At 70.8% G+C, this 114,674-nt stretch carries 101 protein-coding genes, 1 other RNA gene and 1 pseudogene (2 of these 103 cut by a window edge); 39 read left to right on the top strand and 64 right to left on the bottom strand.

Features of this window, described 5'->3' with window-relative positions:
- On the top strand, positions 1-663 hold the 3' end of the coding sequence (locus AB0O15_RS16300) for a DNA sulfur modification protein DndB (protein WP_364318973.1). 816 nt of this gene lie to the left of the window's left edge; only the last 663 of its 1,479 coding nucleotides appear in the window; its start codon lies beyond the left edge, outside the window; its stop codon occupies positions 661-663.
- A 274-nt stretch (positions 664-937) separates the two neighbouring features.
- Here AB0O15_RS16300 and ssrA read toward each other — a convergent pair.
- The 9 genes from ssrA to pruA all read right to left on the bottom strand — a co-directional run bounded on the left by ssrA (position 938) and on the right by pruA (position 9,216).
- Positions 938-1,316: a transfer-messenger RNA gene (ssrA, locus tag AB0O15_RS16295) on the bottom strand.
- Between the two features lie 71 nt (positions 1,317-1,387).
- The gene (locus tag AB0O15_RS16290; protein ID WP_364318971.1) at positions 1,388-1,978 is read right to left on the bottom strand and encodes a hypothetical protein; all 591 of its coding nucleotides are present in this window, start codon (positions 1,976-1,978) and stop codon (positions 1,388-1,390) included.
- Between the two features lie 52 nt (positions 1,979-2,030).
- Positions 2,031-2,507, bottom strand: coding sequence for an SsrA-binding protein SmpB (gene smpB / locus AB0O15_RS16285; RefSeq protein ID WP_364318969.1), 477 nt, complete (start codon positions 2,505-2,507; stop codon positions 2,031-2,033).
- Positions 2,508-2,547: 40 nt separating this feature from the next.
- Positions 2,548-3,750, bottom strand: a complete 1,203-nt coding sequence (locus AB0O15_RS16280; protein WP_364318967.1) for a M23 family metallopeptidase — start codon at positions 3,748-3,750, stop codon at positions 2,548-2,550.
- A gap of 171 nt (positions 3,751-3,921) precedes the next feature.
- Positions 3,922-4,797 carry a permease-like cell division protein FtsX gene (gene ftsX / locus AB0O15_RS16275; protein WP_364318965.1) on the bottom strand — a complete coding sequence of 292 codons (876 nt, stop codon included), beginning with the start codon at positions 4,795-4,797 and terminating at the stop codon, positions 3,922-3,924.
- A gap of 52 nt (positions 4,798-4,849) precedes the next feature.
- Complete coding sequence (ftsE, locus tag AB0O15_RS16270) at positions 4,850-5,530, bottom strand: cell division ATP-binding protein FtsE (protein ID WP_364318963.1); 681 nt, start codon at positions 5,528-5,530, stop codon at positions 4,850-4,852.
- Positions 5,531-5,627: 97 nt separating this feature from the next.
- The gene (gene prfB, locus AB0O15_RS16265; protein WP_364318962.1) at positions 5,628-6,740 is read right to left on the bottom strand and encodes a peptide chain release factor 2; all 1,113 of its coding nucleotides are present in this window, start codon (positions 6,738-6,740) and stop codon (positions 5,628-5,630) included.
- A gap of 66 nt (positions 6,741-6,806) precedes the next feature.
- Positions 6,807-7,322 carry a PadR family transcriptional regulator gene (locus tag AB0O15_RS16260; RefSeq protein ID WP_364318960.1) on the bottom strand — a complete coding sequence of 172 codons (516 nt, stop codon included), beginning with the start codon at positions 7,320-7,322 and terminating at the stop codon, positions 6,807-6,809.
- A gap of 265 nt (positions 7,323-7,587) precedes the next feature.
- Entirely contained in the window at positions 7,588-9,216 is a 1,629-nt protein-coding gene (pruA, locus tag AB0O15_RS16255) for an L-glutamate gamma-semialdehyde dehydrogenase (protein WP_364318957.1), read from the bottom strand.
- Positions 9,217-9,295: 79 nt separating this feature from the next.
- Between pruA and AB0O15_RS16250 the strand changes: the two genes are divergently transcribed.
- The gene (locus AB0O15_RS16250; protein WP_364318956.1) at positions 9,296-10,231 is read left to right on the top strand and encodes a hypothetical protein; all 936 of its coding nucleotides are present in this window, start codon (positions 9,296-9,298) and stop codon (positions 10,229-10,231) included.
- Positions 10,228-10,974 carry an alpha/beta hydrolase gene (locus AB0O15_RS16245; protein ID WP_364318954.1) on the top strand — a complete coding sequence of 249 codons (747 nt, stop codon included), beginning with the start codon at positions 10,228-10,230 and terminating at the stop codon, positions 10,972-10,974. The genes AB0O15_RS16250 and AB0O15_RS16245 overlap by 4 nt, the downstream gene beginning before the upstream one ends.
- Before the next feature lie 128 nt (positions 10,975-11,102).
- Here AB0O15_RS16245 and AB0O15_RS16240 read toward each other — a convergent pair whose 3' ends face one another.
- Both AB0O15_RS16240 and AB0O15_RS16235 read right to left on the bottom strand, forming a co-directional pair.
- Positions 11,103-11,570: a hypothetical protein gene (locus AB0O15_RS16240; protein ID WP_364319058.1), complete on the bottom strand. Its 468-nt coding sequence runs from the start codon at positions 11,568-11,570 to the stop codon at positions 11,103-11,105.
- A gap of 58 nt (positions 11,571-11,628) precedes the next feature.
- Positions 11,629-12,009 (bottom strand): rhodanese-like domain-containing protein, encoded by a 381-nt coding sequence (locus tag AB0O15_RS16235; RefSeq protein ID WP_364318952.1) that lies wholly within the window; start codon positions 12,007-12,009, stop codon positions 11,629-11,631.
- Between the two features lie 93 nt (positions 12,010-12,102).
- Between AB0O15_RS16235 and AB0O15_RS16230 the strand changes: the two genes are divergently transcribed.
- The 3 genes from AB0O15_RS16230 (at position 12,103) to AB0O15_RS16220 (ending at position 14,117) form a co-directional block, all read left to right on the top strand.
- Positions 12,103-12,543: an Lrp/AsnC family transcriptional regulator gene (locus AB0O15_RS16230; protein ID WP_364318950.1), complete on the top strand. Its 441-nt coding sequence runs from the start codon at positions 12,103-12,105 to the stop codon at positions 12,541-12,543.
- 101 nt (positions 12,544-12,644) lie between these two features.
- Complete coding sequence (locus AB0O15_RS16225) at positions 12,645-12,857, top strand: helix-turn-helix domain-containing protein (protein ID WP_364319057.1); 213 nt, start codon at positions 12,645-12,647, stop codon at positions 12,855-12,857.
- A gap of 231 nt (positions 12,858-13,088) precedes the next feature.
- Positions 13,089-14,117 (top strand): Rv3235 family protein, encoded by a 1,029-nt coding sequence (locus AB0O15_RS16220; RefSeq protein ID WP_364318948.1) that lies wholly within the window; start codon positions 13,089-13,091, stop codon positions 14,115-14,117.
- Between the two features lie 325 nt (positions 14,118-14,442).
- On the opposite strand, the gene secA is transcribed toward AB0O15_RS16220, so the two are convergent.
- Positions 14,443-17,346: a preprotein translocase subunit SecA gene (gene secA, locus AB0O15_RS16215; protein ID WP_364318946.1), complete on the bottom strand. Its 2,904-nt coding sequence runs from the start codon at positions 17,344-17,346 to the stop codon at positions 14,443-14,445.
- A gap of 346 nt (positions 17,347-17,692) precedes the next feature.
- On the opposite strand from secA, the gene AB0O15_RS16210 reads away from it, so the two are divergent.
- On the top strand, positions 17,693-18,751 hold the full coding sequence (locus tag AB0O15_RS16210; protein ID WP_364318944.1) for a GNAT family protein: 1,059 nt from the start codon (positions 17,693-17,695) through the stop codon (positions 18,749-18,751).
- A gap of 48 nt (positions 18,752-18,799) precedes the next feature.
- Here AB0O15_RS16210 and raiA read toward each other — a convergent pair whose 3' ends face one another.
- The 10 genes from raiA to AB0O15_RS16160 all read right to left on the bottom strand — a co-directional run bounded on the left by raiA (position 18,800) and on the right by AB0O15_RS16160 (position 29,061).
- Entirely contained in the window at positions 18,800-19,423 is a 624-nt protein-coding gene (gene raiA, locus AB0O15_RS16205; protein ID WP_364318942.1) for a ribosome-associated translation inhibitor RaiA, read from the bottom strand.
- A 120-nt stretch (positions 19,424-19,543) separates the two neighbouring features.
- Positions 19,544-20,332, bottom strand: a complete 789-nt coding sequence (locus tag AB0O15_RS16200; RefSeq protein WP_364318940.1) for a phosphoribosyltransferase family protein — start codon at positions 20,330-20,332, stop codon at positions 19,544-19,546.
- Positions 20,329-22,149, bottom strand: a complete 1,821-nt coding sequence (locus tag AB0O15_RS16195) for an LpqB family beta-propeller domain-containing protein (RefSeq protein ID WP_364318939.1) — start codon at positions 22,147-22,149, stop codon at positions 20,329-20,331. Before AB0O15_RS16195 ends, AB0O15_RS16200 begins: the two co-directional genes overlap by 4 nt.
- A complete protein-coding gene (mtrB, locus tag AB0O15_RS16190) occupies positions 22,146-23,798 on the bottom strand; it encodes an MtrAB system histidine kinase MtrB (protein WP_364318937.1) in 1,653 nt (550 codons plus the stop codon). Before mtrB ends, AB0O15_RS16195 begins: the two co-directional genes overlap by 4 nt.
- 53 nt (positions 23,799-23,851) lie before the next feature.
- The gene (mtrA, locus tag AB0O15_RS16185) at positions 23,852-24,541 is read right to left on the bottom strand and encodes an MtrAB system response regulator MtrA (protein WP_364318935.1); all 690 of its coding nucleotides are present in this window, start codon (positions 24,539-24,541) and stop codon (positions 23,852-23,854) included.
- A gap of 51 nt (positions 24,542-24,592) precedes the next feature.
- Entirely contained in the window at positions 24,593-25,852 is a 1,260-nt protein-coding gene (efeB, locus tag AB0O15_RS16180; RefSeq protein WP_364318933.1) for an iron uptake transporter deferrochelatase/peroxidase subunit, read from the bottom strand.
- Positions 25,849-26,982, bottom strand: coding sequence for an iron uptake system protein EfeO (gene efeO, locus AB0O15_RS16175; protein WP_364318931.1), 1,134 nt, complete (start codon positions 26,980-26,982; stop codon positions 25,849-25,851). The genes efeB and efeO overlap by 4 nt, the downstream gene beginning before the upstream one ends.
- Positions 26,983-26,989: 7 nt before the next feature.
- A complete protein-coding gene (efeU, locus tag AB0O15_RS16170) occupies positions 26,990-27,826 on the bottom strand; it encodes an iron uptake transporter permease EfeU (RefSeq protein ID WP_364318929.1) in 837 nt (278 codons plus the stop codon).
- A 140-nt stretch (positions 27,827-27,966) separates the two neighbouring features.
- Positions 27,967-28,164 (bottom strand): DUF397 domain-containing protein, encoded by a 198-nt coding sequence (locus AB0O15_RS16165; RefSeq protein WP_364318928.1) that lies wholly within the window; start codon positions 28,162-28,164, stop codon positions 27,967-27,969.
- Positions 28,165-28,215: 51 nt separating this feature from the next.
- Entirely contained in the window at positions 28,216-29,061 is an 846-nt protein-coding gene (locus AB0O15_RS16160) for a helix-turn-helix transcriptional regulator (RefSeq protein ID WP_364318926.1), read from the bottom strand.
- A gap of 434 nt (positions 29,062-29,495) precedes the next feature.
- Here AB0O15_RS16160 and AB0O15_RS16155 point away from each other — a divergent pair, with 434 nt between their 5' ends.
- A complete protein-coding gene (locus tag AB0O15_RS16155) occupies positions 29,496-30,047 on the top strand; it encodes a hypothetical protein (protein WP_364318924.1) in 552 nt (183 codons plus the stop codon).
- 7 nt (positions 30,048-30,054) lie between these two features.
- Here AB0O15_RS16155 and manA read toward each other — a convergent pair whose 3' ends face one another.
- The 6 genes from manA to AB0O15_RS16125 all read right to left on the bottom strand — a co-directional run bounded on the left by manA (position 30,055) and on the right by AB0O15_RS16125 (position 35,768).
- On the bottom strand, positions 30,055-31,191 hold the full coding sequence (manA, locus tag AB0O15_RS16150; protein WP_364319055.1) for a mannose-6-phosphate isomerase, class I: 1,137 nt from the start codon (positions 31,189-31,191) through the stop codon (positions 30,055-30,057).
- 5 nt (positions 31,192-31,196) lie between these two features.
- Positions 31,197-32,156, bottom strand: a complete 960-nt coding sequence (locus AB0O15_RS16145) for a cation diffusion facilitator family transporter (RefSeq protein WP_364318922.1) — start codon at positions 32,154-32,156, stop codon at positions 31,197-31,199.
- Complete coding sequence (locus tag AB0O15_RS16140) at positions 32,153-33,382, bottom strand: SIS domain-containing protein (RefSeq protein ID WP_364318920.1); 1,230 nt, start codon at positions 33,380-33,382, stop codon at positions 32,153-32,155. The genes AB0O15_RS16145 and AB0O15_RS16140 overlap by 4 nt, the downstream gene beginning before the upstream one ends.
- Positions 33,379-33,561 (bottom strand): Trm112 family protein, encoded by a 183-nt coding sequence (locus AB0O15_RS16135; RefSeq protein WP_364318918.1) that lies wholly within the window; start codon positions 33,559-33,561, stop codon positions 33,379-33,381. Before AB0O15_RS16135 ends, AB0O15_RS16140 begins: the two co-directional genes overlap by 4 nt.
- A 47-nt stretch (positions 33,562-33,608) precedes the next feature.
- Positions 33,609-34,988 (bottom strand): phosphomannomutase/phosphoglucomutase, encoded by a 1,380-nt coding sequence (locus AB0O15_RS16130; RefSeq protein ID WP_364318916.1) that lies wholly within the window; start codon positions 34,986-34,988, stop codon positions 33,609-33,611.
- A gap of 126 nt (positions 34,989-35,114) precedes the next feature.
- Positions 35,115-35,768 carry an endonuclease V gene (locus tag AB0O15_RS16125; protein WP_364318914.1) on the bottom strand — a complete coding sequence of 218 codons (654 nt, stop codon included), beginning with the start codon at positions 35,766-35,768 and terminating at the stop codon, positions 35,115-35,117.
- 54 nt (positions 35,769-35,822) lie between these two features.
- Between AB0O15_RS16125 and AB0O15_RS16120 the strand changes: the two genes are divergently transcribed.
- The 4 genes from AB0O15_RS16120 to AB0O15_RS16105 all read left to right on the top strand — a co-directional run bounded on the left by AB0O15_RS16120 (position 35,823) and on the right by AB0O15_RS16105 (position 41,068).
- Positions 35,823-37,115 carry a GAF domain-containing protein gene (locus tag AB0O15_RS16120; protein WP_364318912.1) on the top strand — a complete coding sequence of 431 codons (1,293 nt, stop codon included), beginning with the start codon at positions 35,823-35,825 and terminating at the stop codon, positions 37,113-37,115.
- 145 nt (positions 37,116-37,260) lie between these two features.
- Positions 37,261-38,784 (top strand): aldehyde dehydrogenase, encoded by a 1,524-nt coding sequence (adh, locus tag AB0O15_RS16115; RefSeq protein ID WP_364318910.1) that lies wholly within the window; start codon positions 37,261-37,263, stop codon positions 38,782-38,784.
- 75 nt (positions 38,785-38,859) lie between these two features.
- Entirely contained in the window at positions 38,860-39,240 is a 381-nt protein-coding gene (locus AB0O15_RS16110) for a DUF779 domain-containing protein (protein WP_364318908.1), read from the top strand.
- Positions 39,241-39,250: 10 nt separating this feature from the next.
- The gene (locus AB0O15_RS16105; protein ID WP_364318906.1) at positions 39,251-41,068 is read left to right on the top strand and encodes a WD40 repeat domain-containing protein; all 1,818 of its coding nucleotides are present in this window, start codon (positions 39,251-39,253) and stop codon (positions 41,066-41,068) included.
- Here AB0O15_RS16105 and AB0O15_RS16100 read toward each other — a convergent pair.
- A complete protein-coding gene (locus AB0O15_RS16100) occupies positions 41,052-41,414 on the bottom strand; it encodes a DUF3499 domain-containing protein (protein WP_364318904.1) in 363 nt (120 codons plus the stop codon). The genes AB0O15_RS16105 and AB0O15_RS16100 overlap by 17 nt on opposite strands.
- Positions 41,415-41,706: 292 nt before the next feature.
- On the opposite strand from AB0O15_RS16100, the gene AB0O15_RS16095 reads away from it, so the two are divergent.
- Complete coding sequence (locus tag AB0O15_RS16095; RefSeq protein WP_364319053.1) at positions 41,707-42,072, top strand: metallopeptidase family protein; 366 nt, start codon at positions 41,707-41,709, stop codon at positions 42,070-42,072.
- Between the two features lie 38 nt (positions 42,073-42,110).
- Here the strand turns inward: AB0O15_RS16095 and AB0O15_RS16090 are convergent, their stop codons facing one another.
- The 6 genes from AB0O15_RS16090 to cofD form a co-directional block, all read right to left on the bottom strand.
- Positions 42,111-42,368, bottom strand: a complete 258-nt coding sequence (locus tag AB0O15_RS16090; protein WP_285690347.1) for a WhiB family transcriptional regulator — start codon at positions 42,366-42,368, stop codon at positions 42,111-42,113.
- Positions 42,369-42,649: 281 nt separating this feature from the next.
- A complete protein-coding gene (locus tag AB0O15_RS16085; RefSeq protein ID WP_364318902.1) occupies positions 42,650-45,133 on the bottom strand; it encodes a bifunctional FO biosynthesis protein CofGH in 2,484 nt (827 codons plus the stop codon).
- A gap of 26 nt (positions 45,134-45,159) precedes the next feature.
- Entirely contained in the window at positions 45,160-45,714 is a 555-nt protein-coding gene (locus AB0O15_RS16080; protein WP_364318900.1) for an NUDIX domain-containing protein, read from the bottom strand.
- Positions 45,711-46,952 carry a saccharopine dehydrogenase NADP-binding domain-containing protein gene (locus tag AB0O15_RS16075; RefSeq protein ID WP_364318898.1) on the bottom strand — a complete coding sequence of 414 codons (1,242 nt, stop codon included), beginning with the start codon at positions 46,950-46,952 and terminating at the stop codon, positions 45,711-45,713. The genes AB0O15_RS16080 and AB0O15_RS16075 overlap by 4 nt, the downstream gene beginning before the upstream one ends.
- A 57-nt stretch (positions 46,953-47,009) precedes the next feature.
- Positions 47,010-48,077 carry a coenzyme F420-0:L-glutamate ligase gene (locus AB0O15_RS16070; RefSeq protein ID WP_364318896.1) on the bottom strand — a complete coding sequence of 356 codons (1,068 nt, stop codon included), beginning with the start codon at positions 48,075-48,077 and terminating at the stop codon, positions 47,010-47,012.
- Between the two features lie 2 nt (positions 48,078-48,079).
- Positions 48,080-49,024: a 2-phospho-L-lactate transferase gene (gene cofD, locus AB0O15_RS16065; RefSeq protein WP_364318894.1), complete on the bottom strand. Its 945-nt coding sequence runs from the start codon at positions 49,022-49,024 to the stop codon at positions 48,080-48,082.
- Positions 49,025-49,124: 100 nt separating this feature from the next.
- Here cofD and AB0O15_RS16060 point away from each other — a divergent pair, with 100 nt between their 5' ends.
- The gene (locus tag AB0O15_RS16060; protein ID WP_364318892.1) at positions 49,125-50,219 is read left to right on the top strand and encodes a hypothetical protein; all 1,095 of its coding nucleotides are present in this window, start codon (positions 49,125-49,127) and stop codon (positions 50,217-50,219) included.
- Between the two features lie 113 nt (positions 50,220-50,332).
- On the opposite strand, the gene AB0O15_RS16055 is transcribed toward AB0O15_RS16060, so the two are convergent.
- The 3 genes from AB0O15_RS16055 to AB0O15_RS16045 all read right to left on the bottom strand — a co-directional run bounded on the left by AB0O15_RS16055 (position 50,333) and on the right by AB0O15_RS16045 (position 53,143).
- A complete protein-coding gene (locus AB0O15_RS16055; protein ID WP_364318891.1) occupies positions 50,333-50,713 on the bottom strand; it encodes a DUF1304 domain-containing protein in 381 nt (126 codons plus the stop codon).
- A 134-nt stretch (positions 50,714-50,847) separates the two neighbouring features.
- Positions 50,848-51,963, bottom strand: a complete 1,116-nt coding sequence (locus AB0O15_RS16050; protein WP_364318889.1) for a mannose-1-phosphate guanylyltransferase — start codon at positions 51,961-51,963, stop codon at positions 50,848-50,850.
- Between the two features lie 25 nt (positions 51,964-51,988).
- Entirely contained in the window at positions 51,989-53,143 is a 1,155-nt protein-coding gene (locus AB0O15_RS16045) for a glycosyltransferase family 1 protein (protein ID WP_364318888.1), read from the bottom strand.
- 170 nt (positions 53,144-53,313) lie between these two features.
- Here AB0O15_RS16045 and AB0O15_RS16040 point away from each other — a divergent pair, with 170 nt between their 5' ends.
- A complete protein-coding gene (locus AB0O15_RS16040; RefSeq protein WP_364318886.1) occupies positions 53,314-54,042 on the top strand; it encodes a TIGR03089 family protein in 729 nt (242 codons plus the stop codon).
- Here AB0O15_RS16040 and AB0O15_RS16035 read toward each other — a convergent pair.
- A complete protein-coding gene (locus AB0O15_RS16035; protein ID WP_364318884.1) occupies positions 54,025-55,941 on the bottom strand; it encodes an acetoacetate--CoA ligase in 1,917 nt (638 codons plus the stop codon). The genes AB0O15_RS16040 and AB0O15_RS16035 overlap by 18 nt on opposite strands.
- Positions 55,942-56,006: 65 nt before the next feature.
- Between AB0O15_RS16035 and AB0O15_RS16030 the strand changes: the two genes are divergently transcribed.
- Together AB0O15_RS16030 and AB0O15_RS16025 are read left to right on the top strand one after the other, a co-directional pair.
- A complete protein-coding gene (locus AB0O15_RS16030; protein ID WP_364318882.1) occupies positions 56,007-58,529 on the top strand; it encodes a hypothetical protein in 2,523 nt (840 codons plus the stop codon).
- Positions 58,530-59,069: 540 nt separating this feature from the next.
- Positions 59,070-61,817 carry a tetratricopeptide repeat protein gene (locus AB0O15_RS16025; protein WP_364318880.1) on the top strand — a complete coding sequence of 916 codons (2,748 nt, stop codon included), beginning with the start codon at positions 59,070-59,072 and terminating at the stop codon, positions 61,815-61,817.
- Here AB0O15_RS16025 and AB0O15_RS16020 read toward each other — a convergent pair.
- The 5 genes from AB0O15_RS16020 to AB0O15_RS16000 all read right to left on the bottom strand — a co-directional run bounded on the left by AB0O15_RS16020 (position 61,801) and on the right by AB0O15_RS16000 (position 67,614).
- Complete coding sequence (locus tag AB0O15_RS16020) at positions 61,801-63,504, bottom strand: IucA/IucC family protein (protein WP_364318878.1); 1,704 nt, start codon at positions 63,502-63,504, stop codon at positions 61,801-61,803. The genes AB0O15_RS16025 and AB0O15_RS16020 overlap by 17 nt on opposite strands.
- Positions 63,501-64,064, bottom strand: coding sequence for a GNAT family N-acetyltransferase (locus AB0O15_RS16015; RefSeq protein WP_364318876.1), 564 nt, complete (start codon positions 64,062-64,064; stop codon positions 63,501-63,503). Before AB0O15_RS16015 ends, AB0O15_RS16020 begins: the two co-directional genes overlap by 4 nt.
- A complete protein-coding gene (locus AB0O15_RS16010) occupies positions 64,061-65,311 on the bottom strand; it encodes a SidA/IucD/PvdA family monooxygenase (RefSeq protein WP_364318874.1) in 1,251 nt (416 codons plus the stop codon). The genes AB0O15_RS16015 and AB0O15_RS16010 overlap by 4 nt, the downstream gene beginning before the upstream one ends.
- 12 nt (positions 65,312-65,323) lie before the next feature.
- The gene (locus tag AB0O15_RS16005) at positions 65,324-66,820 is read right to left on the bottom strand and encodes an aspartate aminotransferase family protein (protein ID WP_364318872.1); all 1,497 of its coding nucleotides are present in this window, start codon (positions 66,818-66,820) and stop codon (positions 65,324-65,326) included.
- Positions 66,821-66,900: 80 nt separating this feature from the next.
- The gene (locus AB0O15_RS16000) at positions 66,901-67,614 is read right to left on the bottom strand and encodes a siderophore-interacting protein (protein WP_364318870.1); all 714 of its coding nucleotides are present in this window, start codon (positions 67,612-67,614) and stop codon (positions 66,901-66,903) included.
- Positions 67,615-67,680: 66 nt separating this feature from the next.
- On the opposite strand from AB0O15_RS16000, the gene AB0O15_RS15995 reads away from it, so the two are divergent.
- Positions 67,681-69,621, top strand: coding sequence for a penicillin acylase family protein (locus tag AB0O15_RS15995; RefSeq protein WP_364318868.1), 1,941 nt, complete (start codon positions 67,681-67,683; stop codon positions 69,619-69,621).
- On the opposite strand, the gene AB0O15_RS15990 is transcribed toward AB0O15_RS15995, so the two are convergent.
- Both AB0O15_RS15990 and AB0O15_RS15985 read right to left on the bottom strand, forming a co-directional pair.
- Positions 69,555-71,900: an EAL domain-containing protein gene (locus tag AB0O15_RS15990; protein ID WP_364318866.1), complete on the bottom strand. Its 2,346-nt coding sequence runs from the start codon at positions 71,898-71,900 to the stop codon at positions 69,555-69,557. The genes AB0O15_RS15995 and AB0O15_RS15990 overlap by 67 nt on opposite strands.
- Positions 71,901-71,939: 39 nt before the next feature.
- Complete coding sequence (locus AB0O15_RS15985) at positions 71,940-73,253, bottom strand: hypothetical protein (protein ID WP_364318864.1); 1,314 nt, start codon at positions 73,251-73,253, stop codon at positions 71,940-71,942.
- 9 nt (positions 73,254-73,262) lie between these two features.
- On the opposite strand from AB0O15_RS15985, the gene AB0O15_RS15980 reads away from it, so the two are divergent.
- Positions 73,263-73,394 (top strand): hypothetical protein, encoded by a 132-nt coding sequence (locus tag AB0O15_RS15980; RefSeq protein ID WP_364318862.1) that lies wholly within the window; start codon positions 73,263-73,265, stop codon positions 73,392-73,394.
- Between the two features lie 83 nt (positions 73,395-73,477).
- Here the strand turns inward: AB0O15_RS15980 and AB0O15_RS15975 are convergent, their stop codons facing one another.
- Positions 73,478-73,774 (bottom strand): hypothetical protein, encoded by a 297-nt coding sequence (locus AB0O15_RS15975; RefSeq protein ID WP_364318860.1) that lies wholly within the window; start codon positions 73,772-73,774, stop codon positions 73,478-73,480.
- A 180-nt stretch (positions 73,775-73,954) separates the two neighbouring features.
- On the opposite strand from AB0O15_RS15975, the gene AB0O15_RS15970 reads away from it, so the two are divergent.
- Both AB0O15_RS15970 and AB0O15_RS15965 read left to right on the top strand, forming a co-directional pair.
- On the top strand, positions 73,955-75,445 hold the full coding sequence (locus tag AB0O15_RS15970; RefSeq protein ID WP_364318858.1) for a helix-turn-helix transcriptional regulator: 1,491 nt from the start codon (positions 73,955-73,957) through the stop codon (positions 75,443-75,445).
- Positions 75,442-76,143 (top strand): hypothetical protein, encoded by a 702-nt coding sequence (locus tag AB0O15_RS15965; protein ID WP_364318857.1) that lies wholly within the window; start codon positions 75,442-75,444, stop codon positions 76,141-76,143. Before AB0O15_RS15970 ends, AB0O15_RS15965 begins: the two co-directional genes overlap by 4 nt.
- 116 nt (positions 76,144-76,259) lie before the next feature.
- Here AB0O15_RS15965 and AB0O15_RS15960 read toward each other — a convergent pair whose 3' ends face one another.
- Together AB0O15_RS15960 and AB0O15_RS15955 are read right to left on the bottom strand one after the other, a co-directional pair.
- Positions 76,260-81,296 (bottom strand): hypothetical protein, encoded by a 5,037-nt coding sequence (locus tag AB0O15_RS15960; RefSeq protein WP_364318856.1) that lies wholly within the window; start codon positions 81,294-81,296, stop codon positions 76,260-76,262.
- A gap of 112 nt (positions 81,297-81,408) precedes the next feature.
- A complete protein-coding gene (locus tag AB0O15_RS15955) occupies positions 81,409-82,848 on the bottom strand; it encodes a UDP-glucose/GDP-mannose dehydrogenase family protein (RefSeq protein ID WP_364318855.1) in 1,440 nt (479 codons plus the stop codon).
- A gap of 129 nt (positions 82,849-82,977) precedes the next feature.
- Between AB0O15_RS15955 and AB0O15_RS15950 the strand changes: the two genes are divergently transcribed.
- Both AB0O15_RS15950 and AB0O15_RS15945 read left to right on the top strand, forming a co-directional pair.
- Entirely contained in the window at positions 82,978-84,132 is a 1,155-nt protein-coding gene (locus tag AB0O15_RS15950) for an acyl-CoA dehydrogenase family protein (protein WP_364318854.1), read from the top strand.
- 189 nt (positions 84,133-84,321) lie between these two features.
- Positions 84,322-84,552 (top strand): annotated as a pseudogene (locus AB0O15_RS15945) (sigma factor); the annotation flags it as partial.
- A gap of 871 nt (positions 84,553-85,423) precedes the next feature.
- Here the strand turns inward: AB0O15_RS15945 and purE are convergent.
- The 3 genes from purE to AB0O15_RS15930 all read right to left on the bottom strand — a co-directional run bounded on the left by purE (position 85,424) and on the right by AB0O15_RS15930 (position 89,987).
- Complete coding sequence (gene purE, locus AB0O15_RS15940; protein ID WP_364318852.1) at positions 85,424-85,921, bottom strand: 5-(carboxyamino)imidazole ribonucleotide mutase; 498 nt, start codon at positions 85,919-85,921, stop codon at positions 85,424-85,426.
- Positions 85,921-87,060: a 5-(carboxyamino)imidazole ribonucleotide synthase gene (locus tag AB0O15_RS15935; RefSeq protein WP_364318851.1), complete on the bottom strand. Its 1,140-nt coding sequence runs from the start codon at positions 87,058-87,060 to the stop codon at positions 85,921-85,923. Before AB0O15_RS15935 ends, purE begins: the two co-directional genes overlap by 1 nt.
- Before the next feature lie 947 nt (positions 87,061-88,007).
- Positions 88,008-89,987 (bottom strand): thioredoxin domain-containing protein, encoded by a 1,980-nt coding sequence (locus tag AB0O15_RS15930; protein ID WP_364318849.1) that lies wholly within the window; start codon positions 89,985-89,987, stop codon positions 88,008-88,010.
- 136 nt (positions 89,988-90,123) lie between these two features.
- Between AB0O15_RS15930 and AB0O15_RS15925 the strand changes: the two genes are divergently transcribed.
- Positions 90,124-90,294, top strand: a complete 171-nt coding sequence (locus tag AB0O15_RS15925; RefSeq protein ID WP_364318847.1) for a hypothetical protein — start codon at positions 90,124-90,126, stop codon at positions 90,292-90,294.
- On the opposite strand, the gene AB0O15_RS15920 is transcribed toward AB0O15_RS15925, so the two are convergent.
- The 5 genes from AB0O15_RS15920 to AB0O15_RS15900 form a co-directional block, all read right to left on the bottom strand.
- Positions 90,291-90,740: a response regulator gene (locus tag AB0O15_RS15920; RefSeq protein WP_364318845.1), complete on the bottom strand. Its 450-nt coding sequence runs from the start codon at positions 90,738-90,740 to the stop codon at positions 90,291-90,293. The two genes, AB0O15_RS15925 and AB0O15_RS15920, sit on opposite strands and share 4 nt — an antisense overlap.
- A gap of 94 nt (positions 90,741-90,834) precedes the next feature.
- Entirely contained in the window at positions 90,835-91,146 is a 312-nt protein-coding gene (locus AB0O15_RS15915; RefSeq protein WP_364318843.1) for a hypothetical protein, read from the bottom strand.
- Between the two features lie 13 nt (positions 91,147-91,159).
- Positions 91,160-91,678 carry a hypothetical protein gene (locus AB0O15_RS15910; RefSeq protein ID WP_364318841.1) on the bottom strand — a complete coding sequence of 173 codons (519 nt, stop codon included), beginning with the start codon at positions 91,676-91,678 and terminating at the stop codon, positions 91,160-91,162.
- A gap of 131 nt (positions 91,679-91,809) precedes the next feature.
- The gene (locus AB0O15_RS15905) at positions 91,810-93,177 is read right to left on the bottom strand and encodes an amidase family protein (protein ID WP_364318839.1); all 1,368 of its coding nucleotides are present in this window, start codon (positions 93,175-93,177) and stop codon (positions 91,810-91,812) included.
- Between the two features lie 29 nt (positions 93,178-93,206).
- Positions 93,207-94,364: a cystathionine gamma-synthase gene (locus AB0O15_RS15900; RefSeq protein WP_364318837.1), complete on the bottom strand. Its 1,158-nt coding sequence runs from the start codon at positions 94,362-94,364 to the stop codon at positions 93,207-93,209.
- Between the two features lie 24 nt (positions 94,365-94,388).
- Here AB0O15_RS15900 and AB0O15_RS15895 point away from each other — a divergent pair, with 24 nt between their 5' ends.
- From AB0O15_RS15895 to ilvA, 3 genes are read left to right on the top strand one after another with little or no spacing between them, the layout of a single operon-like run.
- Positions 94,389-94,826, top strand: coding sequence for an HIT family protein (locus tag AB0O15_RS15895; RefSeq protein WP_364318835.1), 438 nt, complete (start codon positions 94,389-94,391; stop codon positions 94,824-94,826).
- 11 nt (positions 94,827-94,837) lie between these two features.
- On the top strand, positions 94,838-95,500 hold the full coding sequence (msrA, locus tag AB0O15_RS15890; RefSeq protein WP_364318833.1) for a peptide-methionine (S)-S-oxide reductase MsrA: 663 nt from the start codon (positions 94,838-94,840) through the stop codon (positions 95,498-95,500).
- 49 nt (positions 95,501-95,549) lie between these two features.
- A complete protein-coding gene (gene ilvA, locus AB0O15_RS15885; protein WP_364318831.1) occupies positions 95,550-96,803 on the top strand; it encodes a threonine ammonia-lyase in 1,254 nt (417 codons plus the stop codon).
- 3 nt (positions 96,804-96,806) lie between these two features.
- On the opposite strand, the gene greA is transcribed toward ilvA, so the two are convergent.
- Positions 96,807-97,301 (bottom strand): transcription elongation factor GreA, encoded by a 495-nt coding sequence (gene greA / locus AB0O15_RS15880; protein WP_364318829.1) that lies wholly within the window; start codon positions 97,299-97,301, stop codon positions 96,807-96,809.
- A gap of 71 nt (positions 97,302-97,372) precedes the next feature.
- Positions 97,373-97,795, bottom strand: coding sequence for a DUF4307 domain-containing protein (locus tag AB0O15_RS15875; protein ID WP_364318827.1), 423 nt, complete (start codon positions 97,793-97,795; stop codon positions 97,373-97,375).
- 110 nt (positions 97,796-97,905) lie between these two features.
- Between AB0O15_RS15875 and mca the strand changes: the two genes are divergently transcribed.
- The 8 genes from mca to AB0O15_RS15835 all read left to right on the top strand — a co-directional run bounded on the left by mca (position 97,906) and on the right by AB0O15_RS15835 (position 106,949).
- Positions 97,906-98,790, top strand: a complete 885-nt coding sequence (mca, locus tag AB0O15_RS15870) for a mycothiol conjugate amidase Mca (RefSeq protein WP_364318825.1) — start codon at positions 97,906-97,908, stop codon at positions 98,788-98,790.
- Positions 98,791-98,869: 79 nt separating this feature from the next.
- Positions 98,870-99,157, top strand: a complete 288-nt coding sequence (locus tag AB0O15_RS15865) for a hypothetical protein (protein WP_364319051.1) — start codon at positions 98,870-98,872, stop codon at positions 99,155-99,157.
- Positions 99,158-99,443: 286 nt separating this feature from the next.
- The gene (locus tag AB0O15_RS15860) at positions 99,444-101,981 is read left to right on the top strand and encodes a bifunctional diguanylate cyclase/phosphodiesterase (protein WP_364318823.1); all 2,538 of its coding nucleotides are present in this window, start codon (positions 99,444-99,446) and stop codon (positions 101,979-101,981) included.
- Between the two features lie 246 nt (positions 101,982-102,227).
- Positions 102,228-102,551, top strand: a complete 324-nt coding sequence (locus AB0O15_RS15855; RefSeq protein ID WP_364318821.1) for a hypothetical protein — start codon at positions 102,228-102,230, stop codon at positions 102,549-102,551.
- Between the two features lie 254 nt (positions 102,552-102,805).
- Positions 102,806-104,221: a CYTH and CHAD domain-containing protein gene (locus AB0O15_RS15850; RefSeq protein WP_364318819.1), complete on the top strand. Its 1,416-nt coding sequence runs from the start codon at positions 102,806-102,808 to the stop codon at positions 104,219-104,221.
- Between the two features lie 60 nt (positions 104,222-104,281).
- On the top strand, positions 104,282-105,247 hold the full coding sequence (gene ppk2 / locus AB0O15_RS15845; protein WP_364318817.1) for a polyphosphate kinase 2: 966 nt from the start codon (positions 104,282-104,284) through the stop codon (positions 105,245-105,247).
- Between the two features lie 303 nt (positions 105,248-105,550).
- Complete coding sequence (locus AB0O15_RS15840; RefSeq protein WP_364318815.1) at positions 105,551-106,489, top strand: ribonuclease Z; 939 nt, start codon at positions 105,551-105,553, stop codon at positions 106,487-106,489.
- Positions 106,452-106,949: a GNAT family N-acetyltransferase gene (locus AB0O15_RS15835; protein ID WP_364318813.1), complete on the top strand. Its 498-nt coding sequence runs from the start codon at positions 106,452-106,454 to the stop codon at positions 106,947-106,949. Before AB0O15_RS15840 ends, AB0O15_RS15835 begins: the two co-directional genes overlap by 38 nt.
- A 316-nt stretch (positions 106,950-107,265) precedes the next feature.
- Here the strand turns inward: AB0O15_RS15835 and AB0O15_RS15830 are convergent, their stop codons facing one another.
- Positions 107,266-107,559 (bottom strand): hypothetical protein, encoded by a 294-nt coding sequence (locus AB0O15_RS15830; protein WP_364318811.1) that lies wholly within the window; start codon positions 107,557-107,559, stop codon positions 107,266-107,268.
- A 181-nt stretch (positions 107,560-107,740) separates the two neighbouring features.
- Between AB0O15_RS15830 and AB0O15_RS15825 the strand changes: the two genes are divergently transcribed.
- Positions 107,741-108,667, top strand: coding sequence for a trypsin-like peptidase domain-containing protein (locus AB0O15_RS15825; RefSeq protein WP_364318809.1), 927 nt, complete (start codon positions 107,741-107,743; stop codon positions 108,665-108,667).
- 42 nt (positions 108,668-108,709) lie between these two features.
- Here the strand turns inward: AB0O15_RS15825 and AB0O15_RS15820 are convergent, their stop codons facing one another.
- The 4 genes from AB0O15_RS15820 to AB0O15_RS15805 form a co-directional block, all read right to left on the bottom strand.
- Positions 108,710-109,222: a transposase gene (locus AB0O15_RS15820; RefSeq protein ID WP_364319050.1), complete on the bottom strand. Its 513-nt coding sequence runs from the start codon at positions 109,220-109,222 to the stop codon at positions 108,710-108,712.
- A gap of 369 nt (positions 109,223-109,591) precedes the next feature.
- The gene (locus AB0O15_RS15815; protein ID WP_364318808.1) at positions 109,592-109,963 is read right to left on the bottom strand and encodes a transposase; all 372 of its coding nucleotides are present in this window, start codon (positions 109,961-109,963) and stop codon (positions 109,592-109,594) included.
- 332 nt (positions 109,964-110,295) lie between these two features.
- Positions 110,296-111,654, bottom strand: coding sequence for a cystathionine beta-synthase (locus AB0O15_RS15810; protein WP_364318806.1), 1,359 nt, complete (start codon positions 111,652-111,654; stop codon positions 110,296-110,298).
- Between the two features lie 4 nt (positions 111,655-111,658).
- Positions 111,659-112,003: a YkvA family protein gene (locus AB0O15_RS15805; protein ID WP_364318805.1), complete on the bottom strand. Its 345-nt coding sequence runs from the start codon at positions 112,001-112,003 to the stop codon at positions 111,659-111,661.
- Between the two features lie 168 nt (positions 112,004-112,171).
- On the opposite strand from AB0O15_RS15805, the gene AB0O15_RS15800 reads away from it, so the two are divergent.
- From AB0O15_RS15800 to AB0O15_RS15790, 3 genes are all read left to right on the top strand, one after another.
- Positions 112,172-113,245, top strand: coding sequence for a GDSL-type esterase/lipase family protein (locus AB0O15_RS15800; RefSeq protein ID WP_364319048.1), 1,074 nt, complete (start codon positions 112,172-112,174; stop codon positions 113,243-113,245).
- A complete protein-coding gene (locus tag AB0O15_RS15795) occupies positions 113,242-114,033 on the top strand; it encodes an SGNH/GDSL hydrolase family protein (protein WP_364318803.1) in 792 nt (263 codons plus the stop codon). The genes AB0O15_RS15800 and AB0O15_RS15795 overlap by 4 nt, the downstream gene beginning before the upstream one ends.
- Before the next feature lie 62 nt (positions 114,034-114,095).
- On the top strand, positions 114,096-114,674 hold the beginning of the coding sequence (locus tag AB0O15_RS15790; RefSeq protein ID WP_364318802.1) for an acetyl-CoA C-acetyltransferase. 666 nt of this gene lie beyond the right edge of the window; only the first 579 of its 1,245 coding nucleotides appear in the window; the start codon lies at positions 114,096-114,098; its stop codon lies off the right edge, out of view.

The following is a 114,674-nucleotide window of genomic DNA, read 5'->3' as shown; positions in this document are numbered from 1 at the left end:
ATCGTGGAGGCAATACGACCGCACCTCGAGGGCGACAGCCGCACTGACTCCGTCGTCTCCAGCCCGACGGTCATGTTCGCCCTGGGCGTTCTGGCGAATCACACCCTCTCGGATCCGAAGCTGCGCATCGAGCCGCGCTGGACTCTGACCGAGATTCGAGCTGCCCTCGCCGACGTGGAGTGGCGCCGCATGGTGTTCAACGCCGCAGGAGAGGAGAGGTACCCGTGGGAGGGCATCACAGGCAAGGCTAACCGCGAGAAAGGCCAGTTTGCGGTCGGCGGCGTGAAGGAGTACGGATACGCCGCCGTAGAGGCTCTTGAGGATCCCACATCGAGTCGAGGGCAACAGATACGAGTACAGCGAGGAGGTGCGCCACTTAGGGACGGGCCTGAGCCAGCGGAACAAGGTGTCGAAATCTATGCGGATTATGAGGGCCACCGAGTACGAGCGAGATACCTCAAGCCGGCCCGGGTTGAGATCATGGACGGACCGCTCGCTGGGAAGTCGTTCCAGACGCCAACAGGCGCAGCTCGTGCCGTCGTGAGACATTACAACCCTACCGTCACCGACAACCGTAACGGCTGGATCTTCTGGCAGATCGAAAACGGCGCCGGCTCAAGGGAACCGTTGCAGTCCATACGCCCGCTCGGCGCAGAGCACTGAAGTGTCAACGTTCCTCGCGGTGATGGGACTTGCCGCGTCCTTCGGAACAGCGCTGGCCAGCATCGGACGCCTGCTGGTTCAGCACCGCACCGAGCGTCAACGACTAGAACTTGTCGAACGGCTCGCCGCCAGGCACGGCATCGATGCCGTGTCAAATCTCGGCGAGCTCATCCCACCGGGGACTTCAGCCGAACCCAGATCCGGTCGCCGTGCGCGAAGCACGTCGATCAAATGATGCCCCGGCCCAACGGGCCCGGGGCATCATTTGATCTTGCGGTGGAGGTGCCGGGAATCGAACCCGGGTCCTTCGGTGTTTCGTCAGGGCTTCTCCGAGCGCAGCTCACTGTGCCTCTACTCGGCCCCACCAATCACGTGAGCAAGTTGGTGTGACGGGCCCAGTCGCTGATTAATCTCGCCGCACGGACCCCGCGACCGGGTCCGGTTGGCCAACCTCCTAGCTGATGGCGGTTACTGGGCCGGAGGTACTCCCAGACCACCAGACTCAGCTACTCGCCTCAGGCGGCGAGAGCGTAAGAGTCAGCGCTATCGTTCTTGGCGCTTATAGTTTTCCGACGACCGATTCTCGAGACGACGTCGGCTTCCTCGGCTCGCTTCCCCTGTCTCCACGTACGAAGTCGAAACCAGTCACCCCCTGGACATGCCGCGCCCGTGGTGGGCGCGAACCCTAAGGATAACGCTTCCCGCCCCGCGGATCATCCCGGTATCAGCGGCGTCCGCCGCCGGAGCAGCTCTTGCCGTTGATCGAGCAGCTCAGGGGGCGGATGGAGGCGCCCCGGCCGACGTCGCCGCGGAACGAGAACATGGTCGTCCGGTCGGGTCCGAGCGAGCCGCCGCGGAAGACCGCGACGTTTCCGCCCGAGGAGAGCGTCGCCCCGGAGGCGCCGGTGATGTCGACGCCCGACTCGAAGGTCAGCGTCATGGTCCAACTGCCGGCCCCGTTCCCGGTGTTCTGGACCGCCCCGAAGCCCCGGACGTCGTCGCCGCGGCCGCGCTGCACCGAGTACCGGGCGTAGATCGAGGACGCCGCCGGCGGCGTGGTCCTGGTGGGCCTGGCCGACGGGGACCTGGAGGGTGTTCGGGACGGGGACGCCGACTTCGACGGTGACTTTGAGGCCACGGGCGACTTACGCAGCGTCGACGGCGGCGCGGCGCCGACCACGACCGCCGGTGGTGGCGGCGACTCGGCCACCGAGGGCAGGGCCGGCGAGACCATCAGCGGCTTGCCCGGCGCGGGGTCGCGGTTGAGGCGGACCACCAGACCGGTCACCCCGATACTGGCGAGTACCAGGGCCACGACCAGTACATATCGATGCCGGGCAACTAATTGCACGCAGGCACCTTATCGGTCAGGACATTCCTTTGCCACGTCGGCCCATGGCCCGGTCGATCTCTTTCTGGGCGTCCCGTTTGGCCAGGTCCTGACGTTTGTCGTACGCCTTCTTACCCTTGGCCAGCCCAAGTTCGACTTTCGCGTACCCGTTGTGGAAGTAGACCGAGAGCGGCACCAGCGTGACGCCGTCATCGCGCAGCTTGCCCTGCAGCTTGAGGATCTCGGCCCGGTTGAGCAGCAGCTTGCGCACCCGGCGCGGCTCGTGGTTGGTCCACGTGCCCTGTGTGTATTCCGGGATGTGCATGCCGTGCAGGAAGATCTCGCCGTTGTTCTCGTGGCCGAACGCGTCGGTCAGCGAGGCCCGGCCGGCCCGCAGCGACTTGACCTCGGTGCCGGTGAGGGCCATCCCGGCCTCGTAGGTGTCGGTGATGGCGTAATCGTGCCGCGCCTTCCGGTTCGAGGCCACGACCTTGCGCCCCTGTTCGCGCGGCATGACTGCACTCCTGACCAAGAACGGAAATCGACCGCTCAATCTAACAGAGGCAGGACGGCAGGTATTTCAAGGGATTCTTGGGTACGCCGTTCACCCGCGTTTCGAAGTGCAGGTGACTGCCGGTGGAGGCGCCGGTGGTGCCGACCTTCCCGATCACCTGGCCGCGGCGGACGTGCTGCCCGACGTACACATCGATCTCGGATTGGTGTCCGTAGCAGGTGGAGAGCTTGTTGCCGTGGCTGACGCAGGTGTAGTTGCCATATCCGCCCGCGTATCCGGCGCGGATGACCCGCCCGTCGGCCGCCACGCGGATCGGTGCGCCGTCGCCGGCCGCGATGTCCGTGCCCGCGTGCAACTGCCAGACGCGGTAGTACGGGTCGTAGCGGGTGCCGAAGTCGCTGGACTTCCAGCCGTGCACCGGCATCAGCAGGGTTCCGCCATGGTAGGAGCCGGCGTACGAGCCACCGCCGCCGTTGCGCGTCTCCCAGGCCTGCAGCGCGGCGACCACCCGCTGCTCGTCGGCCTGCGCGTCGCGGTACTTGGCGAGCACGATCGCCCGCTGGGTGTTGGCGACGACCATGGCCTGGCGCCGGCTGGCGGCGAGCGCGGCCACCGCGGCCTGGGCGTCCTCGGCGGCGTCCTCGGCCCGGCGCGCGACCTGGAACTTGTCCTTGGCGTCCTGTTCGGCGGCCTCGGCGGCGCGTTCGGCCAGCCCGGCGCGGTCCTGCTCGGTCCGCACATCGCGCCGCGCCGCGACCACCACGTCCACGGTCTTCTGTTGCTTGCGCATGACCTGGTCGACCAGCCCGAGCCGGTCCATCGCGTCCTGCGGGCCGGTCGCGCCGACCAGCACGTTGATCGCGGCGATGTCCCCGCCCATGTAGCTCGCCGACGCGATCTCGTCGACCCGGTCACGGGCCGATTCGACCTGGTCCTGCGCCTTGGCGAAACGACCCTTGATCTTCTGGTACGCGGTCCGCGCCGCGTCCGCCTTCCGCCGCGCCGTGTTGGCCTGCGCCCGGGCCGCGGCGACGACGCCCCGCGCGGCGGCGACCTTCTGCTGGGCCGCGGGCAGGGCGGCCGTGGCGATCTCCAGCCGCTGGGCGGCGGCGCGGGCCTGGACGGTGGCGTCCTCGAGCACGGCTTCGGCCCGGTCGACGGCCCGGGCGGCCTTCCGCGCGTCGCCCTTGGGGTCGGCGGCCGCCGGCGCTCCGGAGAGGGTCACCGCGAGGACGGAGAGCACGGCCAGCAGACCGCGGAGTCCTCTGGCGCTGTTCCGAGTGCGGATGCCGCGACGACGGTTACCTCGACTGGACCCCACATCCGCACCGTACTCCGCCCAAATGCCTTTAAGGCCCAAAACGACCAATAGCCACATCCACGGCTGGATGCGGCTATTGGGTGGCGGGCAGCGCTAGACGCGCAGGTAGAACCGCAGCGTGACCCAGGCGGTTACCGCGCTGACCAGGGCGCCGACCCCGGCGAGCAGCGGCAGCATCAGCCACACGTTGCCGTTCGGGATGGGCGTCAGCACGTTGGTGAGCGCCTGGAGCCGGCCGTCCAGCAGCGCCACCTTGCTGACGAACAGGAAGACGAACCCGAGGATCGAGCCGATCAGGCCGGCCGCGACCGCCTCCAGCACGAACGGCGCCTGGATGAACCAGTTGGACGCGCCGACGAGTTTCATGACCGCGACCTCGCGCCGTTTGCTGTACGCCGCGACCTGGATGGTGTTACCCACCAGCAGCAACGCGGCCAAGGCCATCACCCCCGCCACGACCAGGGCCATCACCTGGATCGAGTTGAAGATGTCGAACACCTTCTTGAGCAGTTCGCGCTGATCGACGATGTCCTGGATGCCCTGCATGCTGCGCATCTGGTCGGCGAACGTGGCGTACTGCTCGGGGTCCTTGAGCTTCACCCGGAACGACTCGGGGAGGCTGTCCGGGGTGACCGACTTGATGAAGTCCGGCGAATCACGCCAGATCACCTGGAACTTGTCGAACGCCTGCTGCTTGCTCTCGTACTGCTTGGACTCGACCAGGGGGTTCGCGGCGATCGCCTGATCGATGGCCGCGCGCTGCGGCTCGGTGACGTCGTCCCGCAGGAAGATCGACACCTCGATCTCGCCGTAGTAGAAGTTCTTCATCTGGTCGACCTGCATGTACAGCAGGACACTCGCGCCGAGCATCGTCAACGAGACCGACATGGTGATGATCATGGCGACGGTCATCGTGACGTTGCGCCACAGACCGACCAGGACCTCGTTGAGGACGTATTTCAACCGCATCGGGGGTTTCCTTCAGTGGGAGAACAGGGCGGGCACGGAGTAGGTGCGCAGGTCAGCCGTAGACGCCGCGCGCCTGGTCGCGGACGATCCGCCCGCTCTCGATCTCGATCACCCGGCGGCGCATCTGGTTCACGATGTTGGAGTCGTGGGTGACCATCACGACCGTCGTGCCGGTGCGGTTGATCCGGTCGAGCAGCCGCATGATCTCGATCGACGTGTCCGGGTCGAGGTTTCCGGTGGGCTCGTCGGCGAGCAGGATCAGCGGCCGGTTGACGAACGCCCGCGCCACGGCGACGCGCTGCTGCTCACCACCGGAGAGCTCGTGGGGGTAGCGGTGTTCCTTGCCGCCGAGGCCGACGAGCTCGAGGACCTCGGGGACGACGCGACGCGCCACCGCCTTGGTCTTCCCGATGACCTCGAGGGCGAAGGCGACGTTCTCGTACGCCGTCCGGTTGGGAAGCAACCGGAAGTCCTGGAAGACACAGCCGATCGAGCGCCGGAAGTGGGGGATCTTCCAGGATCGCAGGGTTGTCACGTCCTTGGTGTTCACCACCACCTTGCCGTTGCTCGGCGCGACCTCGTGCAGCAGCAACTTGATGATGGTGGACTTGCCGGAACCGGAGGGGCCGATGAAGAAGACGAACTCACCCTTCTCGATCCCGACGCTGACGTTGTCCAGCGACGGGCGAGACGCCTTGGGATACGTCTTCGTCACGTTCTCGAGCTGAATCACGGGAGCAGAGTCTACGCGGTGTAACGAAAACGCCAAGTCGGCTGGTCGGCATCATCTGCACTCATGTTCACCGGCGGCCCGGGGCCCCGGGGGAGGATCACTCGGCGAGCTGGCTCGTCTTCCGCCAGCGGATGCCGGCCTGGATGAACTGGTCGAGGTCGCCGTCGAAGACCGAGGTGGGGTTGCCGACCTCGTGCTCGGTGCGCAGATCCTTGACCATTTGGTAGGGATGCAGCACGTAGGAGCGCATTTGATCACCCCAGGAACCGGTGGTGTCGTGCTTGAGGCCGGCCATCTTGGCCTCCTCCTCCTGCCGCTTGCGCTCGAGCAGCCGGGCCTGCAGGACCCGCATCGCCGAGGCCTTGTTCTGCAGCTGCGACTTCTCGTTCTGACAGGTCACCACGATGCCTGTCGGAATGTGCGTGAGCCGTACAGCGGAGTCGGTGGTGTTAACGCTCTGTCCACCAGGCCCCGACGAGCGGTACACGTCGATGCGAACTTCGTTCTCCGGAATGTCGATGTGGTCGGTCTGTGCCACGACCGGCATCACCTCGACGCCGGCGAAGCTGGTCTGCCGGCGGCCCTGGTTGTCGAACGGGCTGATCCGGACCAGACGGTGCGTTCCGGACTCGACGCTCAACGTGCCGTACGCGTACGGGACCTTGACCGCGAAGGTCGCCGACTTGAGGCCGGCCTCCTCGGCGTACGAGGTCTCGTAGACCTCGGTCGGGTAGCCGTGGCGCTCGGCCCAGCGCAGGTACATCCGCATCAGCATCTCGGCGAAGTCGGCGGCGTCCACCCCACCGGCGCCGGCCCGGATGGCCACCACGGCCTCGCGGGAGTCGTACTCACCGGAGAGGAGGGTGCGGACCTCCATCTCCTCGATGGCCTTGGCCAGCGAGGTCAGCTCGGTGCCGACCTCGGCGATGGACGCCTCGTCGGACGCGTCCTCGGCCATCTCGAGCAGCAGGCCGGCGTCGTCGAGCCGGGTCCGCAGCTTCTCCATGCGGGCGATCTCGCCGCCCACGTAGGCCAGACGTGAATTGACCTCTTGAGCCCGGGCCTGGTCGTCCCACAGGTCGGGGGCCGAGGCCTGCTCCTCGAGCTCGGCCTTGTCCCGCCGCAGCTTGTCGACGTCGAGGACGTTCTCGATGTTGCGCAGGGTGGCGTCGAGGGTCTTGAGCTGTTCGGGAAAGTCGGCTGAACTCACAACCGGTAAGACTACGCCGCCCGGCCGGTGACCCGGCCGAGCGGCACCTGGACGTTCAGTACGGCCTCACTCTGCGGGTGCGACTTTGAGCCAGCTCAGGGCGGCTTTGTGGTACGCGACGGCGAACTCGAGGGCGGCGGCGCCGTACTGGTCGCCGGCCTTCTTCGCCTCCTTGGCCTGTTCGCGGGCCATCGCGAGGGCCTCCGAGTGGTACTCGTTGGCGCCGGTGTAGAGCGACTTCAGCTGGTTGCCGGAGTGCTGCTGGCCGAAGGCGACCCGCAGGGCGACCGGGTTACGGATCGCATCGCGGCCGGGCGACTCGGCGAGCCACCGGCTGAAGGCACGCTTGCCGGCGGCGGTGATGGCATAGGGCTGGCTGGACCGTGGGCCGGGCTTGCCTAGTCGGACAAAGCCCAATTCGGCGAGCACGGGTAGTTCGCGGTAGACCTGGCTCCGCGTCATCGACCAGTACGGCCCGAGGCGGCGTTCGGCAGCCGCCATAAGCTGACCGCCGGTCAGCGGGCCCTCGTGAAGCAGGCCCAAAAGGGCGGCAGCCGTTGGGTTGATCTGTGTGTCGGGCATGGCTTCTAAGCTGCCACTTTGTTCGCCCGGCGTCCAGGATATCGCCCGATCCGTCCATTTTGCGTCTCCACAAGCGACTGTCCCGCACAGACAGTCCGACCACGAGGGTCGTGACCGGGCGTTTTACCCATGTGGATCAGTGTCACGCGATAAGATGGCACAGTGATTCGCCCAGACGGCGATCCGGGTGAGGATTCGGACCAAAAGGGCGGCGCTGCCGCGTCAGCCTTCTGCGAATTAACGCAGCAGCGCCGAAAAGGGACGATCACCCCATGTGGGGGTAACGCCAGTCGACCGGCGGCTCGAACGTCTCCTTGATGGTCCGCGGCGAGACCCACCGGTACAGGTTCAAAACGGACCCGGCCTTGTCGTTCGTGCCGCTGCCCCGGGCGCCGCCGAAGGGCTGCTGCCCGACCACCGCGCCGGTCGGCTTGTCGTTGATGTAGAAGTTGCCGGCCGCGAACCGCATCGCCGCCGCGGCACCATCGAGGACCGTCCGATCGGTGGCGAAGATCGAGCCGGTCAGCGCGTACGGGGACACCGCCTCCGCCTGGGCCATGGCAGCGTCGAAGTCACCGTCCTCATACACGTACACACCGAGAATGGGTCCGAAGAACTCGGTCGTGAAGATCTCGTGGGTCGGGTCGGTCGACTCCACCAGGGTCGGCGCGACGAACCAGCCCTCCCGGTCGTCGGCCGTCCCACCCGCGAGGACGGTGCACGAGGCGCTGTTCTTGATCCGGTCCAGCGCGGACGCGTGCTTGGCGAACGCCCGCCCGTCGATCACCGCGCCGCCGAACGTCGACAGATCGCTCACATCGCCGTACCGCACGCTCGCGACCGTGGCCGCCAGCCGGTCGCGCAGCCCGCCCTCCCAGATGGACCGGGGCACGTAGGCGCGGGACGCGGCGCTGCACTTCTGCCCCTGGTACTCGTAGGCGCCCCGGACCAGCGCGGTGTGCAGCGCGTCGGCGTCGGCGCTCGGGTGGGCGAAGACGAAGTCCTTGCCGCCGGTCTCACCGACCAGACGCGGGTACGACCGGTAGCGGTCGATGTTCTCCCCCACCGTCCGCCACAGGTGGCGGAACGTCGCGGTGGAGCCGGTGAAGTGGATGCCGGCCAGGTCGGGGTCGCTGAGCACCACGTCGGACACCGCCAGCCCGTCGCCGGTCACCATGTTGATCACGCCGGGCGGGAGGCCCGCCGCCTCGAACAGCCGCATCGTCCAGTGCGCCGACAGCTGCTGGGTCGGCGACGGCTTCCAGATCACCGTGTTGCCCATCAGCGCCGGCGCGGACGGCAGGTTGCCCGCGATCGCGGTGAAGTTGAACGGCGTGATCGCGTAGACGAACCCCTCCAGCGGCCGGTGGTCGAACCGGTTCCAGACGCCTGTGGAGGACTCCGGCTGCTCGCTCAGGATCTGCTGCCCGAAGGCGGCGTTGAAGCGCAGGAAGTCGATCAGCTCGCACGCGGCGTCGATCTCGGCCTGGTACGCCGACTTGGACTGGCCCAGCACGGTGGCCGCGTTCAGGGTGTCGCGCCAGCCCCCGGCCAGCAGCTCGGCGGCGCGCAGGAAGACCGCGGCGCGCTCGCTGTACGGAAGCTCCCGCCACCCCGGCGCGGCCTTGCGGGCGGCCTCGACCGCCGCGGCGGCGTCGGCCTTGGTCGCGTTGCCGGTCTGGCCGAGCACCTCGTGCCGGCGATGGGGCTGGACGACGTCGATCCGCTCTCCGCCGGCCATCGTCTGCTTGCCGCCGACCGTCATGGTCAGGTCGAGCCGCTCGCCCTTCATCGCGTCGACCCGCGCCTGCAGCGAGGCCCGCTCGGGGCTGCCGGGGGCGTAGCCACGCACCGGCTCGTTGTGCGGCCTGGGGACCGAGATCTGCGCGTCCATTGCGCGTTCTCCTAACTCCTTGTGGGATCGACTCATCCTCGCACCGGCGCGGACCCGGTGGCGCGTACCCTGAGGCCTCATGAGCGCGCAGGAGGAGACAACCGTCACGACCGAGCGTGCCTGGTTCTCGTCCGTCGCGCTGGCCTTCGCCGGATTGCTGTGGATGGGCGTCCTGCTGTGGTCGGCCCGGGCCACCATCACCGGCCGCTCGGACGTCTACCTCGAGGTCACCTCCACCGCGTACGCGCTGCCCGGCGTCATCTCGGCCAGCCTGGTCGCGGGCGCCTCGGCCGGCCTCCTGGCGGTCCGTCTGCTCTCCCGCTTCAGCGGGGCGTCGGCCCGCTTCGCGATCGCCACCGGGGCGGGACTGATCCTGGGCCTGCTGGGCGGGCTGGTCATGCTCACGATCAACACCGAGGGCTGGGTGTACGCCGTGGTCGCCGGCTCGGTGGCCGCGGCCGCCACGATCGGCGGGGCGCTCGGCGGCATCCGCCCCCCGCGGGTGGTGGCCGCGCTGTGCTGGGCGGCCATCGCGGTGTTCGTGGTGGGAGTGCTGCTGACCTTCGCCCAGGGCGTTCTGTTCGGCATGTTCGGCGCCGGGGACTCGCCCTCGTCACAGGTCGGGGCGGCCAACTGGTACTCGCTGACCCAGGCCGTGGTCAGCGGGGTGGTGGCCGGGGTGCTGGTCCACCGCCTGCTCCGCGGGTCGGGCCTGCGCTGGCCGTGGTTCGCGCTGGCCGGGGCCGGGCCCGGGGTGCTCCAGATGGTGGGTGAGATTCTGACGCGTACGGCCGGCGCCCGCGTCCTCGACCTCGCCGGCAAGGTGTCCGAGCTGGAGAAGACCGTCCAGCAGATGCTCAGCGGGGCCCGCCTGAACAGCGCCATGATCATCCTCTTCGTCGGGGCGATCACCGCGACGATCGCGGTCGGCCGCACCCTCAAGCCCGCCGTACCCGCCGATCCCGCTCCCTCCTCCCCCGCGGCCTCGCCCGCCGCCGCCAAGGACGCCGAATGAGTCTCTACCGCGAGGTGCACGGTCAGCCCGTCGCCGGCGCTGCCCCACTGCTGCTGATCCACGGTGGCGGCTCGACGATCGAGACCAACTGGGGCGCCCTCATCCCCCTGCTGGTCGACACCCGGCAGGTCATCGCGGTCGAGCTCCAGGGGCACGGGCGGACGCCCTACGCCGGCGGCACGATCACCTTCGAGAACTCGGCCGACGAGGTCGCGGCCGTGCTCCGCGAGCTCGACATCGGCCCGGTCGACGTGCTCGGCTTCAGCAACGGCGGCAACGTCGCCCTGCGGCTCGCCATGCGCCACCCCGACCTGGTGCGCCGGCAGATCGTGGCATCCGCGTTCTACCGCCGCGACGGCCTGGTCGACGGCTTCTGGGACGGCATGGCCCAGGCCACCCTGGAGTCGATGCCCCAGCTCTACCGCGACGCCGACGCCGCCCTCAACCCCGACCCGGCCCACCAGCAGCAGCTGTTCGACCTGGACAGCGGCCAGATGAGGGCGTTCCAGGACTGGCCACCGGCCGACCTGGCCGCGATCACCACGCCGACCCTGATCTTGGCCGCCGACCGGGACGTCGCCACCAACGCCCACACGGTCGAGATGGCGGCCCTGATCCCCGGCGCCCGGCTGATGATCGTGCCCGGCACCCACGGCGACTACCTGGGCGAGCAACTGGCCGCCGCCGGCGACCCCAGCCCGATGCGCGACACCCTGCCCTGGCTGCTGCGCTTCCTCGCCTGACCGCCCTCAAGATCAATTTTGGTCGCGCGCGCACACCGCCGCCTCCCCCACCCCTTCCACTGGGTGGGCGCAAACGTAGGCGTGGGGTACGACAAGTTCGGCGCGCTGTCCACAGGCGCGGCGAGCGGCTACTTCTGGAGCAGGTCGTCCAGCTCGGAAGCGGCGTACCAAGCCAGCTCGTGGTCCTCGGCGCCGTCCACCGTGAACTGGGCGTCCTCGTCGCCGGCCCGGGCCTCCTCGACCACGGCCACGGCGGCGGCGATGTCCTCGGCCGCGTCCGGGTCGTCGACGTGGACCGCGGCGACCTCCTTCAGGGACACCGGCTGGGGCAGGCGCACGGTGCTCGACCCCAGCTCGCCCGCCTCCCGGACAATCGCGGAGGCGGCGACGTCGGCCGACACCACGACCCGGCGGCGCGGGGCGTCCGGGTCCTGCCGCAGCAGGTCCAGGGCGGCCTGGGCGGCGCGGGTGAAGGCGACGTACTCGAGTTCCTCCTCGTCGCCCTCGGCGTACCACTCCCGCAGAGCCGGAGTGACCGCGTGCGCCACCGATGGACCCTCGCCGAGCTCACCCGCGGCCTTCAGAGCGGCCAGCATGGGCAGCGTGGCCGGCAGGTAGACACGGACCAGATCGGTGATCGGCACGCAGCCATTATCAGCAACCGCAGGCCGGCGCGGTGAGCGGGTCCGGTTCTCGCTGCGACTCGCCGTCCTTCGAGGCCGTCGGGAAGCCCTCCCGGATCCAGTACTCGATGCCGCCGATCATCTCGCGCACGTCGTAACCCCGCTGGGCGAGAGCGAGGGCGGCCTTGGTCGCTCCGTTGCAGCCCGGACCCCAGCAGTACGTGACGACCGGCGTCCCGTCGTCGGCCCGAAGGTCGGCCAGCCGGATCGCCCCCGGGATATGGGCCTGGTCCCAGGCGTGGTCGCCGCGGGTGTCGACCAGCCTGACTTTCTTCAAAGGCAAGTCGGTGTGTACGTCGGCGACGTCGGTCTGGAACGCCAGGCGAGCTTCGAAGAATTCGGTTGCTTTCATGCGTACCAAATTATGGGGTTGATCTCGGGTTGGACATGTCCTCACGAGGGCGTGGGCTGTTGCGGGCCGGGGAATCGACGGTAGTTTGGGCGCGTGACCGTGGATCGGACGGATTGGGCGCTGCTCGGCGCGCTGCAGGAAGACGGACGGGCCAGCTTCGCCGACCTGGCCCGCACCGTGTCGATGTCGCCGAGCGCGGTGGCCGAGCGGGTCCGGCGGCTGGAGGAGGCCGGGGTGATCGCCGGCTACCGCGCGGTGGTGTCGCCGGAGCAGGTCGGCCTGGGCGTGATGGCGTTCGTGCGGCTGCGCTACCCCACGGGCAACTACCGGCCGTTCCACGCGCTGCTCGACAGCACGCCCGAGATCGTCGAGGCCCACCACGTCACCGGCGAGGACTGCTTCGTGCTCAAGGTGCTGGCGCGCTCGATGCGCCACCTCGAAGAGGTCACCGGCCGGATCGGCGGGCTGGGCGCGGTGACGACCAGCGTGGTCTATTCGAGCCCCCTCACCGGGCGGGCCATCGCGGTCGACTAGTCTTGCGTCAAGGTTCGGCACAGCCATCGAAAGCAAACGGTGGCAAACTGGGTTTCCAGGATTGCTGCGGCGAGGAGACGGGTCCGGTGGAGTCGAGGTTCATGCTGCTGTCCGACGTGGCGGCCGAGCTGAACGTCTCCGATTCGCAGGTCTACCACATGGTCCGCAGCGGCGAACTCCCCGCAATCAAGATCGGCGGCCGCGGCCAGTGGCGGGTCGAGCGGGCCAAGCTCGAGGAATACATCGAGCAGAAGTACGCCGAAACCGCCGACTGGGTGACCAACAACCCCCTCTCCACCCCCGAGCCCGACTGATCTGGCGCTCGCCCCTCCCCGCAGAATTCCCTTCCGCGCGGAACTCCTTTCCAGCCTGCCCATTCCACTAACCGCTCTTCCCTGGGCCCTCCCTCACGTTGTTTTGCCACTTTTGCCGGTTCTAGCCGCAGCAATCGAGAGTTATCCACAGGCGTTGACGCGTCCGCGCATCGCCGTGAAGACTCGCTGTCAGAGGCAAACGTAGGCAAACGAAGGGTTTGGTGGCGCGACATGACGACCGTCGAGGTGGCTCCGCACGGCCCGCACCCGCCGCTGAGGGTGCGCCCGCTGCCGAGCTGCGATCCGCCCTACGACGACGAGATCGAGCCGAAGCGCTGGGACACGGCCAACCAGCTGGCACTCGACTGGCCGGCCCCCGACCGATCCAGGCAGCCACCCCCGACCCCGGCGGCCGAACACCTGGCCCGCAGGGTCGCCTCCGCCCGGGTGGCGTCGGGCACGGCCGGCGACGCCAAACTGGCCGTGCGCCTGTTCGTGCAGATGTTCGTCGAGGTCCTGAACGGCTACCGCCCCGCGGGCCACCTGGCCAAGCTCACCGTGCCGAAGGAAGCCGCCAAGGTGGTCTCCGAGGCGGTCTCGGGCACCGGCCGAGTCTCGGCGCTACGCAGCGGCAGCTCCTCAAGCAGCACCCTCCGCCAACGCCGCCCACCGAACGGCGGCACCGCCCTCGCAATCGCTGATCACCCACCGCCTAGCGCAAGCGGCGGCAACCCGAGCACGAGACCAAACTGCGTCCATCCGGACGGCCGCGGCAGCCCGGCCACGACGGCGAACGGCACGACCACAAGCGTGGGCGGCATCGCTCATAGAGAGCGCGGCCATCCGGCCGATGAGGAGCATCAGGACGGCGGCGTGCAACGGGGTGGTTGCACGAGGCCGAACAGCACCGACCAGGACCCGCGAGCAGCCCACAGAACATCGGCGCGGTCGGCCGCAACTGACCAAGCGTCGCAGCCGACACCTCGAGACGCACCAACGCCCGGCCGGCCAGCGCGAGGTGCTCAGCCGGCGCGGGATGCGCAGGTGACCGGTCAGGGACCGAGCCGGTCGGCGTCGGTGAGGCGGTTCGCGCGGCGCCCGGGTGCGGTGGGTGTTCTGAAGTTCCACTTCTGCGAGCCGCGCCCCGGCGCCGTCGAGTCCACGGTTCTGCTGCTGGCCGGCGACCGCACCTGCGCGCTGGCGCTCCGGATGGAGTTGCAGGGCCGGAGGTGGATGGCGGCGGCCCTGCGTCTGCTCTGACCCCAGGTCACCCGGGGCGGCCGCCGTGCACAGGGGCGGCGGACGTCCTGGGTCTCAACCACCGCGCCGATGTCGTTCACCCGAAATCAGCGCGGCGGGAACCACCGCACGGCGCGACAGACGTCCGAGGGTCGCGCCGGGGCGGACGGCGCCGGGATGCCCGGGCGTGGTCCCTGACGGCGAGGGGGGCCACCACACCACCGGGCCGGCGCGCGCGGCAGCACGCAGGGATGCCTCGCGCGACACCGGCGCCACAAGGCAGCAGCGCCCGGCCAATCTGGCCGGGCGCTGCTGTCCGTTGTCCTGCGTCAGCCGCTGGAGCGGGTCACGCGGCGCCGCCGGGGGCGCCGTGGCAGCGCTTGTACTTCTTGCCTGAGCCGCAGTAGCACGGGGCGTTGCGGGACGGGCCGTTCGATTCGGCCTGCGCCGGGTTGGTGCGGGGCGCCCGGCGGCTGGCGGCCGCGTGGGCGGGGCCGGCGGGGACGGGCGAGCCGCCGGCGCCGATGCCCAGGGCGGGCGCGGACGGCTGCTGCTGGATGACGGGGGAACCGTCGCCCGCTTCGCCGTCGATGGCGGGTGAGGTGTATTGCAGGTTCTGCGGGCGGCGGTCGCCGCCCAGGCCCTTGGCCCGGACCTCGACCTGGTGTTCCTGCCCGGAGGCGACGGAGTCGGGCAGGGCGACCGCCTTGCTCGGGTCGACCGTGATGGTGGGCTGCTCCTCGACCTGCACCTCGAGGTTGAAGAGGAAGCCGACCGCCTCTTCCTTGATGCCCTCCATCATCTGGTTGAACATGTCGAAGCCCTCGCGCTGGTACTCGACCACCGGGTCGCGCTGCGCGTACGCCCGCAGGCTGATGCCTTCCTGCAGGTAGTCCATCTCGTACAGGTGCTCGCGCCACTTGCGGTCGATCACCGCCAGCAGGACCTGGCGTTCCAGCTCGCGGATCGCCTCCTCGCCCAGTTCGTCCTCGCGGGTCTGGTAGGCCGCCTGCGCGTCCTGCTTCATCTGCTCGATGAGGAAGTCGCGGTCGACGGTGCTGCGTTCGCCGCCGCTCTCCTCGACGATGTCGTCGATGGTGACCGTGACGGGGTAGAGCCGCTTGAGGCCGGTCCAGAGCTGGTCGAGATCCCAGTCCTCGGCGTAGCCGTCGGCGGTGGCCGCGGAGACGATGTCGGTGATGACGTCGTCGATCATGTGCTGGGCCTGCTCGTGCATGTCTTCGCCGTCGAGGACACGCTTGCGCTCGGCGTAGATCACCTGGCGCTGCTTGTTCATGACCTCGTCGTACTTGAGGACGTTCTTGCGGATCTCGGCGTTCTGGGCCTCGATCTGGGTCTGGGCGCCGCGGATCTGGCGGGTGACCATCTTCGATTCGATGGGCACGTCTTCGGGGATGTTGAAGCGCTCCATGACCGCCTCGACCGCACCGGCGCGGAACCGCTTCATCAGGTCGTCCTGGAGGGACAGGTAGAAGCGGGACTCGCCCGGGTCGCCCTGCCGGCCGGAGCGGCCTCGGAGCTGGTTGTCGATGCGGCGGGAGTCGTGCCGTTCGGTGCCCAGGACGTAGAGCCCGCCGGCCGCGATGACCTCGGACGCCTCGACCTCGCACCGCTCCTTGACCGAGGGCATGACCTCTTCGAGCGCCTTGGCGTATTCCTCGGGTGACTCCACCGGGTCGAGACCGCGCTGGCTCAGCTCGGCCGCCGCCAGGAAGTCGGGGTTGCCGCCGAGCAGGATGTCGGTGCCTCGACCGGCCATGTTGGTGGCCACGGTGACCCCGCCCTTGCGGCCCGCCTGGGCGATGATCGTCGCCTCCTGCGCGTGGAACTTCGCGTTCAGCACGCTGTGCGGGATGCCGCGGCGGCGGAGCAGGGTGGAGAGGATCTCGGAGTTCTCCACGCTGACCGTGCCGACGAGGACCGGCTGGCCGGTCTCGTGGCGCTCGGCGATGTCTTCGATGACCGCGTTGAACTTGGCCTTCTCGGTCTTGTAGATGACATCGGGGTGGTCGATGCGGATCATCGGCCGGTGGGTCGGGATGCTCACCACGCCGACCTTGTAGACCGTGTTGAACTCGCCGGCCTCGGTCTGGGCCGTACCGGTCATGCCGCCGAGCTTCTCGTACAGCCGGAAGTAGTTCTGCAGGGTGATGGTCGCCAGGGTCTGGTTCTCCTGCTTGACCTCCACCCCTTCCTTCGCCTCGATGGCCTGGTGCATGCCCTCGTTGTAGCGGCGGCCGTGCAGGATGCGGCCGGTGAACTCGTCGACGATGAGGACTTCACCGCCCTCGTTGACGATGTAGTCCTTGTCCTTGCGGTACAGCTCCTTGGCCTTGATGGCGTTGTTCAGGTAGCCGACCAGCGGGGTGTTCACCGACTCGTAGAGGTTGTCGATGCCGAGCCGGTCCTCGACCCGGCCGACGCCGCGCTCGGTGATGGCCACGGTGCGCTTGGCCTCGTCGACCTCGTAGTCGCCCTCGCCGTCCTTGCCCTTCTGCAGGCGGCCGACGATCGCGGCGAACTCGCCGTACCACCGCTGCGAGTGCTCGGCCGGCCCGGAGATGATCAGCGGGGTGCGTGCCTCGTCGATGAGGATCGAGTCGACCTCGTCGACGATGGCGAAGTTGTGGCCACGCTGCACCAGTTCGCCCTTCGACCACGCCATGTTGTCGCGCAGGAAGTCGAAGCCGAACTCGTTGTTCGTCCCGTACGTGATGTCGCACAGGTAGGCCTCGCGGTGTTCCGCCGAAGGGCGGTTCGGCAGGATCACGCCGACGGTGAGGCCGAGGAACACGTGCACCCGGCCGACCCACTCGGCGTCACGCTGGGCGAGGTAGTCGTTGACCGTGATGATGTGTACGCCCTTGCCGCTCAACGCGTTGAGGTAGGCCGGGAACACACCGGTCAGGGTCTTGCCCTCACCGGTCTTCATCTCGGGGATGTTGCCGAAGTGCAGCGCGGCGCCGCCCATCAGCTGGACGTCGTACGCCCGCTGGCCCAGCACTCGCCGCGCGCCCTCGCGGGCCGTGGCGAACGCCTCCGGCAGCAGCGAGTCGAGCGATTCGCCGTCGGCGAACCGCTCCTTGTACTGCTGCGTGAGGTCGCGCAGCTCATCGTCGGTCAGATCAACGTAGTCATCCTCGATCGAGTTGACCGCGTCAGCGATCGCCTTGAGCTTGCGCACCATGCGGCCTTCGCCGGCGCGCAGGACCTTTTCCAATATCGACACGGGTCAGCGCTCCCCTAAACAGTCTGCCGAACCATGGTAGGCGTCCCATCCTGCCAGGCGTGAGCCGAGCCTCCCGTTAACCGCGCAAACACCGCGAAACCACCCTGTCAGTTCGCTGAAAGCTGAGCCGGGCGCGCCGCTGGGCAGGATCGCCGTGGATCGGCGGCGGGCGCGGTGGTAGTGGTGAACACCACGGACGGCGATTTTCCCGGGAGTGTCGATCTTCGCGGGCGGGTCGCGGCAAAGCCCGGCTCCGCCGTGGAAGGCTGGCCGCGACAGTCACCGCGGGAGGACGGCCGCCGTTACGACTGCTGGGATCGATGTTGAGCGACGACAGGGCGGCGATGTGAGCGTTCCGGAGATCAATGGCACGGGGGTACGCCTCCGTGCGCTCGCCGAGGCCGAGCTGGACGACGTGGTGGCCGGCTGGCCGGAACCGGCGAGCCGGTGGGGTGCGGCCGGCGCGGGCGCCTGGGCGATCGCCGACCCGGCGACCGACCGGCTGCTGGGCGCCGTGGCGCTCGACCACCAGGACCCGGCGCGGGGGCAGGCCGAGGCGCTGTTCTGGGTCCGGCCGGACGACCGCCGCCGGGGTGTCGCCACCGCCGCGCTGACCGCGCTGGCCGGCTGGGCGTTGGACGCCGGCCACTGGGCACGCCTGGAACTGCTGATCCCGTGGCAGAACGCGCCGGCGCAACGGGTCGCGCTGGCCGCCGGCTTCGCGCGCGAGGGGGTACGCCGCGGCGTGTTGGCCGACGACGACGGCACCCGCGCCGAGGCGGTCGCCTTCGCCCGGGTGGCCGGCGACGCGCCCGGCCCGGTGCCGCGGCTGCTGCCCGACTTCCCGGGCGGCGAGCTGACCGACGGGGTGGTGACGCTGCGTCCCCTCGTTCCGGACGACATCCCCTTCTACACCGCGCTGCACCTGGTGCGTGACGTGGTCGAGACGACCGTCCCGCCGACGCCGCCGAGCACCGCGCAGATCAGGCACCGGTGCACCGCGGCCGAGGCCCACTGGCTCGCCGGCATCCGCGCTGACCTGGTCATCGCCGACGTGGCGACGGGCACCCCGACCGGCAACATCGGCCTGTTCTACATGGAGCCGGGCACCGGTCAGGCGATGATCGGCTACAGCATGCTGCCGGAGTGGCGCGGCCGCGGCTACGCCACCCGGGCGGCCAAACTGATCTCACTGTGGGTGTTCGCGGAGACCGGCATCGCCCGCCTGATCGCGGGCACGACGCCGACCAACCTGGGTTCCCAGCGGGTGCTGGAGCGGGCCGGGTTCCGCCAGGAGGCGTTCATGCGCTCCCGGCTGCCCGGTAAGGACGACACCCGCCAGGACGACCTCCAGTACGTCCTCCTCCCGGAGGACGTACTGAACGCTGTGTCGACCCAGCCGTGAAGAACAGGCGGGTTTGACACCTGAATCCCGCGGAGCGGAGGGGCTCAGTCAGCCCGTCTGTTCCAGGGAGAGGATGCCGTAGTCGTAGCCGCGGCGGCGGTAGACGACGCTCGGCCGGCCGCTCTCCTTGTCGTGGAACAGGTAGAAGTCGTGGCCGACCAGCTCCATCTGGAACAGGGCGTCGTCCACGGTCATCGGGTCCGCGGGGTGTTCCTTCTCGCGGACGATGCGCCACGGCTGCGTGTCGTCGTGTTCCACGAGCGCGGCGGCAACCGGCTCCGCCTCCTGGGCGGGCGGGTCGAAGTTCGGCAGATCGGTCGGCAGGCCGGCGGTGGCGGCGGCGACCGAGACGGGCGCGTGACGCCCGCGGTGGACGCGTCTGCGGTCGGCGGCGCGGCGCAACCGGGCGTCCAGCTTGCTGATGGCGGCATCCAGAGCTGAATAGAAGTCCTTGGCGCAGGCTTCCGCGCGAATGACGGGACCTCTGGTCATGACGGTGATCTCGACGCGCTGGCACTTCTCGGCCTGCCGCGGGTTCCGTTCGTGGAAGAGTTCCACGTCGGCCCGGATCAGCTTCTGGTCGTAGCGTTCGACCTTGCTCAGCTTGTCGGCGACATGTTCCCGGTAATGCTCGGGAACCTCGACGTTGCGGCCCTTGACGACAATGTCCACTCGTGACCTCCCCCAACGTTGGTGCAGAAATGTGACTGCGGAACAACCTCGTTTCGGGTGGTGGGTAGGCGAAGATGCCTACCCTGGTCATGACGACGCTAACCTGCCGACGCCCGCGCGTCACCCCTCGTTCGCAGAACCACCCGCATGGCGAGAGGTCCAGACCCCGGTTCGGGCCGGCCGGGCGGGGCTCGGGTGGGGCAGGGCTCTCCGCAATCGGGTGGCGGCAACGACCGCGGCCCCCGCGACCTGCATGTTCGCCTCCTCCAGCCGGGCCGTCACGGCGGCCAGCGTGGCCCCGGTGGTGACGATGTCATCCACCACCACCAGCGTGCTCCTCATCGTGGTCCGGCGGGTCGGAACGCCGATTCGGGTCGGCCGGATTCGCAGCGAACTCTCAGCCGCGACACGCCGTGCCGACGCGTCCAGTGACGCGGAGTCCGGGCGCGGCGCCGCGCGTAACGGTCGCGCCACCGCAGCGTCCCAGCCCGCGGCGCGGAGGCGACGGACAGTCCGGGTGGCCAGTCGCGCCATGTGATCACCGAGCCGCTCACGCTGCGCGGCGGCGGTCGAGGGCACCGGCACGATCAGCAACGGCCGGGAGCGGTCCGGCGCCACCTCGGCCACCGCCGCGGCCAGAACGGCGCCCAGCGGCCGGGCCAGGCCGTGCCGGCCCCGTTCCTTGTACGCCAGCAGCATCCCGCGCACCGCGCCCTCGTACGCCCCGGCCGCCACACAGCGCGGCATCCCGGGCGGCGGCGATTCCGGCGACGCCGCGTACGGCCGCAGCCCTTCCACCTCGGCCACGCAGGCCGCACAGGCCCCGTCGCGCAACGGCTCCCGCTCGGCGCCACACCCGCCGCACGACCCCGGCAGGACCAGGTCGGCCAGGTCGCGGAGCAGGCTCAACTGAGGAAGAACGGCGCGGTCGGCACGATGCCCTTGGTCGGGTTGTCGACCTTCACGGCCAGGTCGCCGACCGTCATCTTCTGGGCCTTCTGCTCGTCGTAGGCCGCGTCGCCGATCAGGTAGGCGACGGCGCCGGAGTCGTCCCGGGTCGGGCTGGCCGGACGGGAGGTCATGTTGGTGACCGGGATCGAGCTCAGACTGTCTTGCCGGTAGGACTGGAAGGCGCCGTCGATCGACACCTCCATGGTCGCGTACCGGCGGTCGGTGCCGCGCTCGAGCCCGGCCAGCGCCAGCGACTCCTCGTTGCTCCAGGTGACGGCGGTCAGGTCCTGCAGCTCGGTGCGGATGACGTGTGGCGAGGTCAGCTGAAGGCCGCCGTCGCCGAAGCTGAGCCCGGACAGGTAGAGCGCGCCGCCGGCCACCAGCGCCACCCGGTGCGAGTCGGGCGCCACGGCCACCGCGGTGATGGCGCCCGGCGCCCCGCCGGGCCATTGCACCGCGGTGAGTCCGGCGTCGGCCGAGCCGAACCCCTCGGCCGGGAAGCTGTAGAGCCCGCCGTTCATCGTGATCAGCCCGTTGGTGCCGGGGTCGGCGCCGATCGGGGACACCGCCCAGACCGGATGCCCGACGTCAGCGCCGGCCGGGAGCCGTTTGCGGGTGAGCGTGACCGCTTCACCGGCCCCGGCCGCGCCGACCTTGAGCGACTGCTTCCGGTTCCCCTCGTCGACCACCAGGGCCGCGTACGACCGGGAGCCGGACATGGCCAGCGCCGCCGAGAGCACGTTCTTGTTGTCCTGCGGGCGGACGATCGGCACCGCCTGACCCGGCCGCTCGGAGTGCGCGAGCCGCACGATCTGCTTGTTGTAGATCGCGAACCGTTCCGGCCCCTCGGTCTGGTAGGCCGGGTTGGCCGGCAGGTAGTCGTCGCCGGTGTAGGTGTGGTCCTCGTGCTCGATGGAGAGCGCCAGCGTGTTCGGCAGCGGGCGCATCGACCAGCGCAGCTGCTGCTGAAGCCGCTGGAGCGCGCCGGCCGAATCCTTCTCGGGCAGCACCTGCCCGCTGAGGTTGATCTGTAGCGTCGAGTTGCTGATGGCCGGCACGTTGCCGATCGCCTTGGTGCCTTCCGGCAGCGGCTCGACGACGCTGCCCAGCCAGCCCTGCGGCCCGCTGGTCAGCCAGTCGATGATCTGGTTGGGCCGCTGCGTCGCGGGCAGGTCGCGGGGCAGGTAGCGGGTGTCGGGCACCAGCCCGGAGTGCTCCTGGTTCCAGAAGTAGATGGTCTGCTTCTGGTAGTAGTTGTCCAGCGCGTCGACATCGAGGAAGACGTACGTCACGGGTTTGCGGACGTAGAGCCCGTCCAGCCCGTTCACCTCGCCGATCTCGAGCTTGAGCTGCTCGGTCTCGGGGTTGGTGGTGGGCTCGAGAACGCCCTTGGCCCGCAGCATGCCGACCTCGCGGTACGGGATCGTCACGTTCGGGTCGTCCGGATTGTTCTGCGGCTCGCCGACCAGCCGGATGACCTTGATGCCGTCCGGTTGCGGGCGGAAGGTGGCGGCCACGTCGGGGCTGAGGAACTGTTTGACCCGATCGGCCGCGGTGCCCTGGTCACCGGCCGCGGCCAGCAGGAAGTTGGTGGCGAACTCCTTGATGTTGGTGGTGTCCGAGCGGAGCACCCGGCCGGGCGCCTGGGGCGTCGTGTTCACCTCGCCGCCGACCGGGTCGGGGTTGATCGGCCGCACCACGGTGTTGTCCGGGATGCCGCAGCCGCCGGCCAGCAGGGTGCCGGCCAGGACGACGGCGATCAGCGGGCGCCTCATCGGGTCACCTCGACCGGCTCGGCCGCGACCGGCGGCACCTCGCGGTCGCGCGGGATCAGCGGCAGCGGCGCGGCCACCAGCCGGTCGCCGGCCCGGACGGGCAGGGTCAGCCGGAACTGGGCGCCCTCGCCCGGCGCGCCCCACGCCTCCAGCCAGCCGCCGTGCAGGCGGGCGTCCTCCACGCTGATCGACAGGCCCAGGCCGGTGCCGCCGGTCTGCCGGGCCCGGGACGGATCGGCCCGCCAGAACCGGTTGAAGACCAGCCGCTCCTCGCCCGGTTTGAGGCCGACCCCGTGGTCGCGCACGGTGATCGCCACGGCGGCGTCGTCACTGGCCACGGTGACCTGCACCGGCCGGCCCTCGGCGTGCTCGACCGCGTTGCCGACCAGGTTGCGGAGCACCCGCTCGACCCGGCGCGGATCGATCTCGGCGATCACCGGCGCCTCCGGCAGGCGCAGCTCGACCTCGACGCCGACCCGCTCGGCCAGGCCGGCCAGGCCCTCGGCGACCCGCTCGACGATCGGCGTCACGTCGGTGTGCTCGGCGTCGAGCGCGGCGAAGCCGGCGTCGAACCGGCTGATCTCGAGCAGGTCGGTGAGCAGGCTCTCGAAGCGGTCCAGCTCGGCCTGGAGCAGCTCGGCGCTGCGGGCCACGGCCGGGTCGAAGTCGGCGCGCTCGGAGAAGAGCAGATCGGCGGCCATGCGTACGGTCGTGAGCGGCGTCCGCAGCTCGTGCGACACGTCGGAGGTGAACCGCCGCTGGAGGCGGGACATCTCTTCCAGCCGGACGATCTGACGCTGGAGGTTGGCCGCCATCTGGTTGAACGAGGCGGCGAGCAGGGCCAGGTCGTCCTCGCCGGTCACCTTCATCCGCTGGTCGAGCAGGCCGGCCGAGAGCCGCTGGGCGGTGCGGGCGGCCACCCGCACCGGCGTCACCACCATGCGGGTGACCAGGGCGGCCACCACGCCGAGCAGGAGCACCAGCGCGAAGCCGGTGGCCAGCACGGTGGCGCGGATCTGGTTGGCGGCCCGGTCCTCGGTGGTCAGGGGCACGAGGTAGTAGAGCTCGAGCTGACCGAAGTTGGTCGGCACCGGGGTCCCGTACACCAGGAACTTGGTCTCGACGCCGTTGACCGCCGCCGTGCGGATCTGGCTGGCCTCGACCCGGTTGCGGCCGACCTCCTGCACCATGTCGGGGGTGATCAGCTCGCTGGTGTCGATGTTGGTCGAGGTGACCGGCCGGATGGTCAGGTAGCGCGAGGAGCGGATGGTCACCACCGCGCCGCTGCCGGCCGCCGGGTCACCGCCGTCGGCGAGCAGCGGGATGGTGTCGTCGAGCGTTCGCGGCAGCTTGGCGTCGACCGCTGTGGTGTGCACGCTGAGCTGTTCCTGGGCCACCGCCCGCTTGTTGCGGCCCTGGGCGAAGACCTCGTCCTGCGCCCGGTCGAGCAGGATGTCGGCGCTGCGGTAGGCCACCAGCCAGGCGAACGCGCCGACCAGCAGGCTGGACGCGACCAGGGTGATGGCCACGACGCGCAGCTGGAGCGAGCGGCGCCACTGGCGGCGGGCCGGCGCGAGCAGCACGCGGAGGCGGCGCAGCAGCGCGCGCCAGTAACGCCGCACCACCCGGAGGGCGCGGCGTGCGGGCATCGGAAGCCAGGCTGGAGCGCGCATCGCGAAGCAACATTAGCGCTCCGCGGCGCTCACCCAGTGCCCGCCTTGTAGCCGACCCCGCGGACGGTAAGGATGATCTCGGGGCGTTCCGGATCGGGCTCGATCTTCGCCCGCAGCCGCTGGACGTGCACGTTGACCAGCCGGGTGTCGGCCGCGTGACGGTAACCCCAGACCTGTTCCAGCAGCACCTCGCGGGTGAACACCTGGCGCGGCTTGCGGGCCAGGGCGACCAGCAGGTCGAACTCCAGCGGCGTGAGCTTCACCTCGGCCCCGTCCCGGGACACGGTGTGGGCCGGGACGTCGATGGTGATCTGGTTGCCGGGCGGCCCGATGGTCAGCATCTCGGGCGCGGCGTCTTCGCCGCGGCGCAGCCGGGCCCGCATGCGGGCGACCAGTTCCTTGGGCTTGAACGGCTTGACCACGTAGTCGTCGGCGCCCGACTCGAGGCCGAGCACCACGTCGACGGTGTCGCTCTTGGCGGTCAGCATGACGATCGGGATGCCCGACTCGGTGCGGATCGCCCGGGCCACGTCGATGCCACTCATGCCGGGCAGCATCAGGTCGAGCAGGACGATGTCCGGCCGGCTTTCGCGGAACGCGGCAAGCGCACGCTCGCCGTCGGCCACGAACGAAGGCAGGAATCCTTCGCTGCGCAGAACGATGCCAAGCATCTCCGCGAGCGCCGGATCGTCATCGACAACGAGGACACGGGCTCTCATGCGGTCCAATATTGCACTGTCTCCCTCGACGACGTGGTACCCGGGGGGTGATCATGCGTCGAAAAGCCGGCTCCCCCAGTGTTCCCCGGCCCCGGCCGGACCCGGTGGGCAGGCGAAGATCGCGCTGGCGACGTGTCGCAGATATTCGTTCATCTCATCCATCCGGGCCAGGCTTCGTTGCACCGGGATGAACGATTTGCGAGGATCCCGCTGGTACGCGATGAAGAACAGCCCGGCGTTGAGCCGGCCCAGCCCGTCCGAGCCGTCGACGAAGTTGTAGCCCCGGCGCAGCATCCGGGCGCCGTTGTTGGTCGAGTGGTGGGCCAGGCGCACGTGCGCGGTCTCGGCGACCAGCGGCTCGCCCTGATCGTCGACCGCCGTCAGGTCGATCTCGTCGAACTCGCGGGCCATCCCGAGCGGCGCGCCGTTGCTCTTGTGCCGGCCGACGATCATCTCCTGCTCGGCCAGCGACGACCGGTCCCAGGTCTCGATCAACATCCGGATCTTCCGGGCGACCAGGTACGAGCCACCGGTCATCCAGGCCGGCCCGTCGCCGTCCTGCACCCAGACGTGGTCGCGGAGCAGGCCGGCCTCCTCGGCCTTGATGTTCTTGGTGCCGTCCTTGAAGCCGAACAGGTTCCGGGGCGTGGCCTGCGACGTCGAGGTCGACGACGTACGCCCGAAGCCCAGCTGCGACCAGCGCACGCTGACCACCCCGAAACCGATCCGGGCCAGGTTGCGGATGGCGTGCACCGCCACCTGCGGGTCGTTCGCGCACGCCTGCACGGCCAGGTCACCGCCGGAGATGGCCGGGTCGAGCGCGTCGCCGGTGAACGCGGGCAGGTCGGCCAGCGCCTCCGGCCGCCGCTTGGCCAGGCCGAACCGGGTGAACAGCGACGGCCCGAACCCCACGGTCAGGGTGAGCTGGGAGGGCGGCAGCCCGGTGGCCTCGCCGGTGTCGTCCGGCGGCGCCTCGGCGATCCCGTTCATCGCCCCGATCGGCCCGGCGTCCTGCCCGGAGGTCATCCGGCGGGCCGCCGCGGTCCAGTCGGCGAGCATCTGGACCAGGCGCTCCCGGTCCTTGGTGATCACGTCGAAGGCGACGAAGTGCAGCCGGTCCTGCGCGGCCGTGGTGATGCCGGCCTGGTGCACGCCGTCGAACGGGATCGCGCCGCGCGCGTCCGGCCCGGGTGTGTCGTCCCGCTTGGCCAGGAAGGCGCCGCCGACCGCGACGGCGCCGGTCACCCCGGCCACGCCGGCGCCGGCGAGCGCGATCGCCCGCCGGCGGGAGACGCCCTGTTCGTCAGTCATTTCTTGGACACCACCGCGGCCACCTTGCTGATCGGCTCGGCCAGCGCGTTGATCGCGTCGGACAGGTCCTTGAGGTCGGCCTGCGAGAGCTGGTCGTGCAGCTTCCAGCCGTCACCGGCCCGGTGCTTCGCCAGCGCGGTGTCGACGTTGGCGAACTCGGTGTCCAGCGTCTTGACCAGCGCGGCGTCGCGCTCCTCGAGCACCGGCCGCAGCGCGGCGATGGCCGCCTTGGAACCCTCCACGTTGGCGTTGAAGTCCCACAGGTCGGTGTGCGAGTAGCGGTCCTCCTCACCGGTGATCTTGCCGGTGGCGACCTCGTCGAGCAGGCCCTTGGCGCCGTTGGCGAGCTGGAGCGGGGAGAGCTTCTCGGCCTGCGCCTTGGCCACGATCTCCTTGACGTCGGTGAGCAGCTGGTCGGCGATCGGGCCGTCCTTCGAGATGTCCGGCTTGGCCGCCCACAGGTCCTTCTCGATCCGGTGGAAGCCGCCGAACGTCATGCCCTCCTCGGTGACCTCCTCGCGGCCGTCGATCCGGGGGTCGAGGTCGCCGAAGATCTCGGCGACCGGCTCGATCCGCTCCCAGTAGGTCCGCGCGATCGGGAACAGGGTCTTGGCCTTGGCCACGTCGCCGGCCTTGACCGCGGTCACGAACTCCTCGGTCTTGACCAGCAGCGCGTCCGTCTGGGACTTCACGTACCGCGAGTAGCTGCCGGTCGCCGCGGCCAGGGCGGCGTCGTCGGTCAGCGGCGCCGACGAGCCGGACACGGTGAACGCGGCCCGGATGCCCTTGCCGATCATGCCCGGCTTGCAGGCGGTCTCGTACGACCCGGCGGGCAGCTCGACGTGCAGCTCACGGGACAGGCCGGGGGCGATGTTCTCGACCTCGCCCATCACCCGGTCGCCCGGGGCGTACACGTAGAACTCGGTGACCTTCTGGCCCTTGTTGGTCACGCTGAAGACGCTGGTGCCGGCGTCGGCCTCGGCGCGGGCGACCTTGCAGGCGCTGTCGTCGGCGGCGACCGGGATCGGGCCGCCCTTCTCGCCACCGGCGGCCGGGGTGTCCGGGTCGCCGCTGCCGCAGCCGGCCAGCGCGAGGGCGCCGGCCGCGGTGATCACGATGAGGCGTCGCATGGTTCTCCTATTGCTGAGGCGCGGCCACGGGCGCCGGGGTGGACTTTCTTGTGCGGAGGAAGAGAAAGAGGACCGGCAGGCCGTACGCGACCCAGGCGATCACCTCGACCACCGACGCCGTCGGGGTGAGGTTGAACATGCCGGTGAGCAGCGCGGTGTACCAGGCGCTGGGGTCGAGCGTGCCGCTGATGTCGTAGGCCAGGTTGTTGAGGCCCGGGAGCACGCCGGACTCCTGGAGGTCGTGCACGCCGTACTTGAGAATGCCGGCGGCGACCAGGATGAGCAGGGCGCCGGTCACGGTGAAGAAGACCGTCAGATTGATCCGGATCGCCGTGGCGTACATCAGGAATCCGATGACGACGGCCGTGCCGATCCCGCCGAGCAGCGCCAGCAACGGCCCGCTGTTGCTCGAGGCGCCCTGGACGGCCGAGTAGAAGATCAGCGAGGTCTCGAGGCCCTCGCGGACCACGGCCAGGAAGGCCATCACGCCGACCGCGACCGAGCCGACCCCGAGCGCGTCCTGCATCTTGCCGCGCAGCTCACCGGCGATGGACCGGGCGGCGCGGCGCATCCAGAAGATCATCCAGGTGACGAAGCCGACCGCCGCGATCGAGGTGATCGCCTCGAACAGCTCGCGGTGCTCGTACTTCTGGAGCAGCGTGGTCTCGGTGTAGCTGAGCAGCCAGCCGAAGATGACGGACAACGCGACGGCCAGGGCGACCCCGGCCCAGACCTGGATCAGCCGGTCCTTGCGCTCGGACTTCACCAGGAACGCGATCAGGATGCTGACCACCAGCGTGGCTTCCAGACCCTCACGCAGACCGATGAGGTAGGTCGCGAGCATGACGGTTCCTTTGCTAAGGCATTCCTAACTTAGGTTCGGCATACCTTAGGCATCGCGAGGCCCTGTCCGTCAAGGAGCTTGTGATGTAAACGAACGGGCGGCCCCGGATCTATCCGGGACCGCCCGTCGGACGAGAGGGCTCACTGACGGTCGAACTCGCCGTCACGCACACCCTTGATGAAGGCGCCCCACTCGGGCGCCGTGAAGCGCAGCATCGGTCCGGCGGCGTCCTTGGAGTCCCGCACGTAGACGGTCGCGGTGGTCTCCGCCACCTCCACGCAATGACCCGCGGCGCCGGAGCGGCTGCTCTTGTGCCAGACCAGCTTGTTATCGGTCAAGACATCCCCTCCCCGGAGATTTGTGATCCATCCTGGGGAACGATCCAGCGGTCAGCGAAGGTAGTCGCTCGATCGGGTGAAGCGGTCGCGGCTCGCCTCGGCGTCGAGGGCCCGGGCGCGGACGTCGTCGAAGGCCTCCCGGAAGACGCTCACCTCATCCTCCTTGAGGTGGAAGGAACCCCCGGTCAGGCCCTCGCTGTGGACAATCGGGCCGCGGGCGTTGCCGGCGAATTCGAAGATCATGAAGGACTCCGACTGCGCCGCGTGCGCGCCCGCCGAGAACGGCAGCACCAGCAGCTCGACGCCGGGGCGCATGCTCGCCTCGTGCAGCCGCTGCAACTGCCGGCGCAACACGCCCCGGCCACCGACCTCGCGGTGCAGCACGGCCTCGTCGAGCACCACGGTCAGCCGCGGCGGAGGGTCGCGGACCAGCACCGCTTGCCGGGCCATCCGCAGCGCCAGACGGCGGTGGATCGTTTCAGGGTCGCCGATGTCGGCGCCGACCTCGATCACGGCCCGGGCGTACTCGTCGGTCTGGAGCAGGCCCGGGACGATCTGGGTCTCCCACTCCTGGAGCGCGACGGCCTCGGCCTCGAGCGCGACGTACTCGTCGTAGGGCGCCGGGACCGACGACCGGTACGGCGTCCACCACACCCGATCGCGGCCGCGCCGGGCCAGGTGATGGAGCCGGTCGCGGATGTCGGACTGGGCGCCGTAGGTGCTGAGGAGGCGGTCGAGATCGGGCTCGCTGATGCCGGTCCGCGCCGTCTCGATCCGGCTCAGTTTGGACTCCGACCAGCCCAGCAGGCGAGCCACCGACGCGCCGCGCCGTTCCCCCCGGAGGCGACGTAGTTCGTCACCCAGTTCCCGTCGTGCCGTTGATGTCGGCCTTGCCACGCGAACACCGTACCGGGATGGATACGTTCTGCAACTTGCATAGCGCCATATGCACTTGCAGACAGGAGGTGACCGGGTGCTTAATGAAAACGAAAGCACCACCGGTGGCGGCAACCGCCGGGCTTGTGAGAAGGCCCCGTCCAGCGGCGTGGACGGGGCCTTCTTCAACGGTCGGCGGCATGAACCCCTGGACAGCGAACGGGGCGACGGGTCAAAGACCCGCCGCCCCGTTCATCCCCCCGGTTTGGTACCGCGCGCGTCCGTGGGACCCCCCGATCACCAATGACGCTGCGTGTTTGTAGCTTCACACTCCGCGAACGCTCATGTCAAGCAAATCCGGAAATTTCCGATTCGAGAAGTTTGAGTAGCGCGGATCCGAGATCCAGCGCGCCACCCCAACAGGAATCTGACATCGCCCTGTGAGGGTCCTCGCCATGTCTCCTCAGATGCGGCTGAGCCGCTGTGCCGCCGGGCTCGTCCTCCTCCTCGCCGGCTGTTCCGGAACGGACACCGAACCGCCGAAGGTGGCCTCCCTCCGGACCTCGGCGGCGCCGTCGAGCGCGCCGGCCGCGGCCGCCGGCCAGCGACCGGTGTACCCCGTCGACGCCACCGACGACGAACGGCGGGCGGTGAGCGAGCCCTGGGTCGCCTGCCTGGTGGCGAAGGGTGGCCCCAAGTGGAAGCGGGACGCCGACGCCCTGCTCCTGAAGGGCGTGACGCCGGCCGACGACCCGGAAGGCAAGGACGTGCTCGAAGCCTGCCTGGCCAAGCAGCCGGAGGCGTACGACGACCACCAGAAACGGACAGACCCGGCGACGTTCAAGGACAACCAGCGTGCCTGGTACCGCTGCGCCCAGGACGCCGGCTACAAGCTGACCGCCCCCGACCCGGACACCGCCGAATTCGGCCTGACCGAGATCGGCCCGAACGGTGACGCCGGCTCGCCCAAGATGCAGGAGTGCAAGCGGAAGGCGTTCGCCGAATGAGGCCGAGCTAGGCCGGGGCGGCGACGAAGATCGTGCCGGTGCCGGCGGCCGAGATCGGGCCGGCCGACGCCGGGGCGAACGCGGCCGTCCCCGGCGTGATCTCGACCGGTGTCCCGTGCCCCTCGGCAACAAACGCGTCGCCCTCGACGCCGAGGATGATGCGCGGGCCCTCGGCCGGCACCGTCGTGGGCGGCCGCGTCCCCGACAACTCCAGGCAGTAGAGCCGGAAGTCGCGGATCGGCACCTCCCAGGTGGAGACGCCCGGCGCGACCTCGGTGGCCGGCAGGATCGGGTCGGCCAGAACCTCGAAGCGCAACACCCGGAGCAGTTCGTCGACGTCGACCCGCTTCGGGGTCAGCCCGCCACGCAGCACGTTGTCGCTGGCCGCCATGATCTCCACGCCGGCGCCCTCGAGGTAGGCGTGCAGGTTGCCGGCCGGCATCCAGATCGCCTCGCCCGGACGCAGCGTCACGTGGTTGAGCAGCAGCGCGACCAACACGCCGGGGTCGGACGGGTAGCCCTTGGCCAGGCCGCGCGCGAGCGGCGTGTCGGCGGCGGCCACCAGCGACGCCCGGTCGTCGGCGGGCCAGCTGAGCAGCAGCCGCACGGCCTCGGCCAGACCGGCGGGCCCGGTACGCAGGGCGGCCACCACCGGCGCCAGGGCGGGCACGCCGAAGGACTCCAGGACGTCGGCCGACACCGACGGATCGCGGAAGCCGCACAGGGCCTGGAACTCGGTCAGCGCCACGAGCATCTCGGGCTTGTGGTTGGCGTCGGTGTAGTTGCGCGGCAGCGACGGGTCGGCCTCCTGCGCGGCGAACGCCGTCCGCGCGTACGCGAGGTCGGGGTGGGCCTGCAGCGACAGCGGCGCCGACGCGGCCAGCACCTTCACCAGGTAGGGCAGTCGCGGGCCGAACTCCTCGACCACCGGCGCGCCGAGCTGACCGGCCGGGTCGGCCTCGATGACGTCGGCCAGGCTGGCCGGGCCGTCGTGCCCACGCAGCGTCGACGGGTCGCCCGGGTGGGCGCCCAGCCACATCTCGGCCTCGGGCTGGTCGGTCGGGGCGGGCCGGCCCTGGAGCTCGGCCAGGAAGGTGCGCGAACCCCAGGCGTACGGCCGGACGTTGCCGACGAGCCCGTGCACGCCGCTCATGACGCGTGCGCCGGGGGTGCCGCCTCGGCCGCGGGCGTGGCCGCCGGCCGGTAGATGTCGGGCTCGATGTAGATCACCCGGGCGATCGGCAGGGCCGCCCGGATCCGGGACTCGGCCTCGTTGATGTGCGTGGCGATCTCGTCGGCCCGTTCCGACCGCGGCACCGCGATCTTCGCCGCGACCAGCAGCTCTTCCGGACCGAGATAGAGGGTCTTCATGTGGATGATGCGCTCGACGCCCTCGCCCGCCAGGAAGGCCTGCTCGATCTTGCGGATGTCCTCGGGCGTCGCGCCCTCGCCGAGGAGCAAGCTCTTGGTCTCGATCGCCAGGATGATCGCGATGCACACCAGCAGCAGGCCGATCGCCGCGGTGCCGATGCCGTCCCAGACGCCGTTGCCGGTCAGCAGGGTGAGCACCACGCCGAAGAAGGCGAAGATCAGGCCGATCAGGGCGCCGAGGTCTTCGAGCAGCACCACCGGCAGCTCGGGCGCCTTGGCCCGGCGCACGAACTGGACCCAGGAGATGTTCCCGCGGGTGTGGTTGGACTCCTTGATCGCCGTGCGGAAGGAGAAGCTCTCCAGGCCGATCGCGATGATCAGCACGACGATCGGGACCCACTGCCAGCTCTCGATCGGCTCGGGGTGGGAGATCTTGTGGTACGCCTCGTACAGCGCGAACAGGCCACCGACGCTGAACAGCACGATCGCCACGATGAAGGCGTAGATGTAGCGGTCCCGTCCGTACCCGAAGGGGTGGTCGGGGGTGGCCTTGCGCCGCGAGCGCTTGCCGCCGAGCAGAAGCAGGGCCTGGTTGCCGGAGTCGGCGACCGAGTGGATCGACTCGGCCAGCATCGACGACGACCCGGTCAGCAGCCAGGCGATGAACTTGGTGACGGCGATGCCCAGGTTGGCCGCGAGGGCCGCGATGATCGCCCGGGTGCCGCCGCCCGCGCTCACGCTCGGCCCTCCGGCTTCGGGTTGCTCAGTTCCTTCATCTCGTCGATCGCCGGCACCGCCATCGGGTCGAGCCCGTGGGCCAGGGCCAGGTAGAGCGAGGCGAAGTCGGGCACCGCGACCAGCGACGCCAGCCGTTCCAGGGCCGAGCCGCCCTCGGCCACCAGCACGTCGCAGCGCACGCCGCGGCGCTCGGCCAACGTCTGCACGGCGTCGGCCCGGCGCTCCTCGACCGCGATCGGCTCGTCCGCGTCGTCCTCGGGGTTGAGGCCACCGTCGCGGAAGATCACCAGCCGCAGCCGGGTCGACGCGACCTCGTCGGCCTCGTCCTCGGGGTCGGCGAAGATGTCCCGGGACGACTCGGCCAGGCCGCCGAACACGCCGTCGAGCAGGCCGACCCGGCCCCGGCCGGCCTCGCCCAGGGAACCGGCCATCACCGGGTAGCGGGCATTCGCGGCCAGCGTGTCGGCGAACCGGCGGGCGGCCACCGTGGCCAGCGGGGACGAGCCCCAGATGACCGGCACCGAGCCGGCCAGGCCCAGGGCCAGCGCCTTGGCCGGGTTGACGAAGGACTCGGCGCCGGGACGGGACCGCTCGGCGTCGGCGTCGAGCCGGGTCGCGGTCTCGGCCACATCGGCCTCGTTGACCTTGACCAGGCCGAGGCTGCGGGCGGCGATCAGCACCGGCACGGTGAGCCCCCACAGGCTGGCCCGGGCCGGCGCGCGGCGCGGCACCGGGATGAACGGCGCGCGGGCGCGCTCGGCCATCGCCTGCAACTCGGAGTCGGGGCTGCCGATGGCCACCAGGCGCGCGCCACGCCGGGCGGCGGCGTCGGCCGCGGCCAGCGCCTCGGGGCTGCGCCCGCTGCCGGAGACGGCGATCACCACGTCGGCCGCGCCGACCCAGCCCGGCAGCGCCGAGCTGCGGTGGCCGACGATCGGCACCGGGCAGCGCGGACCGGCGACGGTGGACAGGATGTTGCCGGTCAGGCCGGCGGTGCCGATGCCGGCGACCACGACGGCCCGCGGCCGGCCCTCTTCGGCCAGCCCGGTCAGGTCGGCCTCGGCGGCCAGGGCCGCCGCCTCGCGCACCTGGGCGCCGGCCGACGCGGTGGCCCGCAGCATGCCGCCCGGGTCGCTGGCCAGCATGGCCTGCTCGTCGTCCAGCAGCGACTCGTCGACGTGCCGGTGGCCGTTGACCCCGGCCGCACCCTCCAGCGGGACGGTCATCGGGCCTCCCCCGGCAGCCGGGCCTCGTCGAGCAGCAGGATCGGGATGTCGTCCCGGATCTCGAACACGCGACCGCACTCGGTGCAGGTCAGCGTCTGCGCGTCGGCGTCATGCGTCAACGGCGCGTGGTGCGTGTCCGGGCACGCCAGTATGTCCAGCAACTGCGGATCGAGGGCCACGGAGAAGGCTCCCTTATGGGGTGGCGGTCGGAGGCAACCTGCAGATCCTAACCTCGGACGATGGCCAGCACCTCGTCGCGGAGGGCGGCCATGCGGTCGGGCTTGGGCGCCTCCACATTGAGCCGCAGCAGTGGCTCGGTGTTCGAGGCCCGCAGGTTGAACCAGGCGCCGTCGGCCAGCGTGGCGGTGAGCCCGTCCAGATCGTCGAAGGTGGCGTCCGGGTACGCCGCGCGTACCTCGGCGGTCTTGGCCTTGGCGTCGGCGACCGTGGAGTTGATCTCACCAGAGGCGGAGTAGCGCTCGAACTCGGCGGCGAAGCCGGACAGCGGCCGGTCCTGCTCGCCCAGCGCGGCCAGCACGTGCAGGGCGGCCAGCATGCCGGTGTCGGCGAACCAGAAGTCGCGGAAGTAGTAGTGCGCCGAGTGCTCGCCGCCGAACACCGCGTTGGTGCGGGCCATCTCGGCCTTGATGAACGAGTGGCCGACCCGGCTGCGCAGCGGCTTGCCGCCGTTCTCGGCGATGATCTCGGGCACCGCGAGCGAGGTGATCACGTTGTGGATGACCGTGCTGCCCGGGAACTTGGCCAGCTCACGCTTGGCGACCAGCGCGGTGATCGCGGACGGCGAGACCGGGTCGCCGTTCTCGTCGATCACGAAGCAGCGGTCGGCGTCGCCGTCGAAGGCCAGGCCGAGGTCGGCGCCCTGGGTCCGCACGGCCTCCTGCAGGTCGACCAGGTTGGCCGGGTCGAGCGGGTTGGCCTCGTGGTTGGGGAACGTTCCGTCCAGCTCGAAGTAGAGCGGCACGATGGTCAGCGGCAGCGCCGGCAGCACCTGGTCGCCGAGCACGGCCGGCACGGTGTGCCCGCCCATCCCGTTGCCGGCGTCGACGATCACCTTGAGCGGCCGGATGCCGGACAGGTCGACCAGCGAGCGCAGGTGGGCGGCGTAGTCGGCGAGCAGGTCGAGGTGTTCCACCCGCTGGGGCCCGTCGGCGACCCGGTCGAGGTCGTCGAGCAGCTCCTGGGCCCGGATGCGGATGATCGCCAGGCCGCTGTCCTGGCCGATCGCGCGGGCGCCGGCCCGGCACAGCTTGATGCCGTTGTACTGGGCCGGGTTGTGGCTCGCGGTGAACATCGCCCCGGGCAGGCCGAGCGCGCCGGAGGCGTAGTAGAGCTGGTCGGTGGAGCCCAGGCCGATGTGCAGGACGGCCGAGCCGGCCGCGTTGGCGCCCTCGGCAAACGCCGCCGCCAGGCCGGGACCGCTGGCCCGCATGTCGTGGGCGATCACGACCCGGTCGGCGTCGTCGCCGGACTCCCGCAGCATCTCGATGAACGCGGTGCCCAGCGCCCGGGCCGCCGCCTCGTCGAACTGGTCGGGGACGACGCCACGGACGTCGTACGCCTTGACGATCTGCGACAGATCAGACAATGCTCGCTCCTCAGCCCTGGGGATCCTGTCGCGAGACTAACGGAGCACGGGTAGCGGAACGGCCGCAACCGCGCAGCATGCGTCTCGGCCTCGTTGCAACGAGGCATCTTCATTGCGGCGCGCTTCTCAACGCGTGGCGCTTTTCAACGCGGCGCGGCACGCGTGGTCGGCGGCCCGGGTGGTCTCGGGCAGGCGGTAGCGGGACGTCAGGCGGAGGGTCAGCGCGCAGGCGGTGTCCAGGTCCATGCGGTGGCCGGCCGAGACGTACACCGGTTTGACCCGATCCTGGGTACGCAACAGCGCGCCCACCTCGTCGCCACGGTCGATCAGCGCCGACCGGTCGCCCCGCCGCTCCCCCGGCTCGTCCGCCTCGCCCACCAGCCGGGTCTTGCCGACGCCGAGGGTGGGCAGGTCGAGCAGCACGCCCAGGTGGCAGGCCAGACCGAAGCGACGCGGATGAGCCCGGCCCTGCCCGTCGCAGACCACCACCTCCGGCTGGTCTTTCAACTGCGAAAACGCGTCGAGTACGGCGGGAAGCTCGCGGAACGCGAACAGCCCCGGCACGTACGGGAAGGCCGGCTCACCGATCACCACCGCGGTCTCCCGGACCGACAGGTCCGCCTCGAGCACCACCACAGCCGCGGCCAGCCGGTCCTCGCCGTAGGCAACATCCACCCCGGCGAACGTCGACGGCGTTATCGGCACCGGCCCATCGAGCAGTTGCGGGCGCAATTCGTCTTGAATCGCGAAGGCTTCGCTGGGAGTTGACGGCCAATCCACGCACCAGAGGCTAGGCCAGTTGTCCAGAGCGGTGATGCGGGTCACGATGGGGGCATGGCCAACCCGTGGCTCGCCCTCGACCTGGGTGCCGATCCGGCTGAGCGGATCCGGCAGGTCGGCCGTGCCCACGAACGGTTCGTCACCGGGGACCATCAGATCGGCGGTCCGGCGGCCATCCGCAGCGTGGTGGCCGACTCGTGGCGGCGCTCGGCCGACGCGATCACGCCCGAGAGCACCGCCCCGATCGAGATCGCCGACGGCGACCTGGAGGCCTACCGGGCGGCCCACCCGCTGGCCCGGGTGCTGCCGATCTTCCGCGACCTGCTCGGCGGGCTGGCCGACGACGGCGACCACCTGATGGCGGTCTGCGACGCGCACGGGCGGCTGCTCTGGGTGGAGGGGACGCCGACGGTGCTGCGCGCGGCCGACGCGATGAACTTCGTGCCGGGGGCCCGCTGGGACGAGGCGCACGCCGGCACCAACGCCCCGGGCACCGCGCTGGCCGTCGACCACCCGCTGCAGATCTTCGCCACCGAACATTTCAGCCGGCCGGTGCAGCGCTGGACCTGTGCGGCCGCCCCGATCCACGACCCCGCCACCGGCCGGTTGCTCGGCGCCATCGACGTGACCGGCGGCGACCACCTCGCCAACCCCCACAGCCTGGCTCTGGTACGCGCGACCGCCCTGGCCGCCGAGGCGTTCCTCGCCACCGAACGCCGCTCGTCCGGGGTCACGCCCACGGTGGCGGTGCTGGGCCGCGACGAGGCCCTGCTGACCCACCGCGGCCGGCGGCTCCGGCTCGGCCGCCGCCACTCCGAGCTGCTGGTCCTGCTGCTGACGCACCCCGAGGGACGCACCGGGGACCAGCTGGGCCTCGACCTCTATCTCGACGATCTGAACCCGGTCACGGTCCGGGCCGAGCTCTCCCGGCTGCGCCGGATCCTCGGGCCCGAGCTGCTCGACTCCCGCCCCTACCGGCTGCACGCCGACCTGAGCGCCGACTTCAGCACGGTCACCGACCACCTCGACGCCGGCCGGGTGGCCGAAGCCCTGTCCGAGTACGCCGGCCCGCTGCTGCCCGCCTCGGACGCCCCCGGCGTGGTCCGCCTACGGCGCGCGCTCGAGACCCGGCTCCGCGACACGCTGCTCCGGCGGGCCGACCACACCCTCCTGGAGAAGTGGGTCCGTTCCTCGTGGGGTGCCGACGATCTGGAGATGTGGGAGATGTATGCCGCGCTGCTCCCGGCCCGCTCGCCGGCCCGGGGCGCGGCGCTGAACCGCGTCGGCCGGCTCGCCGCCGATTTCGGCCTCCGCACCCGCCGACCCGGCGGCGGCGTGCGGCCTTGACCACGACGGCGGTCCGCTGAAACCACGGGACTCTTCTGCGCCCGTACCCGCAAAAGCTCTTGACCTTGACTTTGCAACGTCCTTGCAACGTTCCCGTAACTAGCGTCGCACTCATCGTGAGTCCCCCAACACGGAGGCGACCAGCATGACCATCTACTCACCGCCCAACACCGACGGTGCGATCGTCAACTACGAGAGCCGTTACGACCACTACATCGGTGGCGAGTACGTGCCGCCGGTCAAGGGTCAGTACTTCGACAACCCCACGCCGGTCACCGGTGAGACCTTCTGCGAGATCGCCCGCGGCACGGCCGAGGACGTCGAGCGCGCCCTCGACGCGGCGCACGGCGCGGCCGACGCCTGGGGCCGCACCTCGCCCGCCGAGCGCGCCAACATCCTCAACAAGATCGCCGACCGGATGGAGGCGAACCTCGAGAAGCTCGCGGTCGCCGAGGCCTGGGAGAACGGCAAGCCGGTCCGCGAGACGCTGGCCGCCGACCTGCCGCTGGCGATCGACCACTTCCGCTACTTCGCCGGCGCCATCCGCGCCCAGGAGGGCTCGCTCGCCGAGATCGACGACGACACCGTCGCCTACCACTTCCACGAGCCGCTCGGGGTGGTCGCCCAGATCATCCCGTGGAACTTCCCGATCCTGATGGCCGTGTGGAAGCTCGCGCCCGCCCTGGCCGCCGGCAACGCGGTCGTGCTCAAGCCGGCCGAGCAGACCCCGGCCTCCATCCACTACCTGATGTCGCTGGTCGGCGACCTGCTCCCGCCGGGCGTGCTGAACATCGTGAACGGCTTCGGCGTCGAGGCGGGCAAGCCGCTGGCGTCGTCCAGCCGGGTCGCTAAGGTCGCGTTCACCGGCGAGACCACCACCGGGCGGCTGATCATGCAGTACGCCTCGGAGAACCTGATCCCGGTCACCCTCGAGCTCGGGGGCAAGAGCCCGAACATCTTCTTCGACGACGTCTCGGCGGCCGACGACGACTTCATGGACAAGGCGCTCGAGGGCTTCGCGATGTTCGCGCTCAACCAGGGCGAGGTCTGCACCTGCCCGTCGCGCGCGCTGATCCAGCAGGGGCACTACAGCGACTTCCTGGCCGCCGGCGTGAAGCGGGTGGAGAACCTCAAGCAGGGCAACCCGCTGGACACCGACACCCAGGTCGGCGCGCAGGCCTCCAACGACCAGCTCGAGAAGATCCTGTCCTATCTGGACATCGGTCGCCAGGAGGGCGCCAAGGTGCTGATCGGCGGCGGCCGGGCCGACCTCGGCGGCACCCTGGCCGGCGGCTACTACGTGCAGCCGACGATCTTCGAGGGCAGCAACACCATGCGGATCTTCCAGGAGGAGATCTTCGGGCCGGTCGTGTCGGTGACCTCGTTCTCCGACTACGCCGACGCGATCAAGATCGCCAACGACACGTTGTACGGCCTGGGCGCCGGCGTGTGGACCCGGGACGGCAGCACGGCGTACCGGGCCGGCCGCAACATCAAGGCCGGTCGAGTGTGGACGAACTGCTACCACGCCTACCCGGCGCACGCCGCGTTCGGTGGCTACAAGCAGTCCGGCATCGGCCGGGAGAACCACAAGATGATGCTGGACCACTACCAGCAGACCAAGAACCTGCTGGTGTCGTACTCGCCCAAGGCTCTGGGCTTTTTCTAGGCCGGTTTTTCAAATTTGCCCTGGAGGCGCCGTGATGACGAACAAATTTGAAAAACCGGCCTAGGCCGCTGAGGAATGACAGTGACACGAGTCGACGTGACACCCGCGGCGGCCGACCTGATGCGGTCGCTGCGGGTGCAACACGGTCCGCTGATGTTCCACCAGTCCGGCGGCTGCTGCGACGGCAGCTCACCCATGTGCTACCTCGAGGGTGAGTTCCGTACCGGCGCGTCGGACGTGCTCCTGGAGGCGTTGCGCATCGACGGCATCGCCGAGCCGGTGACCTTCTGGATGTCCAAGTCCCAGTTCCAGCTCTGGAAGCACACGCACCTCACGGTGGACGTGGTCAAAGGGCGCGGTTCCGGCTTCTCGCTGGAGGCGCCCGAAGGCGTACGGTTCCTGATCCGCAGCCGGCTGCTCAGCGAGGAGGAGATCGCGGAGCTCGCCACTCGTTAGGGTCGTCCGCATGTTTGTGCGGTGGACCACGGCCGGGGACGACCCGCGGCTGCTCCGGCTCTTCCCGGCGACGTTCACGGTGGCGGTGGCGGCCACCGCCGTGGACGGCGTCCCGGTCCTGGTCACCACGTCCGACGACGTGGTCGAGGAGGACGACGCCGAGACCGTTCTGCAGATCTGGCACGCCGGGACCGGCGAGCTGCTTCGGGAGGTTCCGGGGGTGGGCGGCGACTCGCTGGTCGTCACCGAGCTCGACCGGCGACCGGTCGCGGTGACCTGCGGCTGGAGCGACACGCCGTGGCTGGTCGACCTGCTCACCGGCTCGGCGACGCCGCTGCCGGGCGCCGGTGACGTCGTGCAGGGCCTGGCCATCGCGGGCCTCGAGGGCGGGCCCGCGCTGGTCACGGCCGATCTGCGCGGTCAGGTACGGGTGGTCGATCTGGCCGCCCGCGAGACGGTACGGGTCCTCGACGCCGGCGGCGACCGGCTGAACGCGGTGGCGGTCCTCTCCTGGGACGGCCACCTGGCCGCGTTCGGGGCCGGCGACGCCCTGCACGCCTGGGACCTGCATACCGGCTCACCGATCGCCACGCCCCCGATCAGCGGCCGCGCCTGCGCGCTGGCGACCTGGCCGGACGTGCCCGATCGGCTGGCCGTGCTGGGCATGGACGGGACCGTGGAGATCGCCGGCCGGGCCGTGCTCGGCGTGCCCTGGCGGCGCTGGGCCACCCACCTCGCCGGGCTCGTCACCCCGGACGGCCGGCGGTTGCTGGCCATCGCCGACGACGAGGCCGTGACGCTCTGGGACGTCGAGGCCGACCGTGCGGCCGGTCCGGTGCTGGCCGGGCCGACCGGCTGGGCCGACGTCCGCCCGGGCGAGCCTGGCGAGGTGATCACCGCGTCGCCCGAGGACCGGGCCGTGGCCGTGTGGGCGGCCGGCGCCGACCTGCCGCCGATCGGGCACGGCGCCACGAGCACGATCACCGCCCTCACGCTGAGCCCCGACGGCCGGGTGATCGCCGGAGCATCGGACGGGACGGTCGCCGCCTGGTCCCTGGCCGACGGCTCGTTCTTGTCGGCTGAGGACGGCGCGGTGCACGGCCCGGTGCGGGCGGTGGCCACGGTCGAGGTGGACGGGCGGATCGAGGTGCTGGCCGGCGGCGGCGACGTCAACGGCTCGCCGGACGACGTCCTGCATCGCTTGCCCCTCTCCGACGGCGTTGTCGACGGCGTCATCGCCGATCAGGGCGGTGAGATCAGGGTGATCGCCATGCTGGGCACGACCGCGTACACGGCCGGGTGCGACCGGACCATCGCCCGGATCGACCTCGTGACCGGCACGCGCACCTCGGTGATCCCGGGCGACAACCACGCCAGCGGCATCGCGATCCGGGGCGGGCGCGCGGCGGTCAGCCGCTTCCCGGGTCCGTTCCAGCTCTGGGATCTGGCCGCCGACCGGCCGATCCCGACCGCGGCCGTCGACTCGGCCGAGTTCGGCGAGCGGGTCGTCGGGTGGTGCGGCGACGGCCGGGTGGTGGTCGCCCTCGACGATCAGGCTCGGGTACGCGACCTGAGCACCGGCGAGACCACGGCACTGGACGAGGGCGGCGACGGCCGGATCACGGCGATCGCGAGCAGCGACACGCTCGTGGCGATCGCGCGGGCGGATTGCTCGCTGTCAGTCGTGGACCCATCGTCCGGCGACGTGACCGAGGCTCTCACGTTGGCCTACCCGGCGACCGCGCTGGCCTGGACGCAAGAGGGTGACCTGATCGCCGGCGTCCGCCGGGACCTGGTGCGGTGGGGGCTCTCTAACCCGGCGGGATGACCCGCAGGTGGCCGCGGCGGCCGGTCTGCTGGCCGGGCATGTGGTCGTGCTCGTCGGGGCGGGGCGGGGGCGCCGGGCGGGCCGCTTCGCGAACCGCGTCGGCCAGGGCGACGAGGTCGTCGGTGGTGGGCGGGGGCGGGGCGAACTCGCCGTCGTGGCGGACGAGTTCCCAGCCTCGGGGGGCGGTGAGGCTGCGCGCGTGGGGTTCACAGAGGTCGTACGTGTGGGGTTCGGCGAAGGCCGCGAGCGGCCCGACCACGGCGGTGGAATCGTTGTAGACGTAGGTCAAGGTGGCGACGGCCTGTCGAGGACAGCCGTTTCGGGAGCAGCGCCGTGGGGACCTCACGGCGGCACGTTATCTCCCCCGAGACGCCGGAAGTCGCGACACGCCGTACCACCATGCATCACGATTCGGCCATGACCGGGCGACACGCCGCCCCTTATAGGCGAATTCGTCGCGAAGAAACTCCATGCGACCAGCAAGAGCGCTAGATCGGCGGCGACCGGACTAGAGTTCACACGTGACCACCAGCCCCGACCGCCGCCGGACCGCCGAACCGGGCCGCGCGGCACGCTCCGCCGGGCCGGGCCGTCCCGCCCGCCGCGACCGGCACGGCCGTGGTCTGCGGGGCCGGCTCGTGCCCGCCACCGTGCCGCTGGCCCGCACCAAGGCCGAGATCTTCGACGACCTGGTGCTCGACACCGTCGAGGCGCTCGAGCGGCGCTATGCCAAGGAGCTGGCCGGCGTCGAGTTCGCGGTCGAGGATGTGCCGCCGGAACTCAACGTCTACGACTCCGACGTGTTGGAGGACGGCGAGGTCCCACTGGCCCGGCTGCTGCCGGGCCGGCCCGGTCGCCAGGAACTGCCACCGCGGATCGTGCTCTACCGCCGACCGCTGGAGTTCCGGGCGATGGATCGTGAAGACCTCGCCGACCTCGTCCACGATGTGATCATCGAGCAGGTCGCCAACCTGCTCGGCGTCGATCCCGACGAGCTCGCCTAGCGCGCCCACCGCGCCCACTATTCGGGGGCGTGTGGCCGCTAGGCCACCCGGCGCTTCAACTTGCGGCGTTCCCGCTCCGACAGCCCACCCCAGATGCCGAAGCGTTCGTCGTGCCCCAGTGCGTACTCGAGGCACTCGCCCTTGACGTCACAGCGACCGCAGATCCGCTTCGCCTCGCGGGTCGAGCCGCCCTTCTCCGGGAAGAAGGCCTCCGGATCGGTCTGCGAGCACAGCGCCCGCTCCTGCCATTCGGGTGCGTCCCCGAGCAGGTCGACCCCTTCCACCTGCGCTTCCATCGGCGTGCCTCCAATTCCTGCGCCGAGCGTCAACCCGGCGCGACCCCCCACGCACGCGGCGTGTTCTTGCGGGCGGGACGCGGCTCGCGCCGCCCTCCCCCGCAACCCCACCCGAAATTACACGCGTGTAATGCGTGCGTCGTCAAGCCGAACCTGATAAATAGGCCCGTTTCCCCGAGGCGTCCGCACACCTCGTGGTCCCGTTCCAGCCCTATCTGTCAGAGCCGCGCCTTGGTAACGCCGACGCGGCGCGTCCCGTCCGATTTTACCCAATTTGTGACTTAGCGTCGCCCGTACACCGTCGTTCGTTCCACCGCCGGGCGACCAACGGTCGCCGCGAGCTCCTTCAACTGGGCGACGGTGCGCGCCGAGCCGTGCTCCGAGCCGGCCATCCGGGAGATGGTCTCCTCCATCAGGGTGCCGCCGAGATCGTTGCAACCGCCGTTGAGCATCTGGCGGGTGCCGTCGTCGCCCAGCTTCACCCAGGAGCACTGGATGTTGTCGATCCGGCCGTGCAGCAGCAGCCGGGCCATCGCGTGCACCACCCGGTTCTCCCGCGGCGTCGGGCCCGGGCGGGCGATGCCGGCCAGGTAGATCGGTGCGTTCGTGTGGATGAAGGGCAGGGCCACGAACTCGGTCAGGCCGCCGGTCTCGTCCTGGATGCGGGACAGCACCCGGAAATGGCCCAGCCACTGGCGCGGGTGGTCGACGTGGCCGTACATCATCGTCGAGCTGGACCGGATGCCGACCTGATGGGCGGTGGTCACCACGTCGACCCAGGCCGCCGCGGGCAGCTTGCCCTTGGTCAGCACCCAGCGCACGTCGTCGTCGAGGATCTCGGCCGCGGTGCCCGGGATGGTGTCGAGGCCCGCCTCCTTGAGGGCGGTCAGCCACTCGCGCACCGAGACGCCGGCCTTGGCCGCCCCGGTCACGATCTCCATCGGCGAGTACGCGTGGACGTGCATCCCCGGCACCCGCTCCTTCACCGCGCGCACCAGGTCGGCGTACGCGGTGACCGGCATCTTGGGGTCGATGCCGCCCTGCATACAGACCTCGGAGGCGCCGTCCCGCCACGCCTCCTCGGCCCGGTCGGCGACCTGCGACACGGACAGCCGGTAGGCGTCGGCGTCTCGCTCGCGCTGGGCGAACGCGCAGAACCGGCAGCCCACGTAGCAGACGTTGGAGAAGTTGATGTTCCGGTTCACCACGTACGTGATGTCGTCGCCGTTGACGTCGCGGCGCACGTCGTCGGCCAGCCGGGCCAGCTCGTCGAGCGCCGAGCCATCCGCGTTGAACAGGGCCAGGGCCTTGTCCTCGTTGGCCTCCAGCAGCAGCGCGGCCGGGTCTTCGGCGGCCAGCTTGAGGCCGGCCAGCACGTCGGTCGGCAGCTTGGGCGCCACGGCGACGTGGGCCGCCACTTCGTCCCAGTCGCCGTAGACGCTGTCGAAGTCGCCGCGCCGGTCGCCGGTCCGGCCCTCGGTGTCGATGGTCTCGAACAGGTCGGTCCGGCCGGTTCCGTACGCGTCGTCCGGCTCCTGCCACGGAAGACCGACCGGCATCGCCTCTTCGTTCGCCAGCCCGTCGGGGCCGGCCAGCGCCGCCACGTGCGCGGCCAGGCGAGGATCGAGCCAGTTCTCTCCTCTTCGGACGTACTCCGGGTAGATCGTCAAGCGCTCCCGAAGGATGAACCCGGACTTTTCCGACAGCTCACGCAGGTGGTCGATGGCCGGCCACGGCCGCTCCGGGTTCACGTGATCGGGGGTGACCGGGGAAACGCCGCCCCAGTCGTCGATACCGGCGCGGAGGAGCAGATCGAACTCGGCGTCGATGAGGTTGGGCGGCGCCTGGATGCGGGCCCGCGGCCCCAGGATGATCCGCGAGACGGCGACCGTGGCGGCCAGCTCGCGCAACTCGGCGTCGGGCATCCCGCGCATCGCCGTGTCGGGCTTGGCGCGGAAGTTCTGGATGATCACCTCTTGGATGTGCCCGTACTCGCGGGCCGTCCGGCGCATCGCGAAGATGGCGTCGACCCGCTCGGCCGGCGTCTCCCCGATGCCGATCAGGATGCCGGTGGTGAACGGCACGCCCACCCGGCCGGCGTCGTCGAGCACCCGCAGGCGGACCGCGGGCTCCTTGTCGGGCGAGCCGAAATGGGGCTGGCCCTTCTCGGACCAGAGCCGGGTCGCGGTCGTCTCCAGCATCATGCCCATGCTCGGCGCGACCGGCTTCAGGCGCTGGAGGTCGGCCCAGCTCAGCACGCCGGGATTCAGGTGGGGAAGCAGACCGGTCTCCTCGAGCACCGCGATCGCGGACGCCCGCACATAGTCCAGGGTGGAGTCGTAGCCGCGCTCGTCCAGCCACTGCCGGGCCGCGTCCCACCGCTCCTCGGGCCGGTCGCCCAGCGTGAAGAGCGCCTCCTTGCAGCCCTGGGCCGCACCCTCGCGGGCGATCGCCAGCACCTCGTCGCGCTCCAGGAACGCGGCCGGCAGGCGGTGGGGCACGGTCGCGAACGTGCAGTAGTGACAGCGGTCCCGGCACAGGCGGGTCAGCGGGATGAAGACCTTCTTGGAGTACGTGACGACACCCGGCCGCCCCGCCTCCCGCAGTCCCGCGTCACGCACCCCGCCCGCGATCGTCAGCAGTTCGTCGAACTGCTCCCCGGCGGCGGCCAGCAACGCCTCAGCCTCGCCCGGGTCGATCGCCTTGCCGTCCGACGCCCGGCGCAGGGCACGGCGAACACTTGCCTCGGTAACCTCAGTCACCAATGCAGCCTAGGTCGTATCGGTCGCGATCATGAGTGACGGGCGACACGTGTCAGCGCCGCCTCGATCTGCCCGGTCACGCCGTCGGCCAGCGGGCTGGGCAGCGCGCCCGGGTGGAACCAGCCCAGGGCGGCCGACTCGTCGCTGATCCGCTCGACCGCGCCGGGCGGGGCGATGGCGAGGAAGCGTACGTCGAAATGACGGGTCTGCCCGGTGGGCCGGCACGGCACCGGGTGGATGTCCAGGTCGATCGGGACCGGATCGAACACCAGGTCGGGGATGCCGGACTCCTCGCGCGCCTCGCGGGCGGCCGCCGCCACCAGCGAATCGTCCCCCGGCTCGCAGTGGCCGCCGACCTGCATCCACATGTTCAGCCGGCCGTGCAGGCAGAGCAGCAGGCGGCGGTGCTCGGCTGAAGCTCCGCCATCCGCCAGGATCATCGTGCTGGCCGTGACATGGCCGGGAGCGTGCCGACGGGTCATCGCGACCGGGCCGGCCGCCAGCAGGTCGAGCGTCTCCCGGCCGGCCGGCGTCTGGTCCCAGCCCCGCAACACCCGGACGGCGTCCTCGTACAGCGCGGTCATGCCAGCTTCTTCGCCGAGATCTCGACGCCGGTCGCGCGCAGCCGGTCGACCAGCACGTCGCCCAGCGCCGTGGCCGGGGTGAGCACGCCGCCGTCGGACGGGGGCAGCTTGTCGCGGTCCAGCACCAGCGCCAGGGCCGACTCGCCGAGCATGACCGCGGTGGCCGCGTACCCCGGATCGCCCTTGGCCCGGAACCGGGACCGGTAGCGCGCGCCGGTCGTGGTCGTGGTGAAGATGTCCATCGTGAAGTGACCGTTGCGGCGGGTCTTCTCGTCCGGCCCGGAGCCCGGCTTGGGCAGCACCCGGTCGAGCACGAACCGGGTCGGCGGCAGCGACAGACCGGCCAGCAGCGCACCGAGCCCCACCTTCAGGCCGGCCGCGATGATCGGCGCGGCGGGCGAGGTGCCGGTGCTCTGCGCCTCGCGGTAGCGGAACGAGCGGCCGTACGCCCAGCCGCGCAACGCGTTGCTGCGCCGCACCACCCGGCTGTTGTACGACGCCATCATGAACGGCCCCACATGCCCGCTCAGCGACCGGTCGACCGCCCGGCCCGGCATCGAGACCGCGTCCTCCTGCCGGCCCAGCTCCGGCTCGGCCTTGCGATCCGGGCTCAGCGAGTACGCGCTGGCCGCCACCCGCCGCAGGTCACGATCGGCGCGCAGGACATCCACCTGGGTCCGCATCGAGTCGATGGTGCCGCCGCTGAACCCGCCCCGCAGGCTGGTCACGACCAGCGTGGTGTCGGTCAGCTGCCCGGCGTCGTCACCGCGCACCAGCTGATGCAGCACGTGCACGCCCAGGTCGGACGGGATCGAGTCGAAGCCGCACGAGTGCACGATGCGGGCGCCGGTGGACCGGGACATCTCCTCGTTGTCGTCGATGCTCTGCCGGTGGAAGGCGACCTCGCCGGTCAGGTCGACATAGTCGGTGCCGGCCGCGGCGCACGCCCGGACCAGGGTCCGGCCATGCTTGAGGTACGGGCCCACGGTCGTCGCCACCACCTGGGCCGAGGCGGCCAGCTTGGCCATCGCGATCTCGTCGTCGGCCGCGGCCACGATCAGCGGCCAGTCGACGCCCAGCCGGCCACGGAGCTGCTCCAGCTTCTCCCGCGACCGGCCGCCCAGGGCGATCCGCACCCCGTCCGGCCCGTGATCGGCGAGATACGCGGCGACCAGCGCACCCACGAACCCGGTGGCGCCGTAGACGACAAGGTCGTGATCACGCTCATGATCGGTCATGGGAACCGATTGTGCTGGATCGGTCGCGAGGAGGCAGCGCGGGGCCCTTATCCGGCTCTATCCGGCGTCGTGCGGCTCGACCTTTCCGGCGTCGTGCGGCTCGATCACCACGCCGTCCTCGCCGGTGCGCACGCTCGACGCCACGCCCTCGGCGGCCAGCGCCGCGCGTACCCGATGGATGTCGATCCCCAGCGCGACCCACCCGGCGGGCGACCTCTCCGCCGGCGTCAGCCGAATCCCCCTGGCCGTGACCTCCGCCTCGACCAGTTCCGCCACCGTGGCCAACGCCCGTTCCACCGCCGCCCCAGGTCGCGCCGCAACCGGACCGTCCTGGCTCTGCGCACTCATACGCACCGCCCCGCCGCCCGGCAGCGTGGCCGCCGCGCGCAGGCCCTCGGCCCGGGCCTCGGCCGTGCCCAGCGAGAACATGTCGCTCGCCGCGTCGCGCAGCAGCGTGACCGCGCCCGGCGTCTCGGCCTCGCCCACGCCCGGGTAGCCGCGCACCACCGCCACCGGCACCCCGTCACACTTGCCCTTGACCAGCTCGCCCGCCGCCGCCAGCTCGTCGATCACGGCCATCTCGGTGAGCTGGAGCTCATTGCCGTACGGATCGATCTCGCCCTTGTGGTCGCGCAGCGGAGCGATCCCGGCGGCGCCCAGCGCGACGTCGGTCAGCCCGAGCCGCCAGGCGCGGCCCATCGTGTCCGAGACGATCACACCGACCCGCAGCCCCCGCCCGGCCAGCGCCGCCCGCAACGCCCGGGCCGACGCGTCCGGATCGGCCGGGAGCAGCACCAGGTGGGTCTTGTCGACGTTCGAGGCGTCGATGCCGGCCGCGGCCATCACAAACCCGTGGTGGGTCTGCACGATCGCCGTCGGCCCCCGCCGCGCCACCACCCGGCTGGTCTCGCCGGCCAGGATCTCCTGCCGGGCCGCCTCACGCTCGGGGCCGTCGGCCGGGACGTCGACCAGCCGGCCCTCCGCCTTCGACACGATCTTGCTGGTCACCACCAGCACGTCGCCGTCCCGCAGCCACGGCGCGGCGGCGGTGATCAGCTCGGCCAGGTCGTCGCCCGCGGTCACGTCACCGATCCCGCGGACCGGCAGAACCTCCAGGCCCTCCATGGTCACCTCACGTCGGCCAGGGTGATTGCTTCCGCAACCATCTTGGCCGTGGCTTCCTCGTCCGTCATCCACAACGGCACCGCGCGGGTGGTGACACCTGGCACATCTTTATTCGTCTCGGTCGAATCGACCAGCCAGCCGTCGAGCAGATCGGCTCCGTAGAGCGCGCCGACGCCGCTCGCCGTGACCTCAACACCCAGCGTGGCCAGGCACTTGTCGGCCATTCCGCGCACCGGCGAGCCCCCGATGATCGGCGACACCCCGACCACCGGCGCCGGGCCGCCGGCCACCGCCTCCCGGATGCCGGGCACGGCCAGGATCGGCGCGATGCTCACCACCGGGTTGCTCGGGGCCAGCAGCACCACGTCGGCCTTCTCGATCGCCTCGAGGACGCCCGGAGCCGGCTGGGCCGCGTCGGCGCCCACGAAGACGAACCGGTGCGTCGGCACGTCACCGCGGTAACGCACCCACCACTCCTGGAAGTGGATCGCCTTGCGCTCGCCCTCCACGTCCACCACGACATGGGTCTCGAGCCGGTCGTCGGTGGCCGGCAGCAGCGTGACGCCCGGCTGCCAGCGGTCGCAGAGCGCGGCGGTGACCTGGGACAGCGGGAAGCCGGCGGTCAGCATCTGGGTGCGTACCAGATGGGTCCCGATGTCCTTGTCGCCCAGCCCGAACCAGGTCGGCTCGGCGCCGTAGGCCGCCAGCTCCTCCTTGACCGCCCAGGACTCGCCGACCCGGCCCCAGCCGCGCTCCGGGTCGTGCGCCCCGCCCAGCGTGTACATGACGCTGTCCAGGTCGGGGCAGATCTGCAGGCCGTGCATGCGCACGTCGTCACCCACGTTGACCACGGCGGTGACGTCGGCTTTGTTTTCTCCCGCGTACGCCCGTACGCCGGCCAGGAAACGCGCGCCGCCGATGCCGCCGGTCAGGACCGTGATCCGCATGAGTTCATCCTCGCGCACCTGTGGTTACCGGGCCTCCCTGGCCCCTTACGACTACGCTAGGCCGACCCGTCGGACCGATCACTCAACGAGGAGACCCACCGTGACCAGCCAACCGGAGACCCGCTCGGTTCTCCAGCTGCTCCGGCCGCTGCGCGACATCGCCGCCTGGGCCCTGGTGGGGTTGCCGGCCGTCCTGATCTTCGTGTCGATCATCGACCTCATCCCGTTCGGCGACGGCGACACGTTCACCACCCGGACACAGGCCAGCTTCTACGACTTCATCAACCTGGCCACGATCTTCCTCCCGCTGGCCGCCGTGCTGCTCGCGCTGCTCGTCGAGCCCCGCCACCCCAAGGCGCAGCTGATCACGATCATCGCCCTGGCCGAGTACGCTGCGGCCGCCTTCTTCGGGGTGATCTTCGGCTTCCTCGTCGGTCTGATCAACATCGCCGGCTTCAGCGTGCAGAGCGCCCTCCAGGAGCTACTCGCCCGCGCCGCGTGGCTGGGCCTGCTGGCCGTGGCCGGCTGGGCCATGTACAACGTCTGGCGCGGCCTCTTCCACGTGGCCAAGCCCAAACCCCAGCCCGGCATGTACGGCCAGCCGGCCTACGGCGTGCCCGGCACCTACCCCGGCCAGCCCGGCTACGGCCAGGCGCCCGGCCCCTACCACCCCGGCCAGCCGACCCAGCCCCAGCCCGGTCAGCCCCAGCCGACGTGGAACCAGCAGCCGCCCTCCCATGGCCAGCCGCCGGCTGGTTACGGCCAGCCTCCGGCGTGGGGGCAGCCGTCCTCCGGGCCTCCCGCCCCTGGCACGTATGGCGGCCCGCCCGTGTCCGGCGCTCCCGGCTCCTTCCCTCCGCCGAGCAGCGCCCCGCCGTCGCCCTTCAACCCGCCGGCCAGTGGTGGGCCGTCCTTCCCGCCACCGTCCAGCGGTGGGCCGTCCTTCCCGCCACCGTCCAGCGGTGGGCCGTCCTTCCCGCCGCCGCCGCCGGCGCCCGGCCAGGCCTTCGCCGAGCCGACCCAGGCGGTCCCGCGCCCCGGCCAGTCCCCGGGGTCCTACGGCCAGCCGACGTCATCCCCGCCGGCCCCGCAGTCTCCGGCCGCCCCCGACCCGTCCTCCGACGACCGCACTCAGATCGTCGGCAACGACCGCCCCGGCTTCGGCCCCGCCAACCAGGAGCCGCCCCGCTCCTGACCACGGCGCCCAGGGCGCATCCGACAGACGAAACCGCGAGCCCGGCCGGAACCATCCGGCCGGGCTCGCGCCATCCCACGGCCTCCGCGCCGATCGCACGGCCGCCAGGCCTTTCAGAGGACCGTTGTCAGGATCACGATCAGAGGGGCCGCGCCCTGCAGCGCGACGCTTCGGAGGCGGGACCGGCGTGGGTCGGAGACGAACAGGACGATGGAGGCCAGGAACATGGCGGCGCACCCGAAGAGGGCCAGCGCCCGGCCGGTCGGCTCGTCGCCGGTGTGCAGGAGGATCACGCCGGCGATGGTGCCCGCGGCCAGGAAGAGGTTGTAGAAGCCCATGTTGAAGGCCCACGACCGGACCGCGTCGGCGTTCTCGGGGCGGACCAGGAAGGCGCGCTGCACGAAGGGCCGGCGGAACAGGACGCTTTCCAGCATGAAGAAGACGACGTGGAGCAAACCGGCGATGAGGGCGAAGACCTGTGCGACCGCGTTCATGACCACATCAGATCAGATACCACTCACGCAGAACGAAGGGTGCGCGGCTCCGTTCTGGCCGCGCCAGCGGCCTGGAGCCTCGCGCCCGGCCTCGGCGTGAGCGACGGTCAGCACCACCCACCCGGCTACGACATCTAGATGTATCCGAGTTCGCCCAGTTCCTTGAGCTCGTCGACGATGTGTTTCACCTCTTGGGCGCGGTCGCGGGGGCAGACCAGCACCACGTCGGGCGTGTCCACGATGATCAGGTCGGTGACGCCGAGCGCGGCCACCAGGCGGCCGGAGTTCGGGACCACGACCAGGCCCTGGGTCTCGCGGAGGAGGACGCCGGGCTTGGCCAGGCTCTCCTTGCCCAGCACGACGTTGCCGTTGGTGTCGGCGGCCAGCACCTCGCCCAGGGTGTGGAAGTCGCCGACGTCGTTCCAGCCGAAGTCGCCGGGTACGGTGCCGACCCGGCCGACGGCGGCCGCGCCCTCCATCACGGCGTAGTCGACCGAGATGCGTGGGAGCGTGGGCCAGACCTCGCCGAGGACCTCCTCGCGGCGTGGCGTCTCCCAGTCCTGGGCGATGCGGCTGATGCCGGCGTGCAGTTGTGGCTGCTGGCGAGCCAGTTCGGCCAGGAAGACGTCGACCTGCCAGACGAACATGCCCGCGTTCCAGAGATAATTGCCCTGCTTGAGGTACGCCTCGGCGACCTCGTACGACGGCTTCTCCTTGAACTCCTCGACCCCGAGCACGGGCCCGTCGTCGACGACGGCGCCGCATTGGAGGTAGCCGTAGCCGGTCTCGGGGCGGGTCGGCGTGATGCCCAGCGTCATCAGCAGGCCCTGCCGGGCGCCGACCATCGCCTGCCGGACGACGTCGATGAAGCTCGGGTTGTCGGCGATCAGATGGTCGGCGGCGAACGAACCCATGATCGCCGAGGGGTCACGTCGCGCGATGACGGCGGCGGCCAGGGCGATCGCCGCACACGAGTCGCGTGGTGACGGCTCGACCAGGATGTTCTGCACCGGCACGGTGGTCAGTTGCCGGGACACCGCCGCGGCGTGCGAGACCCCGGTGACCACATAGATGTCGGCCGGCGGGACCAGCGGGGCCAGCCGGTCCACGGTGGCCTGGAGCAGTGACGCTTCGGTGCCGGTGAGCGGGTGGAGGAACTTGGGGTGACCGGCGCGCGACAGCGGCCACAGTCGGGTCCCGCTGCCTCCAGCCGGGATCACGGCGAAGAGGCCGTCACGTTGGTCGGTCATGCGCACCGATAGTAATGATGGTTGGTCATGACTGACTGGCCGACACCCGGTTCCACGTGTTGACGTGCACGTCGGCACTGGAGGCCCAGGTGAACTCCTTCGCACGGTCAGCGCCCGCCTTCGCCAGGGTCGTCCGGCGGGGCTCGTCCTGCAGGAGGTCGGCCAGGTCGGTGGCGATCCGATCAGGATCTTCCGTGGTGTACGCCACCGCGTCGCCGCCGACCTCGGGCAGGGACAGGCGCGGCGTGGTCAGCACCGGGGTGGCACAGGCCATCGCCTCGAGGATGGGCAGACCGAAGCCCTCGCCGAAGGACGGGTAGCAGGCCACCAGGGCGCCGCCGAGGAAGCCGGGCAGGTCGGCGTAGCGCAGGTAGCCGGGGCGGAGCAGCCGCAGGTGGGACGGCACCTCGGCCACCGCGCGGTCGATGTCGTCGTCGTGGCCCTGCCCGCCGGCCAGCACCAGCGCGGGCGGGCGGGGCCAGTCGGCGACCGCGCGGGCCCAGCCGCGGATCAGGTTGGGCACGTTCTTGCGGGGCTCCTTGGCGCCGAGGAACGCGACGTAGCCGCTGTCGCTCAGGCCGAGCCGGGCCCGGACGCGAGCCTTCTCCTCACCGCTCGGCGCGTGGAAGGCGGCCGGGTCGACGCCGTGGTAGGCCACGTCGATGCGGGTCGGGTCGGCGTCGAGCAGCCGGATCAGCTCGTCGCGGGTGGCCTTGCTGGGCACGATCACCCGGGCGGCGCGGCGCAGCGAGGTCTTGATCGCGCTGCGGAAGAACGTGCGTTTGGTGTTCTCGTAGTGCTCGGGCTCGGTGAAGAACGTCGCGTCGTGGACGGTGACGGTCACCGGGCAGCCGGCGCGCAGCGGGCACGTGTAGAACGGCGAGTGGATCACCCTGGCGCCGACCTGCTGGGCGAGCAGCGGGAGGCCGGTCTGCTCCCACGCCAGCCGGGCCGGGCGGTGGGCGATCGCCGCGGGGCCGGCGATGACCTCGGCTGCGGAGAGCATGCGGCTGTAACGCTCCGCATCCGTCCGCTGGGCGATGACGACGAGATCAAGACGCTCCGGGGTGAGCCGGCCGAGCTCGCCGAGCAGTCCGTCGACGTATCTCCCGACACCTCCGCGATCGGCGGGGACGCTGGTGGCGTCGACGAGCACTCGTGGGGGGCGACCGGCGGTCACGAGGCAACTCCCAAATTTGTCGGCCAAATCACTCGCAAGAGTACGCCCGAAATGCATCACCCGGATGACGGCGGTGGCGCGTCGAGGCAACGGTATGGCCGTTCGGATGACAGCGTTGTCCACGGGTTGGTACGCGATGACGGAGAGTGACACCGCTATCGTCAATGTCGATGACCGACACCTTCTTGGCCGCGTTTGCCGACGCCGTCCGCCGCGATGCCACGGCCCCGCTGATCACCTACTACGACGACCACTCCGGCGAGCGCGTCGAGCTCTCCGGCGCGACGCTCGACAACTGGGTCTCGAAGACCGCGAATCTGCTGGTGGACGGGGTCGGTCTGGGCCAGGGCGACACGGTGGCCGTGGTGCTGCCACCGCATTGGCAGGCTGCGGCGATCACGCTGGGGGCGTTCACCGCCGGCCTGGCCGTCGACCTGGGGTCCGACCCACAACCCGTGGAGGCGGTTTTCACCTCGCTGGAGCTGACCGAGCGGGCGTCGGCGTGGCCGACGTCGGAACGTTACGTCACCGGGTTGCTACCGTTCGCGCTCGGTTTACACACCCCGCCGCCGGGTTTTGTCGACTATCCGACTGAGGTCCGGACGCACGGCGACCACTTCCGCCCGATTCAGCCGGTCCTGGCCAACGACGCCGCGCTGGCCGGTCCGATGGAGATGAGCCACGAAGACCTGGCCGAAGCGGCCACCGCCCGGGCCGAGGAGTTGGGCCTCAAGGCCGGCGACCGGGTGCTGGTCGACGCGTTCGCCCACCCCGACCCGCTGGACTGGCTGTTCGCGCCGATCCAGCGGGGCGCCACGGTCGTGCTCTGCGTCAACCTCGACCCGATCGGCGTCGACCACCGGATGACCACCGAGAAGTGCTCACTGCTGCTGTCGTGACCGGGCGAACTCCTCGAACTCCTGAAGGGACGCCGGGTTCGCCAGCGCGCCCGCCGCGGCGGCCGACGACGCCGGCGTCCCGGTCAGGATCCGCTTGACCGGGACCTCCAGCTTCTTCGCGGACAGGGTGCGGGGCACCGCGCGTACCTGATGGATCTCGTCCGGGACGTGCCGCGGTGACAGCGCCGCACGCAGCTCGCGCCGGATCCGGCCGCGCAGCTCGTCGTCCAGCTCGAGACCCTCGGCGAGCACCACGAAGAGCAGCAGCTCGTCGCCACGCTCGTCCAGGTGCACGACGACCGAGTCGGTGATCGCGTCGATGTTCTCCACCACCGAGTAGAACTCGGCCGTGCCCAGCCGGACGCCGCCCCGGTTCAGCGTCGCGTCCGAACGCCCGGTGATCACGCAGCTGCCGTCCGCGCCGATCGTGATCCAGTCGCCGTGCCGCCAGACGCCCGGGAAGACGTCGAAGTACGCCTCGCGGTAGCGGCTGCCGTCCGTGTCGCCCCAGAAGCCGACCGGCATGCTCGGCATCGGCGCGGTGATCACCAGCTCGCCCAGCTCGCCGATCACCGGATTGCCGGTCGGGTCGTACGCCTCGACCTTGGCCCCGAGCGCACGGCAGGAGATCACCCCCGACACCACGGGCAGCAGCGGCACCCCGCCGACGAAGCCGGTGCACACGTCGGTGCCGCCGGACAGCGACTGGAGCTGCAGATCCTTGCCGACGTGCTGGTACACCCAGTCGAAGCCCTCCGGCGGCAGCGGCGCCCCGGTCGAGCCGACGGCTTTGATCTGATTGGCCGGCACCTCGATTCCCGCCTTGCGACAGGCCATCAGAAAAGGCGCGGACGTCCCGAAATAGGTGACGTCCGGCAGCTCCCACAGGCTCGTCAACGCGGGGTACCCGGGATTGCCGTCGAACATCACGATCGCCGCGCCCACCGCCGGGGCGCTGACCAGGAAGTTCCACATCATCCAGCCGGTCGTGGTGAACCAGAAGAAGCGGTCCCCCGGGCTCAGGTCGTGATGCAGGGCCAACATCTTGAGGTGTTCCAGCAGGATGCCGCCGTGCCCGTGGACGATCGGTTTGGGCAGGCCGGTGGTGCCGGAGCTGTAGAGGACGTAGAGCGGGCTGTCGAAGGGCACCGCTTCGTACGCCATCGGTTCGTCTTTCTTCAGCTCCTCGAAATCGCCGCCGCCGTGCAGGTAGCCGATCGTCACCAGGTGTTCGACCGACGGCAGCGCGGCCCGGATCGCGGCCACCTCCTCGCGCCGGTCGATGTCCTTGTCGCCGTACCGGTAGCCGTCCACCGCGACCAGCACCTTCGGCTCGATCTGCCGCCAGCGGTCGGTGACGCTGCGGGTGCCGAACTCCGGGGCGCACGACGAGAAGACCGCGCCGAGGCTGGCCGTGGCCAGGAACAACACGTAGGTCTCGGGGATGTTCGGCGCATAAGCCGCAACTCGGTCACCCTTGCCCACGCCGAGACCTTTCAGCCCCGCCCGGACCCGCCGGACCTCGTCGCGCAACTGCCGGGCCGTGAGGGTGGTCGCGCTCCGGGTCTGCGAGTACGCCCGGACGACCGGATCGTCATCAGCCAGCCCCGGCATCCGCAGAACATGCTCGGCATAGTTCAGCGTCGCCCCCGGGAACCAGCGCGCCCCCGGCATATTTTGATCGCCCAGCGTGGCCGTCGGCTCGTCATGCGCCACGATCGCGAAGTAGTCCCAGATCGACCGCCAGAACCCCGGAAGATCCGACACCGACCACGCATAAAGGTCGCCGTAATCCGAAAAATCCAACCCACGGTCGTCCCGCAGCCACCGAAGGTAATGCCCGATGCGAGCCGTTTCGCGTACGTCAGCCGGAGGACTCCACAACACCGCACCCGTCATGAGCTCACCTTAATGACAGATCAGCCGGTTCCTCAGGACCGATAGGTGCAGGTAGCGTCCGCGACGTGCGCCACCTCCGATCGATCCTGTACGCCCTCGTCCTCGCTCCCGCCGTGTGGGTGCTGTGCGGGCTCGGGCTCGGCGGGGCGCGTTCGGATCCCGGGTGGCTGCTGCTCGCCGGCGCGGCCTACGCCTTCCTGCTTCTGTCGCCCATCTCCCCCGCCGGCCCCGTGCTGGCCGGCGGTCTCTTTCTCGCGCTGAGCGCGTGGTCGGCGCTTCTTCCCGATTCGTACGGTTCGGGGGTGCTATTCAGGCCCGGGTACGCGGTGGCGGCCCTGCTCGCGATCCCGCTGCTGGGGACGGCGCTCAACGGGCGACGTTGGGCGCGCCACGAGCCGTTCACATTCCCCTTCCTGGGTACGGTGGGCCGCTCACCCAGCGCCTCCACTCCCGCGGGAACCTTCGCCCCGCCGGCCGCCCACCCTTACGCCGCCACGAACCCCTCCGCCGGTCATCCCCACGCCGCCGGCTACCCACCTTCAGCCGGCGTCCCCGCCGGCACGCCCACCGAGGGCGACGAGCCAACCACCTTCTTCCCGGCGCAGCCGAACGCCACCTTCCAGACGCCCGGCGCCTTCCAGCGACCCGCTGCATTCCAGGGCCCGACCACCACACCGCGGCCGAACGCATCCCATCCACCTGCCGCGTCGCCGTCGCCCACCACGTCGCCGTCGCCCACCACGTCGCCGCCGCCCACCGCGTCGCCGCCGCCCGCCACGTCGGAGCGATCCGCCCCGATGCAGCCTGCCTCGCCAGAGCGGCCAACCGACTCGGCGAGGCGGCCGGCCAGGCAGGGCCAGCCGACCGACCCGGCCCAGCGACCTCCCGGAACCGGGGTCCGCCCGTTCGTCACGGCCGGCAAGAAGGACGAACCGACCGACCGAGTCGTCGCCGTGCAGGAGCCGCCAGGTGCCGCGGCGACCAGCGAGGACGCAGACGACCCCACCCTCGCGGCACACGCTGATGAACCAACCCTCGCGGCGGACCCGGGCGAACCGACCGCGGTGATCACCGGCGAAGAGCCCACAGCCAGCCAGCCGGAGCGAATCTTCGTCACGCATCCAAACGGTGTCTCCGAGGAACACCCCGCCGAGGAGTTGACGGCTTCCCACCAGCCCACCGACCAACCGACCGCCGCCGAGGCGGGCGAACCCGCGAGTGGTCAAGCCGAACAACCGGTCCCCGCGGCCGAGGTGGGCGACTCCGCCGGCGCCGAGGGCGAGACGCCGGCCGAGGAGGATGACGCGGAGACCGTCATACCGGCCGCGTTGGCCACTGAGAAGGACGGCGAGAAGACGCAGGTCATCCGGGCTCCGAAGGATCGGGAGGTGGGTGCCGGGCCGACTCGGGACTTCCGGGGTGGGGGCAAGACCTACCTGGACGGGCCCGGGGAGCAGACGCAGGTGATCTACCTGCTGGAGCCAACCAACGCGGAGCATGCCGCTCAGCAGGCGGCCAAGGCCCGCGTCGCTGAGCAGGAAGCTCGGGATCGGGCTGCTCAGGAACGGGCACGGCAGGCGTTCCGGGATCGCGCGGCTCTCGAACGGGCGCGGCAGGCGTTCAACGAACGAGCAGCCGCCGAAGCCCGCAGCGTCGGCGAGGAAACGCAGATCATCAAACTCCCCTTCCTGGGCAAGCAAGGCCCCGCAGACCGGGACCACGGCAGTGAGGATCTCGGCGGCGAAGGTCGAGATCGCGGAGATCAAGGCAGCGAAAACGACGGTAAGACGGCGGTGCCGGTCACGCCGGGTGATGATGACCAGACGACATCACTGGGCCCGCGGGGCAGTGACGACCAGACGGCGTCACTCGTCGCACCAGGCGATGACGACAAGACGACTCTGCTCACCGCGCCCGGCGACGACGGTCAGACAACAACATTGATCAGGCCGGACAGCGACGACCAGACCACGCCGCAGGGTGGACGCGGGAGCAGCGAAGGGACAACGTCCGTCGTCACACCAAGCGACGACGACAAGACGACCCTGCTCGCGACGGCCGGGACTGACGACAGGACGACGTCGTCGATCACTCCAGGTGATGATGACCAGACGACATCATTGGGCACGCGGGGCAGTGACGAGCAGACAACCTTGCTTGTCACGCCGGGGAGTGATGAGGATGAGCAGACGACACTGCTGAGCAGGGTTGATGACGGCGGGGGCGAGAACACCACGCTCCTGCGGCACGCGACGGTTATGCCGGCGCTGGTTGATGGGGTGGGTGGGGAGCGGCGGGCTCGGTCCATCGTGGATCAGGAGCGGCCCGATCCGGCGGCCGATCCGACCACGCGACTGATCCCGGTGCAGCGGGACCCGGTACCAAACCAGCAGCGGGGGCCGGCGCAAGACCAGCAGCGAGGGCTGGCGCGAGACGAAAAGCATGAACCGGCGGGAGACCGAGAGCGGGACCCGGCGCAGGACAGAGACCGGGACCAGCAGGGGGAATCGGAGCGAGACCTGGAGCGTCAGCAACCAGCGCGTCCGCGCAGCCTGATGGACATGGAACGGCCGGCCGACGAAGGATGAGCAGGTCAGATCGCTTCTCGTCGGCTCAGCGAGACCGGCCGGTCAGGGAGGGCGCGGCCAGAAGCCCGGCCGATCAGGGTGGCGCAGTCAGAGGCACGCCGCGGTCAAAGGCCGAGGCAAAGAGGCCGGCTAGCGCCAGTCGGCCCAGGAACGGATCGGTGGGCCCACCCGGCTGCCCCAGACGAGGCCCCAGCGGATTCGGACGACGCCCCATGACCAGCCGGTGTCTGTGACATCTCCGCCCCACAGCATGGCCGATCACCCCACCAATCTGTTAGAGCGGCAGCCGGTCCCGCGGTCACGTCGCCCGATCGCGACCGCGGAACCGACCGGTCGAAGGCCGGGACGCCCGCACGACGTCAGGCCGGTGGCCCGCCAGCCACCGGCCTCCCCCGCAACCGGGGGCCCTGGTCCGGGGCCCGGAACGGGGGACCGGGCCGGTGAACCTGGGCCCCTGGGGGTCGGGTGTCGGCCCGTCCAGGGTGTTCGTTGAGCCTTGCCGTTTTCTTGACGCCGACCGGCCTCAGTAGACTCGGCCCGATGCTGGAGGTTCGGCTCCTGGGCGCGGTCGAGATCGTGATCGCGGGTGAGCCTGTCGAGATGCGGCGCCCGCAGTCACGCGCGGTGCTGGCGGCGCTTGCCGTCGATCTGGGTCGGCCCGTGTCCGCGGCCACCCTGATCGACCGGGTCTGGGATGACGAACCGCCGAAGGGCGCCCAGAGTGTGCTCTATTCCCACATCACCCGGCTGCGGGCCGCGCTGCAGACCGAAGACACCGCGAATCCGCTGGTACGCCGCCCGGCCGGCTATGTCCTCGACCTTGATCCGGACGCGATCGACCTGCACCGGTTCCGCCGCCTGACCACCTTGCCGGCCTCGACGGCCGAGTTGCGGGAAGCGCTCGACCTGTGGCGCGGTGAGCCGCTGGCGGGCATCCGGGGGCGCTGGGCCGACAACGTCCGGGTGACGTGGCGTCAGCAGCGGCTGGACGCCGCGGTGGCCTGGGCGTCGGCGGCGGGCAACGATGCCTCGGTGGTGCCGGGGATCCGGGCCCTGTTGGACGAATATCCGCTGGCCGAGCCGCTGGCGGCGGCGCTGATGCGGGTGCTGGCGGCGACCGGGCGTACGGCGGAGGCGTTGGCGGGTTTCGCCGAGCTCAAGGTGCGGCTGCGTGACGAGCTGGGCGCCGACCCGGGCGCCGAACTGCAGAAGATCCATGTGGCGACGCTGCAGGCCGGCGGGGCCGCGACCGAGACCCGGGCACCGATCCGCCAGCTGCCGACCCCGGTGGCCGGTTTCACGGGCCGGGAAACCGCTCTCGCGACCCTCGACTCCATGATCGACGAACCGGCCCGGACCGCGGTCATCTCGGCCATCTCCGGTACGGCGGGCATCGGGAAGACCGCCTTGGCCGTGTACTGGGCGCAGCGGGTGGCCGAGCGGTTCCCGGACGGTCAGCTCTACGTGAACCTGAACGGCTTCGACCCGGGTGGGCAGGCGCTCGACCCGACCGTGGCGCTGCGGCAGTTCTTGGGGGCGCTGGGTACGAAGGCCGAGCAGATTCCGGACGACCGCGCCTCGATGGCCGCCCTCTACCGCAGCCTGCTGGCCGGGCGGCGGATGCTGGTGCTGCTCGACAACGCTCGCGACCCCGAGCAGGTGCGCCCGCTGCTGCCCGGCGCGTCGTCCACGTTCACGGTGGTGACCAGCCGCAACTGGCTGACGTCGCTGGTCGCGGCCGAGGGCGCCACCCCGGTGACGCTCGACCTGATGACCGCCGACGAGGCCCGGGGGCTGCTCGAGCGCCGGCTCGGCAAGGAGCGGGTGGCCGCCGAGCCGGAGGCGGTCGACCGCATCATCGAGCGGTGCGCCCGCCTTCCGCTGGCCTTGAGCATCGCCGCCGCCCGGGCGTTGCAGTCGGGGGCGCCGCTGCGGAGCCTGATCGACGAGCTGGAACAGCAGCCGTGGGACACCTTGGACGCCGGCGACCCGCTGACCCAGGTCCGGGTGGTGTTCTCCTGGTCCTACCGGGCGTTGAGCCGGCCGGCGGCGCGGCTCTTCCGGCTCCTGGGCCTGCATCCGGGCCCGGACATCTCGGTGGCCGCCGCCGACGCGCTGATCATGGGCGACGCCCAGCCGCTGCTGACCGAATTGTCCGCGGCGAGCCTCACCACCGAGCACCGCCCGGGCCGCTACATCCTGCACGACCTGTTGAGCGCCTACGCCGCCGAACTCAGCGAAACCGCCACGGAGCCGGCCGCGCCGAGCGAGATCGCCGGGGAGCAGGGTGAATTCAGTGAAGTCGACGGCGACGGCGAGACCAAGGGCGAGACCGAACAGCAGGTCCTGACCCGCCTGCTCGACCACTACCTCGCCATCGCCTACGCGGCCGACAAGCAGCTCGACCCGGTCCGCGACCCGATCACGTTCCCGATCGACAAGGTGCATGAGGGCACACCGCCGAAGGACTGGTTCGAGCAGGAACATCGCGTCCTGCTGTCGCTGCAGGCCCGCGCCGCCGAGACCGGCCACCGGCGCGAGGCGTGGCAGCTGGCCTGGTGCCTGGACAACTTCCTGCACTTCAACGGCCTGTGGCACGACCGCGTGCACGCGTGGCAGGTGGCCGTCGACCACCCCGAGGACACGAACGCGGCCGCTCACGCGTACCTCAACCTGGGCCGGGTGGACAACCGCCTGAAGCGGCACGCGGACGCCGAGAACCACCTCGGCCGGGCCCTCGCGCTCTTCGAGGAACGCGGGGACGCGATCGGCCAGGCGCACGCCCACCGCGCCCTGAGCTGGGTGAGCGAGGCGCACGGCGATCTGCGGGGCGCGCTCGATCAGGACCGGCTGGCGCTCGCGTTGTTCGAGGAGGCCGGCAACCGGCAGGGCATGGCCGACGCGTTGAACTCGGTGGGCTGGGACCAGTGCCTGGTCGGCGAGCACGAGGCGGCGCTGGAGACCTGCGAGCGGGCCCGGACGATCCACCGCGCGATCGGCGACCGCTGGGGCGAGGCGTCCAGCCTGGACAGCCTCGGCTTCGCCAACCACCACCTGGGCCGGTACGCCGAGGCCGTGGACCGGTACGAGCAGACCCTCGCGGTGGTCCGTGACCTCGGCGACCGCTACTTCGAGGCGGACACGCTGACCCGGCTCGGCGAGACCCACCGCGCCGCCGGCGACGTGCCCGCGGCCCGGAAGGCCTGGCAGCGCGCGCTCGACATCCTCACCGAGCTGGGCCACGACGAGGCTGACGACGTCCGCACCAAGATCAACGACTTGCGTTAGAAAACGCGAGCGGGTTGCGCAACGTCCCGACCAGCTGGAGCGCCTCCGACGGGTCGGCCAGGTTGACCATCTGCTGGTTGTTGCGCAGCTGGAGCCGGTTGAGGCAGGACAGCGCGAACTCGGGCTGGAAGATGTCGTAGCGATCGGCCAGGTGCGGCACCGTCGCCAGGTAGTCGGCGACGCACTCGGACACCACCCGCCAGAAGTCGTCGGTCGGCAGGACCGGTTCGAGGCGTACGGCGAGGAAGCGGAAGAAGCAGTCGAACACGTCGGTGTAGATCGACAGCATCCGCATCTCGTAGGGAACGTCGGCCCGGATCCGGGCGGCGGATTCCGGCACCTCGGTGAAGTCGGACATCACCACGATCTCCTCGGCGATGTCCTTGAAGATCACCCGCTCGACCGCGTGGTCCTTCAGGACCATGATCACGTTCTCGCCGTGCGGCATGAACGCCAGGTCGTACGCGTAGATGCTGTGCAGCAACGGCGTCAGATAGGCGTCCAGGTAGCGCCGCAGCCAGACCGCCGGGTCGAGCCCGCTGCGCCGCACCAGCTCGGCCGCGAACGAGCCGCCGGCCCGGTCGACATGCAGCAGCGAGGCCATGGTGGCGAGGCGACGCCCGGGCTCGAGGCCGGCGACCGGGCTCTCCCGCCACAGAGCGGCAAGCATTTTCCGGTACGGGGAGTAGCGATCGGTCGCGGCCTCGTAGGCGGCCGGGTGGTACCCGATGGCGGCCTGCTCCCGCAGGATCGTCAGGCCGGTTCCCTTGAGCACCTCGTCCGAGGAGATCAGGCCGGCCAGCCAGTCGTTGATGGCCGGCGTGGCCGCCATGTAGGCCGCCGACAGCCCGCGCGTGAAACCCATGTTGAGCACGCTGATCGCCGTCTTGACGTAGGGCCGCGCCGGCTGGGACAGGTTGAAGAAGGTGCGGATCGACTGCTGGGCCAGATGCTCGTCCGGACCTTCGCCGAGGTGGATGAGCCGGCCGGTGGCGAGCTCCGCGGCGAAGGTGACGGACAGTTTGTTGTCCCACTGCCACGGATGCACCGGGAACAGGTGGTAGTCGTCGGGAAGATCGCCGGCGAAGAAGGCGAGCTCGGGCGCCAGCAGGTCGGCGTAGGACGTGTCCTCGCACGAGGTGAACGTCGAGTGGTCGCGATGCGCCGCCAGCCAGACCAGCCGGACCGGCCGCGCGGCCTCCGGCGCGTACCGGTGGTAGTCCTCGAGGCCGAAGCCGAGCCGCCCGTTGTTGGCGACGAAGCACGGGTGCCCCTCGGTCATCGACGTCTCGATCGTCTGGAAGCCGGCGTCGACCAGCTCGGCGACCGGGATGTCGGGCTTGGCGTCCTTGAAGGCCATGCCGGCCAGGCTGGAGCTCAGCTCTTCGAGGTAGACCGGGAGCACGGCGTCACTGATCTCCAGCGCCTCCCGCGTGTCCAGCACGAACTGCAAGGCGTCGGGCGCGGCCGCCGGGTGACGCACGATCGACCCGGGGTCGACGGTCCAGTGGTCGAGCGGGCCGTGCGTCGCGGCGAAGCGGTAGACCACCGGGCCGGCCACGATCTCGAACCGGCCGTTGGCGTAGCGAGGGGTGAACAGTCTCTCGTGGGTGAACTCGGCGATCGCCTTGGCGATGAGGCGGCGGTTCACCTCTTCCCAGGCTTCTTGGTGCAGATGTGAGATCACGCCGCCGCTCCGATCCGGGTCAGGAATTGTTCGCGGGTGCACGTACTCAGCAAGGCCTTCTTCTCCGGTTTCTGAATCTCGCGGACCACCTCGAAGCCGACCGCGGCGTTGAGCGCGTGCACCGCGGTGTTGCCGACGTCGGGCTCGACCACGACGCGACGCACCGCCGGATCGTCGAAGAGCCAGGCCATCACCGTGGTGATCACACCGAGGGTGAAGCCGTGCAGCGGTTGCGAGGCCGGCGCGCAGAGGAAATGCATCCCGACGTCCCCGTCGGCCGCGTCGAACAGTCCCGGCAGTTCCACGAACCGCGGGTCATAACGTTCGGCCAGGAAAGCCGGCGTCCCGTCCCGGAAACCGAGGAAGGCATCGTGATGGGGATCGTCGGCGATGCGGCGGTATTCGGTGGCGACGTCATCGACCGACGAGTCGAGCATCATCCAGTACGCCGCCTTGGGATGCGTGACCCACGAATGCAGCAGCTCGACATCGGCCTCCAGGGAAAGCAGCCGCAACGAGAAGGTGCCGAGATTCTCGTCAGCGCGGGCATAGGAACTCATGAGGCAACCCCGAATTCCTGGAAAGCGATGCTCTTCTCGATCGGATAGACCTCCCGGCCGAGCATCTCGCGGATGATCCACGAGTTCCGGTAGGCGCCCATGCCCAGGTCGGGCGAGGTCAGGCTGTGCGCGTGGGTGGCCGCGTTCTGCAGGAAGATCTCCCGGCCGTCGTGGTCGATCGAGTAGTTGCGGGCCACATCGAACCGGCCGTGCCCGTCCCAGCGGATCCGGTCGCGGATCGGCGCCAGGAACGCCGGCACGTCGTATTTGTAGCCGGTGGCCAGCACCAGTCCCTCGGTGTCCAGCGAATAGTCCCGGTCCTGCTCGACATGCCGCAATCCGAGCGTGTAGACGCCATCGGCATAGGCGGCGGTCAGCAGCTCGGAATTGGTGAGCAGCCGGGTCGGCACCGGCCCCTCGATGCTCTTCGCGTAGAGGGTGTCGTAGATGTCGTTGATCAGGTCGGCGTTGATCCCCTTGTACAGCCCCTTCTGCCCGGCCTCGAGGTCGTAGCGGCGCTGCTCGGGCAGGGCGTGGAAGTAGTCGATGTAGTCCGGGGAGGTCATCTCGAGCGTGAGCTTGGTGTATTCCAGCGGGAAGAACCGCGGCGACCGGGTCACCCAGTTCAGCCGATAGCCGTAGGCGCCGATGTCACCGAGCAGGTCGGCGTAGATCTCGGCGGCGCTCTGCCCACTGCCGAGCACCGTGATGCTGCGCTTGGAGCGCAAGGCCTGACGGTGGTCCAGGTAGGACGAATTGTGCAGCAGGTCGCCGTCCAGGCCGCGGAGAGGCTCGGGTACGTACGGCGGGGTGCCCGTGCCGAGGACCAGCCGGCGCGCGCGGTGTTCGGTGCTTCCCACCCGTACCCGATAGCCCTGACCGTCGTGGGTGATCTCCGTGACGCGCTGCCCGAAGCGCAGGTTGGGCAGCTTGGCCGCGGCCCATCGGCAGTAGTCGCTGAACTCGCCGCGCAGCGGGTAGAAGCTCTCCCGGATGTAGAACGAGTACATCCGGCCGGACTCCTTGAGGTAGCTCAGGAAGGAGTACGGCGAGGTCGGGTCGGCCAGGGTGACCAGGTCGGCCAGGAACGGCGTCTGGAGCCGGGTGCCGTCCAGCATCATGCCCGGGTGCCAGCTCACGTCGGTGCGGGCCTCCAGGAACAGCCCATCCAGGTCTTCGATCGGCGCGGTCAGGCAGGCCAGGCCCAGGTTGTACGGGCCCAGCCCGATCGCGATGAAGTCGTACATGGATGCTCCCCTTCAGCCGAGCAGGACCGGCGTCGTCCGGCTGGCGGCGTGCTCGGCGATCCGCTCCAGCACGTACTCGATGTCTTCCCTGGTGGTCAGCGGATTGAGCAGGGTGAACTTGAGGAACTGGCGGCCGTCCACGGTGGTGCCGGCGATGAGCGCCTCGCCGGAGGCGGCGAGCGCCTCCCGGGCGTACAGGTTGACCAGGTCGGCCCGGTCGGAGTCGGCGGGCAGGTAGCGGAACACCACCGTGCTCAGGTCGGACCGGGTGACCACCTCGAAGCGCGGGTCCTCGGCCAGCAGCTCGTACGCCTCGGCGGCCCGGTCGACGACCTCGTCGAAGAGCGCGCCGATCGCGTCCGCGCCCATGATCCGCAGCGTCATCCAGAGCTTCAGCGCGTCGAACCGGCGAGTGGTCTGCAGGCTCTTGTCGACCTGGTTCGGGATGCGCGCCTCGGCCATCCGCTTCGGGTTCAGGTAGTCGGCGTAGTAGGTGGCGTGCCGCAGGGTGGCGCCGTCCCGGACCAGCAGGGCGCTGCTGCTGACCGGCTGGAAGAACGACTTGTGGTAGTCGACGGTCACCGAGTCGGCCCGTTCGATGCCGGCCAGCAGGTGCCGGCGGGTGGGCGAGGCGAGCAGGCCGCAGCCGTACGCGGCGTCGACGTGCAGCCAGGTCTTGAAGGTCTCGCACAGGTCGGCGATGCGTGGCAGCGGGTCGATGGTGCCGAAGTCGGTGGTGCCGGCGGTGGCCACCACGGCCATCACGGTGTCACCGCGCCGGTGGCAGCGGACCAGTTCACCGGCCAGCGCGCTGACCGACATCCGGCGCTGGTCGTCGGTGGGCACCACGATCACCGCGTCCGCGTCCAGGCCGAGCAGCTTGGCCGCCTTCTGCACGCTGAAGTGAGCGGCGGCGGATGCGATGATCCTCTTCCGGCCCGGGCCGGCCTTTCCCCGGGCCGCTTCCCGGGCCTCTCCCCGAGCCTCTTCGCGGGCCTCTCCCCGGGCCTCTTCGCGGGCCAGGAGCAGGGCGTGCAGGTTCGACTGGGTGCCGCCGCTGGTGAAGACACCGTCCGCGGCCGGGCCGAACCCGATCCGGCCGGCCGTCCAGTCGATCAGCCGCCGCTCGATCAGCGTGCCGCCGGCGCTCTGGTCCCAGGTGTCCAGCGAGGAGTTGACCGCGCTCAGCACCGCCTCGCCGAGCAGCGCCGGGATCACCACCGGGCAGTTCAGGTGGGCCAGGTACCGCGGGTGGTGGAAGTACACCGCGTCGCGCAGGTAGACGTTCTCCAGCTCGTCCAGGGCCGCGGCCGGACTGCCGAGGGGACGGTCCAGGTCGACGCCGGCCACGTCGGCCGTCAGTTCCTCCGGCGTGACGCCGGTGAACGGCGCCGTGGTGCCGGCCACGCGGTACGCCACCCGGTCGACGCCCTGAACCACTACCTCTCGATAGACGTCGGCCGAGCCGTTGGTGAGCAGATGGTCGCGGGGATCACCCGGGATACTCATGGCGGGTCCTCAATGGTCGATTGTGGACGGTGGTGGCACGGGCGCCGGTGGCCGTGCCGCGTCGGGCTAGCCCAGGTTCCTCATCGAGCGGCCGTCCAGTAGGCCAGCGACCTGACCCGGTGCTTGTCGACCGCCAGGTCGCGCCGGATGTGCTTGGCGATCGCCCGGGTGCTGCCCGCCTCGCAGGCCACCCAGTAGAACGCGTCGTCGCGGCGCGGCAGCTCGGCGGTCACGGTCTCGACGAGCAGCTGCCCGTCGCGCTCGCGCGGCACCCAGGTGACCGCCTGGTCCGGACGGTTGCGCAGCGGCAGGGACTTCTCGTCGTCGTTGGCGTACTCCAGCCAGACCGTGGCCGGCAGCTCCGCGGACGCGTCGAAGATGCTGTTGACGGCCGGGATCGCGGTGGCGTCGCCGACCACGAGGAGATGGGCCGGGCTCGGGTCGGGCAGCTTCCAGTCGCTGCCCAGCAGGGTCGCCTCGATCGTGTCGCCCGGCTTCGCGGCCCGCGCCCACCCGGCCGCGGTGCTGTCGTGCAGCACGAACTCGAGATGGAACCGCCCGGTCGACGGGTCGGGGTCGACCAGCGTGAACGCCCGCTGATGGGGCTTGCCGTCGAGCTCGAACCAGAGCCGGAGCCACATCGTCGGGTGCACGTCGCAGGCCTGGAGGAGGTCACCGCCGTCGATGTGCAGGCGGTGATAGTGGTCGTTGACGGACTCGGCGCCGAGTACGGTCAACCGGAAGTCACGCCCGCCGAAGGCCTTGATGACAAGACCTTCCCAACCTTTCTTCACGCCACCCTCCCCAGCGACCGTTGCTTAGGTGAGGGTAACCTAACCATCTCGACAAGCAAGAGGACCATGACGAGCTTCATCAACCGCGACGAATGGGGTATCCCACACCTCGTCGCCGACTCCGTGCTCGACCTGGCGTTTCTTCAGGGCCGAGCGGCCGCGCGTGATCGGGCGTGGCAGATCGAGGTCGAGCGGCGGAGATCCGAGGGGCGCTTGGCCGAGTGGATCGGCGCGGCCGAGGTGGGGTGGGACCGCTTCGCCCGCCGGGTACGCCTGGACGACACCGCCCGGCGCTCGTTCGAGAAGCTCGACGACACCACGAAGCAGTGGCTCCGGTCCTACGTGGACGGTGTGAACAGCGAGCTGCCGGCGGCCGAGGCGCCGGAGTTCGTGGCGTACGGCGTGCGCCCGTCGCCGTGGCGACCCTGGACTCCGCTGGGCATCTTCCTGGTGCAGCACATCCTCTTCGGCACGTTCCCCAGCAAGATGTGGCGGGCCCACGTCGAGTCCACGATCGGCTCGCTCCCGGTCGTCGGTGATCCGTCGTCCGGCAGCAACGCGTGGGCCGTCGCCGGCTCGTACATCGCCGGCGACCCGCACCGGATCCTCGAACTACCCGGCGTCTACCAGCAGGTGCGGCTGACCTGCCCGGAGTTCGACGTGGCCGGTTTCGCCTTCCCGGGCGTCCCGGGGGTGCCCCACTTCGGCCACGCCGGGTCGGTGGCCTGGGCGATCACCAACGCGATGTCCGACTACCAGGACCTCTACCAGGAGGAGCTGCGCCGGTCGGCCGGCTCGGTGCAGGCCCGGTCGGCCTCCGGGTGGGAGGAGGTGTCGCGGCACGTCGAGACCGTTGCGGTACGCGATGAGCCCGCCGTCGAGGTCGAGGTGATCGAGACGCCCCGCGGTCCGATCATCGACCGCGACCTGGCGCTGCGGGTGCCGGCCCGGGTCGAGTTCGACCTCGGCTTCGGCGCGCTGCTGCCGCTGCTCCGGGCCAAGACGGTCGACGACGTGGTGGCCGCGCTGGCGGGCTGGGTCGAGCCGGTCAACTCGGTGATCGCCATGGACTCCGGCGGCACGCTGGTCAGCTTCGTCGCCGGGAAGGTGCCGCTGCGCGACGATCGGGTGCGGCAGGTGCCGGTGCCGGCCTGGGAGCCGCGGTACGAATGGCAGGGTTACGCCCCGCTCCCCCGGTCGGTTCGCGAGGTGGTGGTCAACGCCAACGACCCGCGCCCCGGCGACACGGCCGAACTGGGCAACGACTTCGCGCCGCCGGCCCGGGCCGACCGCATCGCCGCGCTGCTCCTGGCCGCGACGCCACCGGCCGAGATCCACACCGATGTGCTGGCCGACCCCCGGCTCTTCGACGTGCTCGCCCGGGTGTCCGCCCACCCCGCGGCCCGCCGGCTGCTCGACTGGGACCGGCGGATGGACGCCGATTCGCTCGACGCGGGCCTCTTCGCCGCGTGGCGGCACGCGGCGACCCGGCTGATCGTGGCGTCGCTGCCGGCGTTGCTGACCGAGACCGGGTACGACCCGCTGTTCGCGCCGTGGCTCGACCCCTACCAGCGGGTCGGGCGAGCCCTGCCGACCCTGCTCACCGACGAGATCGCCGTCGCCGCCCTCGCCGGCCTTTCAGCACGGCCCTGGGGTGAGACGCACGTGCTCACACCAGTTGTCGTCGTTCCGGAGACCGCGCTCGACCAGGTCGTACCGCTGCCCGGCGACAACGACTGCGTGCGCTCCACCTCGAGCATGGTGGGCGTGACCGATGCCTGCTGGAAGGGGTCGGTCGCGCGGTACGTGTGGGACCTGTCTGATCGGTCGGCGTCGCGGTGGGTGGTGCCGTTCGGCGCCTCGGGCCGGCCGGGCGACCAGCACTTCGCCGACCAGCTGCCGCTCTGGGTGGCCGGCGACCTGGTGCCGGTCTTCCCCGATCAGCTGACGGTCGAGGAGACCCTCCAGCCGGCGGCGAACGCGGACGGCTCCAGCGGCGGCGAGTAGAGGAAGCCCTGGGCCCGCCGATAGCCCAGGTCGCGCAGCAGCTCCGCCTGCTCCGTCGACTCCACGCCCTCGGCCACCGTGGTCAGGTCGAGGGCCCGGGCGATCTGGCTGACCGCGGTCGCCACCGCGGTCGGCCGGGAGTCGATGCCCAGCCGCTCGACGAACGACCGGTCCAGCTTGAGACCGGACATCGGGCAGGTGAGCAGCAGGCCCAGCGACGACGCGGCGGTGCCGAAGTCGTCCAGGGCCAGGTCGAGGCCGAGCCCGCGGAGGCCGTGCAGCGCGGCCAGGACCATCGGCTCGTCCAGCGTCGCCGACTCGGTGATCTCGATGACCAGGCGGTCGGGCGGGATGTCGTGCTCGGCCAGCAACGCCGCCACCTCGTCGACGAAGCCGGGCGCCTGGAGCTGGCGGCCGGCGACGTTCACGGCCATGGCCAGGTCCCGGGCCGCCGGATGGTCCCGCCGCCACTCGGCGAGCTGGCGGCACGCCTCGCGCAGGATCCACCGGCCCAGGCGCACGATCTCGCCCGTACGCTCCGCGGTCGGGATGAACTCGGCCGGCGAGATCTCGTCCCGGCCCGGCGGATGCCACCGGACCAGCGCCTCCGCGCCGGTCACGCGGCCGGTGGCCATCTCCACCACCGGCTGGTAGACCAGGCCGAACTGGTCGGTGCCGACCGCCTCCCGCAACCGGGTGCCGAGCTCGACCGTCTCCATGATGCGGGCGCCCATGTCGGCCGCGTACTGCTGGATGCCGCCCTTGCCGGCGTCCTTGGCCGCGTACATCGCGATGTCCGCGTTGCGCATCAGGCCCTCGGCGTCATCACCGGGCGCGGCCGGCGCGACCCCGATGCTGGCCTTGACCACGAGCATGTGGCCGTCGACCCGGGCGGGCTGCACCACGTCGGCCAGGATCCGGTCGGCCATCGCGGCCGCCTCCGGCTCGCTCACCCCGCGCAGCAGCACCGCGAACTCGTCGCCGCCCAGCCGGGACACCAGGTCCTCGGCCCGGACCGCGTTGCGCAGCCGATCGGCGACCGTGGTCAGCAACCCGTCGCCGACACCGTGGCCGAGGGTGTCGTTGACCGCCTTGAAGTCATCCAGGTCGATCAGCAGGACGGCCAGCCCGCGGGCCACGGCCCGGGGGTCGGCCAGGTCGGCCGCCACCGCCTCGGCGAACGAGGTCCGGTTGGCCAGCTGGGTCAGGCCGTCCCGGGTGGCCTGCTCGTGCAGCATCGCCTGGTGGCCGCGCAGGTCGAGCAGGGTGGCGTCGAGCTTGTTGATCAGGTCGAAGTTGTCCAGGAAGGCGAGCAGCTGCCGGATCACCACGATCGCGGTCACCGCGATCACACCGACCACCCCGCCCCACGCCCGGTAGCCCAGGTCGCGCGGCATCACGGCGAGGAAGGTGGCGAAGGTCGCGGCGACGGCCAGGTACGGCAGCACGTTGTACGGCCGGCGCCGGTGCTCCCGGCGGAAGTCCGGCCGTACCCTCGTCTGCAGTTCCTGCACCCGGGGACCGACCGCGAACAGCGCCGCCGCCAGGATCCGCAGCGCCATCAGCACCGGATGCAGCCGGCCGTCGGATCCGAGGATCGGCACCGCGGTGGTGAGCGCCAGCAGGCCGGCGGCCACGATCATCGGGATCGAGCCGCCCTTGGTCATCGGCGCCGTCCCGCTGAGCACCATCCGCACCGCGGCGAACGCGGCCAGCAGCAGCACGCTGGCCGCGATCAGCGTGCTGATCAGCTCCAGCCCGGCCACGCTCTGCGAGTTGAGACTGAAACACCAGGCCATCACGCCGCCGCCGAGCAGCACGGCGAGGGCGTCCAGGTAGAACCGGAGCCGTTCGCCGCGCGAGCCGCCCGGCGACTTGTGGCTGAGCATCCGCCCGACCACCAGCGAACAACCGGCCAGGTACATGACGGTCGGCACCACACCGCCGTTGATCTCGGCCACCACCGGCCACCCGATCGACCGCACGAACTGGTAACCGTCCCCGATCAGGAACGCGACCGCGGTCCCCGACAGCGTGAGCATGTAGCTCCGGACGATCCGATCGACCCCCGGCACCCGGGCCGCCCGCAGGCAGAACCACCCGAGCAGCACATCCAGGGGCACCTGCGCACCCCAGATGAACCGGAGCTTGAAGACGGTGTCCCCGACATCGACCAGCGGCACCAGCGAGGCGAGCAACGCGAACCCGAGCGTCCCGGCCACGCCAGGATCCCGCAGCACCTTCCAGGCGCTACGCCACCACCCGCTGACCAGGCTCACGGCCGAAGAATCGGCACCGGCCCACCCGACTCAACGACTTCAGGGCAACTTCAGTTCGTCCCCCGCCCCGCGCCGATCCAGCTCCAGCTGCGCGAACCGCACATCCTCGGGCACCTTGAGCGGCGAGTACCCGTCACGATCCAGCCGCGACCCGAGCCGCACATCACACCGGCCCAGCAGGTAGAGCAGCCCGTTGAGCGGCTGCCCGAGCTGCCGCACCGGCCGAGGCGCCCCGTCCACCAGCACCGTCTTGTCCTCGGCATACACCGGCAGCTCGGCGATCATCCGCCGGATCGCCGCCACCCGGTCGCTACCGCCCAGCAACCTCTTGACGGCGTCCACTCGCAGGTAGAGGCGGTTGGTGCTGTACATCGCGTCGGCGACCCAGGCGCCTTCGGCCACGGCGAGCCGGCCGCCCCGGATCCGCAGGGCGCCACCGCGGTCGTACCGCCGGAGCTCCGCCGGGACCGTCGCGGCGAGCGGACGCCCCCGCTGATCCGACGACCAGCCCTCCGCGTCCGCGCGAACGGTCCCTTCACCCTCACCCGCCGAGTACGCCCACGGCACGGCATGCACCACCGCATCAACCGTCGCATGGCGCTCGAGATGGCCGATCGTCCCCGGGTCGAGCCGGAACAGCACATCATCGGCGTTGGCCATGACCAGATACTTGACGCCGGCGTCGGCCCACCGGTCGAACAGCCCGGAGATGATCGACGCGGTGAACAGGCCCATGCTCCCGTGTGGTTTCCGGCTCGGCACACCCCGCTCGTCCCGGACGATCGCGTCCACCCACCGCCGCGGGTCGCCGGCCAGCAGGTCCCGGTCCACCCGATAGACGCCGTGCTGCCGGAATAGATGCGTCGAGCTCCGGTACGGCTCGTCCAGCCCGTCCCACCAGGCGTGCAGGGCGTCGGCCCCGGTGGCCGAGCCCATCACCGCGACCGGCATCCGGGCGTCCCAGTGGCGGACGTTGGCCATCCGGATGTCCAGCGCGCTCACCGGCCAGCCGGCCAGCCGCAGCACCTTGGCCAGCGCCTTCTGCCGCCGGGGGTCGTGCTCCGGCAAGTCGTACCGGCCGAACCGGCCACCGGTGCCACCGGCCGGAACCAGCACCGCCACCTCGCCTCCGGCCAGCGCCTTCCGCCCTGCCAGCCGATCGGCGTCGTCCGGCGTGATGAGGGCGGCCCACGGCCGCGTCACGCTGGACAGTTCAAGAGGCTGGTGCCGAAACACGCTGTCCAGCAGCGCCAGCGTCACACCGTCGGCGTGGCCGTTGGCGCTCCCGAAAACCGGCGGCACGTACCGGAGGATCGTTTCGACGGTCTCCGCCAGGCTCAGCCCCCTGGTCACGTCGGACAGGTGACCGTTCGGCTCGCCGTGCCGGACCCGCGGGTCGGCCGCCACGATCAGCTCGATCTCGTCCTCGGTGAGACCAGCCGCGAGAAGTTCGGTGGCCAGCTGGTCCGGGCCGGCAGCAAGGCGTGGACCTAGGTCCGCCCGGCGAGCAGTCCATCGCTGCGCGGAGATCGGCGTTGACGAGAGCCTCAAGGCTTCCTCTCAATCCGGTGCCGTAGCTACTCAATGCCGTCCGGATCCGCTTCCTGGCCTCGAGCGGCAGTGGAGTCGTCCGCATCGGATCGAACAACCGGCGGCTCGCTGATCACCAATGTGATCGCCAGGCGTCCTGAACTCTCATCGCGCAATTTGCCCGCGACAAACGCCTTCAGCACGAATCTTCTGTTCCGCTCCTTCAAGAGCACGGGCAGGACGCCGAAGAACTTCACCAGCACGACACTGATGGCACTGATCAGGCTCGCCCACGGCATTGTCGCAAAGAGGATCTTGAATAGGTCCTCGGACACATCGGTCACCCGCCTCAGTGCGTCGCATCAGCGCATCCATGCGCAGCCGCGCCCCATGTGCAGAGTGTGATGCTCATTCGCACATCAGTCAATCCTGAACGTTTGGCAAGACTCGAAGGGCTTGGTTTGCGCTAGCATGGGCAAATGTGCGGAAGTCCTGCACAACAGCACAGGAGCGGGGGCCAGACAATGCCCGAGGCGGACGGCCCGGATCTCCACGCCAGCCGGCTACGCACCGAGATTCGCGATCTCATCCGGAGCACCCGCCGAGACCGCAACATCAGTCAAGCCGAACTCGGTTCGATGCTCGGTTCCAATCGATTCTTGATCATCCGGATCGAGAAAGGCGAGCGGGACGTCACCCTGGATGAGGCAAGAAGCCTTGACCAAGCTCTTGATCTGGACAAGCTCGCCGACCTGGTCGCGCAACTGCACGAGGCCACTGGGGACACCGGCAATCAGCGTGATCATGTCGTGCGGGAACTACTGCAAACGCCTGCGCTGGAGTCGGTGACCATCGTCGTCGCCGATGATCTCAATGTTTTCGGCATCCTGTTCGACAAGGACGCCGAGGCGATGCGGCTCGACGCTCGTGAGATCCGTGTCGTGTTCCCCACCTTCGAGCGTGAGCGTGTGTTGTTCGGCGGCAGTCCGCTCTGGGGCTTCTGGGAGCAGCAGATCAAGCGCCTCGCCGCACTCCAGGCTTGGCGAAGCGGCCATGCCGGAGCGTTCCAGGTGTACGAATCAGACGAGGTGACCTGCTCGATCGTCACAGCCGACACCCGCACGGGCACTCAGACGGCGTTCTGGCCCTCAGTTCCTGTCGTCGGTCCCCGAGGAGCGATGCGGATCGAGGGAAGCCGGTTGCCCGTGGTGACGGCGGCCGACACCGAGACGATCGGACGCCTTCGAGCACATGTCGAGCACCTGCTGGCCGGGCGTGAACACCTGCGCACCAACGAAGCGCTGTGCCGGTTCGACAACAACTCGCCCGACGCGACCTTCACTCGCTACTTCGCGCAGGGAATAGACGAGGAAGAGGACGTGGCCGAGAACGAAGGACTCGCCGTCTCCCTGGTGCTGGCTACGGCGCGTTGCCCCCGCAAGCACTACGGCGTCGGCCGGCGGGTGGTCGTGTACAAGCGACCGAGCTCCCGGCACGACCGCGGCATGGTCTCCCTGTTCAGTAATCCGGTCGATGACTCCGACATCGATGCCGCGCGCGCGAAGCGACTGGGTCTGGCGCGGGAACGAGGGCGCTCCACCCGCGGCGCGCTGGCGGCCACCTTGGACACCGACACGTTCTTGTCGCCCGCCGGCGGCGTGATCCCCGACCTGGCCTTCCAGATCTCCGCGGCGCGAGAACTCGCGATGTTCGGGCTGGTCGTCGAGCCCGAGCGGCTGAGGGAGGTGAAGCTGCCGTCGGAGCTGAGGCTGGTTCGCAAACCGGACAAGAACGGTCTCCGCCGTGCTGCGATCGCTCCGAAACTCTTCATTCTCGAATTGGAGCCGGCCGGTTCGACGACCGAGTTGGACGTGCTCTTCGACGCCGGCGACAGCGAGGTGGTCGGCATCGAGGACATCGCCGAAAGCGACCAGCTCAACGGCTTCCTGGCCGCGGCCAGGACCAACGGATTCCTGATCGACCTGTTGGAGAGGTTGGGGGTGGCGCGACGATGATGACTGCCGGTGCTCCAGGGACATGGTGGCGGTTCGGTGTATCGGCGCCCGGCCCGGCGACCTGGGGCGGGGCACGGCTGCTGCCCGGGCTCTACCGGCCGCTCGTGGTCTATCAGCCGGTGCTCGCGCTCACCGTGCTACGGCACGCTACGAACCGGCCCGAGATCGTGGTCGGCGTACGCGATCCCGGGTCGAACCGCTACCACCAGAACGTGGCCAGCGTGCCGACCCGGCGGGTGCCGCACGCGATCGCCCGGCACTGGCTGCGCGCGCTGCGGACCGGGCGACAGACGTCAGCCGCCGCTCGGGCCGACCTCCGGGACGAGGTGGCCAACATCTTCAGCCGCAAGCTAGGTCTGGCCGACCGGCAGGAGCGCGCCGAGATCGGCTTCCATGTGCAGTCGCTGAGCGCCGCCCAGGGCATCAGCGTCATCGGTGAACACGAGGACGGGCGCCCGCGCACCGAGAGCCTGACCATGTTCAACGCGGTGGTCTGGGTCGAGAAGGGCGACGAGCACCTGCCGCCCGAGACGGCGTCCTACAGGCCTCTGGTCTGGGCCGACGTGGAAAACTTCGTGGCCATGTCGGAACACCGGGACACCGGCCGCCTGGAGAAGGGCTTCGAGCGCTCCTCCTTCTGCGCCTACGGCCTGTGCCTGGAGACCAGCGTCCGAGCCCTGCGCAAGATGCAACTCTGAAGGGGTGGACGTCGAGCACCTATCGGCTGACTGCCCTACGCCGCCAGAACGCGTGGCCCGCGCGTCTCCTGTGGCTCCACTATCTCTCGGCGCGCCCCCGCCGCCGGTGACGCCGGTCAGCGCATTCGGGTCAGGGCGCCGCGCACCCGCTCCTGGGTTCGGCGGCGGGACTCGTTGGTGGCGCCCAGCACCAGCAGGACGGCGCCCAGGGGCACCAGGATCAGCCATGGGCCCCACGCGCCGACCAGGGTCGTCGCGAAGTGGACGGCCGCGATGACCGTGACCGCGCCGCCGACGACCACCGGGGCCTGCTGCTTGAACTGGGCGCCGACGATCAGGGTGCCGACCGCGCCGCAGAGGAGCAGGACCTCGCGCAGGGCGCCGCCGTCGGTGGTCAGGACGATGCCGACCGTGGGGACGAAGGCGGCCAGCAGCGCCGGGCCGTAGGCCGACCAGCTGCTCAGGTCGGGGCGGTTGCGGGCCTCGATGATGCCCACCACCAGGGCCAGGGCGGCGAACGGCAGGGTGTACGCCTCGGGCAGCACCACGTCGGACAGTGTCATGAACAGCCACCAGCCGACCACCTCGAAGATGACCGCCAGCCAGAACAGGTTGCGCCGCTGGCGGTGCGAGCGGTCGGGCCGGGTCGCGGTCAGGCCGAGCACCGCGCCCCAGGCGGCGAACAACGCGGCCAGGTGTTCCGGCGAGTCGAAGGCCAGCAGGCCGGCCAGGACGGCCGACGCGTAGCCGCTCCACTCGACGGTCAGCGCCTCGCGCCGATATTGCGGCAGCCCCAGGCGGGGCATCGACGCCTCGAGCATGAGCAGGCCGGCGCCCACCGCCAGCACGCCGAACGACGCCCAGGCCCGCTCCAGGCCGGCCGCCGCCGCCGCGGTCAGCACGAAGCCCTGGCCCATCGACACGGTGAACAGCCAGCCCAGGATGCGGGCGTGGGCGGAACGCCCGGCGAGCGCCGCCACCAGGCCGACGCCCACCGCGGCGCCGAGCGTGAACAGCGTCAGCGGCTTGGCGGCCAGGCTGCCGGCGAGGCCGGCGCCCCCGGCCATCAGACCGATCACGAAGACCGCGACGCGGGTGGCCCGCAGCAGCGGGGCGCGGGTGGCGACCGGCGGCGGGGTGAGCGCCAGGCCCAGCATCGCCACCGTGAACACCACCAGCGCCGCGCTGGTCGAGGCCGGCCAGGCCAGGTCGAGACCGATCGGCGCCACCAGCAGGGTGATCGCCAGGCCGGGCAGGATCACCGGCACCGACTCGGCCGCCTTGCCGCCGAAGCCGAGCGCGGCCAGCGCCGCCGCCACGGTCAGCAGCAGGGCCGCCAGCACGCTGGTGCCGTCGACCCCGGCCGCCGGTGTGGTCAGTTCCGCCACCGGGCCCTGCCAGATGGCCGAGAGCTGGGCGAACGGGTCGGTCAGGGCGCCGGCCAGGGCCGGGCCCAGGGAGACCAGGGCGAGCAGGGTGGGCACGATGGCGACGATGACCGCGCCGGTGGCCGGGTCGACCAGCCAGCGGCCGCGCAGGCCGCTCGGGCGCAGTTCGGTCCAGCGGCGGCGCTCGACCCAGTAGCGGTCGGGCGAGATGGTCAGGCCGGGCGCCTGGGTGGCGCCGCGCATCAGCTCGGAGATCACCCCGAGCAGGGCGGCCGCGGCGGCGTAGAGGGCCGTCGGGTAGTCGGACGGGATGGAGGCGATCGCGGTCACCGTGGCCCCGGCCACCAGGCCGAACGTGGCCCAGGGCAGGTACTGCGGTATCCACTTGCCGGTCGCGCAGACCACGGCCAGGCTGAGCGCCGAGGCGGCCAGCGCGGCGGTCAGCACGATCTCGGCGTTGCGCCCCCCGCCGGCGGCCAGGGCGGCGAAGATGCCGGGCAGCGCGAGCAGCACCCCGAGGGTGGCCGCGCCGCCGATCAGCGCCCGGTGCCGTGGCATGCCGGTGTCGTCCCGGGCCTGCATGGTGGCGTCGGCGTCGGTCTCCTGGGCGGGCGGGAAGGCCGGGCCGCCGGTGCGGCTGAAGACCGCGACGAGCAGACCGGTCAGCACGATCAGCAGCATGGCCATCGCGGTCGACCACGGCCGGGCCAGGCCGACCGCGGTGAAGTGCAGGGCCACGACAACGGCAACCGCGGTTCGGGCGTACGCGGCTCGCGGGTCCCAGGCGGTGACGGCGGCCACCGCGTACCCCAGCATCACCGCGCCGCCGACCAGCAAGGGTGACCACCAGGGCAGGCCGAAGGCCGCCGGCGCGCCGATCGTGGCCAGCGTCGCGCAGACCGCGCCCACGTCGTAGGAGAAGGGCGGCGGGAGCGCGGCCGCCGCGGCGATGGCCACGAACAGCAGCGCGAGCGGCGCCTGCCAGGCCATCTCGGGCACGTTGCCCGGGTAACCGCTCAGGTCGGCCGACCAGATCGAGCCGGGCGCGGCGAGGATGCGCAGCCCGGCGCTCAGGGCCAGCCAGGCGGCGATCAGCCCGACGACCAGGCCGGCCACGGCGAGACCCCGGACCGGGCCGCGGCGCCAGTCGTCCGGCAGCGCGCGTACGCCCAGAGCCACCGCGAGAATCACGATCCCGGCGACCACCAGCGGCGCGTTCGGGAACGCGAGCGCGGCGACCCGGGCGAGCGCGCCGCAGATCGCGACCGTGGCGCCCGCGGCGGCGATGTCCGGGCCGTCCAGCATCCGGTCGGCGCGGCGGCCGTTGTCCAGCGACTTGGCGAAGAAGAGCAGACCGGCCGAGGCGAGCAGGAGGGCGCCGACCCAGATGTCCGGCGCGGTGGCGCCCGGTGACAGCAGCGCGGCCAGCGCCATCGCGACCGCGCCCAGGCCGGCCCCGGCGGTCAGCGGGAGGCTGATCTCGCGGCGGGCCACCTGGAACACCGCGGCGTAGGTGAGCGTGCCGGCCACCGCGAGGAAACCGACGGCCAGCGCCGGCACCGTGACGTCCTCGGTGGGCGGCGGTCCCCCGCCCTGGTCGGCGACGGCGAGCACGGCGATGACCGCGGCCCCGGGCAGGGCCAGCGCGGCCGCGCCGGACGCCCAGTCGCCGATCACCCAGCTGTAGATCTTGGCCGGGATCTGGCGGGCGGCGATCGCCACCATCACCCCGGCGCCGGCGATCGCGGTCAGCACGGCCGCGGTCAGCCAGGTCGCGCTCAGCGCGGCGCCCGCCCCGAAGAGGCCGACCACCCCGGCCGCGCCGACGTGGAAGTAGGCCGCCCGCAGCGACGGCGCCCGCATGCCGTAGCCGCCGATGCCGATCGCGGCGATGACCAGCGGCCACGGCGCGGTCGACCAGGGCAGCCCGAAAGATGCGGGTACGGCCAGCGCGGTCAGCGCCACGCCGACGACGGCGCCCTCGTGCCGGTATTCCGCCGGAAGGGCCAGCGCGGCGGCGATGGTGAGCAGCAGCGCGCTGACCGCGAGCAGCCAGCCGGACGGGCCGGCGGCCTCGGCCAGGCGCCCGGCGTACGCGGCGGTGTCGGCGTTCCAGACCGGCCGCGCCGCCTGCACCGGGGCCAGCGCCGCCCGCAGCGCGTCGACCGCGACGAGCAGGCCGATCAGGGTGAGCGCGGCGGCCGAGGCGAGTTGCGGGCCGCGCCGGTCCTCGGCCGGCATCAGGCCGACCACGGCGCCGGTGCAGGCGACCGCGGCGGCGGCGACCATCAGCGTCCAGCCCGGGTCGGCGACCGCGGCGATCCGGGCGCTGGCCCCGATGACGGCCAGGGTGAGGACGGCGCCGGCGATGTTGCGGGCGGTGATGTTCTTCAGCATCCAGGCGGCGGCGTACGCGATCGACGCGGCGAGCACCAGGAGCAGACCGGAGCGTACGGCGTGGTAGACCGCGTCGGCGCCGATCAGCGCGCCGCCCGCGTACAGCAGCGAGCCGGCCACCGCCGCGCAGAGCAGCGCGAAGGTCAGCTCGCGCAGCCAGTCGGCGGACGGCGGGGAGACCGGCGGCCGCAGCGGGACGGTGCCGGCCGCGGGGGCGCCGGCCGGACGCGGGCCGGGGAAGATCCGGGTCGGCAGCCAGCGCCGCCGCCGGCCGGCCAGTCCGGAGATGATCAGGTCGGGTTCCTCGGGCGCCGTCTCGGGCCGGGCCGGGGTGAGCTCGGGGTCGAGGTCGCGCTCGTCGAAGTCCCGCCGGCCGGCCTCCTGGGCGTCCGCCTCGGCCATCCCCTCGCGGTCGCCCGGGCCCGGTCGCCGCAGCGGCCAGCGCGGGACCAGCCGTCCGGTGCGGATCACGGTGGTGAGCAGCAGCAGGTCGAGGAGGGCCACCGCGGCGAGCGCGAGGCCCCAGCCGGCCGGGCCTTCGATCAGGGGGTACGCGAGCAGCGGCGGAACCGGCTGCACGGCGATGATGGTGGCGTACCGCGGCGCGTTCAGGCGGGTGAACCCGGCGTAGAGGAAGCCGGCCACGGCCGTGATCAGCAGCGTGACGCCGAGGAAGACGGCGCTGTTGACGTTCACGCTCAGCGAGTAGAGCGACATCGGCAGCAGCACCAGGCCGACCGCGGACACCGTCTCGGCGGTCGACGACAGGTCGCGCCTGGCGATCCACGGGGCGCTGACCAGCGCGATCGTCGTGAACAGGGCGAGCACGACGGCCCGGGCGGCCGGGTTGGTGACCGCGACCGTGGCGAACACGACGGCCGCCACGCCGATCAGCAGCGCGCCCAGCACCAGCAGGACGTTCTGCACCGACTGGGAAGAGGCCTCGGGCGGGTGGGGCTGGTGGGCCGGCGGCGGTGGCGCGGAGGGCGGGCGGCGCGGCGGTGGCGGCTTCTCGACCGGCGGGGGGTCGTCGACCAGCAGCGTGTTGCCGTCGGTGGCCACGCCGCGCCCGGCCGGCGTGGCCGGCGCCGCCCAGGGTGGCGCGGACGCACCCGGCGGCGGGGGTGGAGGCGGCGGCGCCGTTGCCGGCTCGGGCGGGCGCGGGCGACGCGCCTTCGGACCCTTGGCCTTCTTCTGGGTATTCGCGTGGGCCAGGATGTCGCGCTGGAACTGCGCCGCCTGGATCTTGCTGGCGATCTCGCCGCGCGTCTTGGCGGCCCGCATGTCCTGGATCTTCAGTTCCGCGATCGAGGCATCGATGCGGGCAAGCTCGTCGGCGTAGCTGTCGGGCTCGTTCGCCTGCGCCACGGGACCTCCTCGACCGCTGCGGGGCCTGTCCCCTATTTGAGCATGCCGGTTAGACACCTCATTAGAACAGGCTCACCGCGGACGAGATCACCGGAAACAGGCGCCAACCCCATCAAACCGACGGGTTCGGCCGGCCCATCCCGCGGTACTCCCAGCCCGCCCGGGCCCAGAGCGTAGCGTCCAGACAGTTCCGTCCGTCGATGACACGCCTGGCTCCCGCCAGTTCGCCCAGCGTCACCGGGTCGGCGTTGCGGAACTCGGCCCACTCGGTCAGCACACACACCAGATCGGCGCCGGTGACCGCGGCGGACATCGACTCTTCGTAGTGCAGCGCCGGCATGGCGAGCCGGGCGTTGGCCATACCCTGCGGGTCGTAGACGCGCACGTCGGCGCCGGCCTTGGCCAGCGTCGCGGCGATGGCCAGGCTGGGCGAATCGCGGACGTCGTCGGAGTTCGGCTTGAACGCCGCGCCGAGCACCGCGACGCGGGTGCCGGCCAGATCGGGGCCGGCCGGGCCGGGCAGCCGCCCGAGCAGCTCGGTCGCCAACTGGATGACCCGGGTGCGGCGGCGCTGGTTGACCAGGTCGACCTCGTGCAGGAAGCGCAGCGCCTCGCCGGCGCCCAGCTCCTGCGCCCGGGCCTGGAACGCGCGGATGTCCTTGGGCAGGCAGCCGCCACCGAAGCCGACGCCGGCCTGCAGGAAGCGGTTGCCGATCCGGGGGTCGTACCCGATCGCCTTGGAGAGCTGGGTCACATCGCCGCCGGCCACCTCGCAGACCTCGGCCATCGCGTTGATGAAGCTGATCTTGGTGGCGAGGAACGCGTTGGCCGCGACCTTGACCAGCTCGGCCGTGGCGAAGTCGGTGACCACCAGCGGCACCTCGCGGTCCTCGGTGGCGGCCAGGTCGAAGACGCCCTTGTGAGCGGCGTAGAGCATGCCGTTGGCCCAGTCGGTCTTCACGCCGACCACGATCCGGTTCGGCCGCAGCACGTCCTCGACCGCGAAGCCCTCCTGCAGGAACTCGGGCGACCAGGCCACCTCGACCTCGAGCGCCGGGTCGGTGTGCTTCGCGACCAGCTGTTCCACCCACTCGGCGGTGCCGACGGGCACGGTGCTCTTGCCCACGATCAGCGCCCGGCGGCTGAGGTGCTTGGCCAGGTTCGACACCGAGGTCTCCACGTACGTGAGATCGGCGCCCATGCCGTCCGCGCGCTGCGGGGTGCCCACGCAGATGAAGTGCACGTCGGCGAAATCGGCCACCTCCGCGTACGACGTGGTGAACCGCAGCCGGCCCGAGGCCAGGTTGGCGCGCAGCAGCTCGTCGAGGCCGGCCTCGTGGAACGGGACCTGACCGGCGGCCAGTTTGGCTATCTTGACCTCGTCGACGTCGAAGCCCAGGACTTCGTAGCCGAGCTCGGCGAAGCAGATCGCATAGGTCGCGCCGAGATAGCCGGTGCCGAGGAAGGCGAGCCGGGGGCGGGGGGCGCCCGACGGCGGCCGCACGGCGGGGAACGCCATGGGCGACGGCTGGGTCGGATAGGGGATCGTCACGGAGATGGTCTCCAGTCGGACGGGGCCGGACGGGGTGCTTCACCTTCTCATGCGTCGTTCACGGCGGATGACAGGCGTACCCTACGCGTCAGTAACATGGGGGTGCGAACCACCTGGAGGGGATTGCGGATGAGCGAATTCGACGTCTATGAGCTGCCCGAGGACCACCAGATCATCCGCGCCGCGGTGCGCGAGGTGTGTGACGCGCGGGTGGCGCCGAACGCCACCGAGGCCGACGAGACGGCCACCTTCCCGAAAGCCAGCTACGACGCGCTCCGGGCGGCCGACTTCCACGCCCCGCACATCCCCGAGGAGTACGGCGGCGCCGGGGCCGACGCCCTGGCCACGGCCATCGTGATCGAGGAGGTGGCCCGGGCCTGCGCCTCGTCCTCGCTGATCCCGGCGGTGAACAAGCTGGGCACGATGCCGCTGCTGCTGTCCGCCTCGCCCGAGCTCAAGGACCGTTACCTGCGCCCGGTCGCGGCCGGCGAGGCGATGTTCTCGTACTGCCTCTCCGAGCCCGAGGCCGGCAGCGACGCCGCCTCGATGACCACCCGGGCCGTCCGCGACGGCGACCACTGGGTGCTCAACGGAGTGAAGCGCTGGATCACCAACGCCGGCGTGTCCGAGTACTACACGGTGTTCGCGGTCACCGACCCGGCCGCCCGCAGCCGCGGCATCTCGGCCTTCGTGGTGGAGAAGGCCGACGAAGGTGTCAGCTTCGGCGCGCCCGAGAAGAAACTGGGCATCAAGGGCAGCCCGACCTGCGAGGTCTACTTCGACAACGTGCGGATCCCGGCCGACCGGATGATCGGCGACGAGGGCACCGGCTTCGCCACCGCGATGAAGACCCTCGACCACACCCGGGTCACGATCGCGGCGCAGGCGCTGGGCATCGCGCAGGGCGCGCTCGACTTCGCCCTCGGGTACGTCAAGGAGCGCAAGCAGTTCGGCCAGCCGGTGGCCGACTTCCAGGGCGTGCAGTTCATGCTGGCCGACATGGGCATGAAGCTCGAGGCGGCCCGCCAGCTGACCTACGCGGCGGCCGGCAAGAGCGAGCGCGGCGACGCCGACCTGACCTACTTCGGCGCGGCCGCCAAATGCTTCGCCTCCGACGCCGCCATGGAGATCACCACCGACGCCGTCCAGCTCCTCGGCGGCTACGGCTACACCCGCGACTACCCGGTCGAGCGGATGATGCGCGACGCCAAGATCACCCAGATCTACGAGGGCACGAACCAGGTCCAGCGCATCGTCATGGCCCGCCAGCTGCTCAACGGCTGACGACTCCTTCGCGCTTCTTTTGTTGAATGGCCGGGCTCATCGCCCGGCCATTCTGCTGCCATCTCCCCGATTCGTGCCATGACGGATTGCTGACGGTCGATGACGGCAACCATCGCGGCCGGGTGAGCGTCTTGGGTGGCGACATTGCTTCACAGCCACCTTCGCCACGACCGAACGGGGAACCCGCGGGTGATTTCCGCCGAGGAGGAGTTCGACTGTTTTGTTCGCGCCCGGACGCACGCTCTGCTGCGTTCGGCCTATCTGTTGACCGGTGATCAGCAGCACGCCGAAGACCTGGTGCAGTCGGCGCTGGCCAAGACCCACCAGTCCTGGAAACGGCTGGCCGACACCGGCAACGCCGAGGCGTATGCCCGTCGCACCATGTACCACCTGCAGGTCTCCTGGTGGCGCCGGCGCAAGCCGCCCGCGTCGCCTCGGTCGGACCCGCCCGGACCGGCCGTCCCCGACCGGCTCATCTACCTCGACCACAAGGAACTCCAGCGGCTCAACGCCGACGGGACGACCGACCCCCTGTTCGAGGCGCGCACCGAGTCCTGCGGGCTGGTCGTCTCGCCCGACCGTGGCCACGTCGCCTACGTCGTCTCGGACGGCGGCGGCGCCACCGGCGACCTGATCGTGGGCCGCGGCCTGACCGGTGAGAGCCCGAAGACGATCCTGCGCAACGTCTCGTGCATGGGCGGCACCAGCCCGGTGTGGGCCGGCCGCAGCGGCAAGCTCGTCGTCAAGCAGGGCAACGCCGGCCGGCGGGTGACGGTCGACGTGACCGGCCGGATCGGGGCGACCCCGTTCACGAACGTCCAGGGCTACCTGGCCTTCTCGCCGAACGGACAGCACGTCGCCTATCGCGACCAGAACGGCCAGATCGTGGTCGCCGGGCCGGACGGCGCCCTGGAGCGCAGCTTCGACCACAAGGACGAGAGCCCGACCGGCGGGTTCAGCGTGCAGGGCGTCTCGGACGACGGCAAGCGCGTGGTGGTCGGCCTGCTGAACACCGACCCGGACATCGTGCGGACCGGCTTCCGGCTGGTCGACGCGCAGACCGGCCGCGACATCGACCTGCCGCCGGCGGTGACCGGCCCGAACCCCAAGGCCGCCGACATCACCTTCATGTCCGGGCAGCGACCTGCTGCTGCGGGCGAACGGCAAGCTGCACCGGCTCACCCGCGACGGCGCCGAGATCCTCGACACCCGCACCGAACCGGGCGGCCTGAACGGCGCCCAGCTCCTCGGCTGGTACTGATCCGGCGATGATGGGCCGGCGGGCGAACCGTCAGCCCATCAGCTTGGCGCGCAGCGCGGCGTCCTTCTCGGTGACCATCTGCTCGAGGCCGGTCTGGAAGTCGGTCATCCGCTTGCGGATCACCGGGTCGGACGCGCCGAGGATGCGCGCCGCCAGCAGGCCCGCGTTGCGCGCGCCGCCGATCGACACCGTCGCCACGGGTACGCCGGCCGGCATCTGCACGATCGACAGCAGCGAGTCCATGCCGTCCAGATACTTCAACGGGACCGGTACGCCGATCACCGGCAGCGGGGTCATCGACGCGACCATGCCCGGCAGGTGCGCGGCGCCACCCGCCCCCGTGACGATCACCCGGAGACCCCGGTCGGCCGCCGAGGTGGCGTAGTCGACCATCTTGCGGACCGTACGGTGGGCCGACACCACGCCCACCTCGAACGGGATCTCGAACTCGGCCAGCGCCACCGCGGCGGCCTCCATCGTGGACCAGTCCGAGTCACTGCCCATGATGATGCCGACGACCGGGTTCATCACTCGCCCTCCTGCAACCAGCGGGCGGCCCGGGCGGCCCGCGCCCGTACCGAAGAAAGATCGTCACCCAGCACGGTCACGTGACCGATCTTGCGGCCGGGCCGGACCTGCTTGCCGTAGAGGTGCACCCGCGCTCCCGGGTCCTCCGCGAACAGGTGGTGCAGCCGCTCGTCGATCGAGATGCCACCCGGAGCGCCGCCGAGCACGTTGGCCATCACGACGACCGGGGCGGTCAGCGCGGTCTCGCCCATCGGATAGTCGAGCACCGCGCGCAGATGCTGTTCGAACTGCGAGGTACGAGCGCCCTCGATCGTCCAGTGCCCCGAGTTGTGCGGCCGCATGGCGAGCTCGTTGACGACCAGTCCGGCGTCGGTCTCGAACAGCTCCACCGCCAGCAGCCCCACCACGCCGAGCGAGGTGGCCAGGTCGATGGCGAGCTGCTGCGCCTCGAGCGCCCGCTGGTCGGACAGCCCCGGCGCCGGCGCGATCACCTCGACACAGATGCCGTCCTGCTGCACGGTCTCGACCACCGGATAGGCCGCCACCTGCCCGAACGGCGACCGCGCGACCAGTGCCGCCAACTCCCGCCGCAGGGGCACGCGCTCTTCGAGCACAATGTCCTTGCCGATCAGCGGTTCCGCGTCCTCAAGGCTGTGCAACATCCAGACGCCGCGCCCGTCGTACCCGCCGCGTGCGGCCTTGGCCACCACCGGCCAGCCGTGCCGTTCCGACATTTCCGAAATGTCGGTCAGGTTGGTCAGGCGCCGCCAGTTCGGAATCGGCGCGCCCAGCGCGGCCAGCCTTTCCCGCATTCGCCCCTTGTCCTGGGCGAAGATCAGCGCGTCGGCCGACGGATAGACCTTGAACCCGTCCTTCTCCAACGCCCGGATATGTTCACCCGGCACATGCTCATGGTCGAACGTGACCGCGTCACACCCGTCGGCGAACTCCCGCAACGCCGCAAGGTCAAGATGCGACCCGAGCCGCACATCCGCGGCCACCAGAGCCGCCCCGTCATCGGCCGACTCCGCCAGCACCCGCAGCGACTGCCCCAAAGCGATAGCAGCCGGATGCGTCATACGCGCCAGCTGCCCGCCACCAACCATGCCCACAACGGGCAACCCAGTTCGACCATCCATGACCCGAACAGCCTAGCGACCCGCCCCAGCTCAACCCCCACCCCACCCAACCCAACCTCCACCCGCCGCGCTCTTCGCCCGCCGCACCTGAATCGCGCGGCCCACCGCCCGACGAAACGCCGCGATCCCTGCCTGGAGACCAGCCACCCCGCCAGCCGCCACGCCCCAGCCAACGTCTCCTCGCCCCCCTTTGCTCTGAGCGCGTATAGGCACCACTTGGATGGGCGCGACATCCAGATACCGCCAACATCGAAGTGGTGCCTATATGCGCTCAGAGCAAAGCGCCCGTGAAGGGGTCTGGCGCGGAGCGGCTGGGCAGAGCAGAGGGGCTGGGCGCAAAGCGGTGCGGCTGGGCGCAAAGCCGTGCGGCTGGGCGCAAAGCCGTGCGGCTCGACGCAAAGCCGTGCGGCTCGGCGCAGAGCGGTGGCCCGGACCGGCAAGGCCCGGAAACGGCGAGACGGGGCTGCGGCTGGGCGCGGAGCGCCCGGAGGGTGACCACTTACGCAGAACGAAGGGTGCGCGGCTCTGTTCTGGCCGGCCACGGCCTTGGAGCCGCGCGCCCGGCCTCGGCGGGAGCTGCGGTCAGCACACCCCACCCAGCTACGACATCAAGCTCTTGATCTTGATCTGGGGTGGCAGGCCGGCAATTGCGCCTCGGCGGAAGCCGCTCCGGATCTCGAATTGGCGAGCCGGAGAAAGCGCCTCGGCAAAAGCGGAAGCCGCTCTGGATCTTGAAATGGGGCAGCCGGACGAAGCAGGCATGAAGGTGTCAATGAGGCGACTCTTGCGTTGCCCTGGCTGCGCGAACCGGGTGAGAGTGAGGTAAATCCGTCGATGTGGGAGGGGGGTGTGCGGTGAACGGCAACGGTCTGGGCGGCATCTGATCATGCGACTGATCACCCCGACGCGAGCGCGGGCGCCCGGCGGCGGACGGGCGGGCCCAGCGGTCACGGGTTCAGGCGGGCCAGGAGGTCGGGGACCGTGGTGGCGGGGCGGTCGCAGACGAAGCCGCGGCAGACGTAGGCGGTGGTCGCGCCGTTCTGCAAGGGGCGTTCGGCCAGCAGGGGCACACCGGGGCGGTCGGGGGCGCCGGCCACGATCACGGCACCGGGCGGGGCGTGCTTCCGCGCCGCGGTGAGCAATTCATCACTCTCGGCCAGAGCCACGGCGATCTCGTACGGGCCGGACAGCGCCGCCTCGGCGACCGTGGCCGCGTAGCCGGCGAAGCGCGGGTGACCGCCGATCAGCGGGCCCACCGTCGCCAGGGCCGCGTCGGCCGCCGCCCGGTAGCGCTCCTCGCCGCTCAGCGCCGCGAACGACACCAGCGCCGCGCAGACCGCGGACAAGCCGGACGGCGTGGCGTTGTCGGTCGGGTCGGCGGGCCGGGTGACCAGCCGTTCCGCGTCGTCGGCGGTGTCGTAGAACCCGCCCGAGCCGGTGGAGAACCGGGTGAGCGCCACGTCGAGCAGCGAGCGTGCGAGGGTCAGCCACTTCCCGTCGCCGGTGAGCTGGTGCACGGCGCAGAACGCCTCGGCCACGCAGCCGTAGTCGTCGAGCACCCCGGCGGGGGCGCCCACCACGCCGCCGCGGGAGACGCGACGCAGGCGGCCGTCCACGATGTGCCGCTCGGCGAGTACCGACGCGAGGGCCACCGCCTCGTCCCCGAACAAACCGGTGAGCTGGGCATACTCGACCAGCGCGGTGATCGCCAGCCCGTTCCAGGCGGCGACCACCTTGTCGTCGCGAGCGGGTTGCGGCCGCTGGGCTCGCGCGTCGAGGAGCCGCGCCCGGACGTCCCGCCAGCGGGCGACCAGCTCAGGCGAGGCCGCGTCGATGTCCCGGGCCAGCACCAGCACGCTGCTGCCGTGCTCGAACGTGCCCCCGGCGGTCACGCCGAACAGGTCAGCGGCCCACTCGCCGTCAGCTGACCCCAGCGCGGAGGAAAGCTGGGCCGGCGTCCAGGCGTAGGTCAGGCCCTCGACACCGTCGGTGTCCGCGTCGAGCGCCGACGCCAGCCCGCCCTCGGGCGTTCCCAGGTCACGCAGCAGGAACTCGGCGGTCTCGTCGGCGACGCGTCGCGCGAACGGGTCGTCGGTCAGGCGCCAGAGCTGGGTGTACGCCCGGAGCAGCAGCGCGTTGTCGTACAGCATCTTCTCGAAGTGCGGCACCGTCCACGTCGCGTCGACCGCGTACCGGGCGAACCCGCCGGCCAGCTGGTCGTAGATGCCACCGCGGCCCATCTGCTCGGCGGTGTGCCGGACCACCTCGAGGGCGGCGTCGGAGCCGGTGCGCTGGAAGTGTCGCAGCAGGGCGAGCAGGTTCATGTGCGGCGGGAACTTGGGCGCCCCGCCGAAGCCGCCGCGCTGGGTGTCGTGCTCGGCGATCAGCCCGGCCGCGGCCTGGTCGAGCAGTTCGGCCGAGATCGGCGCGGTCGGCCCGCCGACGAGTTGCGCGCCGCCGATCGCCTGGACGACGGCCGCGCCCTGCGTCACGACCTGCTCCCGCTGATCGCGCCAGGCCGTGCCGACGGACTGCAGCAGCCGCGTGAAGTTCACCTTGGGGAAGTACGTGCCACAGAAGAACGGGTCACCCTCGGGGGTGGCGAACACGGTCATCGGCCAGCCGCCCTGCCCGGTCATCGCCTGGGTGGCGGTCATGTAGACGGCGTCCACATCGGGCCGTTCCTCGCGGTCGACCTTGATCGCCACGAAGCCGTCGTTGATCAGCTTGGCGACCGCCTCGTCCTCGAACGACTCGTGCGCCATCACGTGACACCAGTGGCACGCCGCGTACCCGACCGAGATGAGCACCGGCACGTCCCGCCGCCGTGCCTCGGCGAACGCCTCCTCCGACCAGGGCCACCAATCGACCGGGTTGTCCGCGTGCTGAAGCAGATAAGGGCTGGTCGCATCCGAAAGCCGGGCCATACGTTCACCGTATCCCGCCACCGACGATCAACTTCACCAGACGGAGGTACGCCAGACCACTCCTTGCCTCCCGCACCGGGGTGATCAATGACGACCAGGTCGCATCCCCCGCCGCGGACACCACGTTGAGCACCGCATGGACCACTTCAAGCTGATCGCATCCGCCCTGGTCAGCGTGGCAACGTTCATCCTGCTGAGAACCTTCCGGGCCCCGACCACCGCCGCGCTCATCCTGGCCGTGGCCGCCGGTGCCGTGGCGGCGACGGTGCTCTACCTGATGTCCCGCCGCGAGCGGGGCCGAACCTAGGCCGCGTTGAGCAGCGTTCGCACCCGGGTCAGCAGCTCGTTCGGGCTGAACGGCTTGGTCAGGTAGTCGTCGGCGCCGACCGCCAGGCCCAGGTCGATGTCGTACGGCATGGCCCGGGCGCTGACGATGAGCACCGGCACGTCGGCCATCCCGTCCTGGCGGTGCACCTGGGTGCACACGGCCAGGCCGTCCATGCCCGGCATCGAGACGTCGAGGATCATCAGGTCGGGCCGCTCACGGGCCGCCAATTCCAGCGCGGCATCGCCGTCGGACGCGGTCAGCGTGCGGTAGCCGGCCGCCCGCAACTTGATCGCGAGCAGGTCGCGGATGTCGTCGTCGTCGTCCACCACGACGATGCACGGCGCCGTCGGCGGGCGGGTGATCTCGCCGTCCGGGTGGGAACGGGACCGGAACAGGGCGGGCGCGGCGGGGGCATTGCTCAGCACGGGAAGCTCCTCTCGACTAAGACTGTCATCGGCCGCCCACCGATGATCCGGAGCACAACGCGGGTTGCGAACCGGGTGCGAGAGCATACGACCCTTACCGAAACTCGTTCTTCTGGTGGTTGTCACCACTCTGATTGATCTGAACCGCCTGCCAGTTACGCATGTCGTACGGGCCGGATCCGCCGAGCCCCGGCCCGGGGTCACGACGGTCCGCAACGGCGGGCGGCCGGGCCGGCATGAGGTACGGGCCGAGCAGCGCGGCGAGCGCGATGAACCCGCCACCGATGGCGGCCAGGGTCTTGGCCTTCTCCAGCCCTACGGTGTAGAGGTAGGCGGCCAGGACGGCCAGCACGAGGAGGGCGACGACCCGCCCTGCTTTGACGGCGGTCCGGTTGTCACGAGCCATGGCGAGGTTCCTGTCAGGAGATCGTGTAGCGGGCGTTGTTCCACTTGATGCTGCTGTTGCCGCTCGCCGTCACGGTGCACTGGCCCTGCGGGCAGAACGTGTCCGGCGGAATGGTGATGCGGGTCGAGAAGGAACCCTCGCTGTTCGCGGTCACCACCGCGGCCTCGAACATGTGGACCTCGATCGAGACGGATTCGCCGGGCTCGAAGTTGCGGCCGGAGACCTTGATCCGCGCGCCCTTCGGGCCGCTCGACGGGCTGAGGCTCACCTCGGCGCGGGCCGGCTGCTTGAACGCGGGCGGCGCCCAGCCGCCGCTCTTCTCCTTCGTGCCGGGCGTGGGGTCGTCCGTCACGTCGGCGGTGATCGCCGACCACACTTCGCTCGCGGCCGCGGGAATCGAACTTCCGAAGAGCAGGAGAGCGGTGATGATCACCCCCGCGACAGCGAGAGATCCGAAACCGACGACAACGGTCTTCGACTTGAAGATGTTCTGCATGAAGTTGTCGCCGTGCTTGTTCGACTGATACGGCATGGGGCGCCTCGACGGGGTGAGAGCCAGGTCTGATCGGCGCGAGATGTCCGAGCCACACCGGTAAACGACCGCGGTCCGCCCCGGACACGCGAGCGACCCCGGCCCTGGGCCGGGGTCGCTCGTTCGTGCGGTCAGACGATGGCCAGGCGCTGCCAGGGGTTCTGGATCTCGAACTGGCCGGCGATCGAGAGCAGGAGCACCTCGGAGTCGGGCGGGCCGACCAGCTGGACGGCCAGCGGCAGGCCGTCGGGGCGGGTGCCCACCGGGACCACGATGGCGGGCAGGCCGGCGAAGTTCCAGGGCGCGCTGTACGGCGCGTACTGGGCGCTGGCCTGGAAGCTCTTGCGCCAGCTGCCGGTCGCCCAGCCCTCGGCCGGCGGGGGCGGGCCGGCCAGGGCCGGCGTGAGCAGCACGTCCACCTTGCGGTCGGCGAAGAACGCGATCGCCCGCTCGCGCCAGGCGTCGCGCTGCTCCTGGCGTACCCATCCTCGGTTGTGGATGAATTTGCCCAGCCTGGCGTGCATGCGGCTGCGGGGCTGGAGGGTCGACAGGTCGACGCCCATCGCCTCGGCCTCGCGGTGGGCCGAGGCCAGCCAGGTCGCCACGGCCTGGGGCCCCAGCTTGACGCCGTAGCCGGGCTCGGCCGTCAGGGTGCTGTGGCCGGCGTCGACCAGGAGCTTGGCCGCCGTGCCGACGGCGTTGCGGTTGGGCTCGTCGGCCTTGCTGCCGGCCACCGGTGACCGCAATGACACGCCCACCCGCAGTCGGGACGGCTCGGTCAGCTTCACCGGGCGGCGGCCGGCGAGCACGCTGAAGCCGACGGCGGCGTCGCCGACCGTGGTGGTCAGCACGCCGTTCTCGGCCATCCCGTACCAGCCGTCGATGCCCAGGTCGCAGGGGACGACGCCGCGGCCCGGTTTGAGCCCGACCAGCCCGCAGCAGGCCGCCGGGATGCGGATCGAGCCCAAGCCGTCGTTGGCGGTCGCCATCGGCACCAGGCCGGAGGCGACGGCCGCGGCGGAACCACCCGACGAGCCGCCGGGCGTGCGGTCGAGCGCCCACGGGTTGCGGGTGGCGTGGTCCTCGTCGTCGGTGAACGGCCACAGGCTCAGCTCGGGCGCCCGGGTCACGCCGACCACGACGGCGCCCGCCCCGCGCAGCCGACGGACCACCTCGTGGTCCTCCTCGGCCACGGCGGTGCGGACCGCGGCCGAGCCGTTCCAGGTCGGCAGGCCGGCCACCGCGGTGTTCTCCTTCACCGCCACCGGCACCCCGGCCAGCGGCAGGTTGGAGAGGTCGTCCTGGTCGTCGACCTTCTCGGCCTCGGTCATCGCCTCGCCGCCGCGCACCACCCGGAACGCGTGCAGTTCCGGATCGCTGATCGCGACCTGCTCCAGGTGGTCGGCGACCACCTGGGTGGCCGTGGTGTCGCCGCGGCGGACGGCCCGCGCGATCTGCTTCGCGGTGGCGCCCACCAACGTGGTCGGTACGTATTCCATCGCGTATCCCGTTCTCGCCGGAATGAGCCTCAGGAGGCGCCCAGAGCCTGGTCCAGATCGGCCAGCAGGTCCTCAAGCGTCTCGATGCCGACAGACAGTCGCACGAGATCCGAGGGGACTTCAAGCGCAGAGCCCGCAGCACTGAGGTGTGTCATCTGTCCCGGGTGCTCGATCAGCGACTCCACGCCGCCCAGCGACTCGGCGAGAATGAACAGCTTCGTCCGGTTGCACACGTCGATGGCCTGCTCAGCGCCACCGGCGAGGCGGAACGACACCATGCCGCCGAAGCGGCTCATCTGCTTGGCGGCGGTTTCGTGTCCGGGATGCGACTCGAGACCCGGATACAGAACTTCCGCGACCGCGCGGTGCGAGAGGAGGTACTGCGCGATCCGCTCGGCGTTGTCGCAGTGCCGGTCCATGCGTACGCCCAGAGTCTTGATGCCGCGCATGGTGAGCCAGGCGTCGAACGGCCCGCCGACCGCGCCCATGGCGTTCTGGTAGAAGGTCAGTTCGTCGCCGAGCCCGTCGTCGGCCGCGACCAGGGCGCCGCCGATCACGTCGGAGTGGCCGCCCAGGTACTTGGTGGTGGAGTGCACGACGACGTCGGCGCCCAGCGCGATCGGCTGCTGCAGGTAGGGCGAGGCGAACGTGTTGTCGACCACGAGCATGGCGTCGTACTCGTGGGCCAGGCCGGCCAGCGCCGGGATGTCGGCGATGTTCAGCAGCGGGTTGGTCGGCGTCTCGGCCCAGATCAGCCGGGTGTGGCCGGGGCGGAAGGCGGCCCGGACCGCGTCCAGGTCGTCGAGCGGCACCGCGGTCCAGTCGAGGCCCCAGGTCTCGGCGACCTTCGCGAAGAGCCGGAAGGTGCCGCCGTACGCGTCGCCGGGGATCACCACGTGGTCACCCGGCCGGCAGACCGCCCTCAGCAGGGTGTCCTCGGCGGCGAGCCCGCTGGCGAAGGCCAGGCCGCGGCGGCCGCCCTCGAGCGCGGCCAGGCATTCCTGCAGCGCGTCGCGGGTCGGGTTGCCGGACCGGCTGTACTCGTAGCCCAGCCGCGGGGAGCCGACCGCATCCTGCGCATATGTGCTGGTCTGGTAGATGGGCGGGACGACCGCCCCGGTCCGCGGGTCCGGCTCCTGCCCGGCGTGAATCGCGAGGGTGTCGAATCCGTGCTGATCGGCGCTCATGACCGGCAAGGCTAGTCTTCACCCGTGGCGGCTTGCCTGTTCTGTGGGATCGTGGCGGGAGATGTGCCCGCCTTCCGGGTGGTCGAGCGTCCTTCGGGCGTGGCGTTTCTCGACATCCGCCCGGTGTTCAAGGGGCATGTGTTGATCGTGCCGCGTCCGCACGTACCCCAGCTCATTGATCTTGATCCTGATCTTCTGCCCGGTTTCTTCGCGTTTGTGCAAGAGGTGGCGGCGGCCGTGCCCGCGGCCCTGGGCGCGCAGGGGACGTTCGTGGCGATGAACAACGTCGTGTCACAGTCGGTGCCACATCTGCACGCACACGTCGTACCCCGGACAAAGGGTGACGGACTACGCGGATTCTTCTGGCCGCGGACCAAGTACGCGTCCGACGACGAGGCTGCTGAGTACGCCGGGCGCATCGGTAAGGAACTGGGCGCCGCCGGCGTTACACCTGCCGGATGAAGGGAGTGACCGTGTTCCTACGGCACAAGAAGCTCGACCTGCCCACCGCCGAGACCGCCCTCCCCGGCCGCCTGCTGGGGATGCCGGTGGCCGACAAGCACACCGAGTTGGGCACCCCGCTGCAGGGCCCGTGGCCGGACGGCTTCGGGGTCGCGGTCTTCGGGATGGGCTGCTTCTGGGGTGCGGAGCGGATCTTCTGGCGGCTGCCGGGCGTGTACTCGACCTCGGTCGGCTACGCCGGCGGCAGCACACCGAACCCGACCTACGAGGAGACCTGCTCGGGGCGGACCGGCCACGCCGAGGTCGTCCAGGTGGTGTACGACCCGGCCAAGATCAGCTACGAGCGCCTGCTCAAGGAGTTCTGGGAGAACCACGACCCGACCCAGGGCATGCGCCAGGGCAACGACGTCGGCACCCAGTACCGCTCGGCGATCTACACCACCAGTGACGAGCAGGCGCGCATCGCGCAGGCGTCGCTGGCGGCCTTCCAGCCGGTGGTGACCAAGGCCGGCCACGGCGAGATCACCACCGAGATCGCGGCGCTGGGCCAGTACTACTACGCCGAGGACTATCACCAGCAGTACCTGTCCGACGCGAAGAACCCGTACGGCTACTGCAACCACGGCCCCAACGGCATGACCTGCCCGGTCGGGGTGGCGTCGACCGACGCGTAAGTGATCCACGAGACTGCACCGATCGTGCGTGTTCTGCGACGATCGGTGCATGTCTGCCCTTGATCTTTTGCGGCTGGAAGACATCGAGAAGGCCCGTGACCTGCTCTCCGGCGTCGTCCTCCGGACCCCGCTGGAGGAGTCCCGGCTGCTGACCTCGATGCTGGGCGTCCCCACCTACCTCAAGTGCGAGAACCAGCAGCGGGCCGGGTCGTACAAGGTGCGCGGCGCCTACACCCGGATCGCCCGGCTCAGCGAGGCGGAACGGGCCCGCGGGGTGGTCGCGGCCAGCGCCGGCAACCACGCCCAGGGGGTCGCGCTGGCCGCCGGGATGCTCGGCGCCCACGCCACCGTCTTCATGCCCGAGGGCGCGCCGCTCCCCAAGGTCAGCGCGACCAAGGGATACGGCGCTTCGATCGAGTACGCCGGACACACCGTCGACGACTCGCTGGTGGCGGCGACCGCCTTCGCCGAGCGGACCGGCGCGGTGCTGATCCACCCGTTCGACCATCCGGACGTGATCGCCGGGCAGGGCACGGTCGGCCTGGAGATCCTCGAGCAGTGCCCCGAGGCCGGCACGATCATCACCGCGGTCGGCGGCGGCGGGCTGGTCTCCGGCGTGGCGGTGGCGGCCAAGGCGCTGCGGCCGGACATCCGGATCATCGGGGTGCAGGCGGCGGGCGCGGCGGCGTACCCGCCCTCACTGGCCGCCGGCGCGCCCCAGAAGCTGGCCGCCTCCGACACCATCGCCGACGGCATCGCCGTGCTGCGGCCCGGCGATCTCACCTTCGCCCACGTCAGCAAGCTGGTCGACGAGATCGTCACGGTCACCGACGACGACCTGTCGGCGGCGCTGCTGATGTTGCTGGAACGGCACAAGATGGTGGTCGAGCCGGCCGGCGCGGCCGCGGTGGCCGCCCTTCGTACGCATCGGCCGGCGACACCCGGGCCGGTGGTGGCGATCCTCTCCGGCGGCAACATCGACCCGATGCTGCTGCTCCGGGTGATCGAGCACGGTCTCGCGGCGGCCGGCCGCTTCCTGCGGCTCACGGTGCGCTGCGGCGACCAGCCCGGCGAGCTGGCCGGGGTGCTGTCGAAGATCGCCCAGCACCGGGCGAACGTGGTCGATGTGGAGCACTCGCGACAGAACCCGCGGCTCGCCTTCGGCCAGGTCGAGGTGGCCCTGTCCGTGGAGACCCGCGGACCGGACCACTCGAAGGCGCTGATCGGGGCGCTGCGGGACAGCGGTTATCAGATCACCATGCTGCCCGGGCAGCACCCCGCCATGCAGTACTCGGTGCCGTAGGTCCTAGCCGCCGTACGGCTCGGACTTGACCACGGTGACCTTGATGTCGGAGCCGCTGGGCGCGGTGTAGGTCACGGTCTGACCCTCGGAGGCGCCGAGGATCGCCGTGCCCAGCGCCGATTCCGGGCTGTAGACGGTCAGGTCGGTGGTCGCGGCGATCTCACGCGAGCCGAGCAGGAACGTCTCGGTGTCGCTCTGGTCGTCGTCGAAGTAGATGGTGACCACGCTGCCCGGCGCGACGTTGCCGGACGCCGGCGGCTCGCCGACCTCGGCCGTGCGCAGCAGTTCCTTGAGATAGAGGATGCGGCCCTCGGCCTTGCCCTGTTCCTCACGGGCGGCGTGGTAGCCGCCGTTCTCACGAAGATCGCCCTCCTCGCGGCGGGCGTTGATCTCGGCCGCGATCGCCGGACGAGCAGCGATCGCCTCGTCGAGCTCGGCCTGCAACCGGTCGTAAGCCTCCTGCGAGAGCCAGGTCTTCGAGGCCTCTGAACTGGACACGGTCGATCTCCTCGGTGAAGGGCACGGAATGTAGCGAATCCCAAACTCTACCAGCGTCACGCGCACCGAGCTCAGCTCGAAGCACGGCACCGGACCACGTCGCCGTGCGACGCGCGAGCCCTGGTCGGGACGTCTTCGCGGGCCGTGATCGGCCCTTCCGCCCCCGGGTTGGCCACCCGCACCTCGCGCCGGCCGACCTCGGCGCCGTCGTACGAGCGCGCACGCAGGACGCACGTCGCCGTCCCGCCGGCCGGGACCCGAACCTCGAACTCGACGGTCAACCGGGTGTCCGAGTCCTTGCTCCAGCCGACGATGCGCGACTGGTAGTCGGTCTGCCCGTACCGGCCGTAGAGCTGGACGGTGAGCAGCACCGAGGCGACCAGGACGAGGACGCCGAAAACGATCGGCACGATCCGGCGGCGGGCGCCGGGCGTGCGGCGATGGCCGTACCGGCCCGGCGGGAAGACCGGGTTTGTGGCGCGCGTCTCGTTCACCTGGGGCGCCTCTCGTGCGATTTCTGTCCTAGCGATCGGCCAGAATGGCAGGTGTTCATTCTTCCAGGGCGTCGATTCAGTCTCGACGGCCGGTCTGAGGGGTCTTTGCGGTGACGGAGCAGTTGCGGTTGATGGCGGTGCACGCGCACCCGGACGACGAGTCGAGCAAGGGCGCGGCGACGATGGCGCGGTACATCGCCGAGGGTGTCGACGTGCATGTGGCGACCTGCACCGGTGGCGAGCGCGGCAGCGTGCTCAACCCCAAGATGGACCGGCCCGAGGTGCTGGCCGACATCACCAACATCCGCCGCGCCGAGATGGACCGGGCGCGCGAGATTCTCGGCGTCAAGCAGGACTGGCTCGGCTTCGTCGACTCCGGCCTGCCCGAGGGCGACCCGCTGCCGCCGCTGCCCGAGGGCTGCTTCGGCCTCCAGGAGCCCAAGGAGGCGGCGCTGGCCCTGGTCAAGCTGATCCGCGAGTTCCGGCCCCACGTCATGACCACCTATGACGAGAACGGCGGCTACCCCCACCCCGACCACATCATGTGCCACAAGATCTCGGTGGTGGCCTTCGACGTGGCCGGCGACCCCGAGGCCCACCCCGAGCTGGGCGCGCCGTGGCAGCCGCTGAAGCTCTACTACAACTCCGGCTGGATCAAGGCGCGCATGATGGCCATGCACGAGGGCATGATCGAGCAGGGGCTCGAGTCCCCGTACGGCGAGATGCTCGAGAAGTGGGTCGACCGCGACGACCGGGGCGACAAGATCACCACGCGGATCGAGTGCGGGGAATACTTCGGCGTCCGCGACGACGCGCTGCGCGCCCACGCCACCCAGGTCGACCCGGACGGCTTCTGGTTCAAGGTGCCGCTCGACCTGCAACAGAAGGTCTGGCCGACCGAAGACTTCGAACTGGCCCGCTCGCTGGTCGACAGCCCGGTCCCCGAGTCCGACCTGTTCGCGGGCATCCGGGGCACCGCGTTCGCCACCAGATAAACAGGGTTACTCTCAGTACGTGGACTTCGTAGCGGTCAACAACTTCGGCGATACCCGCGAGGGCGGCCTGGCCGGCCCGATGGGCGCCTTCATCATTGTGCTGATGGCCATAGCGACTGTTCTGCTGATTCGCAACATGAACAAGCGCCTGCGTCGGCTTCCCGACAGTTTCGACAACGTCGATGCATCGAAGCGGAAGCCCGGCGCGGCCGAACCGGCGGCCGCCGAGCCCGGCGACGAGAACGTCGAAACGGCTCCGTCCGCTGACGATGATCGATCGCGTTCGACCATCGTAGAGACAGAACCGCAGGTCAGAGGCGTCGAGCCGGACGACCGACCGGCCGCATCGGACGGCGGGGCGAAGTAGCGACGACGGGGTGATCAGCCGTCCACAGTGGCCGGACGGCCTTCATGGACGGTCATCACCCTCCGTTACACAGCGGAGATCGACGATCACATTCCGCCGACCCCTGTTGTCTTCCCGAGGATTGGCTTAGCCTTCCGCCGGGGGCTTGAATGCCCCGGGACCCTGTGCGGAAGGGGGCGCCGATGTCGACCACATTCCGCCCGCCGCTTCCTCCACTGCAGATGCACGTGCATCCGCGAGTGCCGATGTTGATCAGCACTCCGGAGCAGGTGGTCGGGGGGCTCCGATGGTGATGTCCTCCCTGACCAATACGGCTCCGGCGGCCGATCGGTTCGGTCTCGCCGGCCGGCCGCGACAGGTTCTCGCGCTGTACGCGACCGTCCTCATCGCCGCGATCACCCTCATCGCCACCGGGCTCCTCACGACCGGCCCGGCGCCCGACGGCGCACCGATGTCGGCGTTCGGCGGGCTCGGTGTCGCCGCCGCCGTCGTCGCCGGCGGACAACTCGCGCGGCTCCGGTTCCGGCTCGGCCGCGGCACGGTGAGTGTCTCCTGGGGCGAGGCCGCGTTCATCATCGGCTCGGCGCTGGTGCCGTCCGGCTGGCTGCCGCTGGCCACCTTCGTCGGCGCGGCCGGGGCCTGGCTGCTGATCTCCTGGCTCAGCGACCACCGCTCGATCGCCGACATCGTCCACCTGGCCGCCTCGCTCACCGTCGGCGCGGCCGGCGCGGCGCTGGTGTCCACCCTGGTCGGCGCCGGGGCCGGGCTCGACGACACCCGCCAGCTGGTCGGCATGGTCGCGGGCGCCTGCACCTACCTGGTCATCACCCTCGGCCTGGCCACCCTGACCCTGGCCCTGCACCGCGACGCCTCGGCCGGCCAGATCCTCGGCCGGGCCCTCAACGCCAAGATCCCGATGCTGGTCGGCAACGTGCTGATCGCCCTGCTCGGGCTCTGGGTGCTGCTCCACGAGCCGCTCTGGCTGCTCGCCTTCCCGCCCGCGCTGTGGCTGCTCCAGCGCACCTACCGGCACCACCTGGTCGCCGAGGAGGAGCGCCGGGTCTGGGCCGCGTTCGCCAAGGCCACCGCCGCGCTGCCCGGCCTGGTCGAGGCCGACGTGGTGGCGGCCGGGCTGAGCGGGGCGATGGACGTGTTCGGCGCCCGGCGGGTCGAGATCGAGCTGCGGCGGCCCGGCGGCGGGCTGCGCCGCTACTACGACGACGCCCCCGGTCAGGACGTGGCCGCCTCCGGCCTGCCCGGCCCGGTGATCACCCGGACCATGATGGTGGCCGGCGCCACCGTCGGCGAGCTCACCGTCTGGCTGTCCGAGCCCACCCTGCCGGTGACCCGGGACGAGCTGGCGGTGTCCGCGTACGGCGACGCGCTGGCCGGCGCCCTGCACGACGCCGCCTCCCACGAGCGCCTGACCCAGCTCGAGGCGCGGGTCGCCCGCGACGACGTCCGCGACCAGCTCACCGGCCTGCTCAACCGGTCGGCGCTGCTCGGCGACGGCGACCGCGCGCTGCGGGCCGTCGCCCGCGAACGGCACGTCGCCCTGATGCTGCTCGACCTGCGGCGCTTCCGCGAGGTCAACGACACCCTCGGGCACCGCTCCGGCGACGAGGTGCTCACCGTCATCGCCGAGCGGATCACCGACCTGGCCCGCGAGGGCGAGCTGGTGGCCCGGGTCGGCGACGACGAGTTCGCGGTGCTGATGCCGGCGCTGCTGGCCCTCACCGACTCGGCGTCCCGGCTCCAGGAGGCGCCCAACCCGCTGCCCCAGGTCGTCCGCCGGGCCCGTGACCTGGCCGAACAGATCGCCCAGCCGATGGAGGTGGCGGGCGTACGCCTCTCCGTCGAAGCCACCATCGGCGTGGTCGTCACCCCCGCCGGCCTCGGTGACGCGGCCGAGCTGATCCGCCGCTCCGGCCTGGCCCTGCAACACGCCAAGGAGCTCGGGCTGACCGTCGGCACCTACGACAGCGCCCGCGACCTCGGCTCCACCGACCGCCTGGCCCTGCTCGCCGACCTCCGCGACGCCCTCCAGGCCACCGACCAGATCGTGCTGGCCCTCCAGCCGGCCGTCGACCTGGAAAGCGGCGCGCCCACCGGCGTCGAGGCGCTGACCCGCTGGAAGCACCCCCGGCGCGGCCACCTCTCCCCCAACGACTTCATCCCCATGGTCGAACGCAGCGAGCTGCTCGGGGCGTTCACCCGCTATGTCCTCGACCGCTCACTGGCGGCCGCCGCGAGCTGGGCGCGGGCCGGCTTCGACCTGCCCGTCTCGGTCAACATCTCGGCCCGCAGCCTGCTCGACCCGACCCTGCCGGCCCAGGTGTCCGACCTGCTCCGCCGCAACCACACGCCGCCCGGCCAGCTGGTCCTGGAGATCACCGAGTCGGTGGCGGTCAGCGACCAGGAGGTCGTCGACGAGGTGCTGGCCGGCCTGCGGGACCTCGGGGTGCAGCTCTCGGTCGACGACTTCGGCACCGGCTACTCGTCCCTGACCTTCCTCACCCGGGTCTGCGTCGACGAACTCAAGATCGACCGCTCCTTCGTCGACGGCATGATCGACTCCCCGGCGGCCGAGGCGGCTGTACGCGGCGCGGTCGAACTGGGCGGCCGGCTCGGCGCCCGGGTGGTCGCCGAGGGCGTGGAGACGGCCGAACAGCGGGTGGCACTGCTCGAACTGGGCTGCACGGTGGCGCAGGGCTACCACTTCTGCCAGCCGCTGCCGGCCGACAAGATCGTCTACGCGCTCCGCCAGCTGGCCGAGGCCGCACCCGCCAAGATCGTCCCGCTGCGCGCCGACGACGCCAGCTGAGCGCCTTCCGGGGCGCCGGCTGACGTGGGTGCCGCCGTGAGGGTCGGCCTGCGTCAGGCGGCCCCGCACGGGGTGGTGTGGCGGGTTACGCGCCCTGCTCGGCTGGCGCTGCCGCGTCGCGGCAGGCTTTGCGGGCGTTGGGCGTACCCGGAGAAGGTTTTGACCCTTGTGGGGGTAAAAGATCGACATGTGCGGACATCGCGATGAGACTTGGGATGGAGAGAACGGACGACCGGGGGGTGCGATATGCCCGGGTTTCACAATGATGACGAGCGGGTCGCCTGGGCGATTGCGGAGTCGCTGCTGGAGAAGGCGCGGGCGATGATGCGGCAGGCTGAGTCCGCGCTGGAGCGGTTCAAACGAGGGAAAGAGATCAACCGGCAGGTCTGTGCGCGGCGCGGTATCAACGAGACCGACGCCGAGATCCGGTGGGCGGCTGACGCCCGGGCCAAGAACGCGCTGACCGACAACTCGTTTCACACCGGCCTCGCGACGATGTACTTCGGGGCCGCCAACGCCTACTACGCACGGGCGCTCTACCTGCGCAGCCGCAGCAACCTGCCGGTCTGAGACCTGCGCGCCAAGAGCAATCTGGCGGTCTGAGGGGGACGCAAAGCGCCGCTCCGGCCGGGGCGGCGGTCGGAGCGGCGCTCGTGTGAGCCTCGGGGCCGCCCGGCACGCACGGGGGACGGCCGGACGACCCCGAGGGGTCTGTGTCCAAGGATGCGAGCGATAACTGTGATTCCGCTGAGGGCCACCGGACGAACAACTGAGAAATTGGGATGGGCTGTGTCGCGCCCGGCGCGGCGGGCAACATTGACAGGATGCAGATCAGTACGGAGACCGAGCGGAAGTACGACGTGCCGGCCGACTTCGTGCTGCCGGACCTGCCGGGGGCGGGGGACGGCGCGACGCACGAGCTGGACGCAACCTACTTCGACACGGCCGACCTGCGGCTCGCCCACCATGAGCGCACGTTGCGGCGGCGCACCGGCGGGTCGGACGCGGGCTGGCATCTGAAGACGCCGGGCCACGGCTCGTCGCGCACCGAACATCGGCTGCCGCTGGGGCGGAGCGCCGACGATGTGCCCACCGACCTGCTCAAGGAGGTCCGGGCGCTGGTCCGGGACAATCCGCTGCGGCCGGTCGCGCGGCTGCGTACCCATCGCCTCGAGACGCCCGTGCGCGACGACAAGGGCCGCACCCGCGCCCTGATCGCGCAGGACACGGTGACCGCGGAGACCGACGGGGTGGCCCAGACCTGGCAGGAGGTCGAGGTCGAGCTCACCGAGCAGGGCGACCGCAAGCTCCTCGACGAGATGGAGCGCCTCCTGCTCGCGGCCGGCGCCTCACCCGCCGACGGCCCGTCCAAGCTGGCGCGGGCGCTGGCCGGGCGCCTCAAGGCCACGACGCAACGCAAGAAGATCAAGCCGAACCCGGTTCTCGGGTACGTACGGGAGCAGCGCGAAGCCATCCTGGAACATGATCCGGGTGTCCGCCGCGGCGACGCCGAGGCCGTGCACAAGATGCGGGTCGGCACCCGCCGCCTGCGCAGCACCCTGAAGACGTTCAAGCGTTCGTTCCCGCCGGACTCCGTCGAGTTCCTCAAGGGCGAGCTGAAGTGGCTGGCCGGGTCGCTCGGCGAGGTCCGCGACGGGCAGGTGCTGGAGGGCAAGCTGCTGGCCGCGGTCGAGGCCGAGGGCGAGGAGTTCGCCCCGGTGGCCGAGCGGGTCCGCGACCATCTCGACACCAAGATCGCCGAGGGCCGGCGGCAGCTCGACGACGACCTGAACGGCGAGCGCTTCTACCGGCTGCTGGACGCGATCGACGGGCTCATCGCCGGCTGGGACGGCGGCGAGTCCAAGCCGATCCGCCGGGTCGGCAAGGCGCTGGACAAGGCCGACCGGCTGCTCGACGAGGCCACCCTCAAGGGCCAGGACGAGCCGCTGCATGAGGCGCGGAAGGCGTACAAGCAGGCTCGTTACGCGGTCGAGGTGTTCGCACCGGGCGCCGGGAAGCCGGGCAAGCTACTGGTGAAGCGGCTGACCGACCTGCAGGACGTGCTCGGCAACCACCAGGACTCGGTGGTGGCCCGGGAGATTCTGCGCGACCTCGGCGACACCTTCGAGTACGGGGTGCTCTGGGCGCGGCAGGAACGGATTGGGTACGACACCCTGGGCGAGCTGCCGTACGTGACCCGCCTGTCCCGGAAGCGCTCGCTGCGCTCCTGGCTGGGCTAGTTAACCTCCAGGCCACCTTCCGGTCGGCGTGGGGTCGCCACGACTGGGTAGGAAGCGGGTATGCAGGCGGAGGCGGAAGACAACGGCACCGAGATTCCGGACGACGGGACCACCGAGCCCTACCACGGTTCGAACAAGGCGCTCGGCGGCTACCGGGTGGCCGACGACGACGATGACGACCCGGTGCTGCTGAACACCGACGGCACTCCGGTCGACACCTGGCGCGAGGACTACCCGTACGACGAGCGCCTCGCCCGCCACCACTACGACCACGACAAGCGCCTGCTCCAGATCGAGCTGCTCAAGCTGCAGAACTGGTTCAAGGAGACCGGCGAGCGTCTGGTGGTCCTCTTCGAGGGCCGGGACGCCGCCGGTAAGGGCGGCACGATCAAGCGCTTCATGGAACACCTCAACCCGCGTGGCGCCTCGGTGGTGGCCCTGGCCAAGCCCAGCGAGCGCGAGAGCACCCAGTGGTACTTCCAGCGCTACATCAACCACCTGCCCGCGGCCGGCGAGATCGTGCTGTTCGACCGGTCCTGGTACAACCGGGCCGGCGTCGAGCGCGTGATGGGGTTCTGCACCCGCCAGGAATACCTGGAGTTCATGCGGCAGGCCCCGGAGCTCGAGCGGATGCTCGTCCGCTCGGGCGTCAACCTGGTCAAGTTCTGGTTCTCGGTGGCGCAGAGCGAGCAGCGGACCCGGTTCGCGATCCGCCAGGTCGACCCGGTCCGCCAGTGGAAGCTGTCACCCATGGACCTCGCCTCGCTGGACAAGTGGGACGACTACACCGAGGCCAAGGAGGCGATGTTCTTCTACACGGACACCGCCGACGCCCCGTGGACCGTGGTGAAGAGCAATGACAAGAAGCGCGCCCGTCTCGAGGCGATGCGTTACGTGCTGAACCGCTTCGACTACACCGGCAAGGACCACGAGGTGGTCGGCACCCCCGACCCGCAGCTCGTCGGCCCGGCGGCGATGGCGGTCGAGGGCGGCGACATGTCCCCCCGCGCATTCCCGCGGCTTTAGTGGTCCTAAAGACGTTGTCGGAACGCCTCTCCGGTGGTTAACGTGGCCGTACACGTGAAGGGAGGTGGTCCGAAGTTGTATAGCAACGGGACTCGTGAGGTGGCTGTCCGTTAGCCGCTGTCCTTGACAGCTTCGTCGGCTGCTTTTCTGGCAGCCTGTAGTGCGTCGAGACCGTGTGGCAGCGGTGCGGCGAATTCAAGATAGCCACCCGACCCCTGGGGATCCGGCCTAGTCCGACCGGACCATGCTGCGGCGTGGAAGTCCCCAGGGGTCGCTTCTATGTCCGGTCCGGATCGGGGTGCCATGCGCGAGCTCGTCGTCCTCGGCACCGCCAGCCAGGTGCCGACCCGCTACCGCAACCACAACGGGTACGTGCTGCGCTGGGACGACGAGATCATCCTGTTCGACCCGGGCGAGGGCACCCAGCGGCAGATGTTGCACGCCGGCCTGGCCGTCACCCCGCTCACCCGGATCTGCGTCACCCACTTCCACGGCGACCACAGCCTCGGCCTGCCCGGCGTCATCCAGCGCATCTCGCTCGACCGCGTCCCGCACCCGGTGGCCGTGCACTTCCCGGCCGGCGGACGGGTGTTCTTCGACCGGCTGCGGCACGCCACCAGCTTCTACGACCAGGCCGATCTGCTGGTCGAGCCGGTCGACGCGGGCTTCGCGGTGGAGACCCGGGCCGGGCGGCTCACGGCTCTGCCGCTCCGGCACGTCATCGACACGTACGGGTACCGCCTGCAGGAACCGGACTCGCGGCGGATGATCCCGGCGCTGCTGGACGCGTACAACATCCGTGGCCCGGCGATCGGCGAGCTCCAGCGCACCGGCCGGCTGGGGGCCGTGCACCTCGACGACGTGAGCGCCCCGCGCCCCGGTCAGAGCTTCGCGTTCATCATGGACACCGGCCTGTGCGACGCCGTCTACGAACTCGCCGAGGGCGTCGACCTGCTGGTCATCGAGTCGACCTTCCTCGCCGAGGACGCCACCCTGGCCGCCCAGGTCGGTCACCTGACGGCCGGGCAGGCGGGCGCGGTGGCGCGTGAGGCGGGCGTACGCACGCTGGTCCTGACCCATTTCTCGCAGCGCTACACCGAGCCGGCCGCCTTCCTCGACGAGGCCGCCGAGCAGTTCGACGGCACCATCGTGGTGGCCGACGACCTGATGCGGGTCCCGGTTCCGGCGCGGCTAGTTTCGAACGATGACGAACGTGCAGCTGCGAGCCGGACGGAACTCTGACCTCGCCGGGGTCGGCGACCTGCACTACCGCTCCCGCGCCGCCGCCTACCGCGACATCCTCCGCCCCGAGACGCTGACCTTCGGCGGCGACGGCCGTCTGAGCGAGTGGTGGACCGAACGCTGGAAATGGGAGCAGACCACCCACCGCCTGACCGTGGCCACCGCCGACGACGAGCTGGTCGGCTTCACCTACATCGGCCCGACCCACGACGACGGCGTCCTCGAGCTGTACGCCATCCACGTCGACCCGGCTCACGTCGGCACCGGCGTCGGCCGTCTGCTGATGGAGGACGCCCTGACCCACCTGGGCCCCCACGCCGTCCTCTGGGTCCTGCCCCGCAACACGCGGGCCCGCCGCTTCTACGAACAGGGCGGCTGGCACCCCGACGGCGCCTCCCGAGTGGAAACGATGGGCAACGAAAAGGTCGAACACATCCGCTACACCTTGCGCCGCCCCTAGCGGGGCCGGCAGCGGGCCGGAAGTTTTGATGGCGGGGGCGCGTGACCGTGAATGCGGGGGAACCTGGTCACGCGTCCCCGCCAACCGTGCCCGCCCAAACCGGGGGTTGCGCCTGGCCGGAGGCGCGGACCGGCGGAGGCGTGCCGGTCGTATCCGTTGTGGGCGGGTCTGGGTGCGGGAGGCCGTTGTGCTGGCGGGGCACAACGGCTTCACCGCCGTTGGACGGGGTCCCGGGGCCGAAAGGGTTCGGTCCTTGCCGGGGGACGGTCAAGCATCCCCGGGACGGTCCGTCCGCGGACTCTGGTGTGGAGTTGTGTCAGCGGAAAGAGCCTCGGTTGCGCCGGTGGCGGGTGTCGTCCACGCCGGGCATGGCGCGGATGCTGTTCAGGTCGTGCCGCAGGGTCCAGGCCTCGCGCCACGGGCGCCGGGACGCCGCCGCCGCGCGTTCGGCCAGGCGGCGTGGTGCGCAGGGCCACCGCCATCCGCACCAGACGCAGGTGCCGTCCGGGTCGGGCTCCTGGTGCCGGCCGAGCATCTGCTGCGCGTCCTGCCACAGCAGAGGGTCCACCACATCGGCCGGTGCGAGCTCAGTCCGGTCGGCTGTGACCATTCCTCCCCCTCCGTAGTTCAACGGTCGTGGCGACTTCCGTCACGACACATACAACCGCCGCCGCCCCCGCACCGATCGGACTTTCTGTGCGATTGTCCCCACGGACCGTAACTAGGCCCGTTCGCCCAGGGCGTACGGCCAGGCGACATGGACGCCGGTCAGCGCGGCGTTGACTCCGAACATGGACACCGAAGAGGCCCTCGACGCCTACAGCCGCGTGGTGACCGGTGTCGCCACCAGCCTCCTGCCGTCCGTCGCCGCCCTGTCCGTGCGTACCCCTCGCGGGGGTGGCGCCGGATCGGCGGTCACCTTCACCGACGACGGCTTCCTGCTCACCAATGCTCACGTCGTCAGCGGCAGCAACGGCGGCACGGCCGCGTTCGCCGACGGCACCGACTCCCGCTTCGACCTGGTCGGCGCGGATCCCCTCTCCGACCTGGCCGTGGTCCGGGTGCATCACCCGGGCGCACCGGCCGCCCCGCTCGGCGACGCCGACAAGCTGCGCATCGGCCAGCTGGTCGTCGCCGTCGGCAACCCGATGGGCCTGGCCGGCTCGGTCACCGCGGGCGTGGTCTCCGGCCTGGGCCGGTCGCTGCCCGCCCGGGACGGCCGCCGGCTGCGGATCATCGACAACGTCATCCAGACCGACGCCGCCCTCAACCCGGGCAATTCGGGTGGCGCGCTCGCCGACTCGGCCGGCCAGGTGGTCGGTGTCAACACCGCGGTCGCCGGGTACGGGCTGGGCCTGGCCGTGCCGATCAACGAGCCGACCAGGCACATCATCGGCGAACTGCTCGCACACGGCCGGGTCCGCCGGGCCTGGCTGGGCGTCGCCGGGGTGCCGGTCCCGCTGCCGCCACCGCTGGCCGAACGCCTCGGCCAGAAGCACGGCCTGCGGGTCGTCGAGGTGGTTCCGGGCAGCCCAGCCGGCCTGGCCGGGATCTACCTGGGCGACGTGCTGGTCACCGCGGGCGGCCGCCCGACCGGCACGGTGCAGGCGCTGCAGCGGCTGATGCTGGGCCCGGCCATCGGCGCCGACCTCCCGATCACCGTCCTCCGCCGCAACGCCTTCGTCGACGTGGTCGCGATCCCCCAGGAGCTTCCATGATCACGATCGGTGGTCGCTCGCCGGAGCGTTCATAAATCAAGATCAAGAGCTGGGGGTCGTAGCTGGGTGGTGGGTACGGACCGTCGCTCCCGGTACCCCTTTGTCAAGGGGTGCTGGGAGTGTGGGGTGGTTTAGGCTTGGGGTGGCGGGTTCGGGTTGTGACTTGTCCGAAGTGTCGATTTCGGGGTTGAGTCGGCCGCGCTGGATTTCAGAGTCGCCCCCGGGTGTCCTCCCGGGCCCGTCCGGGGTTGTGTCGTTGGGTGTGGTTTTGGTGGTGTCGGTGGTCATCTGTCGCCAGACGAGGTCGGACAGGCGTCGTTTGAGGGCGCGGGTGGCTTCTTTGGGTGTTTTGCCTTGGGCGAGTTTGCGTTGGTAGTAGTCGCGTCCTTCGCTGTTGTGGCGGATTTGGGCGAGGGCGGCGATGTGCAGGACCCGGTTGAGGCGGCGGTTGCCTTTGCGGGACAGGCGGTGGCGGATGTTGTCGCCGGAGGACGCGTCGATGGGTGCGGTGCCGTTGTAGGAGGCGAAGTGTCCGCGGCTGGCGAAGCGGCTGATGTCGGTGACGTCGGCGAGTAGCCGAGCGGGCCGATCCCGCGGAGGTTCTGCAGTCGGCTGCCGGTGCCGGCCAGGACGGCGGACAGTTGTTTCTCCGCGGTTTTCATCTTGGTGTCCAGTGTGGTGATCTCGTCGAGCAGGTCTTCGGCGAGGTGCCGGCGGGTGGCCGTGACCCAGTCCGTGGTCGTGGTGCGGGCGGGGGCGGTGATACCGGCCAGCAGGTCGCGGGCCTGGTGGATGCTCAGGTTTTTCTTCGCTCCACCGGGGATCAGTTCGAGCAGTAGCTGGTGCAGCCGGTTGATCGTTTCGGTGCGGGTCACGGCGAGTTGTTCACGGCGGTCGATCAGCAGCCGCAGCACGGTGGTGACGTCATCGGCGCCGACGTGGTGCAGTCCCCGGGGTGCGCAGCGCGGTCACGGCGATGTGGTGGGCGTCGGCCGGGTCGGTCTTACGGCCGTTGCCGGTCGCGAACGCGCGGGTCCGTGCGGACAGCTTCGCGGGTACGTCCAGCACGGTTTCACCGTCGGCGACCAGGCGCTGGGCCACGTGCCGGCCGATGCCGCCGCAGCCTTCGACCGCCCACACGCGGTCGGGGTAGGAACGGCCGGCGGCGAGCATGGCCCGGTAGCCGGCGTGGTCGGTGCCGTAGCGGCCGGTCGCGACCGGCCGTTCACGCTGATCGAGGACTTCGATGGTGGCCGAGCGTTTGTGCGGGTCGACACCGATGATCAACCGAGCCATGAAGCCGAGGCCAGAGAACCCTGCCGGTCACCTCGACCCAGCCCGGCCCGGCCGCGGTCGTAACACCAATCCTCTTAAGTAGCCGAGGGTCGCTTCGCTCCACCTGCGTGACTGGTCACCCTGACGGCGCTCCGCGCCGATCGGCCCGACCGCCGGACCGGCCATCGCCAACCGCCGGAATCTTGGCACGCGTCGGCGCTCGAAATGATCTTCGCGCGCGCACCGCCACCTCCCCCACCCCGGCACTGGGTGGGCGGAAAGGTAGCGGACGCGGGCGACGATTTTGCGGCGTTGTCCACAGGCGGGGGCAGGCGAGCCGGGCGGTGGACGGCCTACGAGACGTGGGCCAGGAGGTCTTGCCTGGTCAGGACGCCGGCCGGCTTGCCGTCGATGAGGACCATGGCGGCGTCGGCGTTCTCCAGCAGGGCCACCGCCTCGGCGACCGGCTGGCCGCCGCCGATCATCGGCAGCGGGTCGCCCATGTGCCGTTCGATCGTGTCGTGCAGGTGGGCCTGGCCGGTGAAGATGGCGTCGAGCAGGGCCTTCTCGGCGATCGAGCCGGTCACCTCGCCGGTGACGACCGGGGGCTCGGCCTTGAGGACGGGAAGCTGGCTGATCCCGTACTCCCGCATGTAGTCGATCGCGTCACGGACCGTCTCGGTCGGGTGGACGTGCACCAGGGGCGGCATCCGCCCGTCCTTGCCGGCCAGCATGTCGGCCACCGTGGGCGTCCCGGCCGACGTGTGCAGGAAGCCGTAGCGGGCCATCCAGTCGTCGTTGAAGATCTTGGAGAGGTAGCCGCGGCCACCGTCCGGCAGCAGGACGACCACCACGTCGTCGGGGCCGGCCCGCCGGGCCACCTCGAGCGCCGCTACCACGGCCATGCCGCACGAGCCGCCGACCAGCAGGCCCTCCTCGCGGGCCAGGCGGCGGGTCATGTCGAACGAGTCCGAGTCGGACACCTCGACGACCTCGTCGCAGATCGACCGGTCGTAGGTCTCCGGCCAGAAGTCCTCGCCGACCCCCTCGACCAGGTACGGCCGCCCGGTGCCGCCGGAGTAGACCGATCCTTCGGGGTCGGCGCCGACGACGCGGACGCTGCCCCGCTCCTTGAGGTAGCGCCCGACCCCGGAGATGGTGCCGCCGGTGCCGACGCCGGCCACGAAGTGGGTGATCCGCCCGCCGGTCTGGTCCCAGAGCTCCGGCCCGGTCTCCTCGTAGTGCGAGCGCGGGTTGGCCGGGTTGCTGTACTGATCGGGCTTCCACGCGCCGGGGATCTCCCGGGCCAGCCGGTCGGACACGTTGTAGTAGGAGCGTGGGTCTTCCGGCGCCACCGCGGTCGGGCAGACCACCACCTCGGCGCCGTACGCCCGCATCACGTTCTGCTTGTCCTCGCTGACCTTGTCGGGGCAGACGAAGACACAGCGGTAGCCACGCAGCTGGGCCACCAGGGCCAGGCCGACGCCGGTGTTGCCGCTGGTCGGCTCGACGATGGTGCCGCCGGGGCCGAGGATGCCCGCCTTCTCGGCGTCCTCGACCATCCGCAGCGCGATCCGGTCCTTGACCGAGCCGCCGGGGTTGAAATATTCCACCTTGGCCAGCACCGTGGCCGAGATGCCCTCGGTCACGCTGCGGAGACGCACGAGGGGCGTGTTGCCGATGAGTTCGACGACGTTGTCGTAGTAGCGCACGCCGTCAGACTACGACGACGCGATCTCGTTCCTGCTCCCACTCCAGGAAGCGCTCGGTCTCGGCCAGCATCGCGCCGGCCAGCCAGGTGATCATCACGGCGTCGTCGGCCAGGCCGACCACCAGCAGGGCCGCCTCCGGGACGAAGTCGAACGGCGACACCACGTAGGCGGTCGCGGCGGCCATCGCGGCCACCCGCCAGCCGCCGTCGTACTCACGTTTGGCACTTGCCTTGATCATCCGGGGTAGCGCGGCCAGTCGTTTGCTCAGAGACGGTCCCCCGCGCGAGCCACGCATGAGGGCCCGCCCGAGGGCGCTGAACGCCGAGGCGCGCTTGAGCGTCTTAGCCATACCTCTTCCTTTCCCCGATCAGCCCAATATGACTCGTACGCGCCAGTGCCAAGCGTGCGACAGGTCGGGAGCGGGTCACGAAACAGGCCTTAAGTAGACAGCGAACTGTCGCCCCTGCGAGTTAGCTTGGAGCTTGTGGAGGGGATCAACTGGGTCCGGGCCGGGCGAATCGCCGGCGGAGTGGCCGGCGGCGCCGCGGGCGCGGCCGGTCTGTCGCTGGCGCTGCTGCTTCATCAGGCGGCCGACGCCCGGCGGATCATCCCGATGGCCGAGGCGCCGCCCCCGCGTGGTGACGGTCTGTACGGTCCGAAGTTCCCCGGCAAGCCGCTGAGCATGGTGGTTCTCGGCGACTCGACCGCCGCTGGTTACGGCGTGCACCGCCCGCGCGAGACGCCGGGCGCGCTGCTGGCCACCGGCGTGTCCCGGCGGCTGCGCCGGCCGGTCCGCCTTCATCGGGTCGCGGTGGTCGGCGCGATGTCGGCCGGTCTTCCCTTCCAGGTCGACGACGCGCTGGAGTACGCGCCTGAGGTCGCGGTCATCCTGATCGGTGGCAACGATGTCACCCATGTGACCGGGTTCGGGGCGGCGGCCAAACACCTCGGCGACGCGGTCCGGCGGCTGCGCGCCACCGGCTGCAAGGTGGTGGTCGGCACCTGCCCCGACATCGGGGCGATCCAGCCGATCAAGCGGCCGCTGCGCTGGCTGGCCCGCCACTGGAGCCGTCAGCTCGCCGCCATCCAGACGGTGGCCGTGGTCGAGGCCGGCGGCAGCACGGTGTCGATCGGTGACCTGCTCGGCCGGCAGTTCGAGGCCGACCCGATCCGGATGTTCGGCTCCGACCACTTCCACCCCTCGGCGGTGGGGTACGCCCGCGCGGCCGCCGTGATCATGCCCACTTTGATGGCCGCGCTCGGCGAGGACGACCGGGTCGCGCCCAGCGGGGCCGAGGGGGTGCGCAGCCTCGAGGAGGCGGCCCAGGAGGCGGTCCGGGCGGCCGGCACCGAGGTCCGCCCGACCAAGGTCAACGGACGCGCCCGCGGTCCGGCCGGTGTCTGGGCCCAGCTGCGCCACCACCCGTGGTTCGGCGAGCAGCGATTCCGGTTCAGCCACCGCGCCGCGCGCCCCGGCGAGTTGCCCGGCACAACCTCTCCGGCTCCGGCGGCGTCTACCGATGGGGCGGTTCCGAGCGGCCGTTCGTCGGCCACGGCCGTAGGGTGGACACCGGAGGGAGGCCAGGTATGACGGGTTTGACGGGTCGCATCGGCAAGGCCGCGGCCACCACGCTGATCGCGAGCGCGGTGGGCAGCGTCGCGCTGATCGCGGGTGAGGCGATCGCCGCGCGCGGCCGACGCTATGCCAAACCGACCATGGGCCTCGCCCTGCGCACCAGCATGGGTCCGGCCCACGCGCCGAAACTGCGCCTGGTGCTGCTCGGCGACTCGGCGGCGATCGGTGTCGGGGTCGAGTGGCTCTCCGAGACGGTCGGCGGGCAGCTCGCCCGCATGCTGGCCGAGGGCTCGGCCGACACCGGCGAGCGCCATGTGCTGCTGTCCAGCGTCGGCGTGGCCGGTTCCCGCTCCACCGACCTGGCCACTCAGGTGGCCCGTGCGCTGCTCGGCGACAAGCCCGACGTGGCGGTGGTGCTGATCGGCACGAACGACGCGACCGGTCTGCGCGTTCCCGAGGAATCGGCCGACCATCTCGGTGCGGCCGTCCGCCGGTTGCGTGACGCCGGCGTCGAGGTCGTCGTCGGCACCTGCCCCGACCTGGGTGCGGTCCGCTCGATCGCCCCGCCGCTGCGCCAGATCGCCGGGCTGCTCGGCCGCCGCGTGGCCAAGGCCCAGGCCAGAGCCGTGACCGAGGCCGGCGGCGTGGTGGTCGAACTGGGCCGCGAGACCGGCGCCGTCTTCCGGGCCGACGCGGGCACCCTCTGCTACGACGGCTTCCACCCGTCCGCCGACGGCTACCGCGTCTGGGCCCACGCCCTGTTCCCCGCCGTGGAGGAAGCCGCCCTGATCGCCGCGGTCTGACGCGGCGGGTGTGACGAACCGACACTTTCCACGGCATGTTACCGCCGCGTAACGTGAGGCTCATGCCGGAAGCTGTCATCGTCGCCACCGCCCGCTCCCCGATCGGCCGCGCGGTCAAGGGCTCGCTGCGGGAACTGCGGGCCGACAACCTCGCCGCCACCATCGTCGACGCCGCCCTGAACAAGGTGCCTGAGCTCGACCGCACGCTGATCGAAGACCTCTACCTGGGCTGTGGCCTGCCCGGTGGCGAGCAGGGCTTCAACATGGCCCGGGTGGTCGCCGTCAAGCTCGGCCTGGACGGGCTGCCCGGCGCCACGCTGACCCGCTACTGCTCGAGCTCGCTCCAGACCACCCGGATGGCCTTCCACGCGATCAAGGCCGGCGAGGGTGACATCTTCGTCTCGGCCGGGGTCGAGACGGTCTCCCGATACGCCCGCGGCAGCTCCGACGGGCTCCCGCCCGAGGCTCAGGCCCTGGTCGGCGGCGGCTGGCAGAACCCGGAGTTCGCCGAGGCCGAGGCGCGGACGAAGGAGTCGGCCGCGACCGGCGGGGTGTGGCACGACCCCCGCGAGGACGACAAGATCCCCGACGTCTACATCGCGATGGGCTACACCGCCGAGAACCTGGCCCAGCTCAAGGAC

This window comes from Actinoplanes sp. NPDC089786, from assembly GCF_040684855.1.
Classification (GTDB): Bacteria; Actinomycetota; Actinomycetes; order Mycobacteriales; family Micromonosporaceae; genus Actinoplanes.
This window is presented reverse-complemented; position numbering and strand designations above follow the sequence as displayed.

Excerpts from the sequence above, each read along its gene's own strand:
- smpB (WP_364318969.1), bottom strand. The coding sequence starts at position 2,507 with ATGCCGCGCGAACAGGGGCGCAAGGTCGTGGCCTCGAACCGGAAGGCG.
- ftsX (WP_364318965.1), bottom strand. The coding sequence starts at position 4,797 with ATGCGGTTGAAATACGTCCTCAACGAGGTCCTGGTCGGTCTGTGGCGC.
- AB0O15_RS16260 (WP_364318960.1), bottom strand. The coding sequence starts at position 7,322 with ATGCCCGACACACAGATCAACCCAACGGCTGCCGCCCTTTTGGGCCTG.
- pruA (WP_364318957.1), bottom strand. The coding sequence starts at position 9,216 with ATGGACGCGCAGATCTCGGTCCCCAGGCCGCACAACGAGCCGGTGCGT.
- AB0O15_RS16250 (WP_364318956.1), top strand. The coding sequence starts at position 9,296 with ATGAGCGCGCAGGAGGAGACAACCGTCACGACCGAGCGTGCCTGGTTC.
- AB0O15_RS16245 (WP_364318954.1), top strand. The coding sequence starts at position 10,228 with ATGAGTCTCTACCGCGAGGTGCACGGTCAGCCCGTCGCCGGCGCTGCC.
- AB0O15_RS16240 (WP_364319058.1), bottom strand. The coding sequence starts at position 11,570 with ATGCTGGCCGCTCTGAAGGCCGCGGGTGAGCTCGGCGAGGGTCCATCG.
- AB0O15_RS16235 (WP_364318952.1), bottom strand. The coding sequence starts at position 12,009 with ATGAAAGCAACCGAATTCTTCGAAGCTCGCCTGGCGTTCCAGACCGAC.
- AB0O15_RS16225 (WP_364319057.1), top strand. The coding sequence starts at position 12,645 with ATGCTGCTGTCCGACGTGGCGGCCGAGCTGAACGTCTCCGATTCGCAG.
- AB0O15_RS16220 (WP_364318948.1), top strand. The coding sequence starts at position 13,089 with ATGACGACCGTCGAGGTGGCTCCGCACGGCCCGCACCCGCCGCTGAGG.
- AB0O15_RS16195 (WP_364318939.1), bottom strand. The coding sequence starts at position 22,149 with ATGAGGCGCCCGCTGATCGCCGTCGTCCTGGCCGGCACCCTGCTGGCC.
- mtrB (WP_364318937.1), bottom strand. The coding sequence starts at position 23,798 with ATGCCCGCACGCCGCGCCCTCCGGGTGGTGCGGCGTTACTGGCGCGCG.
- mtrA (WP_364318935.1), bottom strand. The coding sequence starts at position 24,541 with ATGAGAGCCCGTGTCCTCGTTGTCGATGACGATCCGGCGCTCGCGGAG.
- efeB (WP_364318933.1), bottom strand. The coding sequence starts at position 25,852 with ATGACTGACGAACAGGGCGTCTCCCGCCGGCGGGCGATCGCGCTCGCC.
- efeO (WP_364318931.1), bottom strand. The coding sequence starts at position 26,982 with ATGCGACGCCTCATCGTGATCACCGCGGCCGGCGCCCTCGCGCTGGCC.
- efeU (WP_364318929.1), bottom strand. The coding sequence starts at position 27,826 with ATGCTCGCGACCTACCTCATCGGTCTGCGTGAGGGTCTGGAAGCCACG.
- AB0O15_RS16155 (WP_364318924.1), top strand. The coding sequence starts at position 29,496 with ATGTCTCCTCAGATGCGGCTGAGCCGCTGTGCCGCCGGGCTCGTCCTC.
- AB0O15_RS16140 (WP_364318920.1), bottom strand. The coding sequence starts at position 33,382 with ATGACCGTCCCGCTGGAGGGTGCGGCCGGGGTCAACGGCCACCGGCAC.
- AB0O15_RS16120 (WP_364318912.1), top strand. The coding sequence starts at position 35,823 with ATGGCCAACCCGTGGCTCGCCCTCGACCTGGGTGCCGATCCGGCTGAG.
- adh (WP_364318910.1), top strand. The coding sequence starts at position 37,261 with ATGACCATCTACTCACCGCCCAACACCGACGGTGCGATCGTCAACTAC.
- AB0O15_RS16110 (WP_364318908.1), top strand. The coding sequence starts at position 38,860 with ATGACAGTGACACGAGTCGACGTGACACCCGCGGCGGCCGACCTGATG.
- AB0O15_RS16105 (WP_364318906.1), top strand. The coding sequence starts at position 39,251 with ATGTTTGTGCGGTGGACCACGGCCGGGGACGACCCGCGGCTGCTCCGG.
- AB0O15_RS16090 (WP_285690347.1), bottom strand. The coding sequence starts at position 42,368 with ATGGAAGCGCAGGTGGAAGGGGTCGACCTGCTCGGGGACGCACCCGAA.
- AB0O15_RS16080 (WP_364318900.1), bottom strand. The coding sequence starts at position 45,714 with ATGACCGCGCTGTACGAGGACGCCGTCCGGGTGTTGCGGGGCTGGGAC.
- AB0O15_RS16075 (WP_364318898.1), bottom strand. The coding sequence starts at position 46,952 with ATGACCGATCATGAGCGTGATCACGACCTTGTCGTCTACGGCGCCACC.
- AB0O15_RS16070 (WP_364318896.1), bottom strand. The coding sequence starts at position 48,077 with ATGGAGGGCCTGGAGGTTCTGCCGGTCCGCGGGATCGGTGACGTGACC.
- cofD (WP_364318894.1), bottom strand. The coding sequence starts at position 49,024 with ATGCGGATCACGGTCCTGACCGGCGGCATCGGCGGCGCGCGTTTCCTG.
- AB0O15_RS16055 (WP_364318891.1), bottom strand. The coding sequence starts at position 50,713 with ATGAACGCGGTCGCACAGGTCTTCGCCCTCATCGCCGGTTTGCTCCAC.
- AB0O15_RS16050 (WP_364318889.1), bottom strand. The coding sequence starts at position 51,963 with ATGACCGACCAACGTGACGGCCTCTTCGCCGTGATCCCGGCTGGAGGC.
- AB0O15_RS16040 (WP_364318886.1), top strand. The coding sequence starts at position 53,314 with ATGACCGACACCTTCTTGGCCGCGTTTGCCGACGCCGTCCGCCGCGAT.
- AB0O15_RS16035 (WP_364318884.1), bottom strand. The coding sequence starts at position 55,941 with ATGACGGGTGCGGTGTTGTGGAGTCCTCCGGCTGACGTACGCGAAACG.
- AB0O15_RS16025 (WP_364318880.1), top strand. The coding sequence starts at position 59,070 with ATGCTGGAGGTTCGGCTCCTGGGCGCGGTCGAGATCGTGATCGCGGGT.
- AB0O15_RS16015 (WP_364318876.1), bottom strand. The coding sequence starts at position 64,064 with ATGAGTTCCTATGCCCGCGCTGACGAGAATCTCGGCACCTTCTCGTTG.
- AB0O15_RS16010 (WP_364318874.1), bottom strand. The coding sequence starts at position 65,311 with ATGTACGACTTCATCGCGATCGGGCTGGGCCCGTACAACCTGGGCCTG.
- AB0O15_RS16005 (WP_364318872.1), bottom strand. The coding sequence starts at position 66,820 with ATGAGTATCCCGGGTGATCCCCGCGACCATCTGCTCACCAACGGCTCG.
- AB0O15_RS15995 (WP_364318868.1), top strand. The coding sequence starts at position 67,681 with ATGACGAGCTTCATCAACCGCGACGAATGGGGTATCCCACACCTCGTC.
- AB0O15_RS15970 (WP_364318858.1), top strand. The coding sequence starts at position 73,955 with ATGCCCGAGGCGGACGGCCCGGATCTCCACGCCAGCCGGCTACGCACC.
- AB0O15_RS15965 (WP_364318857.1), top strand. The coding sequence starts at position 75,442 with ATGATGACTGCCGGTGCTCCAGGGACATGGTGGCGGTTCGGTGTATCG.
- AB0O15_RS15950 (WP_364318854.1), top strand. The coding sequence starts at position 82,978 with ATGAGCGAATTCGACGTCTATGAGCTGCCCGAGGACCACCAGATCATC.
- purE (WP_364318852.1), bottom strand. The coding sequence starts at position 85,921 with ATGAACCCGGTCGTCGGCATCATCATGGGCAGTGACTCGGACTGGTCC.
- AB0O15_RS15935 (WP_364318851.1), bottom strand. The coding sequence starts at position 87,060 with ATGGATGGTCGAACTGGGTTGCCCGTTGTGGGCATGGTTGGTGGCGGG.
- AB0O15_RS15930 (WP_364318849.1), bottom strand. The coding sequence starts at position 89,987 with ATGGCCCGGCTTTCGGATGCGACCAGCCCTTATCTGCTTCAGCACGCG.
- AB0O15_RS15925 (WP_364318847.1), top strand. The coding sequence starts at position 90,124 with ATGGACCACTTCAAGCTGATCGCATCCGCCCTGGTCAGCGTGGCAACG.
- AB0O15_RS15915 (WP_364318843.1), bottom strand. The coding sequence starts at position 91,146 with ATGGCTCGTGACAACCGGACCGCCGTCAAAGCAGGGCGGGTCGTCGCC.
- AB0O15_RS15910 (WP_364318841.1), bottom strand. The coding sequence starts at position 91,678 with ATGCCGTATCAGTCGAACAAGCACGGCGACAACTTCATGCAGAACATC.
- AB0O15_RS15905 (WP_364318839.1), bottom strand. The coding sequence starts at position 93,177 with ATGGAATACGTACCGACCACGTTGGTGGGCGCCACCGCGAAGCAGATC.
- AB0O15_RS15900 (WP_364318837.1), bottom strand. The coding sequence starts at position 94,364 with ATGAGCGCCGATCAGCACGGATTCGACACCCTCGCGATTCACGCCGGG.
- ilvA (WP_364318831.1), top strand. The coding sequence starts at position 95,550 with ATGTCTGCCCTTGATCTTTTGCGGCTGGAAGACATCGAGAAGGCCCGT.
- AB0O15_RS15865 (WP_364319051.1), top strand. The coding sequence starts at position 98,870 with ATGGGCGCCTTCATCATTGTGCTGATGGCCATAGCGACTGTTCTGCTG.
- AB0O15_RS15860 (WP_364318823.1), top strand. The coding sequence starts at position 99,444 with ATGGTGATGTCCTCCCTGACCAATACGGCTCCGGCGGCCGATCGGTTC.
- AB0O15_RS15855 (WP_364318821.1), top strand. The coding sequence starts at position 102,228 with ATGCCCGGGTTTCACAATGATGACGAGCGGGTCGCCTGGGCGATTGCG.
- AB0O15_RS15850 (WP_364318819.1), top strand. The coding sequence starts at position 102,806 with ATGCAGATCAGTACGGAGACCGAGCGGAAGTACGACGTGCCGGCCGAC.
- ppk2 (WP_364318817.1), top strand. The coding sequence starts at position 104,282 with ATGCAGGCGGAGGCGGAAGACAACGGCACCGAGATTCCGGACGACGGG.
- AB0O15_RS15840 (WP_364318815.1), top strand. The coding sequence starts at position 105,551 with ATGCGCGAGCTCGTCGTCCTCGGCACCGCCAGCCAGGTGCCGACCCGC.
- AB0O15_RS15835 (WP_364318813.1), top strand. The coding sequence starts at position 106,452 with ATGACGAACGTGCAGCTGCGAGCCGGACGGAACTCTGACCTCGCCGGG.
- AB0O15_RS15830 (WP_364318811.1), bottom strand. The coding sequence starts at position 107,559 with ATGGTCACAGCCGACCGGACTGAGCTCGCACCGGCCGATGTGGTGGAC.
- AB0O15_RS15825 (WP_364318809.1), top strand. The coding sequence starts at position 107,741 with ATGGACACCGAAGAGGCCCTCGACGCCTACAGCCGCGTGGTGACCGGT.
- AB0O15_RS15815 (WP_364318808.1), bottom strand. The coding sequence starts at position 109,963 with ATGGCTCGGTTGATCATCGGTGTCGACCCGCACAAACGCTCGGCCACC.
- AB0O15_RS15805 (WP_364318805.1), bottom strand. The coding sequence starts at position 112,003 with ATGGCTAAGACGCTCAAGCGCGCCTCGGCGTTCAGCGCCCTCGGGCGG.
- AB0O15_RS15795 (WP_364318803.1), top strand. The coding sequence starts at position 113,242 with ATGACGGGTTTGACGGGTCGCATCGGCAAGGCCGCGGCCACCACGCTG.